Here is a 115,343-nt window from a genome sequence, read left to right as displayed (position 1 = left end):
TCGAGCGAATACTGGTCGTAGGTACCTGCCGCGGGAAATACGAACTGGTTGGGCCCGCGGATAATGAAATCGACATAGTGCCGCTCTTTCTGGTCGATGAACCCCTTGCCGGTGGCCTGATACTGATAGGCGGTAACCTCGCGGTCGCCGTAGCGATACGACAAATATCCACCGCCCACTTCCACCGGAAAGCGGAAGTAGCGGTCGATCTTTCTGACTTTGGAGGAAAAAACGGGTATACTGGTTACGGAATACACCGGCTCGGCGGCGCCGGTCATCATGGCCGAGAGGCTCGACGACGCTTGCCACGCATTGTTGTCGGTGGTGGGAATGACCTGGGAGACGGTTACATGAGTTCCGGCCCCCGGTTCCAAGGTAAGGCTATCGGTAATATTTTCGACCTTGCCGTGGTCGGATTTCAAAAGGAATTTTTCAGCATTGTTGCCCGCATTGCGGATCATATAGGTGATCCGGAGCGTGTCCCCTTCGCGGACAAATTCGGGCTGCGTCACGATAAACAGCTCGATGTTGCGGATTTGCCCGATGGTGAGCGGCACCTGTGTGGTAACCTCCCGACCATTCCCGTGAATCAGGAATTTTACCAGGTATTCGCCCGAAGCGTAGCCCGCAGGTGCTCCAATCACATAAAAATGACGTATGCGCTGGTCTCCGGCAGTCCTTACCGGACGTCGCTGGGAAAGAAGCCGCCATTTTTCGGGCAACTGTATTTCTTCCCGCAGCGAATCAGGTAGGGGTGAGGTAGACTTCACATCAAAGAACAACGTGATATGCCCGCCAGGAACAACCACGTCCGGCACATTTGCCAGGCTGACGGTTACCGGCGCCTGCCCGTAACCATTCAGTCCTGTCATTAAAAGTAATATGGCGATGAGCCGGTACAATGGGAGAGGAGGATTATTCAATCTGTAAAGAAATGTTCGAACCGAACAGGTCTTTTTTGGTGTCGGCGATGATCACGCAGTCGTACTTGCCTTTCGGCACGTCGGTAATGGGTATCTCAAACGTGCTGCAATTGCCCGGGTAAAGCATCCGGGTGTTAGGCTGCGTAGTTTTGAGTTTGTTACCGTTGCTGTCGTAAACTTCGAGCATGACATTTGTACGCGCGCCGTATGCACCGTTGTTCTTCAGGACCACTTTCAGAACCGATTGGTCGGCGGAAACCTTTTCGTAAATGACCTTTTCATAGGACAGGGGTGGCCCTTCCACCGGCCCGATGTCCACGATCACCTGAATGGCGTAACGTACTTTCGAATTGACCTGAATGCCGCTATGCGATTCTTCGCGCACAGGGTCGGCTACTTCCACCATAATGACCTCCCAGTAAGTGCCCGGCTGGCGGTCCGGATCGGCTTCGATCGTGTACCGCAGGTCGTACTCTTCTTTGGTAGCGATCACCCGCTCGTCGACATTCGTTTTCAGACCTGCTCCGAGCGACCTGCCGTGGCTACCGATCTCCGGGTAAGCCGCCTGCTGATCGCATTGCGAAACGAGGTCCTGACGGTATACCAGTATACGGGAGTCCTTTCCGCCGTCATTTTTGACCTTAATGGTCCCCTGTACCTTCGTGGCCGGCGTCGGAATGCTGTGGTTGTGCGTCAATCCGTTCAAGATCACTACCGATGCCCGTACATACCGGGGCATCAGTAGCATCATGCTGAGTAAGGCAATCCATTTCATTCAGAGTCTTAGTTATCCGCGAGCGTATACGTCACTGTAACGGTCGTCGAGCCTGAACGCAGGTTTGCGTAGTTGGCATCATCGGCGATAAACGTGTAGGTCAGCTGGTGTCCGCTGGTTGGTCCCGAAGCCGTGTACGCGCTTCCGATGTCTGAAATGAGCGTCTGATCGCTTGTCGTCAGGTTGAAACCGGCAGTTGGTGTTCCTTTTGTACCCGCACCGCCGGCAGCAGCAGCGGCCACGAGGTGAATATCCACACCATCCACAACCGCATTGGCTTTCACATTCACTTTCTTGGTAGTAGTTCCTGCCTGGATCGACGTGTAGTTGAGCCAGATGGTGCTGTTGGCGGCAGGTGCCAGGATCTTCTCACCCGCTTCATCATTGGTGGGTTTGGTAAAACTGGCTGTAAAATTTTTGGTTGCGGAGGTTTCAAGGTCAAGCAAAGCTACAACAGGTACCACCACGGAGATCTGGTGGTTGTCGGTTTGTGTGTCTTGGGCCACTGCACGGCTTGTGAAGCCGGCCAACATCACCACAAACATGAACGAGAAGAGGGAGAAACGGTTTTTCATAATCATGAAAGAATTAGATAGTGAATTTTAATTCGCACTCGTAAATGCTCACGAATGTAGAAGTACTTTTACATATTTCCAACAAAGCCGGGAAAATTTTTCCCCATAAATCGCTGTATTAGAATACTTTCGGTTACATGTGCCCGGATTGGGTAAAATGAACGATTAAGCACGGGATGCACCCGGCCAATTTTTTTGTGCCAGCATCATTTTGAGAGCTCCCGGCACGGCTGTATTATTACATGAAAAACTGAAACGATGAAAATTACCTATTACGGTCACTCGTGTTTCTCCGTAGTCGCGGGGGGCAAAACGATCCTGTTCGATCCCTTTATTTCAGGCAATGAACTGGCCAAAGGCATTAATCCGGACGACATCAGCGTAGATTATATTTTTGTTTCACACGGCCATTTCGATCACTCGCATGATGTGGTGAAGATCGCTAACAACAACGATGCGATGGTGGTGGGCAGCTGGGAGCTCTACACGCATTTCGGTGCGCAGGGGGTGAAGAATGTGCATCCGTTGAACCCGGGCGGCAAATGGGTGTTCGATTTCGGCATTGCGAAGGGGACTGCCGCCGTGCATTCCAGCAGCTTCCAGGATGGTAGTTATGCCGGTGTGGCCGAGGGGTTTGCATTTAAAACCGAAGACGGAAACTTCTATTACAGCGGGGATACAGCGTTGACGCTGGATATGTCGCTCATCCCGAAATGGGCAAAACTGGATTTTGCGGCACTACCGATCGGCGACGTGCTCACGATGGGAATTGAAGATGCTATTGAAGCGGCTAAATTGCTCGGCGTGACCCAGGTACTGGGCGTGCATTACGATACCTTCGGGTTTATCAAGATCGATAAGGCGGCGGCGATCAAGGCTTTTGCGGATGCCGGCCTGACGCTGCATTTACCGGAAATAGGGGAGTCCATCACGATCTGAGAAGAGCAGGTGCATTTTTAATTCATTTTTAATCACACCGCCTGCTTCTTAACGATATCTTTCGAACACAATAACAAGTGCACCAAGTACGGTTATTGCTATTGAGTTATGTAGTTAAAAATCCATTGATCATATTATGTTCAATGGATTTTTCTTTTTGGCCGCGCGCGGCCAGCGGCTAGCGGTTTTCGAGCCAGCCGAGAAAATGACTGACTTTCTCTTTTCCTATCAGCAGTTTTTCGGGCGTCGGGATCGTGAGTTTGATAAACAGCTTTCTCGAAAAGTAATGCTCTACTTCTTTCACCGCATCAAAATTGACCAGGTACTGGCGGTTCAACCGGTAAAATTGCGACGATGATACCATACCCTGCACTTCTTCCAGCGGCTGCGTGATGGTGTAGTCCTGGTTGTCGAACGTACGCAGCCAGGTGGTTTCGTTGTGAATGTAAAAGAAAGCGATCGTCTCGGTTTTGATGGTAATGTATTTGTTTTGTTTGAAAACCAGGAAGCTCTTTTTGCCTTCCGGTTCGCCGAGCCTTTTCAGAAGCAATTCGAGCTCAGGTACCAGCGGTTTTTCGGCGGAGAAATAGCTTTTCAACTGGCTTAGCTTGTCCAGCGCTCCTTCAATGTGCTCTTTTTTAAATGGTTTGAGCAGATAATCGATGCCGTTGGCCTTGAATGCCTCGATTGCATAATGGTCGTAAGCCGTACAGAATATAACCGGAGGCACCACTTTCACCGCTTCGAAAATTTCAAAACAAATACCGTCGGAAAGCTGGATATCCATGAATATCAGATCGGGCTGGGGCATTTCCGTGAGGTAGGAAACGGCCCGTTCCACGCTCTGGATCGTCGCTACCACCTCTGCCTCGGGGCGGAGGGTCGTGATCAGCTGCGCCAGCGAACGGGCCGTTTTAATTTCGTCTTCAATGATTACGATTTTCATGAATAAGTGGCAGTTTGACCCTGAAATATTCCTGGTCGTTCTCGATTTGTATTTTTTGGTTCAGCAGGTGGAAATACCGCCGGTTAATATTGTCGAGCCCTACTTCGGTGGAATGCTCGGGGTTTTTCTTCAATTGCAGTGGGTTTTCGACGATCAGCAGGCCGTTCTCTTCATATATCGCAATGTGGAGCGGTTTGTCGAGTGAAACGACATTGTGCTTGATGCAGTTCTCGACGAGCAGTTGCAGGGTGAACGGAGGTATCCAGGTCCGGTAAACATCCTCCGGGATCCGGTATTCCAGCTCGATACCCTCTTCAAACCGCGCTTTGAGCAAATACATATAAGCATCGAGTATTTCGATCTCCTCTGCGAGACTGATCAGGTCCAGTTTCCTGTTTTCCAGTGTAAATCTGTAAAAATCAGACAGTTTAAGGATGAAGTCGACGCTGTTCTTGTCTTCCAGCTCAACCATCGATTTCAGGGTGCTGAGGCTGTTAAAAAGGAAATGCGGGTTGACCTGTTGTTTCAGCAATTCATATTGTGCCCCGAGGTTATCGGCCTTGCTGCGCTCGAGTTCGAGGATCACCTGCTGGTTGCGGTGGGTCTGGTAGAGTAAATGCAGCAGCATATAGAAGATCAGATTGATCATGATCCCCCGCACTTCGAACATCAGTACCACCGGGCCGAAATCCAGCGACGGGATCGCCAGCTTCTGCGAGCCTACCATCACGAACATCAGCACGATACCGATGGCGATGCTTCGGAACAGCAGCGGGTAGGAAAAACCGTTCGATGCGTGTCCCTTCGTAAACTTGGGCAGCGAATAGATATTGAAATACCACACAAACAATGTAAACGAGGTGGTGATCAACGCGCTGGTAATCGCTTCGAAACCATTGGGATGCTTCTCGGCTATTTTGGGGACAGTGGTGAGCACGCCCAGCGACAAGGAGCTCAGCCAGACGATTACCGCCGAAACCCTGAATGTCTTTTGTACCATAAGTGTTCGTGAACCGGTTTACGGGAAAACAGACGCCCGTTGGGCAAATATAAAACTAATCCGCTCCGCATTGCTTGAAACGGCATTTTTGCCATTTTTTTGAGTCGGATTCTCCAAAACGTAGCTGATCGCCGGGCCCGATTCACCGGCCGAAACGGTTACTGTCTCCACCGTCTGCAAACCGCCGTTGATATTGCTCCCGAACCACAGCGGGTTTTGTTTCAGGTCCCACGTGACCAGCTTGAAAACTTCGCCGGGCGTCGCCACGCCGGGCGTCGGTACGCCGCGCGTCGCCACGCCGGGCGTGTGTGCGAACTGCTCTTGGCTGGCATGTGCGAGGGCCTTGTCGTTACCGTAAAGTACCGAAATAGTACGGGTACGGTCGTTATGGAACGAGGTGATCACGTGCAGGCCATTGTCGTCGAAGATCGTTTCGGGTGCAGGCGTGAGCTTGCGGGAGTCGTGGCATGCGGCTAATGTGATGGTTGCGAGGATGAATGTTATGAGGCTTTTCATGATGGTTGAGTTTGGGACCGCTGACGGCTGACCGCCGACGGCCGAATACGGTGTGATGATCGTTAGGGTCGGCGGTCAGTCGTCAGCAACCCACCGTCAATAACGGGTCTGTCCGCTGCGACAATAGCGCCTGTCTGCGTATTTTGCAGGAACGTGATCACTTCCCAGTCGTTCGGGTCAAATCCTTCGGGCAGGTTCACGGCCACATTACCGCTGCCTGCTGCCGGGAAGCTCTGTATCCGGCGGACGATTTGTACGTGCGGGAGTAAACGACCGGCATTCTCGCCGCGTTTTACCATCGTATGTGCTACTTTTTGAACCAATACAACCTGTAAAGCGGTACTGCGGCCAGCATTCGTCGTTTGATATGCCAGTTTCAGCTTGCCCGCTTCGATTTGCGCTTCGGCGTTCAGCTGCGCCGGAGCTGCCGATTTAAGTTCGATATTCAATGCGCGTCTCAGCGTTTCTTCCTGTGAGCCGATCAGTTCGAGTTTACCGTTTACGACCACCTGCGGCGTGTAAACCGTTTCGAGGTTGAGCCAGCCGGCATACTGGTACTGCCGCTTAGTAAAGTCTTTCTCGCTGAATACATCGCGCCATCCCTGGTGGTTCCAGTAATCGACGTGGAATGCGAGAAGGTAAACCGGCTTGCCTGCATGCTCTTCCTGGATTTTCGCCAGCAGCTTATCAGCCGGCGGGCAGCTCGAACAGCCTTCCGAGGTGAATAGTTCGACGACGGCGAAGCCTTTGTTCGCGGTGTTTTCGTCAGCGGTAGTTTTAGGATTTAAATCAGAAGCCATCGCGGATATGGTGAAGCAAATGAAGAAGAAAAGCGAGGTGATGATGTTGGTTTTCATGATTTTGGTGATTTAGTGATTGAATGATTGAATGATTGAATGATTGAATGATTGAATGATTGAATGATTGAACCTTAAAAGCGTGTTTTTTGCGGGGCCCGGAGGGCCATCTTGTTTATAGCAATGCATTTGAATTACATTTTCGCACTCCGGCAGGGGTATCCTGTGTTGCTGGCCAGGAGGCTCCTCCGGAGCCGGGCGTTGTCGTGGCAGGGGCGTGCTAGAAACAGGTAGCCCCTCTGGGGCCATTTGTGCCCGACAAATTTTTGGCCTACCGCCGATTTGCACTGTATTTTGAGGGCTCGATGCCGTATACCAAATCGGCGGTCAGCGGTCGGTCGCCGGTGGTCCATTGTATTTTGTCACCTCACAACCCGCGTCGGGATATCGAACACAAACCCCGTCCCTTTGGCTAATTGATGGCAATTGATGCACGACGTCGCGAACGAGGCGGTCTTGCCATAGGGCTTTAAATCGAGGCCGTTGAACCGGGCGAAACCCCAGCCCTCGGTAGCGGCGAACTTTTTGGCGTCGCGGACCATGATCTGGATGTTGTTGAAATTGCCGGGCTTTACATTGCCGTCGGCGTCGGGCGCCTGGCTGTTCCAAACCACTTTTACGATCACCGCGCCGTCGGGCCATGGCAGAATGTTGTTTTCTTCCAGCGCTTTTACAGCCACATCATTACCGTAAATAATGCGGGAAGTGCCATTGTCGGGGCGGCCGGTGGAGCTGATCACCTTCCAGTTTTTGTAGTCATCGAAATACGGGATGCCGTTGATGGACGTCGGGGTGTGCGTCACTTTGGGTTTTCCGACGATCGCGGCGGTGTCGCCAGCCGCATAATGCTTGTGGGAGATGCTGGTTACGTAGTTTTTCAGGATCGTGAGCTCGGCCGGCGTCACTTTGGCGTTCGGGTGGGTGGCTGCGTACTCGGGCAGGGGCATCCGTCCGGCGTCGATCATATTGACGATATACCAGAGCTTGCCTTCCTGATCTGCCTTTGGAATACTGTCCCACTCTGAAAAATTGAACCGTTTGCGGGCTTCCTCCACGTCGGCGGCGACCTTGTAAGAGAAGGGTGCGACTTTGTCGTACCAGCGCAGGTTGGTTTCGTTGGAGTGGCAATCGTAACAGGAGCGTTTCAGAATGCGGGTTACCTCTTCCGGTCCGTGAAACTCGGAAGTTACCGGCGGGTTTTCAATGCGCGGGCTGTTGACTTGCAGCACGACAAAACTGGTGAAAAGGAGTCCTGCGAAAAGCGCGATGGCGTTGCGGTATCGGTTATGTTTCAGGGCGTTCATTGCGTTTGTTTTTTCTCAAAAGTAGGGTAGAGCGCCGCCGTGGAGAATCGGAATCAAGCCGAGTTGGACAGATTCGGGGGTGAAGTGGACAGGGTTAGGGCGGGTATGGTAGGGTGTGGTCGGGAGGAAGGGAAGGAAGGAGGAAAGGAGGAAAGGGTGAAAGGGAGGAAGCGGGTTAGGGTGGATGGAGGGAGGATCCGGGAGGTCAGACCGCGGAGCGAAATGCAGCAACGTGGCGCGAAGGTGAACCTTCGTGAATGACTATTCGCAGGCCTCCGGCCGGTCAATACTGCGATATCGCTTATGCCCGATACGACCGGCCGGAGGCCTACGAATAGTGTGTGCAAATCAGGAGATTTGCGCGAGCGCTTCTACGCTTACTGTTCCTTCTTGCTTTTTCCATCCTCCCTTCGTCCCCTTTCTCCATTCCCCATTTCCAACCGAACTCGACGACTGTCTATTTCGCCCCCGAATATGTCCAGTCCGGTTGTTTTGGGCTGTCGGAGGCGGTGGTATTGTAGTCTATTTGTATCAGAAATCGCAGCGGCAACGCCGGTTTCGAACAGGATTACAAACTATTTGAAGTAACAAAAATCAATTTAAAAACAACCGCACCGGCGATCCGGTCAACATCATGGAAACAATCGAAATCACCCAAGCAGCAGGTACTACCACCATCGATAAAGTACTTTATACAGGAAAAACCCACACCTCAGGCGGCCGCGATGGCGCTTCACGCAGCTCGGACGGCAAGCTAGATATTCAATTGTCGTCGCCAGGTTCCAAAGGTTTTGGCACCAACCCCGAACAACTCTTTGCTGCCGGCTGGTCGGCATGTTTTATCGGTGCGATAGGGATCGCTGCTGCGAAGAGGAAGGTCGCATTGCCGGAAGGTACCGCCGTTGACGCCGAGGTAGACCTGGGCCTTACCAAAGCGGAATATTTTCTGCAAGCGCGCTTGAACGTGAGCCTGCCAGGCCTCGACAAAGAAACCGCCCGCGCTTTGATTGAAGCGGCGCACCAGACTTGTCCCTATTCCAAAGCAACGCGGGGGAATATTCGTGTTACGATAAGTGTGACCATTTAGCAAGTTGACCGCCGACCACTGACGACCGAACGCCGATCATTGTTTTAGTCGGCGGTCGGTCGTCGGCGGTCTGAAATCTCTTCATTAAGCCGGTAAAGCCACGACTTCCGGCGCCTTCCATTTACTCACAAACAAATCCTGCAACTGCTCGATCTCTTTCTGATAAATGGTCTTTTTCCGTGTACCGAAATACAAAGTGTTTTCCAGGGGCGTTTTGCCCTCCCATACGAGCTGAATCTGTCCGGCTTCGATGGCTTCCACGCAGAGGAAATGCGGGACGATCGAAAAGCCTTCCCCGTCGCTCAGGCAGCGGATGATCGAACAAATGTTGGGTACGATGTAGTTAGGACGGAAATCGGGATGCTGATCGAAGTTTTTGAGCCAGAAATTTTTCAAATGCTCCATATCCGCCGCGGTACTGTACCAGATCTGCTGTTTGAGCCAGTTGGCAGCTTCCGACTTGTTGGGTTGCGCGAACAGATCGATGAGCGGTTCGGTGTCCGTCTGACCGCCCGCAATGAGCACGATCCTTTCTTTGGAAAACGGTTTATACTGCAAATTCTGCTGCTGGCCCTGTTGCGGTGTCACGATCAGGTCGAGCAGGCCATTATCCAGGTCCTGCTGCATTTGCGGGTATTCCCCGAATTTGATGATGAGGTTGAACGGCAGCGAGGCAATGTGCTCTTCCAGCGTGTATTGGAATGTTTCAAAGCACATTCCTACGCTGATCGTCGGCCGCTCGGATTTGGAGCTTTTATGAAAATGCTGCTCCACGGCTTCCAGCTTCCGAAGCGGGTCGAGTACGAAATTGTACAACACCTTGCCCTTCTCGGTGGGTACCATTTTCCGCGGCGACCGGTCGAACAGTTTGTGCCCTGTGTAGGCTTCCAGCGAATTTAAATGCAGGCTTACGCCCGGCTGTGATATAAAAAGCTCCTGGGCCGCGGCCGATAGCGTTCCCGTTTCGTAGATCGCCTTAAAAGTACGGAGCCATTCCAGATTGAGTAACATATCTATCTATAATTTTTGTAATACAAATATACAATTTAAGTTATTTTGATAATGCATTTGGCTGTCGGAAATTTGTAACATCAAAATCAAAACAGCACAATGAAAAAGATATTTGTCATTAACGGCGGTCAGCATTTCGCGCATTCCGGAGGGAAATTCAACCACACGCTGACAGGGTTGGATCAGTCCTATTTTACAGAAGAAAACGGCTTTGAGCTGCAAGTAACGGATATTAACCAGCCCTACGACCCGGACGAGGAAGTGAAGAAGTTCGTATGGGCCGATGTGGTGGTGTACCACACGCCGGTATGGTGGTTTTCAATGCCTTACAAACTGAAAGAATATATCGACACGGTATTCACTGCGGGGCACCGCAAAGGCATTTATCGGAGTGATGGTCGCAAAACCGAGAACCCGGCCGTCAATTACGGTACAGGGGGTATGTTGCACGGCCGGAAGTACATGCTCACTACTACCTGGAACGCCCCTGAAACGGCATTTACGTTGCCCGGCGAGTTCTTTCGGGAACATTCAGTCGACCAGGGTGTGATGTTCGGGTTCCACCGCATGAATGCATTTACGGGTATGGAGCCGTTGCAAAGTATGCATTTCCATGACCTCGAAAAGAATGCGACGCCGGAGCGGATCCAGGATTACAAAAATCAGTACCTGGCGCATTTGGCCGGGGTGTTCAATAATCTGGAAATCGAAACCGCAGCATAAACATGGCTATCTACCTTACCGCCGTCATTGAAAGCAAAACAGCGCACCGGGACGAGGTCCGCGCGACGCTGTTGAACATGGTAACCGAATCGAGAAAGGAGCCGGCTTGTTTACAATACGATCTGTATCAGGACGATAATAATTCCAATGTGTTTGTCTTTCAGGAAATATGGGAAAGCCGCGAAGGGCTGGATGCTCATAATGCGCAACCGTACATCCAGGCATTTGTGGCATCGCTCGAAAAGCTGGAAGCGAATCCGCAGATTTATTTGACACACCCCCTTGACAAGGCCTGATCTCATGGAAAATCTGAAAACTGCACTGGTAGTAGGAGCGAGCGGAGTAATCGGCAAGAATTTGACGGCCTATCTGCAATCGCTGCCCGACTGGAAGGTGATCGGCACTTCGAGAAAGCCGCTGCCCGGAGGTATCGAAACCATCGTGGTCGATTTGCTCGACGAGGCAGACGTGGCTACCCGATTCGCGATGCTGAGTAATGTCACGCACGTTTTTTACACCGCTTACCAGGACAAACCGACCTGGGCCGAACTGGTGCCACCTAATATGACGATGCTCCGCAATGTGGTGGAAGCAATGGAAAAAGTGTCCCCGAAGCTCGAACATATCAGTTTTATGCAGGGCTATAAGGTTTACGGTGCACATCTGGGGCCATTCAGGACACCCGCACGAGAGGACGATCCGCCCATTATGCTTCCCGAATTTATGACGGAGCAGCAGCGGTATATTACCACGGTGCAACGAGGCAAGCAGTGGAACTGGTCGGCGATCAGGCCGTCGGTAGTGGGTGGTTTTGCTCCTGGTAATCCGCTCAATCTGCTGTCGCTTATCGCGGTTTATGCGTCCATTTGCAAGGAATTGAATATTCCGTTCCGGTTCCCCGGCAAACCCGGGGCCTACCATCCGCTGATCGAGCTGACCGACGCCGACCTGCTCGCCAAAGCAACCGTGTGGGCTGCTACCACGCCGGGTGCGGCTAATCAGGCATTCAATATCAATAACGGGGATCTGTTCCGGTGGGAGGAAATGTGGCCGAAAATCGGGCGTTATTTCGGGCTTGAAACCGCGCCGCCCGTGCAGCTCCCGCTCGCGGAGGTGATGCGCGACAAGGCACCCGTGTGGGAGGCACTTCGCGAGCGATACGGCTTGCAATACGGTTATGAAGCATTATCCGCCTGGCCATTCGGTGATTTTGTATTCTCCTGGGACTACGATTTTCTCGCAGACGGGTCGAAGGCCAGGCGGCTGGGTTTTCACGAATATGCGGATACCGAACAGATGTTCTACCGCATATTCGATCAGTTGCGTGCCGAAAAGGTCATTCCTTAACCTTCCTGCTCCACAAATTCCGCCAGACTTTTGCCGATAATGTGCGTCCAGCCTGCGGAGAAGCTCTCCAGTCCGAAATCGGCGTGGTCTTTCGGGAAGGTGTGCAAGCCCTTGTGGGTCAGGCGAAGGCGGGTTTTGTCGCCTTCGGGAATCAGCTCGAAACTTACCTCGGAATCGCCGGGGTAATCGGCATAGCGCCACGAGTAGGCGAGTTTCCGGTTTGGATCAGCTTCTGTGACCTTGCAGAGATGGCGGTATTGCCTGTCTTTGCTTCCGGCGGTAAACTCAAACTCGAAGCCCGGCTCGGCTTTGAAATCCGGAATATCGAAATACCATTTTTTCATCTGGCCGGCATCGGTCAGGGCTTTCCATACGCGCGCAGGCGGCGCATTCAGGACTCTTTCTAAAACAAAAGGTTCAAAAGCCATTGTTGTTATGGGTTAAAATTTAAAGATTTTCATCGCAAGGGTCCTCGTCCAGGAAGCGTTCGAGCGCGTCCAGCTTGTCGTTCCAGAACTCCTGATAGGTATTGGCCCAATCGGAAACCTGTTTGAGGCCTTTCAGGTCGGCCTGGCAGAAGGTTTCGCGGCCCCGGGTTTGCACTACCACCAGTCCGCATTCCGTCAGGATGCGGATATGTTTCGCGACGGCGGGCCTGCTCATGGTAAAATGATCGGCGACTTTGTTCAGGTTGAGCGAACGCCGTGCCAGCAAACCGATGATCTCCCGCCGGGTAGGGTCTGAAATAGCCTGAAAAACATCGCGCCGCGTCTGGTTCATATGGGTGAAAAATAAAATGGAAACCGTATGGTTTCCAAATGTAAATGAAACCATACGGTTTCCAAAAAAATACCCGGATTTTTTTTCAAAATCCGGGCTTTACCCCATTCCGTCCGATTTAGTGATGTTCTTGAACCTTAATTGTTTCCCTCACCAGACTTCTTGTCATCATTGCTGATCCGTTTTTTCTGACGCTGGTTACCCGAAACCTGTCCGAATTCATATTTCAGGTTGAGCCGCCAGCCGCGGCGGTACATCGCAACATCCTGCGTTTGCACGAAATTCGGGCCGACGAAATCGTTTTTCCAGCGTATCCGCTGATTGAACGGGTTGTCGTAGCCAAACCCGATCGTTCCCTTCTTTTTCAGCACTTCTTTTTGCAGTACAATATTATAGAACCCGAAGCCACCGTAACTGCCCTGAAGGTTCACGCGCGGCGAGTTGTAAAACCCGAAAAGCTGTGCTTTAATGCCTTTGCCGAAATCAATGGTCGAGTTCAGGTTGATGCGGTACATCCAGTCGGCATTGCGGGTTTTGAGCTCGGCGCTTTCCAGTACATTATAGAAAAGATTGAGCGAGCCGTTGACCGACCACTGCTTCATGATTTTAGTATTGGCACTCAGGTTGAGGCCATATGCGGAGTTTTGGGCTACGTTCTGGAAAATCTGTTTCAGAACGCCCGAGCTGTCGACGCTGCTGATGCTCTCGATGGCATTGTTGGTCTGGCGCAGGAAAAACGATGCGTTAATGCTCGTCTGTTTGATAGACACGCTGTAATTCGCTTCTACTGAATGCGTCAGCTCGGGTTTCAGATACGGGTTGCCGCCGTACTGGTTTTTGGAATCGGCCTGGTTGACGTAGGGATTGAGGTAGTAGAACTGCGGGCGCTGAATGCGCTGGGTGTAGCTCACGCGCACCTGCTGGTTCTTTTTAAGGCTCCGCGACAGGCTCACGCTCGGGATAAGGTTGCCATAGTTGTTGGAGAAAGAAGCGGTGCCATTCAGGAAGTTGGCCTGTATAAATGTATGTTCGTAACGTGCACCGAGGTTGATGCCCCATCTATTCTTTGGCGTGCGGTTGTAAACCAGGTAAGCCGAGGTGACCTGCTGAGCATAATCGAACACATTGGCTTGCTCCGGCACATCGTGGAAATTGTTGGAACCGTCGATGGCGCTGGATATGCGGTAATCGCTCAGGATTTTGCGGAAAATCGTTTTGGTACCCGTTTCGAATGTGCTGATGCTGTCGATCGGATTGGTGAAATCCAGCTGGATGGTCCCTTCCTTATTATTACTGATGTTGTAGCTCTTTTCGCGGTAGTAGACGGAGTTGCTGCGGTTTTTGAGGTCGGAGTCGTAGTCACTGTCTTCACCCTCAAAGGAGTACATCATGAGCAATGTGAGTTCCTTTTTAGGTTTTTTGAACAAACGGGTGTAGTCGAAGTTGACCGTGGCGCCCTGCCAATCGTAAGTCCGACGCATATCGCGCTGGAAATACTGGCGGGAAACGCCCATACTGGTTTCGTCGAAAGTAATGTCGAACCAGTTGGTGTTGATGCCATTGTAGTAGTTGATCCCGGTGCCGACACGATTGAGCGAGTCGATGTCCCAGTCGGCATTAAAGGATCCGTAGACGTTTTTACCCCGGCCGCGGATCCATTGCAGCTGGTCCTGGTTGGTGATGGTGTCGGCATTGGTAAATGTGCGCAGTTGCTGCATGTACCGTTTGTTTTTCCAGTTGCTGAACCCGCCGTTCGCCGAGAGGGTCAGGCCTTTGTTGCGGTGGCTGATGCTGGCATTCGGCCAGTTATTCCATTGGCCGAAGTTGGGGCTGACGGAGCCGTTGGTACCTTTCAGCGTATTCTTTTTGGTGATAATATTGATGATGCCCGCCGATCCTTCGGCGTCGTATTTGGCAGAAGGAGAGGTGATTACCTCCACCTGCTTGATAATATCGGCCGGGATTTGCTTCAACGCCTCGGAAACGCTGCGTGCAACGACATTGGAAGGTTTGTTGTTGATAAGTACCTTAATATTTGCACTGCCGCGTAGTTGTACATTGCCTTCGATGTCTACCGCAATGGACGGGATTTTTTTCAAAACATCCGTAGCGTCACCTCCTTTGATGCTAATATCCTTTTCGGCATTGTAGACCATTCTGTCCGAACGCTCTTCGAAGAGTGCCTTCTGCTCGCTGACCGTCACTTCTTTCAGGTTTTGTGCGGCGGGTACCAGCTTGATGACGCCTATTTCGATATCTTCCTTATCGGCATACACCGGGCCGAATGTTTTGGTCGTGTAGCCCATCAATGAAGCCTGGACGATGTAGACGCCCGGCGCCACTTTGGCGAATGTAAACCGGCCTTTGGCATCGGCCGTCGCGCCTTCGGTGATTTTTCCGTCTTTCAGCAATGCCACAGTGGCAAATTCGACGGGCTTACTGGCCGTCGAGTCCATTAGCAGGCCGGAAATACGTACGTGCTGCGCGGAAACGAAATTCAGGGTGAGGGCCAGCATGGCCAGGGTGAGTAGGGGTGTTTTCATACATGGCTAATTAACGACTGTTCGATCTGCACCGCCGTAGCGCCGGACCGCCGGATCGCCGGATCGCCGGACCGCCGGACACCGGTGCGAATGCAATGCAATGACGACCGAGTTCCCGAAACGTTGCACGGGAAAAAATAAAAAGGCCCGGTTAGGTCTTTAAGAGTCTGTTAATCAGCTGTGAAAAAGAAGCAGGTAGTCAGGCCTTTTGCCCGTTGAAAGGAGTCTGGTCGTACCGCACCTGTTCGGCGAGCCTGGAAATGTAAGGAATACCCTCGAGCTCGTAGTCGGCGATCTGTGTGGCGGTGAGGCGGATGGCAAAGTCATACAAACCCGCTCCTCCGCACACCACCGAGAGGATGTATTCTCCGGGGTGCTGTTCTGAAAAAGTGTAGTTCCAGGCTTCCTTGGCAATTTCTTTCATGTAAAAAAGCGTTATGCGGGGCTAAATATACGTCAAAAAAGAAAGGACAGCACGTCGCCCAACGTGCTGCCTTGTTTTCATGGTTATAGTGGTGTTTCCGTGTATTTTCCCTTCGGGATCTTGTTGACGACCGCCTCGGAATAGCCCGTAGGCAGGTGTCCGCCGGGTAGCCACAAACTGTTGGCACCCATTTCGTTGCCCGACGGAACGCGAACGTTCAATGCCTTGGGATCGGGGATCGATATCCGGACCATTTCCTGTCCCTTCCAGCTGCCGGCCGGTATACCCAGTTCTGTTTCGATTTTGCTGATATCCTTGCCGGTTTTGGTCAGCATGGCGTCCATTTCAGATTTTGTCATCACGAACTGCGTATTGTCGGGGTAGCCAAGCGTGTCGCGGCCGTATTTGTCCAATGCCGATTTAGCGACGAGATAGGTGGCACCGCCGTTGAACTGCGCCAGATGGAAATCGATATACTTCTGATCGAGGTAAACCGAGGGGGCCGGGCGTTGGCCTTTGGTGATGTCGAGTACTTTTTGCGAAGACCAGCCTTCTTTCCAGGAGTCTTCGAGTTTGATGGTGTCAGGGGTTTTGTCGTCGTCGTCGCTGCACGAGAAAGACACAGCTGCCATGAGCATGAACAGCCACAAATGGAGGAGATTTTTCTTCATTGAAATAGTGTTGGCTAAATGTTGTAGCCGCAAGTATACCGAAAAGTTAATTAATTCTACTTTTTAAGTGGGTGTTTTTGAAGAAATTCTACAAAATACCTCGGATATATTATCGCCGACGGTCCATTGTTTACCGATCGATCATCATGGAATGAATTTTGCAGTTGACGTATCAGCCGGAGGAGTGGCCGCAGCATGATGGCGGCGCGGCTAGGGCGGTCGTTGGCATTTACTTGTAAAATAATGATACCACGAAACATTTTGATTCTGCTGGTGGACGACGACGTCGACGATCAGGAGATTTTCCTGCTCACGATGCAGGATACTGGCGCGGACGTGGAATGCGAGTTTGCATGCGACGGTATCCAGGCGCTGGAAAAACTGGGCAGGGGCAGCTATGAGCCCCACCTGATCTTTATCGATATCAATATGCCCAAAATGAACGGTATGGAGCTGCTCGTGGAGTTGAAGCAGAATCCCAGGCTGTTGAAAACGCCGGTATATATGTATTCGACTTCGGATCAGAAGGAAATCGTGACGAGATGCATGGAACTGGGCGCTTCCGGTTTTATGAAAAAAAGCCCGGACATTGAGGAGCTGCGGAGGGACTTCTCCCAGCTGATCGACAGCCGTATGGCTTCATGACCTTTCCATAATGCAAGGCAGACTTGCCCGGTACAGGTCGGGCTAATTGCTATGTAGCCAGTAGTTTACGCAGTATTAAACATGTCAATATAGGACATGAAAATGCGAATATTCGAAGGGAATGTTTGTTGAAATTGTTCTATTTGAACATTTTTTAGTATTTTTGATGAAAGCAAAAACCTGACTATTTGGCTTCTCCTTTTACCGATACCGATGATAGAATACTCTGGCAACGCTTCCGGCTGGGAGACGAGGAGGCATTCACTTTACTATATCAGCGGTATGTGAGGGTGCTTTATAGTTACGGAAAGAAGCTGATCACGGACGAAGCGATAGTGGAGGACCTGGTCCAGGATCTGTTTATCGACCTCTGGCAAAGCCGCTCCCGCTTGGCCGACGCCGAATCTCCCCGGTTTTACCTTTTTCGTTCGTTGAGGCGACGTATTCACCGGAATTGCAATGGCCGTTTCAATGAACCCTGGGACCTGATCGACGAGGAGTTTCACCCGGTTTCGCTTCCGAAGGAAAGCGAGATCATCGAATCCGAACAAAGCCAGAAGCAAAAAGACGAACTCGACACCTGGCTGAAAAGCCTCCCCGGGCGGCAGTACGAGGTGATGATGTTGCGGTTCTATCAGGATTTCAGCTATTCCCAGATATCTCAAATACTTACCATCAACGAGCAGTCGGTCCGAAACCTCGTGCAACGTGCTGTTTCCAAGCTCCGTCAGCTCACCATTTCGCTTCTTACTTCCGGATTATTTTTTTTTCTTCTAAAATAATTTGAGAAAAGTGAGTTAAACCGCCTTTCCGGTTGCTCTTCCTTAATGAGCACCATGTCAAATTTTTCATCAAATATTCATACTGATGGGTTACTATCATTACGAAGTAACTGATTTCCTGGAAGATCAATATTTCAAATCCTGGGTACTGACCCCGTCTCAGGAGACTTGTGATTTTTGGAATAACTTTTTACTCACACATCCTGAAAAGGCCGAAGCCATTGCCGGTGCAAGGTCGGTGTTGCTGGGGATTCGCGCTGAAATGGAAGCGGATTTCCCGACCGACGGGCAGGTGGCCGCGATGCTTGACGAAATCCATAACCGGAAAGATTCGGCAAGTCGCGGGCCCATGCGGGGGCTCTGGCTACGATTGGGTGCGTCGCTTTCGGCCGCTGCGGTGGTATTGCTGGTGATTGGCTGGGCAAGGCAGCCCAACCGGCACGACAACCATGTGAGTTACGAGGAGTTGTTGACGGCCGTGGAGGAGCCGCTGATGGAGCAGAAGAACACCACGACGGCGCCCATCCTGCTTACTTTGCCGGATACCAGCACGATTCTCCTGCAACCAAAAAGCAGCGTGAGCTATCGTAAGGACTTCGTCAGCAGCACATTGCGGGAAGTGTACCTCTCGGGGCAGGCATTTTTTACCGTTACCAAAAACCGCCAGCGCCCGTTTGTGGTGTATTCCAACGAGTTGGTTACCAAGGTTTTGGGGACTAGTTTCATGGTCAAGGCATTCGAAGACGCGAAACAGGTGGAAGTATGTGTGAAAACCGGTAAAGTATCCGTTTTCCCGCGTACCGATACCGAGGTATGCGAAGGGATAGCCAGTCCGGAACTCGCGGGGACGATCATTACGCCGAACCAGAAAGTGCTTTTTTCACGTGAGCAGACCCAGATTCACAAAGGTTTGGTCGATGAGCCGGAAATCCTGGCGTCGGCGGTGTTACCAGCGCCGCTGCTGAAGTTCCAGGACATGCCGGTGTCGCAATTGCTGAGCAATATCGAAGAGACCTACGGGATCGATATCGTATATGACCACCGTTTGTTCGGCGAGTGCCTGTTGACAGCCTCTTTCACGACGGAGAGTCTCTATGAAAAGATGGACCTTATCTGCAAGGGCATCGAAGCGAACTTCGAGGTGATAGACGGGAAGATGGTCGTCACCGGCAGAGGATGTAATTGATATTGAAAGGAATACAAATGCTTACAAACCTAACTAACCACCCTAAACCCGGACAACTTCTATGATTTAACCAAACTCCCACAAAAAAGAAGGTTGATGATGTTGCACCATCACCAACCCTGAGTTCATCCCCAATTCGATTACATCCGTTACCAGCGGATGGAGGACTCGTTTTGCCCATTTTTCCATGTTACAAAACTTAGTAAAGTTATGAAAAAATTGTATCCTAACTATGCTTATTGGCAGATCCTTATGAGATTCAGTTGTATGCAACTCATCATTGCTGCACTTCTGACGACCGTGGCCCTGGCTGGTGCCACCGAAGCGCAGGAGGTACTGAATAACCGCATTACGATCCAGATGCAGAATCAGGACGTTCGTAAAGTGTTGTCAGCAATTGAAGACCAGGTTAAAATAAAATTCCTTTACAGTTCCAATCTGATCAAGGCGGAACGCAAAGTGAGCGTGAATGTGAAGCAGGAGCAGCTTGGCTCGGCATTGAAAACCATCCTGGCCCCGTTGGACCTCGGTTTCGAAGTTTCGGGCAAACAGATCATCCTGAAAAGAGTGAAACTGCCTGTGGAGAAACTTAACCCGCAGAGCTACAAATCAGCGACGCTCGACCGGACCATTTCGGGTACGGTAACCGATAAAGACGGTTCATTTCTGCCGGGCGTTTCGGTGGTCGTGAAAGGTACCGCACGTGGTACGGGCACCGACGCGCAGGGGATGTTTAAAATCGATGCACCCGATGGCAATGTGACGCTTACATTCAGTTTTGTAGGATTTGCTTCGAAAGACGTGGATGTAGCCGCCGGCCAGAGCACAGTGGACGTGACACTGACCCAGGACGAAAAGCTGTTGAACGAAGTGGTGGTAGTAGGTTATGGAACTGCCAGCCGCAAAGACCTGACCGGTGCCGTTTCGATCGTGAAAGTAGCCGAGCTGACCGAACAACCCAACTCCAACCTTAGCAATCAGCTTCAGGGCCGCGCTTCGGGGGTGACCGTACTTACATCCGGCCAGCCTGGCCAGGCACCGCAGATCCGTATCCGCGGTATCAACTCATTCGGTAACAACACGCCGTTGTTCGTGGTGGATGGTGTTCCTACCCAGGATATCAATAACCTCAACCCGAACGACGTAGCTTCGATGCAGGTATTGAAAGACGCCGGTTCGGCTTCTATCTACGGTTCGCGGGCATCCAACGGGGTGGTGATCATCACCACCAAGCGCGGCCAGGGTAAAGTGAAGGTGAGCTACGATATGTTCTACGGCACACAGACTGTGAAGAAAGGTAATGTATACGACATCCTTTCGCCACAAGGCATGGCCGATCTGAAATTCCTTGCCCTGCGCAACTCCGGTGCGACCATCAACGACCCGCAATACGGCAGCGGCCAGACGCCCGTTTTGCCCGACTACATCGTACCAACCGGCATGAGCGAAAGCCAGGTAGACCTTTCCAAATACTATGTTAACCCGAATTATACCGACAAAGCGGATATGGATTCGTTCTACCGCATTGTGAAGGCCAACAAGGGAGGTACCGACTGGTTCCACGAAGTGTTCAAGAATGCACCGATGCAAAGCCATAACCTTTCGGTGAGCGGCGGCGGCGAGCAGGGAAACTATATGTTTTCTTTCAACCATTTCAATCAGCAGGGAAACCTGATGAACACTTACCTGAAGCGCTATACATTGCGGGCCAACAGCCAGTACAATGTGAACAAGCACATCCGTGTGGGTGAGAACATCGCGCTTACGCTTGTGAACAACCCGCGTACGGGTATTCTGGAAGAAGGCGGTGGTATCGGTATGGCTTACCGTATGCAGCCGATCATCCCGGTTTACGACGTTCAAGGCAATTATGCAGGATCGTTCGGAAGCGGCTTGGGTAATGCGAAAAACCCCGTTGCCATCCGCGACCGCGCACGCAACAACAAGGGCCTTACCAACTCGATTTTCGGTAATATGTTCGCAGAAGTGGATTTTCTCAAAGATTTTAACTTCCGTACGAGCTTCGGGGGCGGGCTGTTCACCTATGCAGAAAACACGTTTTCCTATCCTGAATGGGAGAACTCCGAAAACGTAACCACCAACTCATACTCGGAGCGTGTGAACTCGGGCTACAACTGGACCTGGACCAACACGGTTACCTGGGAGCATTCATTTGATAACAAACACAATTTCAAAGTATTGGCGGGGACCGAGGCTTACAGCAGTACCTATCGCGAAGTGGGCGGTTCAACGCAAAGCTATTTCTCGTTTGACCCTAACTATACCAGCCTTACGACCGGATCGGGAACGCCTACCAACTTCTCCAACCGCTCGTGGGATGCATTGTTCTCCTACATTGGCCGGATCGATTACAACTACAAGGACAAGTACCTGTTGAGCGGAACTTTGCGCCGTGATGGTTCTTCACGCTTTACTTCGCAATATGGCTGGTTCCCGGCTGTGAGCGCAGGCTGGCGTTTGAAAGAGGAAGACTTCATGAAAAGTGCTACCTGGTTGACCGACCTGAAAATCCGCGGTGGATGGGGTATCATGGGTAACCAGTTCAATGTGGACCCTGCCAATGCATTTACCACTTACGGTCAGAACAGAAGCTTCGCTTTCTACGATATCAAAGGAACGGGTAACAGCACTACCATGGGCTTCCAGCGTACCCGCGTAGGTAACCCGAATGCGAAATGGGAGGGCAACATCAACTCCAACATCGGTATCGATGCGCAATTGTTTAACGGAGCGATTGATTTTACAATTGATTACTACCAGAAAAACATCGACGACCTGCTCTTCTCCCCGGAACTTGCCGGAACAGTGGGACAGGGTACAGCACCTGCTGTGAACATCGGTAAAATGAAGAACAAGGGTATCGATATGTCGATCTACGGCGAAAAAACGATCGCAAAAGATCTGAAACTGAATGCGACGGTAACCCTGACGACTTACAACAACAAGATTGTGAAAATCACCGATGGTGTGACTTACTTTGACCAGGAAGGTCGCCGCTTCAATGGTAGCACGATTGTTCGCAATGCGGTAGGCCATTCGATCGGACAGTTTTATGGCTACAACATCGTAGGTTTCTGGAACAGCCAGGCCGAAATCGACCAGGCTAATGCACAGGCGGCAGAGCGCAGCGGAAACCCAGCGGCCGTTTATCAGAATGAAGTAAAAGTTGGACGTTTCCGTTATCAGGATGTGAATGGCGACGGCCTCGTTACCGCCGATGACCGTACATTCCTCGGTAACCCAAGTCCGAAGTTTAGCTATGGTCTGAACATCGGTGCAACGTATAAAAACTTCGATTTTGGTATTTTCCTTTACGGTGTGCAAGGAAACCAGATCTGGAATAACCTGAAATGGTGGCACGATTTCTACACCAACTTCCAGGGTGCAAAAAGCAACACAGCATTGTACGATTCGTGGACACCCGATCACATGAACGCGACTGCGCCTATCCAGGAAAACACAGGTTCGTTCAGTACCACCAACGTGCCTAACTCTTATTATGTAGAAAACGGCTCGTACCTCCGCGCGAAGAATGCGCAGATTGGCTACACATTGCCTAAAAACCTGACCCAGGCTTTGAAAATCGACCGCCTGCGCGTGTACCTGCAAACTGCCAACCTGTTTACAATCACCAAATACTCCGGCCCGGATCCGGAAGTGGGACAAAGCCAGGTGGGGGGCTCAACGGCATTCGGCCTCGACGAAGGGGTTTATCCGAACACCCGTCAATTCATCGTCGGTTTAAATCTGACATTCTAATTCACTGTAAAAAAACAGAAAGAGATGAAGACATTGAGATTTTCAAAAATAGCGCTGGTTGCGATGTTCGGTCTTATTTCGTATTCGTGCCAGGAGAGTTTTCTTGATAAACCTGCATTAGGATCATTGAGCGACGCCCAGCTGAGTACCAAAGCCGGCGTGCAGAGCTTGCTGATCGGTGCTTATGCAGCCCTCGACGGCAACGGCGTTGGAGCTGCCAGCGCCTGGGATGCCGCAGCCGACAACTGGATTTACGGCAGTATTGCCGGCGGAGATGCCAAAAAGGGAAGCGACGGCGCCGACCAGCCGGGTATCAACTCCATTATGATTTATAGTGCAGGGCCCAGCAACGGGTTTTTCAATAGTAAATGGCGGGCTGCCTATGAAGGTATCAACCGCGCCAATACCGTGTTGAAATTCATCCCGCTGGTAACGTCGGGCATTACCGACGCCGAAAAAACAGACTACACGGCTCAGGCTCGCTTCCTGCGCGGACATTACTATTCTGAATTGAAGAAGATGTTCAATATGGTGCCCTGGGTGGATGAAAAAACGCCGGACCCGGCAGCGGTAAAAAATGATGCCGATATCTGGCCGAACATCGAAGCGGATTTCAAGTTCGCGATGGACAACCTTCCTGCTACGCAAGCCGAAGTGGGCCGTGTGAACAAATGGGCGGCTGCCGCTTACCTGGCAAAAACTTTCCTGTACGAGAAGAAATACGCGGAAGCAAAGACCATTTTTGACCAGGTTATCGCCCAGGGTGTTACGAGCAATGGCCTGAAATATGACCTGTTGCCCAAATACCAGGATAACTTCGATGCGGCACAAAAGAACCTCGCCGAATCGGTTTTTGCGATCCAGATGGCTGCTAACGACGGTACCAACACCATCGATAACGCCAACACAGGTGGTATGCTGAACTTCCCGTACAACTCGCCATTCCGTTGCTGCGGTTTTTACCAGCCTAGCCTGGATCTTGCCAACTCGTTCCAGACCGACGCCAATGGCCTGCCCAAAGTGGACGGCTACAACGCGACTACTCTGAAGAACGACATGGGTATCAAATCCGACGCGGCATTTACGCCGGACGCTACCACGGCACTCGACCCGCGTATCGACTGGACAGTGGGCCGTCGTGGTATCCCGTTCCTTGATTGGGGTAACCACCCGGGGCAGTCGTGGATCCGCGATCAGAGCTATGCAGGCCCTTATTCGCCGAAGAAGAATATTTACTGGCAGGCAACGCAGGACAAATATTCGGATCAGCATTCATGGGCACCTGGTACCGCAATCAACATTCAGGTGATCCGTTTCGCGGACGTACTGCTGATGGCTGCCGAAGCGGAAGCACAGCAAAACAACCTCGCGAAGGCGCAGGAATATGTGAACCGCGTGCGCGCACGTGCAGCGAAGCCTGAAAGCTGGGTGTACACCTATGCTGATCCTACTAAACCAATGGGCGGATTTACGAAAACACCAGCCGCGAACTACAAAATTTCGCAGTATCCTGCCGGTGCATTTGCTGCCAAAGGAAAAGAAGGCGCATTGGCGGCCATTTATTTCGAGCGCAAGCTTGAACTCGCTATGGAAGGTCACCGGTTCTTCGACTTGTCGCGCTGGGGCATTGCGGAACAGACTTTGAATGCCTACATCGCATTCGAAGGCAAAGTTACGCCGGACGTGAGAGGCGGTAAGTTCCTGAAAAATGTGAACGAGTACTTCCCGATCCCGCAACGTCAGATTGACCTTAGCACCAAAAATGGGGTATCGTCATTGAAGCAAAATCCTGGCTATCAATAACAAGCTAATACCAAACGGAGTTGACCTTCGGCAAAGGGGCAGTTTATAACTGCCCCTTTTTGTTTATAATAGGAGGATTATTGATCGGATTTATGAAACTATCTAAGTGGCTCCCCGTATTACCGGCCGGAGTTTTTATCGCGGCAGTGTGCATACAAGCCTGCGGCACATCCGGCGGGTCGGGCGATGCCGGACTGACGGGGGAACTGGCCGAGGGCCGGGATGCCGCAATAAAGCATTGCGGTACGTGCCATTTGCCGGTGGATCCTGCATTGCTTGATAAGGATACCTGGAAAAACCGGGTGCTGCCGGTGATGGCGCAATATTTCGGGATCGAAGTGTGGCAGCGGAACCAGTATTTTGCCAGCGAGAGCTCAGCCATGCCCATTACCGACTGGATGAAGATTGTCGCCTATTACGATTCCCTCGCGCCTGCGCATCTGGACAGGCCGCCTGCCACGCCCATGCCCGTGCGTGAGGAATGGGCCGGTTTCACACTTAAGAAGCCCGCGGACGACACATCCCGCCTTGCCACCACCACAATGGTCGCTATCGACAGCGCGGGCCAGGCGATCTATACCAGTAGTTCCGAAGTGCCTGCATTAGTGCGCTGGAATCATGATTTCAGCAAGAAAACAAAAACCTCGCTGAACTCGCCGGCCATGCATATGCTGTTTGCCGGACAGCACCCGGTAGTGACGGCGGTGGGGGAAATGCGTGCGTATGACGTAACGCGTGGAGAGCTCCACCGGGTGGGAACATCCGGGGCAGTGGAGCCGGTGCCTTTTATCACCGGTTTGCGCAGGCCGCTGCATACTTCTGCCGCGGATTTCAACCGGGACGGGAAAACCGATTACGTGGTGTCCGCATTTGGGCATAACCAGGGCGGGCTGTACGTGTTCCGGCAAATGCAGGATGGAAAGTTTGAAAAGGTGGCCGTTCGGGAAATGGCAGGCGCAACGCAATCGGTCGCCCGCGATTTCAATGGCGATGGGTGGCCCGATATCATCGCGTTGTTCGCGCACGCGCAGGAGGGTATCTGGCTTTTTACCAATAATCAAAAAGGGGGATTTGTCGAAAAAGAACTGTTACGCTTTCCGCCGGTCTACGGCTCATCCAGCTTTCAGCTCGCCGATTTCAACGCTGACGGCCAGCTGGATATTCTCTACACATCTGGCGATAACAGCGATTATTCCCGCATTCTGAAACCCTACCACGGTGTGTATATTTTTTTGAATAAGGGGAATTTTCAGTTTGAAAAAAGCTGGTTTTACCCGGTCAATGGTGCGACGAAAGCGGTAGCAGCGGATTTCGACGGCGATGGCGACCTCGATCTGGCGTCGATCGCATTCTTCGCCGACCTCGTTGATAATCCGCGGGAAAAATTCCTGTATTTCCGCAATGAGTCTTCCAAATCCGCCTTGAAATTTCAGCCTTTTTCTCCTCCTGTCGCCCGGTATGGCCGCTGGATTTGCATGGATGTAAAAGATTGGGACGGCGATGGCGATCCGGATATCGTGCTGGGTAATTACTCAAGGGGATTCCTGAACCAGGATGAAGTGAAGGCGGACTGGAATGTGTATCTGCCTTTTATAGTGTTGCAAAACGAGGGCAAACCTGCTTCCGACCATTCATTCAGTAGTTCTAAATCAATCGTTGTGAAAAAATAGATCCGTTAGGTATATAAAACTTACATCTCATACTGAAAAAGTTATCCATCAATAAATAGCTAAAAAACAGCATTTGTATCCTGAAAATTATTTTTAGCTTGCCGGCGCGTTAACGTCAATGAAGTTACAAAACCGATAAGGAACCGATTCAACTACTTGCCCAGTCAGCGGTAAGAAATTCATTCATTTACAACTCATCGTTCTACATACGGGTAAATACAAGGGCTTTGCTCCGCCGGTTGTTTACCTGTCCCAATGTTCCTCAAATACTCAACTATCTGGTCCGGGAGGTCCGGCGTAATTGCCGTTCTCCGGAATTTCAAATTTTCACATAGTTACAGTAAGCAATGAGAGTCGACATACTGATGCCTGGTATATAAAGCCCGGTCACAGGCCTTCATTCACTTTTCGATTGCAATGACCCGGCAAACAAGGCTTTGCCGGTAATGTATCTTATTGTTCAACCCTTCACATACTACCCGATGAAACACCTCCGTATAATCCTGGCTTTGCCATTCGTAATCATCACATTGCTTGCCCACGCACAAATCAAGCCGACAACTGTGGATAGCGCCAAAATAATCGGTTCGCAGATGTCTTCACTGATAGCGCAGGAACCTAATATCCCTCAGCCGCCCAAAACAATCCAAAGCCCCAACGCGGCGACGTTGGGCGCTTATGGCGAAATAGCAGTTTCGCCGTTTACGGGTAAACCCGAGATCAATATAGACCTCCACACAGTTTCCAGCGGAGAAGTTCAAATCCCGATAATGCTGCATTACGATGCGGCCGGGGTACGTCCGGATGTGCACCCTGGCTGGACAGGGCTGAACTTCGGGTTGTCGACCCATTACTCCATCATCCGGACGGTCAAAGACGGGCCTGACGAATTCAATATCCCCGGTATGACGCTCGAACAACTAGGCTATAATTTCACGTATATCGTAAACGGCGGCAATAATTGGGCTCTTCCTGACACTATCAGGAAAACGGCTCTTACGATCTCAACACAGCAAGGGTCGCAAATGGGCTCATTTGTTGACACGGAGCCCGATGAATATAGCTTCAACCTCCCCGGCCTGTCTGGTAAGTTTTATTTTGGTAGCGACGGGCTCTGGAAAGTTCAGTGCGATCGCCCGATAAAAGTAGAGCGGATAACAACCCAAAACATCCACCTTTATACACCATTCGTACCTCCGGCCAGTATCAAAGATGGTAACCCATGGCTACCGATAGGTCATTACATGGAGCACTTTCAGGGCTTTACTATTACCGATGAATTTGGCACGAAATATATTTTCGGCGGCAGCGACATGTCCTGCATGGAGTACAGTATCGATTTCTTCGATCAGGGCAGGGATGGATGGGTTTGCAATGCCTGGTACCTAAAATCCATCCTGCGGCCGACCGGGCAGACTGTCAACTTTACCTATGAGAGGGGGGCCTTCGTAAACCAGATGTACTTTTCGGTCTACAACAAAATGTCCAGGATTAATGGCGGTAATTGGTTTAGTTGCGCCAATTGGTCGTCCCTTATCACACAATACGGTCCTTACAGCGGCAAACTGATCTCGCCGATTTATCTCACTGAAATCAGTTCGGACAATTTCAAGGTGAAGTTTTTGTCCAGTGAAAGCACGGAGCTACGCTACACGAATGACATTTTTACCACCTATGAGAACAAAAAAATCCAGGATGGTTATTTGCGGCTCGATTTTCTGACTTTCCTCTATGATTGTTATTACCCGATCCCCAATAATTATCCGGGTGGATGTGGATCCCCTACGCTGACACAGCTGCTGGCGAAACTGAAATGGCGTAAACTGGATAAAATCCAGGTCCAAAACGGAGCAGGCGCAACGGTCAAGGAATTTGAATTCACCTACAACAACATTGCGACCGAAAGATTGATGCTGCAAAAAATCCAGGAGAAATCCGGATATAACGCAAACAAGCTCCCTGCCTATGAATTTACCTATTTTACAAACGGATATACCCTTCCTGCTTATTGTAAATCCCATACCGACCATTGGGGCTTCAACAACGGCAAGCTGATCAACGTCGCTAACGATTACAATTCAATGGGGACATACGGCAATACTTACCGTATTCCTGACCCCAACGAAAACCTGTACCGCGCAGGCTCCCTCACACAAATCAAATATCCCACAGGCGGTGTTACCAAGTTTCGTTTCGAAGCACATAAGTATTCCAAAGAGGTGAAAGTGAAACGCTGGGAAGGGGAAGATCCTTTTGCGTCGAACCAATTGGCTGGGGGCCTGCGCATTAAAGAAATCCAATCCTACGATCCTGGCCTTACAATTCCTGCGGTTACCAAGAAGTATTATTACCTGGCCAACTTCAACCCGGCAAGCCCGGATACTTCCGCTACTGCGCTGTCCAGCGGGGTTTTGGGTGGGAAAGCGCAATACTACTGGCCTGATTACAAACCTTTACCCGACGATCCGGGGATTACAGTGGAGGAGGAAATTTTCTCTACCCAATCGGTCTTGCCCGTATCAGAAAACTCCATGGGTTCGCACATCGGCTATTCGCAGGTCGTCGAGCGGTCTTCCACGGAAGGATGGACGGTTCACCAATTTTCCAACTTCGACAATGGCTATCGCGATGAAGCTCCGTCCGGTTTTTTGCAACCGAGTTCGACGCCTTATCAGCCCTATAACAGCAAGGCTTTTATGCGGGGAAAGCAGTTATCGCAGGAGCAGTTCTTCCAAAACGGGAACATTGCTTCCAAAACTACCCGGTCTTTTAATCTGGTTGGGGACATAAGCAATTACACAGCCAGATCTGTGAAAACCCAGGTCACTTACCTCTGCAACACTGCCAACACCGTGTTTGAGGGCACTGCCTATCTGATCGATTGCCGGAAATTCCTGCCTACGGAAATAATAAATTACTCCTACGACCAGGATAATGCCCTGGCAATCACCCCGAGGGTTTCTACTTACACGTACTGGCCTAATGGACAGCTGTACGTAGCGGGGCAGGCTACCAGCAAGGGTAGTGCCATCAAGACCTGGTACAAGTACCCGCCTCAATTCGGCGATGCTGCCAGTACGGCGATGGTCAACAAAAACATGATCGGCCCGGTGCGCGAGGTGTTCAACTACACCGGGACCGAAGCAGCACCGTCACCGATCAAAACCACTGCCATTACCTACGATGTCTTTTCGGGGGCGTACCTTCCCAAAAAGGTGGAGACCAAGATCGGGAATGCCGTGTCATTTAATACCGACATCGAGTTCCTGTCGTATGATCCGAGAGGGAATTTGCTTACCTACAAAAAACAAAATGGCCCTGTCACCAAACTGGAATACTATGGGACGGCCGATATAGGGAAAACCGATCAGCTGAAAACATCCACCCTGGCCGACGGCACGCCCGTTGCCCAAACCACTACATACAATTACAAACCATTGGTCGGTGTCGAAAGCATTCAGGACCCGAACGGAAAGGTTGAATTTAATGAGTATGATGATTTCAACAGGCTTAAAAGGGTCCACTCAGGCAATGCAGGCGGCCCCGTCCGCATCACTTATTGCTATAACTATGCCGGTCAGGTTGTCGACTGTGCTGCATTGGCGCCAACAGGCAGTGTAGCCGCAGCCGGTCTGGAGCTGATTGCGGAAGACGCATTACCTGTAACCCTTGTTGAATTTACTGCCAAACGACAAGAAAATGTATCCCTTTTAACATGGCTTACTACCTCTGAATCCAATAGTGACCGCTTTGATATCGAACGTAGCGCAGACGGGCGGAAATGGCAAAGCATTGGCTCCGTGCGGAGCCACACGGAAAGTAGCGAGCAGCGGTCCTATGCATTTATAGACCACTCACCATTAAAGGGCGAAAACCTCTATCGACTTAAGATGGTCGATCTTGACGGCACTTTTGCGTACAGTCGCTTACAGAGTGTCGTGTTTGAGGAGGGTGATAAAGTAGTGCTTTACCCCAATCCTTACACTGTCCGCGATCGGCTCATGATTCAGACCAGGCACCCTGAAAAAATCGAACACATCCAAGTTTTTGATGTTACAGGCAGGAAAATCCTTCAATCTGCGTGGAAGCCAGACATAGACATATCCCAGCTCGCGCACGGTCTGCATATCGTTCAGGTCACCTATACCGATGGCAGTGTCAGCACCCACCGTATCGTGAAGCAATAACACTATTCACCACTTTAACCATAGCTAATCCATGCGTTTTTTACGAATCGTCCTATTGCTGTGCCTTTGGGGTTCCCCAATTTGTGCGCAGCAGACCAACAGCCGCAACTACATTATCAAGCGCGCCAACAAGCAATCAGGGGCCAATCCCGACGACGTCAGCAAGGTCACAACCCAAGTCCGGTATTTCGACGGCCTCGGGCGCCCCATTCAAACTGTCTCCGTCGGCCAGAGCCCTTCCGGTCACGACTTTGTGGAGCCACTGGAATACGATGCGGCGGGCCGCGTTGTCAAACAGTATCTGCCCTACGTTACCACCGGTAATGGTGCTTTTCAGGCCAACGCCTATGCAGATGCCCCGGCCTGGTATACCACCAATGCGGCAGGCTTGAAGCCAACAGACCTGGCCAGGCCCTATTTACAAACAGTTTTCGAAACTGCGCCTGCCAGTCGCATCGGCAGCCAGCGAGCGCCAGGCAACAACAGCGCCAATTCCGTCAAAAAATACAAGGTAAACGGGGCCAATCAGATCAACCGCTATGACTACGACCCTGCCGGCAACACCGTCATACAAAATGCACAGTATGCCGCCGGGACCCTCACTTATGTCAATTTCACCGACGAGCAGGGCAATGTTACCAATGAGTTTACCGACATGCTGGGCCAGATGGTCTGCCGGCAGGTAATAGCCGGAGGCGGAACCACTCTTTCCACCTATTATGTCTATGACGACCTCGGACTGCTCCGGGCTGTCTTACAACCCAACTATCAGGATGTCGCTTCGCTCACCGACCATGCCTTTGCCTACGATTACGACGAACGTGGCCGGATGGTCGTCAAACGGGTGCCGGGCGGCGGCGGGACAGAAATGGTTTACGATCAATACAACCGGCTGGCCATGTCGCGCGATGCCAACCAGTTGGCACGTGGTGTGTGGGGCTTCGTTAAGTACGACGCCCTCGACCGTCCTATTGCCGCAGGCGAAATTGCCTCGGCCGCCACAAGGCAAACCTGGGCCGCCAATGTAGATCTGAACACCCAGCATCACGAAGACCGCGCCAATGGCACCGTCCAGGGATACTCACTCGACAAAACCGCACCCAAAAATGCTACGGTCGACAATCTCCTGACCATCACCTTCTACGACGACTATGGCTTTTCAAAAGCCGCCTATCATGCGTATGATGGCTACCTGATTCCCTCCTACAATGCCAACGTGAAGGGGCAAGTCACCGGCGGAAGGATACGTATGCTGCCAGGAAACGGTAATGCTGGTGGCTTCCTGACGCACGCGAATTATTACGATGCCGAATACCGGCCGATCCAGACCGTACGGGACTTATACGACCTCGGTTCTGGGGCGTACGAGCGAACAGCAACGGCGTACAAGTACGACCTTGCGCCCGTGGCAGCGCATGAAGAATATGTGCAAGTGCTCGGGGCCAACCAGGCTTACGTATTGTCCAGAACATATACGTTCGATCATGCCGATAGACTTCTGGGTGTGCTGGAATCGGTTGCGACTCCTCAATCCACAAAAGAAGCCTATCTCGCCTCTTACAGGTATAATGCCCTTGGCAGCCTTGAAAACAAATGGTTCTACAACGTCAAGGGCAACAAATACATTATCCGGACTGACCATACCTACAACATCAGGGGGTGGCTTACCGATGCATCATCCGTTTACAAAAAAACTACCGCCGGCCCGGAATTTTCAGTATTTGGTTACGGCCTGGCCTACGCCAACGGGGCGAGCTACACCAACGGCAACATCAGCCAAATGCAATGGCGCAATCAGGACGAGGCCAGTTTTACCAAAGGCCTCAACTTTACCTATGACGGGGCAAATCGCCTCACCGGCTCATCCGGTATCGGCGGCTACACCGACACCGAAAGTAATATCACTTACGACAAAAGCGGCAACCTCAAAACCCTCACACGCGCGGGCTCTGTCGCAGACAACCTCACTTACGCCTACACGGGCAACAGGCTCACATCCGTTACCGATGCCAGCGGTAGCAATTTCGGTGTAAAAAATGGCTTAAGTACCTATCTGCATGATAACAATGGCAACATAACCTCCGACGGCAATCGCGGCGCAGTCATAACCTACAACCAGCTGAACCTGCCCAAAACCATCACCGTAGGCGGCAAAACACTTACTTACGATTACGATGCGTCAGGCGTTAAGCATAAATACTTTTCAGACACGCTGACTATCAAGTACGCCGGGGCCTTTGAATACCGGCTGGTTGGCGTTAATAACATCCCCTACCGGGCAGCGTTGAGCGAAGGACAGGCTGTATTTAAGAATGGGATACCCTTTTTTGAGTTTTATCTTAAAGACCATCTGGGCAATGTTCGCGTGCTGTTTGACACGACCGGTAAGATCAAGCAGCGGACCGATTATTATCCGTTTGGGCTTGGTATTGCACGGGACGTGCCGGTGCAGACGCAGGCTGTTAGGAATGGGGTTAATCGTTATACTTTCTTGAATCGGGAAAGACAAGCTGAAACTGGATATATTGATCTTGTTCGTAGGTTTTACGACCCGACCATCGGACGGTTTATGCAGGTTGACCCTGTCACCGAAACGCAAGAACACCTCTCTCTATACCAGTACGGGTGGAATAATCCTATCTTGCGTAGTGATCCGAATGGGGACATGCCGGATTGCTGCGGAGAATGGGGAACGGTCGTGGGACAGTTTGCAAAAGGTGTAGGAGAAGCGGTGGTCAGAAATGTAAGAGCAGTTACCGTAGATTTGCCTCAGACATTAAGCGGACTAGCTCGCACTTCTACACTAGCGGGCAAAGTTGAAGCCGCAGTTGGTGTAGCGATGCTCTACGAGCAAACCCAAAGCGATTGGAATAGTGGGGATGTTGGAACGAGAGCCAACATTGCCGGGAACGTTGTAGGTGAAGTCGGTATTGCAGTGGTTGGTTCTAAGGGTCTTGGGAACCTTGGGAAAGCAGGGGTAGTTTCAGATATCGCGAAAGTAGGTGAAGTCGGGGAAATAGGTAAAATTTCCCCCAATGTTCAGAATATATTAAATACAATCTCTGACTTCAAGCAGGCCGGCGGAGAAGTCAAAGTCAACCCTCTTAAACCAGGGCAAGAGCTCAATATGACATTTCAAAGCACCGATGCCAGCAAGTTGGATCTAAGAGTTGAGACCCACAAATTATCTCCATCTGTCGGAGGAAACGGAGTCACACCTCAAAGACACCTCAATGCAACGGTTACGAATGCAAGTGGAAATACTGTCAAAATGAAACATATTAATGGTGGTCATAAAATATTGGAATAATGCTTACAGAGAGAGATTTACTAACTGATATTGTACTATATGCCCCGGAGTCATCAGTATGGAATATTTCCAGTGACTCGTGGGAGCGAATACCTCAAATCTTTTCTTCATTTATTTCGAATAATAAAATATATGGCTGGGATGTCATTATAAATAACGATAATCGAAGCCAGTTGATAGCGATAATTGTTAGAGAGAATTTACCCCAAAAAATAGTCCATCAAAATGTAAAATTCAACGATAAATTGATTTTTGAAAGTTATGATCAAATGACTGGCTCGTACATCAGTGCTTTTTTTCCTGGCTTTGATAAACTTATTCTGAAGTATCAGAGCAGTGATTTTGATGTATTGGAATTAGAATCTGAATAATTCATTCACATGGGTTTATCTAAGCGTCGACTCCACCCGTAAAGTGCTCAAATAGCTCGAAAACACGGTTTGTTTGCAAAAAGAGAGCATTTTTGTAGGGAATCGGGCATTCGGCAGTTGTCAAATGCAAAGCCCTGACAAACTATGTCCAACTTTTGTCAGGCCTTTTTCAAAAAACGGGATTCTTTTTTTGAGTATTATCTGAAAGACCATCTGGGCAATGTTCGAGTGTTGTTTGACACGACCGGTAAAATCAAGCAGCGGACGGATTATTATCCGTTTGGGCTTGGTATTGCACGGGACGTGCCGGTGCAGACGCAGGCTGTTAGGAATGGGGTTAATCGTTATCTTTATAATGGGAAGGAATTGCAGGTTGGGACAGGCTATTTAGACTTTGGAGCCAGGACATATGACCCGTTGATAGGAAGAATGACGACAGTCGATAGGTTTGCCGAACAGTATGTCTATGTTTCCGGGTACCAATTTGCATTAAATAATCCCGTGATCAACATTGATATGAATGGTGATAGTGCCTGGAAGGTTACGAATCAATGGAATGATAACTTTATTGCCAAATTTAATAAAACGCTTCCAGGGTATATCCAAAAATATATAGCGCGTAATGATCGATATACTTGCGATGATCTTGGATTGTCGCTCATCATGGATTTTGCTAAGGAAAACGCTCTTCCTTTTCAATGGAAAACCGGGGCGAAAAACTTTGATGCAGCATCGAATGAATATAGTGACTTTGCCAGTTTTGCTCATGATGTAAAAGCAATGTCCGGCGCGCCTGATTTTCAAAATAATTCAAATACGGTTCCTGTGAGTGCCGAGTCGGCTGACGCAGGTGGTATTCTATTGAATGCAAGGCCAGGAAATGAAAGGGCACACCATGTACAGATGATTATGCGCCGGAGTGATGATGGGGGTAGTTTGTTGATTAAGCAGGGGAATTTTGTGGCATGGCCGAGGGCTCAGCGGCTTTGGGGTTCTGGTGATCCCGATTCCATGAGATATTTGGGGACAACGGTACAAACCGGAAGTTATAATATGCTAAGTGGGGTATGGCGTAATGCAACATTGGGCTCGGCGAATCACCGGTTTGCCAAAGAAGAACGGCTCATTTTTCGAGTATTTAATTTTACTAATTGGAACCGATGATGAAATATATACATATTATTATCAATTCATTTTTGATTATGCTTTTTGTATCAGTAGCCGAATTTTCAAAAAGAGATTTTTTTACGGTTTCTGAAATGCTGGATATTGGGGATGCAGTTGACGTTCTTGTTGTCTTAATATTTGTTCATTTAATATTTATTTCAGCGATGGTTAAGCATCAAAAGGCTTTAAATATTGCTATCAGCCTGATAACATTGGGCGTCTATCTATCCTACCCAGTGAGCTTCAATCCATTTTGATTTATGAACGTTGAATAAAAAGCATTCCATTTGAGAAAACTGCGGTTATATAATTATTTATTCATTTATCCAAACACACCTATGAAAACAAAGTCTACACACATTATGAAGAACTATACACACATCTTCACTAATGGAATCACCTGTTTATTCATAATCCAATTAACCACATCAATGCAAGCCTTCGCCCAGGGCAAATTTGTAGAAGGTTACATAATCACCAACCAAAATGATACGATCCGCGGTCTGGTTAGGTATGCCGATTGGGCGATGAGCCCGAAAGAAGTTCGGTTTAGGAGCCCGGTGGCAGACGGACAGATGTTTCCGGCGAAAGATGTAAAAGGTTTCGGGGTTTTGGTAGCCAATGAGATTTATAAAAGCAAAAAAATCGGGCTTCTGGATATCAGCTTAACCCAAGCGTATACTATTGTCCCGTCATTGGAAGCCAGGGACTCGGCATATGTATTTTTACAGGAGTTGGTTACAGGCGGGAGAGCAACATTGTTCGAGTTTTTAGATAGGGCGGAGCATCCGCATTACTTCATTGAGAAGGATGGCCATTTAAAGGAATTGTTCTATTATCCATTCTACAAGGCGGTTGATAATCGGAGATATTTACTGATTCATGAGGAGTATAAAGAGCAATTGGCAGGATTTTGTGGTGATTCGGAACGATTTAAAGAACCCTTGCCAGCGTATCAGGAAAAGTATCTGAAAGACTACGTTGAATCTTATAATAGGTCATTTACGAAGGATAGCATTTCGTACCACCGGGCGAAAGACAGCCGGCTGACTTTTGATCTCGAATTGAGTGCCGGCGCCGAAAACTGGCGGGAGGGTTGGATCGAGGTCCGCAACAAGGCAACCTTCGGTTTTGGGGTCCGGGTGAATTTTCCCCGGAAATTTCGTAATAGATATGTTAGGGTCAATTTCTTGCTTACACCAAACTTGCAGCTCGGATTTTCCCCGAATTCATTGTCGAGGCGTACATTAAAGACACTTGAAATAGGTGTTGGCAGGTATGTTGGTTCCGGAAGGATGCGGCCTTATTTCGGCCTTAACGCAAGCATTGTGAACAAGGGATACCGCAGCAGTTTTTTGGGAATGAATGTAGGCATAAGCTACAACCGGCTTATCAGCTTGGAAGTAGGGCATTTCGCCAACTTCAATTGCATCCCCGCTAAAAGCAGCTTCCTTATCCAACCAAGGATCAGCCTGCATTATTTTGCCAATTTGAAATTTAAGCAAAATAGAATACGTTGATAAAGAACCCATAAATCTGCCCTACATAGCAAATTCATGGCATAAAGCTTTTCACCACGGCGATGATTTGTAGTGCGTATCCTAATTGTTCTTTTTAATGTAAATAAGAAGTTACCAAACGCCAATTCAAGATTGGTGCAACACAAAAAAGCACAGACCAACCGGCCTGTGCTTTTTTCCTTACCAAGTACTATTTATCTAACTATGATTACCTTTTGTACTCGTTGGCTACCGTCGGCCAAAGTGAGCTTCACGGTGTAAATGCCCGGAGCCAACTTGCTGACGTCAAGTCCTTCGGAGTTGACGACCTTGCGGTCGATTACTTTTATGCCTGCTGAATTGTGCAGGACAACAGACTTCACTTTTGCAAAATCCTTGAACTTCAATCTGTCGCTGGCCGGGTTAGGGTAGGCTGCCAGCATGGCATTACCATCGAATTCTACGCTCAGAATACGGCTGTATGCGAAGGTGGCATCGGTATCCACCATTTTGAGACGGTAGTAGTTCAGTCCTGCTGCCGGTGCCTGATCCACGAAATCGTATTTGCGCAATACGCTGCTTTCGCCGTGAGAGGCTTTGGTACCGATGGTGGTCCAGCTTTTCGAGTCAGCGCTGCGTTCGATTTCGAAGCGGTCGCTGTTGGTTTCTTCTGAGGTATTCCAATTGAGCAGCGCGGTGCTGTTGGCTTCTTTGGAAACCGAGAAGGAAACGAGTTTTACCGGTAATCCGCACTCCTGCTCTGTCCGGACTGTCAGCAAACCTGAACCTGAGGTGAGCGTACACAAGTCGCTGTCGCTGTCGACGACCACGCGGTAGCGGTTACCGCTCCAACCGGTGTTAGCCGGTGAAAGCCGCAATGTATCCGAATTGGCACCCGAATAGGTCCCGTTGGCATCCGTAGCGCCGCCAGGGACCAGGTTTGTCCAGTTATTGCCGCCATCGGTGCTTACCTGCCATTGGTACAAGAGTGTGCCGGTGCCGGTGGCTTTTACAGCGAATGTAGCGGTAGTACCCTCGCACACGATCTGGGTTTCCGGATTAGGCTTGGTGAGCTCGATGTCACACAGCGTTGCCGTTACGCAGTTGGCGCCGTCGTTACTGTTGGACGGGATCGAGGTCGACATAAAGCTGGCCGAATTGGCTACCGGGTCTATTTTGTAAAAACGTCCCGATTCGTTGTGGAATGCATACAGCTTACCGGTAGCATCTGCGAAAACAGCTCCGAAACCGCTGTTTCCAGGCAGGCCTGACACCGGCGTCGCGCCTGTGGTAACAGCTCCTGTGAGTGGATTGATCGTCGAAATGCGGGCGTCGGTAGTGAATCCGTAGACCAGTTGGGTCGAAGGAAGATAGGCAAAATCAGACCCTCCGAAAGGACCGCTCAATGCCACACCGTAAGTCGGCCCGGTTTGAAGCGCGAAGCCGTTGGTCGGGTCAACCAGTTTCAGGTAAGTTGAAGGACGGTTCGGGTCGACATCGATGACGTAGAAGCTCGGTGTACCGGTTTGATAAACCATCATATAACCATTAGGCAACTCTACGCCGACATTGAAGTTGCCGGATGCAGGCAGGTTGGCGATCGGATATTCCACCGTACCACCCTCACGATCGATCTGTACAATGCTGCCGGTGCCGTTTTTGGTTGCCCATAGCATGTTATCCGCAGAGTTATAGATCAACGAGTTGACCGTCATTGGCAGTGGAGCGATTTCGGTACGCGCGCCGGTATTCACGTTGTATGCGTAGAGTGTAGAAACAGGTTCTCCGGCAGCAGCAGCCACTTGATAGGTGATACCATCCGCGCAGTCGAAAGGCAGGTTTTCCAGAATGGCGTTCGGACAGCTGGCCCCGTCGTTGCTGTTGGAGGTAATGCTGGTCGAAAGCAAGGTCGAAGTAGCGGCAGTTGGGTTAATGCGGTGGAATGTGCCCGGGTCGTTGGCAAATGCGTAGAGTTTACCGCTCGGGTCCGCGAATACAGCCCCGAAAGAAGTACCCGTCGGCAAGCCTGCCACAACTGCTCCCACCGTGGTGGCGCCGGTAACGTGGTTAAGCGTCACCAATCGGGAACTGGTTGATTCCACCCCATAAACCAGTCCTGCCACCGGTTCGTAAACGAGGTCGGCCACGTTGATGGCGGCGCTCAGTGCTTTGCCGTAAGGCGCTGCGGTTTGTAACGCATAGCCGTTCGCCGGGTCTACCAGGCGCAGATAGGTCGAACGCGCCGGGTTGATATCGATCACATAATAGCGTGGCTGACTGGTGTTGTAAACCAGCATATAGCCGCCGGGAAGCCCGGTGCCGACATTGAAATTGCCGCTGAGGTTTGCGATAGGGTATTCCAGTAAGGTACCATCCGCTCCAATGCGGACGATCGAGTTGGTGCCGTTTTTGGTAGCCCAAAGTGTGTTGTCGATTTCGCTGTAAATGAGTGAATTTACCAATGCGGTTAGCGGCGCGATCTGCGTCCTTACGCCGGTAACCACATTGTAGGCGTAAAGCGTCGACACGGTTTCGCCGCCCGCGGCGGCCACCTGGTAGGCCACGCCGTCTTCACAGGTAAATGGCGTAATACAGCCTGTAATGGTAATTGGCTGGCTCACAGGGCCGGTACAGCCGTCGTTTTCGAAACGGGCGTAATACGTGCCTGCGGGCGCGTGTGCCGCATCGGCAACCAAGGTGGCCGGCGATGGAGTGCTCGAAGTATAGAAGCGCAGAGTACTGCCCGCAGGCGGGGTATCTATCACCAGGCGGTTCAGGTCATAGGTCGTTGCCGGGCATATGGGTGCCTCGGTGCCGGCCCGCAAGGTGGGAGCGCCTGGTACTGCGTAAATCTGCAATCTGACTGCCGACGAAGGCGCGGTACAAAGGTTACCCGTAATCTGGCAGCGGAACCGGTAATTGTTCCAACCGGTGGTGGAAGGGGTCACAGTGAGCGTTGCGGTACCGCCTCCCGAGTAGCTGCCATTGGCTCCGGTGAACGGGGTCGTTTGCATGTTCGACCAGTTGGTGCCGCCATCCGTGCTCAGCTGCCATTGGTAAGTGAAAGGACCGTTACCGGTTGGTGCCACTGAGAACGAGGTCGAACTTCCTGCACAAATGGTCGTGTCCTGAGCGACGGTCTGGACATCGGTATCGCATTCCACGAATGCATTGGGGCAGCTCGCCGCGTCGTTACCACCCGATGGGGTACTGCCCGAGATGAAGGAAGCCGTGTTGGTCGCAGGGTTGATCCGGTAGAACCCGCCTGTGCTATTATTGAATGCGTACAATTTGCCGGTGATGTCGCTGAACATCCCTCCGTAGGGCGCTGCTGGTAATCCTGTAACCGCTGTTGGATTGGTGGTTACCGCACCGGTTGCAGGGTTGAGTGTCTGAATGATCCCGTCAGGCGTAATGCCGTAAGCCAGACCGGTCGAAGCCAGATAGGCGATATCGGAAATATTCAACGGTGCGCTGACAGCCGTACCATAATTAGGGCCGGTTTTAAGGGCGTACCCGTTGGTTGGATCGACCAGTTCGAGATAGGTCGCGCGGGAAGGGTCCACATCGATCACATAGTACTCGGCGGCATTCGATGCATAAACAAGCATATAGCCATCAGGGAGCTCCACACCCACGTTGAAGGCGGATGTCGGCAGGTTCGGGATATGGAATACCACCGTTCCAGCTCCCGCACCAATGCGGACGATATCAGAGTTATTGATAGTCCCCCACAGCATATTGTTGGTAGCTGTGCTGTAAATCAATGAGTTGATGCTGTAAGCAGTGGCGGCGCCGATCTGGGTACGTACCCCTGAGCTGACATTGTAGCTGTACAGCGATGAGACGGTCTGTCCGCTGGGTACTGCAACCTGGTAGGCAATCCCATCGAGGCAGCCGAACGGGCTTTGCTGCCCCATCCTGAAATTCTGGTTTGCCATGTTGGCTGCCTGGTTAGTCAGCGCGATTTCGCCTGACAGCGGGGCATTGGCCTGATTGGCCGTGTTGCTGGCGCCTACCACATCTTCGAACACATAATAGGTGCCGGGGATGCGGTTGCCATTGATGTTGGTAGCAGTGTTGGTCAATACGAGCTTGTGACCTGTCAGATTGTTGGGCAGGCCGGTAAATGAATACCCACCCGCGGGACCTACCTGGGTGGAGGCAATGATTGCGCCGGACGCATTTACTACATTGACGTACATGGTACCGCCAAAATTGGTACCGGTTTCGCCGGCGTCGACGACGTTGTCACCGTCGGCATCGACCCAGACGGTCCCTGTGATGTTGACGGCTATGGCTGCCCCATAGCACAGCACTCCCACAAGCAGGAAAAGTGCCCTGATCAATAGATTTTTGTTCATAAGCAAGCGTTTGGTTAGGTGAAAAATTAGGGGATTGAAAATTTATGGTCGGGCCGCGGAGGTCGGGCCGCGCAGGTCGGGCCGCGCGGGATGAACCCGGGGCGACAAAGGTTCCGGGATTAAAATATGCCTGGTGAAGAGGGAAGTGTGGTTGGGATCTAATTCGCGGACAAATATCGAATTAAATGTTTGGTAGACACGATTCGGTTCGTAGATATAGTTCTACAAATTTGCATTGTATTCGTAGAAAATTTTTGGTATGAAAATGCTTCAAATGAATAGAATATCGTGTTGGAGGGGACGGTAGCCTGTGGAAAATACTTCCATGAAATGTGGCTGAACAATGTCGAAACACTGACTTCGACGAACTCTTTTACGCGACCGCTATCTAAGAGTATAGTGCTAACCTCGGGGTAAGCGGTCGATCTCGCGTGCGCCTGTGGACTAATTTTGTATCGCCGCCCGGCCCTGACGGCAGGCGATCAGGAGTGGCTTCCTGTGAGGGCCAGGTGTGAAGTATTCATACCATCAAACACAATGAAATCATGTCAAAGACAACGTGGAATGTAGATGTAGCGCATTCAGAAGTTCAGTTTAAAGTGAAGCACCTGGTCATCTCGACTGTCACCGGTTTCTTCCGTACTTTCAGCGGGTCGGCATCGACGGACGGCGATAGTTTCGAAAACGCCAATGTCAATTTTACCATCGACGTCAACAGCGTGGATACCGGTCAGCCTGGCCGCGACGAGCACCTGCGCAATGCCGATTTCTTCGAAGCGGAGAAATATCCCGAGTTCAGCTTTGTGTCCACTTCACTCAAAAAAGATAAAGGCGACTTATACAAGCTTGTAGGCGATCTTACCATCAAAGGCATCACCAAAGAAGTGGAGCTCGCGGCAGAATACGGCGGCACCGAACGCGATCCGTGGGGTAACACCAAGGTCGGCTTTGAAGTAAGCGGCACCATCGACCGTAAGGAGTTCGGGGTGACATTCAACTCGCTCACCGAAACCGGCGGTCTTGCTCTCGGAGAAAATATCAAAATACTGGCCAACATCCAGCTGGCGAAACAGGCATAGCAGCCATTATTTAGAGTAGCTGACGTGCGAGAGGGTGCCCTGTTTCGGGGCGCCCTCTTTTTCTGTAAAGGCTTTTTTATATTAATTTGCATACTCTATTAAATCGCTAGAATACTCCTGGCCCTTGTTTATATGCAAATCGAGATCAAGAATAAGTTGAACGACAATGAGTTGTTCCGGATCAAAAGAATGAAAGAGGTGATCAAAACCACCCATCCGCATGGCCACAAGGAATATCTCGAAATCATTTACCTCACTCACGGGGAAGGTCTTCATCAGATCGACCACCACCGTTTTCCGGTAAGCGGAAACAGCCTGTACCTGGTCATGCCCGGACAGATCCACAACTGGGAGCTGACTGCCATTCCCAAAGGCTTCGTGATCATGGTGCAAAAGGATTTTCTGCTGGGGCATCCGCTCTACGACGTGCTTTTTCAGACCTTTCCGCTCACGTTCAGCAGCGGTTATCGCCTCGAAAACACCGGTACGACTTTCCAGGGAATTTTTGAGCGTATTGAAAGTGAATATGCCGAGCGGCAGCCCAATTACCAGGCCATCGTGCAGACTTACCTGTTGCTGCTATTCAATTTGCTGAAACGCGAAGCGCACATGGACCGAAGCCAGCCAGAACCTCCTTTGCTCAAATCTTTCTTTGACCTGGTGGCAGTACATTACAAATCCAAACACGAGGTGGCATGGTATTCCGGCGAGCTGAATGTGACGCCCAAAACCTTGAACGCCAATTGCCGCAAGTACCTGGATAAAACGGCCGGGGCGGTGATCAGCGAGAAGCTGACGGCGGAAAGCAAGCGTTTGCTGCTGTATTCACAGGCAAACCTGGGAGAAATTGCCTACGAACTCGGTTTTACAGACCCGTCGCATTTCAATAAGTTCTTCAAAAGGCAAACCGGCGTTTTGCCGAGCGTTTACCGCAAGGGTATTTCCTAGATATACCAGTTTTAGGACTGAAAGTACAAAACTCTACTGAATTTGTAGAGTTATTTTTGCCGCATTACGCAACACCATGAACAGGCGGAACTAACCCTTATGAAATTTCTTTTTACGCTTACATTACTTTTGGGCGCACTGGCGTCGGGCCTGGCGCAAAGCCAGATCACTATTACCGGCAAAGTTACCGATCAACAAACTGGCCAGGGGCTGCCTTATGCCTCTGTGGCATTGTACCGTTCTGCCGATTCGACGTTGGTGAGCGGGGTGCTTGCCGATGATAAGGGTACTTTCCAATTTGAAAAACTGAATGTCACTGCGTATTACCTCGAATCGCAATACATGGGGTACCGGAAGTTGCGCACGCCCATACCCGCGCATGCAGGTAATGTGGCATTGCCTCCTGTTGCCATGCAGCCTGACGGCCGGGTTCTCGATGCCGTAGAAGTGACGGGTAACCGGAGCGCTGTTGAAAACAAGATCGACCGGCAAGTGTACCGCGCGGGCGCGTTTCTGGGTAGCCAGGGCGGGACTGCGGTGGATGTGCTTAAAAATACCCCGTCGGTGACGGTCAATGCCGAAGGGGATATCGCATTGCGCGGCTCGACGGGCTTCCTGGTACTCGTGAATGGCAAGCCCGTACAAACCGACGCGGCCGTTGTGCTCAACCAGATTCCCGCCAACAGCATCGAGAATGTCGAAATCATCACCAGCCCATCGGCTCGTTATGACCCGGACGGGAAATCGGGTATCATTAATATTACTACCAAAACGGTCGATAAGAATAGCCAGAGCCTGATTTTGAATGTGCAGGGAGGGCTACCGTCGGTTCATACCTACCATAACCTGAGAAATCCGCAGCGTTACGGCGCGGACGCTGCCTGGGGTATCCGTGCCGGCAAATGGGAGGTGAACCTGAGTGGCAACTACCTGCGAAATGATATCACCGGTAGAAGGGTCGGGGACGTCAACACGACGATCGGTCCTGTTTTTACCTCCTTTCCCTCCGATGGAGAGCGGAGTTTCAAACGGTACAATTACACGGCGCGGGCATCGGTCAGCTACACTGCCAATCCCTCGAATGTGATTTCGGCAGGTTTTTACAAGGGTTATCGCTTCCAGTCGAGAAGGGCCGATTTGGTTTACAACAATACCAAAACAAACCTGGAAACAGGGCAGAACGTGGGGAGGATAACCTATTTCAATTCCAATATCGCGCAAAAAACCGCCGATGTAACGTCGGCTAACCTCGATTACCTGCATCGTTTCGGGGGTAAATCGGAGCTGACATTGTCCGGACTGATCGAATCGGCTGATCTGGACGGGTTGACGACCAATCTCAACCTTTCCGAACCAGGTCGCACGCGCGCATTGCAAAGTACCCGTAACCCGAGCGAAAACCCATTAAATGCATACCGCTTGCAGGCCGACTATGTAGTACCGATTGGCAAAGGAAAACTGGAAACCGGCTACCAATACCGGAACCAGTTGCAGAAAGGTGTATTTCAATATTTGGACCAAAACCTGGAAACCGGAGAGTTTGTGCTCGTCCCGGAGTTTTCGAGCCGGACGCGCCTCGTGAACCACATTCACTCGATGTACGGTCAATATAGCGGGAAATCGGGTAAGCTCGAATATTCGGGTGGTTTGCGATACGAATACGCAACCAGGCGATTTAGTGCAGCAGGTACCAACACGCGCAACCTCGATTTATCCAATTTCTTTCCGTCCGCGCAGTTGCAGTACGCGTGGGGTAAGGGCTGGCGCGGGAAGGCGGGCTACACGCGCCGCGTACAGCGCACAACGAACAACGAGTTGAACCCATTTCCCGAGCGTGAGCACTCCGAAACCCTCGAATCGGGTGACCCCGACATTTTACCCGAATTTATCGGCATGGCCGAAGCAGGCATCGTAAAGGAGTTCGAAAAAGGGAGCGTTTTTGCCACATTATATAACCAGCGGATCAAGAATGTGGTCAATCGGGTCAATAGCGTGTATAACGATACCATCGTCAACCGCATTTACACCAATGCCGGCCTGGCTACCTCATGGGGTGTGGAAATAGGGGGGAATACCACCCTGACCAAGTGGTGGCAGCTCTATGCCGGCGCGAATGTGTACCGGTATGCGATCGAAGGCGGGCTGTTCCGGAACACTGCCGGTGTGAATACGGTGGTGGTGAATACATCGAGCGTAGTATATTCCCTGAATGCAAATACTACATTCAAAATAACCCCTTCTTTGCAGGTGCAATGGGCAATCAGCTACCTGTCGAAACGGGTGACGGCGCAAGGGGAGGACTCCCGGTTCGTGAACCCGGCATTGTCGGTCAAGAAGAGTTTCCTGAAAGGGAGGCTGGCAGCCACATTGCAGTGGCAAAACATGGACCTGGGTATCGTGGGGGCCAACCAGCAGCGTATTTCAACATGGGGCAAGGACTTCTATACGACCACCAACTACATTCAGGAAACAGATATTTTTCTTATTAATCTGAGCTACAACCTCAATCAATTCACCAGAAAAGCCAAACTCCCGGCCAGCGAGTTCGGCGACCGGGAGTTTTGAGGTTACTTGCCGCGAATGAGTTGTAAGGCCTTTTCGAGCGGCTCATCGAGGCCATCGGCAATGCCCTGGATGGTGGGCTTCACCTCTACCTGCGGCACAATGCCGATTTGCTGGGTTTCGCGGCCGTCGGGGTAGTAGACGCCGATACCGCTGATACCTGTACGTATGCCGCCCGGCAGGACAATCGAAGATACGTTGCCGTCGGCCCCGGCTGTGGTGCTGCCGATTACAGTAACGTTTGACGCAGCGGAAAAAGCCATGGTTGTATATTCCGACTGGCTCACCGTATTTTCATTCACGATCACGATCACTTTGCCTTTGTAGTGGTCGGGGTTGGTTGTACCAAGTTTTTGTTCGGATGACCATGTGAACAAGCCGGGTGTTTGCGGTTTACCAATGGTGAATTTTGCAAAAGACTTGTTTTCCGGGAGGAGCATCGGACCAAATGAGAAAACCATAAAATCGGACGGATAACATCGCATGTCCACCACCACACCTTTGCTTTTCAGTATTTGAGGCGTCAGGGCGGGCAGATATGTATTTTTGAATTTCCCCGGGAAAATATATGCGACGTCCTGTCCGAGCATTTTGAAGCAAGTGTCTTTTTTGTTGTAATTAGCGTAAATATTGATCTTGTTGCCAGGATAAAGTAGAATGCTCGCTTTTTGTATTTTTCCTTTCCTGTTAAAGGTGATCGCCAAGGTGGAATCATTACTTCGCAGCAGGTTCGGCGCCAGGGTTTTCAACTGCATTACGTTGTTGGAGCCTGGTGTGTAAGGTTTCAGTTCGCTGATGATCTGTCCAACTGGTTTGCCATTAATTGTCTCGATCGCGTCGCCCGGTTTCAGCCCGGTTTGCTCACCTAACTGAGTATTATAGTAGTCAACGACAACCGGTTTCCCTTCAACAAAACGTAGTTCAATTGGCGCATAGTTTTTCCGAAACGCTTATCAAGCGCGTTATGCTGGCCGTACAGGCTGGCGTGCGAGTCCTTCACACGCGTGATGAGCGCGAGGGCGGCGAGCTTGTACTCGGTTTCATCGGCCGCCATCGCGAACTTAGGCACAAACTCTTCCAGTACCGCATACCAATCCTCGCGGATCAGGGGCTTGTACGGAAAAAAGTACTCTATCATATTCCAGTAACGGAACAGTGAAAGCAGCCTGAAACCCGCATCGGGGTAGGCCATTTCATTGTAGGCACGCTCATTTTTGAAATCAGGGTTACCTACATTAGGATATGAGGCAATGTAGTAGTGCTCACCCGTGCGCCGGGCACGGCGTATTGAATCGAGCTGAGCGAAAAGTTCGGATTTTTCCAGCCATGCCAAATCGGGTTTTATTACCGCATCGGTCGGAATAGCTTCGGGGGAGAGCTCTTTGACCGGTCCGAATTTATTCAGCCATTGAGCAAGCACGCGTTTACGTTCGATATCGTTTTTTGCCGCGATATACGGCGCAGCCACGCGGAAAAGCTCGTAATCCATATTGTAGTTGCCGTCTGCGGCGGCCGGATGATGGTATTTTACAAATCCCCAGATCCTGCCCAGTTTCGCCAGATTGACCGCCTGCTCTTTGGTCATGGAATACCCCGGGCCGATGCCGAGCTTTGATCCTCCATCAAATTCTTTGTCGAGCGCGGCGGGGAATTCCTTTTTGGGAGGTGCCTGCGTAAATGGCTTGCCATCGATGAGTAATTCGAAATTGTCCGCCCAAATCGTTCCAGTGCCGACAAGCAATGCGCCGATATAAATATATTCGGCCTCGGCGGAATAGGGTAGTTTAATACTGTACTGCTTCCAGTCCCGCGTTCCCTTGAGATTTTCGCTTTGCATATTGCTGAATTGCAGTGGTCCTGCTTTTCCATCGATCCGTAGTACCAGCCCGCCCCAGCCCTGCCCGACATCTTTAAATTTAAGGTAACCCCTCACTTCTATTTCCTTGCCGCCGTAAATCGCCGGTAGGGCATTGGCCATACTTCCGAATTGAATATTATCCATTACCGCAGGTGACTGGATACGCAATGCCGCTTTGCCCTGGTATTTTTCTGTGGTATCCACGGAAAGGAAGTAACCCTTTCCCCATTCGATCCACGGCCGTGGCAGTTTATCAGTAGTTAGTTCTTTTTCAAAATCGAGATTGAAGTCTGTCGATGAAGCCTGCTGCGCCAGGGAGATTGTTCCGCACAGCGCACAGAGAAGCGTTGTCAAAATGGTTCGCATGAGTAAGGTTTTTCTTTGTAAAAGAAGGGTTACTAGTGCTGTTACTGTAACCGGATGTGAAAAGAACGTTACCTTATAAATGAGAAGCCCTGCCAAATTACGTCGCAGGGCTTCTTTCATATGCCAGACTTGTTCTTGATTGTAGGCCGTTATTTGGTTTTTTCGAGACGCAGGATATAATCGATACCATCCACGAATTCGGCGCCTTGCGTGACTTTGTCGCTAGCCGGATCATATTCCCGAATGTAATCCTTATCAGCAGTATTCACGGCAATGTATGCTTTGCCGTCTTCCACTGCGACGGCATTCACATCCGTTCGCCTTTGTCGGCGGGGAGGTCGAGCGTTTTGATGAATATGCCGGTTTATACGTCGATAACTGAAAACGAGTGGTCGGCGTCAATCGACTCGCCCTTGGTACGCGTACGCACGATGGCTTTACCATTGCTTTACCGCCTGCAGCCCTAACTACATTACGCTCGAAGGTCGTGTTGAAAAAAATCAAGATTGGAAGGAACTTCAATTATAAAAGCCGTACCGCTTTTTGATTTTCCCTTTTATCGTCGCAGAGCAGGCGACCTGACGCCTTACTATTTCAAAATCTTGTTGGCCGAGTTTGCCGACGACAACAGCCGGCCGGTTTTGTATGATCGCACAGAGTTCGGCACGTTCGACAATTTTGAGTTTTGAGCAGTCGACAAATGATGTGTGATCGAGGTAGTCGCGGCCGTCAGCCGTAAATTCAATATGCTGGCATTGAAGATCCAGGTTGTAGTTGACCTTCATATTGAGTTCAGTATTATTGTATACCGAAGCAAGCGTAAGGCTGTCGGCCGACTCGCCAATCACAATGAAGCGCTTGACTTTGGGCGGAGTCGTGTCTTTGACCATCATCCGAAGGACGGTCCCAATCAATGAAGTCATTTCAAAGGTCGCGGCTCCTGGTGTTCATTCAAATTTGGCCGAATGAATCAGCAACTGGTCTTCGATGTATTTGACCATATCGCTGTCCGCGCCGCCGGCCCTGGCAATGGCAACCGGACTTATTTCTTTGTCTTGCGCCGTTTGATTCCAGGCTTCGTCATGCGACTTGCCTGTCAGGTCGTTAAAGTTGAGATTTTTGTTTTCCCACACAGATTCATCTATGCATTTCATTTCCGATTCGGAAAGAAAATCGAGATCCGGATCGACAATTCCCTGAATTGAAAAACGGTCTAAGGCTGAAAAGTACCGGGCATAGGTCGTACCGCCTTCTTTGACATTTTTGTAGATATCATAGGCAATAGAAGGTACTGGCCCGTTTTTCATCGCGTGGTAATGATCCTGTGAAATAGCCGCACCGTATCTGACGAGGTGTTTCTGTTCAGCGAAGTAGAGAATTTTGAAAAGCTTGTGAATGTCACAGTGCCCGCCGAGCTTTTGCAGAATGTAAAGCAATAAATGGATTGTTCCTTCGATTTTTTCTTCCGATGTGTTCATGACTCAAATTTTTGAATGTTGCCTGTTGATATCACCAGGGGGCAGGTATTGAAGAATGAAGGAACATTTGAGTGCATCAAAGATATGGTTCTTTTGGAATTTTTACAAGATTTATGGAATTTTTCCAAAATTTCTTAACACTCGCGTAACCCGATGTGGCCGCCAGGGTCAGTAATTTTGCCCCTCTAAATACTTGTACCTTTTAGTAACAACCCAAACTAAACCCATGGATTCCAGAAGAGATTTTATTAAAAAGGCGGCGATGCTCGCAGGCGGTGCGGGCGCGGCGAGTTTGTTCCCCGAGTCGGTGCAAAGGGCGATGGCTATTACACCCGACCCGAATACGACTTATCTCGATGCCGAGCATGTGGTAATCCTGATGCAGGAAAACCGTTCGTTCGATCATAGTTATGGCAAGTTGCAGGGCGTGCGCGGCTTCAACGATCCGCGGGCGATCGACCTGCCGAACAGGAATAAAGTCTGGCTTCAGACCGACCTCAAAGGCGATACGTACGCGCCGTTCCGCCTGGACATTAAAAATACGAAAGCCACATGGATGCACGACCTGCCGCACTCGCGCGAGTCGCAGGTAGATGCCTACAACGGCGGGAAATATGATAAGTGGCTCACTTCCAAGCGCTCGGGGCACAAGGAGTACGCCGAAATGCCGCTGACGCTCGGCTATTATGAGCGGGAGGATATTCCGTTCTACTACGCCCTGGCCGATGCATTCACGATCTGCGACCAGAATTTCTGTTCCTCGATGACCCCCACGCACCCCAATCGTTACTACCTGTGGTCGGGCACGATTCGGAAAAAGCCTGAAATGGACTCGCTGGCGGTGGTGCGGAACAGCTATTTTTCGATTAACAAACCGGTAAAATGGAAGACCTTCCCCGAGCGCATGCAGGAGGCGGGTATTAGCTGGAAGTTTTATCAGAATGAAGTGGGCGCGGTGGTACAGTTCCACCCGGGCGTTGGCTCGTGGCTGAGCAATTTCGGCTGTAATCCATTGGAACGTTATGCGCAGTACGGGGTCAAATATTCGAAAGATTTTATCCACTACGCGACCTTGGAGGTGGATAAAATTAAAAAGGATCTTCCAGCATTGAAGGAGAAAATGGATACGGCAACGGGCGCTGAAAAGGATAAACTGAACAAACCCTGGGAGCAACGTCACGCATTGCTGGAACGCCTCGAAGCCGATCTGGCCGAGTTTAGCGAGGAGAATTTCAAAAAACTGTCGGTATTCCGGCAAGATCTGCACCGCAACGCATTTGTGACCAATCGCAACGATCCGGATTACCTGAAACTTTCGTCGATTTCTTACACGGAAGGGGGAGAAACACGCAAGATCGATCTGCCGAAAAGTGATATTTTCTACCAGTTCCGGAAGGATGTGCATGAAGGCAAGCTGCCGACGGTTTCGTACCTGGCTGCACCCCAGAATTTCTCGGACCATCCGTCGGCGCCGTGGTATGGCGCTTGGTACATTTCCGAGACGCTCGATATCCTGACCAAAAATCCGGAGGTTTGGAAGAAAACGATTTTCATCCTCTGCTACGACGAAAACGATGGCTATTACGACCATATTCCGCCATTTTCAATCCCCGATCCGACCAAATCCAACTCCGGGAAGGTGTCTGCCGGTATCGATATCAAGGCCGAGTACGTACCGTTGGAACAGGACGAAACCCAAGTGCCGAAGGCGAATGCACGGGGTGGGGCAATAGGCCTGGGCTTCCGGGTGCCGCTCGTGGTGGCATCGCCATGGTCGCGGGGCGGGAAGGTGTGCTCGCAGGTTTTCGACCATACTTCCATCATTCAGTTTCTGGAAGAATTTACAAGCCATAAGTCGAAGAAACAGGTTCGGGAGGCGAATATTACCGAATGGCGCCGGACGATATGCGGCGATATGAGCTCGGTTTTCCAGCCCTTCGATGCGTCGGCGTACAAAAAGCCGCAACCGGTAAACCGCGAGGAAATCTTGACGACAATCCATAAAGCACAGTTCAAAGACGTGCCGGCGAATTTTAAGGCATTGAATGCCACGGAAATCGGGAAAATTAATGCCAATCCAACCGCATCGCCCTTTTTACCCAAACAGGAACCGGGTACCAGGCCTTCGGTGGCGCTTCCTTACGAATTGTATGTGAATGGCGCGCTTTCGGCGGATAAGGGCTCTTTCGAGATTACGATGCATGCGGGAAATAAGGTATTTGGTCCAAAATCTGCCGGTGCGCCATTTATCATTTACGCTCTCAATCCTTACGAGGGTGAGGTATTGCGGGTGTGGAATTACGCGGTGAAGGCAGGTGATAAGCTGACCGAAAGCTTCCAATTGGCAGCCTTTGAAAATGGCAAATACCATTTGCGGGTGTACGGCCCAAATGGTTATTTCCGGGAATTTGCGGGGCATGCCCAGGAATCTGAGGTGACAGTAAGTTGTGGATATGTTTTGGATAAAAAAGGCAGGCCCACCGGCGAGCTGGAACTCGTTTCTGTCAACAAAGGAAAGAAAGCACTGAAACTTGAAATTGCCGACAATTGCTATCAGCAGAAAAACAGGGAAGTGAGCCTGCCGGGCGATGCGACGGTGAGAACGCTTATTCCAGCGGCCCCCAATCATCAATGGTACGATTTCCAGGTTCATCACGGGTCTGGCGACGTCGTGAGACGGTTTGCGGGACGAGTGGAAACCGGGAAGGAGGGTATAACCGACCCGTTCATGGCCAGCGCGACAAGTAAAATTTGATCAGGACAATAAAGAAATCGCCGGGTTGGGTCTTATTCAGTAAAACTCCAACCCGGCGATGTTTTCAAGACTGCTTGCAATCTGCACCTTACTCACGATACTGTCTGTTCAGACTGTTTCAGCCCAAAAGAAAAAGGGTACCGATAATATCTACGCAAGGCAGAACCTCATTGCCTGGTGCATTGTCCCATTCGATTCCAAAGAACGCAATCCCGAACAGCGGGCCGAAATGCTCAATAAGCTGGGTTTTACGATGCTTGCCTACGACTGGCGCGAGAAGCATATTCCCGAATTTGACGCCGAACTGGAAGCGCTGAAAAAACATCATATCAAATTACAGGCATTTTGGTTGTATTCCGGCCCGAATCCCGAAAACGACAAGAACCTGCCCATTATCCTCGACTTGCTGAAAAGGCATCATGTCAAAACGGAGATATGGTGTATGATCGGCGGGATAAAGGGTATGGACAAAATGACCCAGCAGCAGAAGGTCGAAGCCGTTGCAAAACCTGTGGCCTACATTGCGGATAAGGCTGCTGAAATCGGCTGTACGGTGGGGCTTTACAATCACGGCGGCTGGTACGGAATGCCGGAAAATCAGCTGGAAGTGATGGATTATCTCAAAAGACCGAATATCGGGATCGTGTACAACCTGCATCACGCCGAGGAAGACATCGAACGTTTCCCCCAGTTTTTCCCGAAAATACTGCCGCATTTAATGGCGGTGAATTTAATGGGGCTCCGAAAAGGGAATCCCGTGAAGGTAGTCCCGGTGGGCGAAGGCGACACGGAGGCCGAAATGATCCGCATCATCCGCGACAGCAGCTACCGCGGCCCGATCGGCATCATCAATGAAGAAACGGCACCCGACGCCGAAGTCGGGCTGACGATGAATGTCGATGGTTTGAAGAAGATACTGAAAGAGCAGGGTGATATCCGGGCTTTGGAAACATATAAATAGGGAGGAAAGGGAAGAGGGGATTACTGCTGCATTTCGCGGACTTCGGCGTAACCGTCGAATTCATAAATCGGGCAGCTGGCCGCGATAGCGGTTGCCTCATCGAGGTCATCGGCTTTGAGTAACAGAAAGCCGCCCACGATTTCGGTACCGACCTGATGAATACCCTCGCGGACTTCTCCGGCTTTAATCAAACGGCCATTGAGCGTCAATCCGCTGCCTCCGGCAAGTTTACCTTTGGTACCCCATTCAGCAAACCATTTCGACCAGTTTTCACGATGCGCAGCGATTTCAGCCTCGGTGTGGGACTCTTGTCGCCCGTCAGGTTCGCGGAAAATGACAATGTAATTTTTCATAGTTAAAGGTTAAAGTGGATGCTCCAAAAATAGCAACTCACATCAAACCTGATAAGCGCAAAGTACCTTTTTAATCGCTATTTAATGACCAAGCTGGTACAAATCTCAAGATTTGTACATACTATTCGCAGGCCTCCGGCCGGTCCATACTAAGCTGGCGACATTGCAGCAGTGTCCGGCCGGAGGCCTGCGAATGGTGAGCACGAAGGTCGACCTTCGCGCCTTCCTCCCTCACCTCGCCCGGCTTTGCTCCGTTTCGCCGGTCGATTTGCTGTTAAACATAATTCTCCCGATCCGCCCAAACCGGTACGTCGCGCTGATGCCGAAGAATGCGGTGGAGTAGGTGCGGTGGTAATAAATATGGGTCGCCCCGACGCTGTATCTGCCGTGCACATGGCTTTGGTGAAAAATATCGTTGGCGGTGAGCCTGATCTTCAATGCATTTTTCAAAAAATCTTTTTCTACGCCGAGTGTTACCGTCGACCGGCTGAAATCATTGTAAAGCCCTAGCGACCTTTCGCTCAGGTACCAGGCGAGGAGTTGGATTTTAAAAATATGGTTTACATCAAAAGTATTGCTCGTGTAGGCATAAAGCTGTGGCTTCGGTTTTTGGATTTCGAACCCATATTCATGATCGACCAGGTTGCTGCGACTTACTGTGACGGTGTTGGTAGTATTCCACCATGCGATGTTGAATGTCGCCGTGGCAGTAATGAAGAAGGAATGTTCCCGGGCGAGATTGATGCCCTTCAAAACATAGCTGTTGGGCGAATCGCCACGTAGCGCGGCACCGCTGAGCCGGTCTTTGGTGTACGTATAACCTGCACGGACGTCGAGTTGCTTGTATTGCAGCCCGGTTTCAAACGTATGGATCTTCTCGGGTTGGAGGTTGGGATTGCCTTCGATGGTCGTGAAAGGGTCCTGATAAATCACAAAAGGATTAAGCGCCTGGTAGCGCGGGCGTGTGATCTTTGAAACGTACGAAATGCGGCTTTGCAGGCCATTGGGGAAGTTTTTACTGATAAAAACATTCGGAAATACGTTGAAATAGCGGTCCCCGATGTTCTGTCCGCCCCGCGCCGTGGTATTGAGCGTGTAGGTCGTGTATTCGCCTCGTACACCGGCACCGAATCGCACGTCGCCCTTCCAATTTCCCTGATAATTCAAATATGCCGCAGGTATTTTTTCACGGTACCGGAAGTTGCTGCTTAGCCCCGGATCGGGCAGGAAAGGGCCGTCGCCGGCAGAAACCAGGAAATCGGTACGGGAGCCATTATCCGCATAGCTGAATTTCGCCCCCGTTTCGAGCTTGTGGCCATTTCGGAGTGCTTTGGTGTAGTCGACCTGCGAGCTGGAAATACGGATCCGGACGAGCACATCATTGAGTAACTCGCGACTCGCCGCGCTGTCGCCGGTGAGGCTGTTTTCCGCAATGCGGTCGTGCTGGTCGGTTTTAAATCGCGCATACTGGGTCCCGATAAACAATGCAGAACCCAACGTGTCCAATGCTTGCTGGAAATTGAGGGTAATGGCATGGTTCCAACGCTCCTCGTCCTTGGCGACGCGGCTTTGGTAAAAGCTGCTTCCCTTCGTGTCGGTGAGCGCATTGCTGCTGTTCTGGCTGCCGCCGAGGCTGTTCAGGTTGCCCTTGTAGCTCAGTGATATATAGCTGTTTGTATGCAGGTTCCATTGTGCGCCTGCACCGAAGTTGGAATAGTTACGCAATTTGCGTTGCCAATCGGTAGTAAGGTCCGAATGCAGGTATTCGGTGGGCGAGGGGCGGGTGCGCGTGGTATGCAGCACTTCGCGGCTGTTGCCGGTTTGGAGGGCATAGTTAGCTTGCAATGCCAGCTTGTTGCGCATGTACTGGGCATCCGCGAGGGTATTCAGTTCGCTGCCTGCAAATTTGGTGTAGGCATACTGCTGGGTTACCGAGCCTGTCATGCCGCCGTCTGCCGTCTGCTTTGTAATGATATTGATCACTGCCTTACCCTCGGCATCGTATCTGGCCGACGGATTGGGTATTACCTCCACCCGGGCAATGCGGCTTACGGGAATGGCCGCCATTTGTTCATAGGTAATGGCCTGTCCGTTGAGGAAAATTAAAGCTTCCCCCCGTCCGGCCACACCCGCCCGGCCTTCGGTGAAGATAATGCCGGGCGACCTCCCGAGCAGTTCCGTGGCCGATGTGCTGCCCGCCAGAATGCTGCCCGCAACCTGGATTTCGGTGGTACCATTGGCTCCTTGCCGTACGAGCGGCGCCTGCCCTCGGACAGTCACATCTGCGAGCGCCTGTGCCTGCTCGCGCATGAGGATGGTACCGAGGGCGATTTGCGTGCGGCCGTTCTGATGGATGACGATCAACGTGTCGGCAAGGCCGATGCTGCTCAGCCGTAGCGCGGTGGTTTTGTGCGCAACGCCGGTGAAGGTAATGCTGCCATCCTCGAACGGCGCGCCTTGCAAAAGCGAGGAATCGGGCAGGGCGAGCAGGCGGGCATATACAGCCACCGGCTGCCGGTTAGCACCGACCACCTTACCTGATACCGCATAAGGGTTCTGGGCCAGGGCTATTTGGGTAAACAAAAAAAGGATGGAGAAAATGATGCCGGAAAGCTTCATGGCTGTGACAATGGATCTGGTTTGAGGCAAAAATCCAAAGCGGGCCGCTTCCGCGGGTATGTAAAAGGCGAATCAGGAGTACGGATTTATAAATTCGTACTGCGGTTAATCTGCAATAGGTTGATTAATAGTTAATTGGTAAGAAGATGGCGTGGTGCCTTTTACCTTCTTGAATGCAGCAAAAAAAGTAGATTTGGAATTGAAGCCCACTTCATAACCGATCGCTTCGAGGGTAAGGTGCTGCTCGGTGGCGATCATTTTACAGGCTTCGGCAATCCGCCACTCATTGATATACGTCGTGAAATTTTTGCCCAGACGGTCATTCAGCAAGGCCGAAAGCTGGTGGCCCGAAACCTGTATTTCACGCGAAAGATCGTGCAGTTTCAGATCGGGGTTCTTGTAAATGGCTTTTTCCGTCATCACTTTTTCCAGCTTGCCCAGCCATATTCCGGCGTCGCTTTCATTGAGTTTTTTCGAAACCGGCTTCTCGGGGAGAAGCAAAAACAGTTCATCGGTTTTCTTTTTGTAAATCACCAATGTGATCATCAGGTAGAGGATCAGCGAGAAGGCAATGGAGCCGCTGATATAGGAGGCGAATGGCGCGTTGATCATCGAGGAGAAATACAAAAGGAAGATCAGCATGTTGCCGAGGAAGATCATTGAAATCCAGGTTTCAGCCGGCTTCATGGTGTACGACCGCTGGAATAGCTTCCATAGCAAACCGCGGATGAGAATTCCCGAAGCGAGCAAAAAGCCGAACCATTGCAGGTAGATAGCCCTCGTAATCACTTTCCTCCATAAAATCGGGTAGTCGGCGTAGGGTACGGCGATGCCTATTCCCAACATCATAACCGCCAGTCCAATGAGCGTCCATGTCCAGCGTTTGGGCGTCTTTTCAAGCGGTGTTATCGCGGAGCGTACGAAATAGTACAAAAACGGCCCGATGAAAAAGCAGGCTGAAAGGCCGATTTGCAAATAGATTTTCGGCAATCCCCGGTCGAAATACAGGAAAACCGATTTCGTGATCCGGGCGCCCAGGGCAAGCAGCAGACCCGCCAGGAAGTTGTTGGCGAGGTATTTCTTTTGCGTGAAAAATAGCAGGAATATTCCCAGGAGAATGCCGTTGAACGCACCCACCACGCTGAAAAAGAACAGGAGCTCTTTACCTACATTCATAAAACAGAAGCGATTGTATCCCAAATGTAACTGTTTGATAACCGGTTTTCAAGCACTATCTGCGACTTGTCCGCTTTGATTACACCGATGTTCGGAATCGGACATTCAACTCGCCGTTTTAGTCCCTTAAAACCTGTTTTTGAACGGCTCAGGGCGGCTTGCCGGATTTGGCACGGCATTTGCCCGACATTATCGGAATAAATACGATCAGCCATGAAAAGAACATTTTTGGGAGAACTGGAAGAAGTCGTCCTGCTGACGGTCGCGGTGCTGGGCGATGAAGCTTACGCCGTGACCGTCGCGCAGGAGCTCGACCAGAAGGCAGGCCGGGCCGTCGGGTTCAGTACGGTGCATACCACCTTGCAGCGATTGGAAGAAAAAGGGTTCCTGTCGTCCGAAATGGGTGGGGCCACTGCCGAGCGGGGTGGTCGTCGCAAACGGTTTTTCCGTGTGACGGCATTCGGCCGCAAAGCCTTGCGTGAAGCAAAAGAGGCAAGAGAGGCGTTGTGGAACGCAATGTCGCCTGATACACTTCAATTAATGACCCATTGATATGGACCTGAAATCGCACTCCGGCAGGTCGGCAGGGCCGCCGCGGTGGGCCACCCGCCTGCTGGCGAGCTGGTCGGACCCGGATGCCCGCGAGGAATTGCAGGGAGATATGCTCGAAATGTATGCCTACTGGCGCGAAAGCCAGGGTAAACCTGCGGCCGACCGCAAGTATGCCCTCGCGGCTATTCGCCTCATGCGCCCCTTCGCGCGCCCGAAACGCTCAAACGACTATTCCGAAACCTATTCATTCAGCGCAGCCATGATCCAGAATTATTTCAAAATCGCATTCCGCAACCTCCTCAAAAGCAAAACGTTTTCCGCCATTAATGTCCTGGGCCTCGCGCTCGGGATGGCTTGCAGCCTCATGATCATGCTCTGGATCCGTGACGAACGGGCCGTCGATGCTTTTCATGCGAACAAGGACCAGCTGTACCGGATTTACATGCGCGAGTATTTCAGTGGAAAGGTACAAGGTGTGATCTGGACGCCGGGGCTATTGGCCGAGGAACTGAAAAAATCGGTACCGGAAATCGAGATGAGTACGCCGTATTCGTGGACTAACCAGCAGACCTTTTCCGTCGGAGATAAAATACACAAGCAGGCGACGAACTGGGCAAGTGCGGATTTCTTCAAAATGTTTAGTTACAAACTCCTGCAAGGTACTCCGGAAGGAGCATTGCGCGATAAGGGCAATATCGTCATTTCGCGCAACATGGCTGAGGCGTTTTTTGGAAGTCCGGAAGCAGCCATCGGAAAAGCGATTCGCTATGACAACCGCAAGGAAATGACCGTATCGGCGGTTTTTGAGAACATTGGGGCCAACAGCTCGCTGCAATTCGATTGCCTCATGACCTGGAATGCCTATGCCGACGACAATAGCTGGGCCAAAGACTGGGGCAGCACCGACCCGCTGACGTTTTTCAAGCTGCGGAAAGATGCTGATCCTGCCAAAGTGGAAGCCAAAATCCTACATCTGCTCGACAAGACAAACCGCGATGCCGGCAAGCCCTACAAAACCCAGCTTGCCATGCAGCCTTTTCATGAATATTATCTCAACAGCAATATCAAAAACGCGAAGATGGACGGAGGGCGCATCGAATACGTGCAGCTGTTTAGCTTCGTCGCGGTGTTCATCCTGCTGATCGCCTGCATCAATTTCATGAACCTCGCCACCGCACGCTCGTCGCGCCGCGCCAAGGAGGTAGGCGTGAGGAAGGTGGTCGGCGCGATGCGCTCCATGCTCGCCGGACAGTTTATGGGCGAGGCACTCCTGATAGCGACGCTTTCGGCGATATTGGCCGTGTTGCTGGTGGCCTTGCTATTGCCTGCATTCAACAGCCTTACAAGCAAGCAAATCGCATTGCCTTATGCAGCGCCAATGTTCTGGGGCATTATAGCGGGTCTGCTGGTGACGACCGGTCTGCTGGCGGGAAGTTACCCCGCATTATTCCTGTCGTCGCTCAATCCTGTCCGCATTCTCAAAGGGGCTTTGAAATTCGATTCGAGCTCGGTGTGGGTACGGAAAGGGCTGGTCGTCTTTCAGTTTGGATTGTCGGTGATTCTTATCGTGGGAATGATCATTATTTACAGGCAGGTTGGTTTTGTCCAAAACAAAAACCTGGGCTTTGACCGTGAAAACCTGGCATACTTTCCGCTTGAAGGCGAGCTGTCCGGCAAATTTGAGGTACTGAAAACCCAACTGACGGAAGTAGCGGGTGTTAAACTGGTGTCGCATATGACCGCCACGCCGGCGTCCAACGGCAACGGTGCCGAAGGGATTACCTGGCCCGGCAGCGACCCGAATGCACTGGTGCGGTTTACGCCGGTGGGGGTAGGTTATGATTTTGCCAAAACGATGAACCTGAAAATGGCCGCCGGTCGCGATTTTTCGAAAGACTTCCCTACGGATTCGTCCGGGGTGATTGTCAATGAAACGGCGATCAAAGTAATGGGCCTCAAAGATCCGGTGGGCCGGGAAATTAATTGGGGTAAATCGAAAATACATATTGTGGGTGTTTTAAAGGATTTCCACTTTCAGTCGCTGCACACGGCGATCCGCCCGCTCATCGCCTACCTCGGGGTAAGGGAGCCGCAAGGAAGTGTGATAATCCGCATTCAGGCGGGCAAAACGCCTGAAACGCTGGCTGCGATCGAGCGGATATGCAAGCAGCTTAACCCCAATGTGCCGTTTACCTACGCATTTACAGACCAGGAATACGCACGCCAATACCAGAGTGAGCAGGTTGTGGGTAAACTGGCAGGCTATTTTGCCTTTCTGGCGATATTCATCTCTTGCCTGGGGCTATTTGGTCTTGCCGCATTCACTGCTGAACAGCGAACCAAGGAAATCGGCGTCCGTAAAGTGTTGGGGGCTTCGGTTGCGGGGATCGTGGGGCTGCTTTCCAAAGACTTTCTGAAACTGGTTGTGATGGCCATCGTATTGGCGTCGCCGGTAGCCTGGTACATTATGAAGCAATGGCTGCAAGGTTTCGCCTACCAGATCGACATCGAGTGGTGGATGTTCGTGCTGGCAGGGGTGATCGCCGTATTGATTGCCATTTTTACGATCAGCTTTCAGTCGATCCGAGCTGCGACTGTGAACCCGGTGAGGAGTTTGCGGAGTGAGTAGACCATGGACGGGCGACCGCCGATCAGTTGTGGGTCGGCCCACACCCTCGCTATACTTTTGGATACTACCCTGAACCCCTGACTCCGGAATCTAAAACCCGTCTTGCTGGTTGTATTTTCGACGCCGCGGTAATACGTGGCGGGACACAAAGACGAAAATCAAACAGGAAATGGAAATAGGAATCAGCATGTTCGGGGATCTGGCATTTAACAATGAGACCCGTTCTTTTCAGTCGCCGCAGGAGCGCTTGCAGGATATGTTGGAAGAAATCAAGCTGGCCGATGAAGTCGGGCTGGACGTGTTCGGGATAGGCGAGCACCACCGGCCGGATTTCGCGGTTTCGACGCCCGAGATCATTCTGGCCGCAGCGGCTTCCGTGACCAAGCGTATCAAACTTACCAGCTCGGTAACCGTATTGAGCTCTGCGGACCCGGTGCGGGTTTACCAGAATTTTTCGACGGTAGACCTCATTTCCGGTGGCAGGGCGGAGATTACGGTCGGCCGGGGCAGTTTTATCGAATCGTTCCCGCTTTTCGGGTATGATTTGAACGATTACAATGGCCTGTTCACCGAAAAGCTGCAATTGCTGAAAGAAATCAATGAAAACGACGTGATCACCTGGAAAGGCAAGTTCCGCGCGACGCTCGACCGGCAGGAGGTTTTGCCCCGCGCCGTGAACAACAACCTGGAAATATGGGTGGCAGTGGGTGGCACGCCGCAATCGGTTGTACGTGCTGCAAGGCTAGGCTTGCCGTTGATCATCGCGATCATTGGCGGTATGCCTTCGCAATTCAAGCCGTTTTTTGAATTATATAAAACAGAATACCTGGAAGCAGGCCATGATCCGGCCAAAATGCAACTGGCTACGCATTCGCACGGCCTGGTGGGGCCCGATGGAAAAGCATTGAGCGATTTGTATTTCCCGTCGTATGCGGCTCAGATGGATCGCGTCGGACGTAGCCGCGGGTGGGCGCCTTATACGCGTGCGCAATTCGAAGGCGGACAAAGCCGCAGCGGCGCATTGTTTGTAGGCGAGCCTAATGAAGTGGTAGATAAGATCCTCTATCATCAGGAGATGTTCGGCCTAACGCGCTTTCTCATGCATACGGATGTAGGTGCGCCTGCACATAAGGATTTGATGAAGTCGATCGAACTGCTCGGAACGCACGTTGCACCGGCTGTAAAAAAGGCTCTTACAGTGAATCAATGACGTTTTTGAAGCGGGTGCCGCAAACGCACCCGCTTTTTGTCGCAACAGGCATCGCTCCGTTTCCCGGAAACCCGGCAACTTTGTAACATCAGTCATCACTAAAAAACACAAAGAAATGGAAGCGACAACACAACCTGTAACTGTACAAGCGAATATCAATGCACCGGTAGCGGACGTCTGGAACAAATGGAATGCACCGGAGCACATTACCCAATGGTGTTTCGCATCCGACGACTGGCACGCCCCCTTTTCTGAAAACGACGTGCGGGTAGGCGGCAGCATTAAAACCACAATGGCGGCGAAGGATGGCAGTTTCAGCTTCGATTTCGGTGGTACCTATACCGAAGTAGAGGAAAACCGCTATCTGGCCTATACTTTGGGCGATGGCCGCAAAGTGACCGTTTTGTTCGAACAGGACGGCAATGGTACCAAAGTAATAGAAACATTCGATCCTGAAAACACGCACCCGGTCGAGTTTCAGCAGGCTGGCTGGCAGGCGATTCTTGACAACTTCAAGAAATACGCGGAGCAATAATTGAAAGGATTACAATGCATTGCAGGCGCGGCCCGGTCGGTAAGATCGGGCCGCGCGCTTTTGTGGTATATTCAGATACAATACTTCCGGATCATGTCATGCTCAAATCCTTTCTGTCGGGCAAGGCGGTAGAGCCATGGCAGGAAAGGGTTGATCAATGCCTGTTTGCCGGCCAGCCGCATGTCGCTGATCATGAGCACGACCGATGCGTGCAGGAGGTCATCCCAGGTTTTTATTGTTGCCCTGCCGTCATTGGCCAGGCCGTAAAGCATTCGTAACGAATATTCAAAACCCTCGTGGCCGGGTTCTATCACGACCCGGAATCGGGTTGGCTTCTGGCCGGGATTGGCGAAATTATGGGGTACTCCAATGGGCACCGTGTATTGCTCGCCGGGTTCGAGTAACAGCTTGTTTTGGCCGATCTGCACTTCCAGCGCGCCTTCGACGGGAATGAATGTCTCTGTGAAATTCAAATGCTTGTGCAGGCCATTGCCGCCGCCCGGCCGTAGTTCGATCTCCATTTCCGACCGGCGGTTACCACTTTCGGCAGCGGTGGTAAGAAAGGTTACGGTGTATTCGGGATTGGAAATGACGCGTCGCAGCGTCTCCTTTTGCATGACTTCCTGTTCGGTAAAAGTTTCCATGGCGATTTTGACTAGTTTTGACTGACTACGCAAAATAACCCTGATCGCGGCTCGCTATCGATGACGTTTTGCGACAGAAATGTGGCACTTTACGCCAATAGGAATGACCGACCCGGCGACCCGGCGACCCGGCGATCCGGTCAAAATTGATTTTCATATGTACGGGACTGTCCGGGTTTTGAGGAATATCGTTTACGCCGCAGCCGAAAAAGGCGGTGACCTGAACAAACTCTGCGCCACGTTGGGCATCAGGCCGGGTGAATTGAATGATGCCGAAAAGCGGATCGAAGGCCTGCGCCCGATTGTCGATTTGTGGAGGGAAGTAGTGGCGACAACGCGTGATCCTTTGTTCGGTTTGCATTTGGGGCAGGTCAATAACCCGTCTATTTTTGGTGCGCTGGGCTATCTGATGCAAAGTTGCCGGACGCTGAAAGAGGCCTATTGGGAAGTCGTCAAATACCAGCAAATGGTTTCAGGCTGGATTTCTTATGATGTAGTGGCAGGGAAAGAGCTGGAATTGGTTTTTATGGTAAATCCGGTCTGGCAGGAAGCATCCCCGGAAACGGCCCGGCAAGCCGTTGAGATGGCCATGGGTGGCGTCCTGAACTATATGTACATTCTTACGGGTAAGAAAATACGGCCGTTGCGGGCCGAATTCGCTTATCAGAGCCCCCTGTCGAGGATCAGCTACGAGGAAGTATTGAAATGCCCGGTCTCCTTTGATAAAGCGCGGAATAAAGTTGTTTTCGAAGGCATGGTGGCGGACATGCCGCTCATCAGCGCCGACGAATCCCTGTATGCCTCCTTTGCGCAGATCCTTCGCGAGAAGAGTGCTGCGAGCGGACAGTCGGGCCGGTTTGGCGGGCAGGTCAGGACGGTGATCGCGCGCGACTTCGGGGGCAAAATCCCTTCCCTGGAAATCATGGCAGCCCATATGAACATGAGTGAGCGGTCGTTCCAGCGGCGGTTGCAGCAGGATGGCGATACCTATCGCTCACTGGCGGCGGAGATCAAGAAGGAGCTGGCGGTGAATCTTTTACAAAATACGGATGCCACAGTGCACGCCATTTCGGAGGTGTTGGGTTATACCGAGCCCAGCGCATTTCACCGCGCATTCAAGAGCTGGACACACACCAGCCCTGGACGGCAAAAGTATTTGCCTGGCTCATCAGAAAAATAGTAGATCGCAGTTCCTGCTACTTTATTACTTTTGATGTTCAGAATTCAAAAGTAAATGCAATCCCGAATAACATCCCGTCTCACCAACCGCCAAAAATGGGAACTTGGTCTGGGCTTCGCGGTCATATATGTGCCGATACGCATCTATATGAACGTTTTGCAGATCGATATGCCCATATTCTGGCATCGCCTGCCGCTGTGGACGATGGAGCTGCTTTTCAGCATTGCCTTTTTTATTCTTTGGATCAATGTCATCGAGTGGCTCCAATATATTACCTCCCGTTTTCTTGGCGAGGATTTCCCGGAACGTTTTCGTGTGGTGAACCAGGCTATCATGCTCGTCGTGGCGATTGGTTTAGCCATGGTGTTCAATCACTGGTACCGCTACCTGTGGCACTGGATGGAGGCGGTTTTTGAAAAGGGCAGTTTCGATGTGCTGCCTATTACGCTGAACAAGACTCCCGTGCTGAAACAGCGGGCTAATACGAGCATTACGGTACTGGCACTGATGGCGGAATACTACCTCGCGGCCAACAAGCGCGTGTACGAGCGCCTGCAAAGGGTGGTGATCAACGAGGAGCGTTTGCAGAAAGAGAACGCAACGGCCCATTTCAATGCGTTGAAGAACCAGGTGAGCCCGCATTTTCTTTTCAATAATTTCAGCGTGCTCACGACGCTGGTGGAAACCAACCAGGAGCTTTCTGTTAAATTCATCAATCAGCTGTCCAAAGCCTACCGGTATATCCTTGAAAAATCGGTTTATGATTCCATTAAACTGGCTACGGAGGTCGAATTTCTGGAAACTTACATGTTCCTGCTCATGATCCGGTTTGAGAACAAACTGAACCTGGATATCCGGATCTCGTGCCAGGAAAAGGATAAATACTCGATCGTGCCGTTAACATTGCAGCTGCTCGTGGAGAATGCGGTGAAGCATAACCGGATGTCGACCAGCAATCCGCTGCTGATCACGATTGCCGTGGAAGGCGATTACCTGGTGATCAGCAACCCGCTGCAAGTCCGGGAATTGCCCGAATCGTCGACACGGCTCGGCCTTCAGAATATTGTGAACCGCTATAAATTGCTGATCGACAAGCCGGTGATGGTTGATAAGACCGACGGCTGTTTTACCGTTAAAGTGCCGTTGCTTTCATGAATGTACTTATTATAGAGGATGAGTCGCTGAGTGCCAACCGCCTGGAAAGCCTGGTCGGTAAATATGATCCCAAAATCAACGTGATGGCAAAGTTGTCGTCGGTGAGGGAGAGTATCCAGTGGCTGAGCGAACCCACCAACATCCGACCGGATTTGATTTTCATGGATTTGCATCTGGAAGACGACCTTGCATTCAAAATCATCGAGGAACTGAAACTGACGGTCCCGATTATTTTCACAACCGCGTATTCGGAATATACACTCAAGGCATTCAAAGCCAATGGGATAGATTATCTGCTGAAACCGGTCGATAAGGTCGAACTCACAGCGGCGATCGACAAGTTTGTGGCATTGCATGGCAAACCTGCCGCTACTCCTGCGCCGGATTTTGCGGCATTGATGGCCATGTACCAATCCGGCAGCGAAGAGGGGTACAAAGAGCGCTTCCTGGCATCGGCAGGCCCGAAGCTATTCAGCATTCGAACGGGCGAGATCGCCTATTTCACCATCGAACAGAAAGCGACGTTTCTCCGGACATTCGACGGCCAGCACCTCGCAATGGATTACAGCCTCGACAAACTGGCGCAAATGCTCGATCCCAAAGAGTTTTTCCGCATCAATCGCTCGCTGATCATCGCATTGAACAGCATTCGCTCCATTTACACTGTTTCGGCAGGCCGGTTAAAATTGGAACTGACGCCGGCTGCCTCGCAGGAGGTCTTCGTTAGTGGCGACCGTGTGGCCGACTTCAAGCAATGGCTGGGTAAATAGTTTACTGGTAACGCAACCGTTTTCGTTCTTCCCCGCAAAGCCGGCATTCGGCTCCTGAAATCCGGCATTGAGCACCTTTGATTTTTTGGTTCGGGTATTGGTAAACATCTTTGGTTACTGACTGTGTTTTTGCGAAAACCAACAGTAAGTTGACCATAAACCTAAACCCTGTGTTTCGTGGACGTCGCGAAGGCGGACACGGGATGAGGTGGCTATTCCTAAACCCTTCTTCAATGTGATGAAAGAACTCAATATCGATCAAACCCTGAACCTGGTAAGCTGCGAGGCCCGTGAGCTCGAACAGTCATCCCGCTATGGCGGCTTGTTTGGTATTGCATTTGTCACGGAGGGGGAGGGTGTTTTATCCTGCGACGATGATTCGTGGCACTACGAAGAGCAGGCGATCTTTCTCCTTTCCCCCGGCCACCCAATCCATTTCAAGTCCTTTTACAGGACCAATTTGCTTACCATCTTCTTCGATCCGTTCCGCATCGCCGGGGCGGCGGATCCTCTCAACAGCTTTACGGGCATGTTCCGCGCCGTGCGTGACCTGTTTTCGGTGCCCAGCTTCCTTCGCCAGAAAGAGCTTCGCAACGAAACCGACCGACTCGCAGTTACGCACCTCGTGAAGCTGATCGAAAGGGAGCTCGGGCATTTACAGGATAGCAGTCGCGAGTTGGTGGCGAACTCGGCAGCATTGCTCGTCAACCTCGTAAAAAGGAATTTGCCCGATATGCAACGCCCCGAACCGGGCACGCAATACGGCGAGGAAACCGACCGCGTGCTCACCGAGGTACGCAAGATGTTGGAGCACAGCGGGCACCTTACCATTCAGGAAATAGCCGCTGCGATGAAAATGTCGCAATACAACCTCAATAAACTGGTGATCAAAGGCACTGGCGAGACATTGAAGGCTATTATTTCGCGGTACCGGTCGGAGCTTTCCGGCAATAAGCTAGTTTCGACCGCCGACCACTGACCATCGACGGCCGACGGCAAATAGTTTGGTGCTCTGCATCGGTCGTCAGCGTTCGGCGGTCAGTCCCCTTTCTCCACAATTCCTTCCACTTCCCAATCCATCAACTTCCGGCCGTAAGCTTCCAGCGCTTCAATGGCGGGCATCGACTGTATTGCGCGTTCCGTGAGGGTATATTCAACTCTGGGTGGTTTCTCACGGAAAGTGGTTCGGGTTAACATTCGTTTCTTTTCCAGGTCGCGAAGCTGGGTATTCAGCATTTTGTCGGTAATGTGCGGGATCGCGTTTTTTAGATCGCCGTAGCGCAGCGGACCATTTGCGAGCGCACGAATCACCGGGATTTTCCAGGTCCCGCCGATGTACGCCATCGCAAATTCAATAGGGCTGTAATAGACCCGTTTGTCGTGGATGAAATCTTGCATGCCCCAAAATAAAGGAATTGGCAGACAAGATTTCGAAGTGTATCCTTTATCGTCAAAAAAGTATATAAAGGGAATTTTAAAATTCCATGCGCTAGGTTTGCCGGCTGAACCAAAAGCCAGTTTTATGAACGAAAAAGATTGGACTACCGTGCCGGTACTGCCCTGTAAAGCCATTGGCGAAACGCTTGCATTCTGGGAGAATCTGGGTTTTACGATTACCTATCGGCAAGACAGGCCGTATCAATATGGCGTCGTCGAACGGAACGGGCACCAGCTGCATTTTGTGCGCGTGAAAGGTGCGGAAGCCGGCTATATCGGTTGCCTGATGATGGTGCAGGACGTCGGACAGGTATATACCAACTTCACCCGGGCATTAAAAGCAATGCTGGGAAAGGTACCCCATACCGGTATACCCCGAATTTCCAGAATGCGTCCCGGCCAATCCCGCTTCACAATTACCGATGTCTCGGAAAACGCCGTTATCGTGATTCAGTTTGGTGAAAAAGACCAGGTCGAATACGAGGACGCCGACCCGGCTACGCTCACGCCGTTGCAAAAAGCCATTTCGCTCGCCTTACGCCTGCGTGATTTTAAGGAGGACTATCCCGCGGCCGTGAAAGTGCTCGATACGGCATTGGCGAAAATGGGAGAGGCCGAGTCGGCAGAGGACGAGGTCAAAGCACGCGGGATCCGGAGCTCTCTGACGGACTTGATGGAAGATTTGGAGCGCGATGGGCACTTGTCGTCAGATGGTAAATTATGGATTGACGTTTCTGCGCCATAACTTTGGAGCAGATGAAATTCGTGGTTTATGCGTATTTGGAGGAGATTCTCTTACATTATTGTGTCTGTGCTGCTGGTGTGGTTCAGTATAGTTATTGTCAAAAAGTATAAACGGCTAAGCTTGCCGCAGTCCTATAATGAAGTGGACAGCCTGAGTTTGATGCTGAGCGATGTGAGGACAGCTTACCCCACCGTTTCCACCATCAGCTTCAACAGCAACACGGATACCGGCAGAAAAGGTGTTTTGTATTTTAAATCTGCGCTCGCCCTGGCGCCGATTGTCGTTACCCTCGATGAATCCGACACGACGCTGCTCCTCAACGACCCCGCACTTCCGGCATTGCCCCGGGAAGATTACGAGTGTCTGCTTTCGGGTGGAAATAAGAACCTCAATTATACACTTGTCCGGGTCAAACGCTGATATGTTGATTTTTTTGTTGCTGGTCGTTTTTTTATTCAGTATCCATTTTCTCATCAGAACATCTGCCAGGCTGGACGGCATGCTTACTTATCCGCTTGCTTTCGCGTTGGTATTGGCGATGGTTTCCTACGGTTATTACCTCAGTCTGGTGTTCGGTATCGGGTATGAATGGGTCTTTGCGGGTTTCACTGCGCTGTCCGGCCTGCTTTGCTTTCAGCTTTTCAAAGCGGGTAAAGCCACATTGTCGCTGAAACAGCAGGACTTTCGCGATATTTTATGGTTGCTGGTGTTCGCCCTCACCATTACCATGCTTTTTAGGGCGCGCATCCACCGCTGGGGCGACTGGGACGCGTGGGCGATTTGGAACCTGCATGCCAAATTTCTTGCGGATGCAGACCGGTGGCGGCAAATGTTCACCAGCAAAATGGCCCCGACGCACCCCGATTATCCGCTTATGCTGCCGTCAGTGGTCGCTTTTTTCTGGCGGGCAAGCGGAACTGTATCACCGGTTGTACCGATGCTGGTCTCGAACTTGGTGTACGTGGCGGTACCGATCACGGCATTTCTCGCATTGCGGCGGAACGGTTACCTGCTTATGGCGGTGGTTTCGGTGGCTATTTTTGTTTCCGATCATAAATTCAAGGAGCTGGCCGCTTCCCAGTATGCCGACACGCTGCTGGCACTCTTTATTCTGGTCGCTTTCATTGTTTATAGCGAAGCAAAATCTGTGGGGCGGCTGCCGGCGTTTGTCCTGCTGGGCCTGTTTGTGGGAAGTAGTTCGTGGATCAAAAACGAAGGCCTGCTCTTTTTTGCCGTTTTTTCGGTCACATTTTTGTTTTTTCATCGCAAAGAACCTGCCCGAATAGGACTGTTTCTGGCCGGGGCGGCATTGCCGCTTTGCGTCCTGCTTCATTTCAAACTGACGCTCGCCCCTCCGAACGACCTCATTCACGAGGGCAGGAGCGGAAGTATGCTGTCACTTCTGCTTCAACCCAGCCGGTATCTGCTGATCGCCGGCCAGAGCTTTCGAATGCTGGTAACGGAATATTGGGTTTTACTGGTATTAATGGGCGGGCTGCTGGTGACGCGGGCCCGATGGACAAATACGCTGCCTTTCTGGGTATTGACGCTACTTTTGGCCGGTTACTTCGCCGTGTATCTGACCACACCGCACGACCTCGACTGGCATGTGCGTAATTCCGTTGACCGGTTATTGCACCACGTGTATCCGGCCGCCGTTTACCTGCTTTTGATGAGATGGGCAGGTCCGCGGACCATGCAGCCGTCACTGGTTGAGCAGGCTAAGGACGATCTTGTTAAAATCAGTCAATAAATGATTAAAAGCTGAGACGTCAGCGTTGGGTTTTTAGGGTATTTTTGGTAAAATCCAACCATCATATCCTGAATCCTATGACGCATATCTATGTAATACGCTCGCGTTGGGCTAGTTTCCTGTTTTGCTGGCTCGTCACTTTCGGAGCGGCGGCACAATCTTCCAAATCGAAATTTAACCTATATGAACAAACCAGCGAGGTAGCCGGATTGGTGATCCGGTATGCGCAGGATATTCGCGCGATCAGCTATTTCTACGGGCCGATGCCTGGAAGCGGTCGTGGTCAGCAGGGTGGGGCTCAGGCCTTGAACTCACCGGAGGAAAGAAAGCGTCTTCGAGAAGTGGATAACGGCTATCTGGCACAGCTCGCGAAGCTGGATTTCGATGCGATGAGTATTTACGGTAAAGTGGATTACCTGCTGCTGAAACGCAATATCGAGGACCATTTGCTCACGCTGAGCCAGGAAGAAAAGGAATACGGGCAAATTGAAATGTACATTCCATTTGCCGCCGGGATTTATGATTTGGAAAAAGGCCGCCGGCGCGGCGCTACCGTAGATGGACAGGCAGTGGCGGGCAAACTGAACGACCTGCAAAAGGAGCTCAAAAAGGCCGAGGAATCATTTAAAAAGCTCGAATCGCTGGATATGCCCTTGTCGCGGATGGGGGCGGAGGCTGTCAATGGCCTCGAAATGCGTTTGAAAAGTACCTTTGAATTTTATAATGGCTATGACCCGCTGTTTACCTGGTGGGTACCAAAGCCTTACAAAACGCTGGACAGCACGCTGACAGCGTATTCGAAACTGATCCGCAGCAAGGGTAAGCTCAACACGGCCCAAAGGGAAGATATCAGCGGCATTAAGGGCGTTCCAATCGGTCGGGACGAGCTGATTCGCCAGTTAGGGACTGAAATGATCAGCTATACACCCGATGAACTGATTGAGCTGGCTAACAGGGAATTCGCGTGGTGCGATAAGGAACTGCTGAAAGCATCCGCGGAAATGGGTTTCGGAAATGACTGGAAGAAGGCGCAGGAGAAGGTGAAAAACAGCTATGTGCCGGCTGGTACCCAACCCGAGCTGATCCTGAAACTATACAATGATGCGAAGGAATTTATCCTCAAAAACAATCTTATCGACTATCCTGAAATAGCGGACGAAACCTGGGGTATGCAAATGATGACGCCGGAAAGGCAATTGGTGAACCCGTTTTTCCTTGGGGGAAGGGATATCATCATTTCGTATCCGACCAATACCATGGCGCACGACGACAAACTGATGAGTATGCGCGGTAACAATCCCTATTTCTCGCGTTCGACGGTGCATCACGAGCTCGTTCCGGGCCATCATCTGCAATATTATATGAATAGTCGCTACAAATCCTACCGCAGCGATTTCCGGACGCCATTCTGGACCGAGGGCTGGGCATTGTATTGGGAGTTACTTTTATATGATAAAGGCTTCGCCAAAACGCCCGAGGAGCGTATCGGAATGCTTTTCTGGCGTATGCATCGCTGCGCACGCATCATTTTCTCGCTGAACTACCACCTCGGCCAATGGACACCGCAAGAATGCATCGATTTCCTGGTCGACCGCGTCGGTCACGAGCGCGCGAATGCGGAAGGAGAGGTAAGGCGTTCATTTGAAGGGAATTATAGTCCGTTGTATCAAGTGGCTTACCTTATTGGCGGCTTGCAGTTGTTCAGTCTCAAGAAAGAACTCGTCGACAGCGGAAAAATGACGTTCAAGCAGTTTCACGACGCAGTAATGAAGGAAAACAACATGCCGATCGAGATGGTACGGGCAACATTGACCAACCAGTCGTTGAAATCGGATTTCAAAACCCAGTGGAAATTTTACCAGTTTAAATAACCTTCATAAATCACTCCTATATCATGAATTTCAAGCAAACAAGCCGCTGGCTATGCCTGGTGGCGACGCATTGCCTGGTAACCGGTGCGATCGCGCAAAAAACGGGACCGGTGAAGTTTACGGTTTCGATGGCGGAGCCAGCCAATCACACTTTTCATGTCACGATGGATTGGAACGCGGCTGGGAGCGACACTACGCTGCTCAAACTTCCCGATTGGCAACCCGGCTATTACCAGTTGATGGATTACGCTTCGAACATTGACAAGGTGGTGGTGAAAGACGGCAAAGGTAATACGCTGCCATGGGTGAAGTCGGGCAAAAACGGGTGGGCGATTGCGACCAAAGGTGTACATGACTTGCACGCGGAATACGACGTGAAGACAACCCGCAAGTTTGTAGCGACCAGTTATCTGGATGAGGAACATGGCTACCTCACACCCGCGAGCCTGTTTATGCATGAAGCAGGCAAACTTAAAACGCCTTCCGAAGTGACGATCAAGCCTTTCGATGGTTGGAACTGGGTCGCGACCGGGCTCGACTCGGTGCCGGGGAAAGTATTCACTTATGTTGCCCCGGATTTTGACATATTATATGATAGCCCGTTACTGGTCGGCAACCTCGAAGAACTACCTGCATTCAAGGTCAAGGGGATCCCGCATCGTTTCATCGGTTACAAGCTGGGGAATTTCGACAGGGTCAGGCTCATGTCGGATATTCAGAAGATCGTTGAAAAGGCCTCGGCGCTCATAGGCGACATTCCTTACAAGCACTATACCTTCATCGCCATCGGCCCAGGGCAGGGCGGTATCGAGCATTTGAATTCGACCACCATCAGTTTCAGCGGCGACCAGCTCAATTCACGCGGATGGAACGGCATGCTGGGCTTCATCACCCACGAGTATTTTCATCATTATAATGTCAAACGCATCCGGCCCATCGAGCTCGGGCCGTTTGATTATGATCAAGGCAGCAAAACCAATATGCTCTGGGTGTCCGAAGGCCTGACCGTTTACTATGAGCCCGTGATCATGCGCGCTGCGGGCCTGATGGGCGAGCAGGAGCTGCTCGATTTCTTCAAAAAGCAGATTAGTAATGTGGAAACCAAGCCCGGTCGGCTGTTCCAAACGTTAGCCCAGGCCAGCGCCGAAACCTGGTCGGACGGTCCATTCGGCCGCACGGGCGATGCGGTAAACAAGACTATCTCCTATTATCAGAAGGGCCCGGCGGTAGGCTTGCTTTTCGATCTCGCCATCCGTCACGAAACCAAGAACAAGCGCTCGCTCGACGATGTCATGCGGAACTTGTATCAGGATTTCTACATTAAAAAGGGACGCGGTTTTACGGAAGAAGAGCTACGCGCTACGATCGAAGGCGTTGCCGGAACTAAGCTCGACGAATTATTCAGCTACATCTACACGACCGCCGAGCCGGATTATAAGAAGTACCTGGGTTACGCCGGACTGGATATTGACGTGACGACCGACAAGCATTTCGGGACATTTGAGATCACCCAAAAGGCGTCGCCCAGTCCTTTGGAGCGGGAGATATTCAGGAGTTGGAGTCGGGGGGAGTAGAAGTTCTTTCGCTCTCCATCAGTGCAATCAGAGGGGCCAGTATCTCACGCGCCTTGTCCAACTTCTCAGGAAAATGAACCTTGCCTTTAAGATGACTCATATCCTTGATAATCATTCTTCCGTTTGATTCATCTGATTTAGTATTTGCAGTCGTTGCCATAGTGTCTGTTGGTTTTCCCTTCTAGTTAATAGGAAGGCCAGGTAGTCTTTCCCCTTTGCAAATTCTTCCCAGTAATTTATTTTACAATATCCAAAAATAACGAATTTGTGCTGAATTTCAAGTAGATGCCCGTGGATGCCAATGCGGTACAACCGTGTTCTGGCATGCGTGCTTCCGGTTGCAAAAATGATTGCCTGCGGATGATTGGATGTGAACTCGTCAACAGTGGCTGCTACCGTTGCCAACACCTTTTGAGTATCGCCGTTATTGGAAACTATTCTGTCATCTATTCTTCCGTCATCTTTACTAATATCCCCAAAACCGAGATTATAGAGGTTGCCGTTCCCAGTATCGACATATTCCACAAGTTTTCTTATGCAACCTTTGGGCCCTATGCTAACAAATTCGAATATTGTCTTCGATTCGTCTGTATAGTGGTCGTATCTTGGTAGTTGCATAAAAAGATAGTGTGTTGGAGATTAGCATAGTTATGCAAATATAGCTAACCCCCACACTCTTTTCACCCCCTCAACGCCTCCACATCCCTCACACTTTTCACCAGCTCCTTCCCGAGAATCCTGTTACCATTTTCGGTTATCAAAAGGTTGTCTTCGATGCGAATGCCGGTAAAATCGCGGAACAGTTCCAGCTTTTCATAGTCAATGAATTGCGCGAGTTTGTTCTCCGCTTTCCAGCGGTCGATGAGGGTAGGGATGAGGTAGAGGCCGGGCTCGACTGTGACCACGAAGCCTGGTTCGAGTGCGCGGCCCAGGCGCAGGGATTTCCAGCCAAATGCGGTGCCTTTAATGAGGTCTTCGGTGTAGCCAACGTATTGCTCGCCCAGGTTTTCCATGTCGTGCACGTCGAGGCCCATCATATGGCCCAGGCCGCATTGGAAAAACAACGTGTGCACATCGTGCTCCACCGCTTCCGCCGGATCGCCTTTGACGACACCCATTTGCTTCATGCCTTCAACGAGTTTGGTGGAGGCAAGCTTATGAATGTCTTTGAACAAAACCCCCGGCTTGCAGGCCGCAATGGCCGTTTCCTGAGCGTTAAGGACGATTTCGTACATTTCTCTTTGAATGCTCGTAAACGCCTTGCCAACCGGAATGGTGCGCGTGAGGTCGCCGCAGTAGTGCATGGCGGTTTCGGCCCCGGCGTCGCAAAGAGCCATTTGACCATCGCGGAGGGCCAGGTCGCGTGCGTGCGTGTGCAGAATCTCGCCGTTCACGGTCAGGATCACCGGGTAGGAGATATCGCCGCCCCGGGCAATGGCCATGCTTTGGAGCTTGCCGGCGATGGCTTTCTCGGTCATGCCCGCGCGGGTGTCGCGCATGAAGGACAAATGCATATCGACCGACGTGTCGACGGCCTTTTCAATTTCAGCAACTTCTTCTTCGGTTTTATAAGACCGCATCGAGACGACCGCCTTGATGAGGCTAACCGAGGCCTTTTGCGTCGCTTCGGACGGATTAACGTGCAACCATTCCTGCAATTTCAGGTAATGTTCACCGCGATAGGGCGGCAGGAAATGGATTGTCTGCCCGCGGGATAATGCGTCTTTCAGAAAGCTACCGACGGCCGATGCCGGCTTTACTTCACTAACGCCCACCTTGGCTGCTTTTTCGGCAAGCGCTTCCTTCGGGCCCGTCCATACAATGTCGTCGATGGTGAGCTCGTCGCCGAAAATGATTTCACGGCTGTTGTCGAGATCGATCACGGCGGTTAGCGATGCCTGGTCGATACCGAAGTAGTAGAGAAACGTGCTGTCCTGACGGAATGGATATACGTTATCGCGGTAGTTCATGCCGTTCTCCTCGTTGCCAAGGAGCAGTATCAGGCCGTTGCCGAGTTTGGATTGAAGCGTTTGTCTGCGGTTTAAGTATGTTGATTTAGAAAACATGGGATAAAATGGTTTTGGAATACAATAAAAAATTTGCCCACCGAAACAAAGATACTTCGTCCGGTGAGCAAATAGGAACTACCTAACCCAAATTAATAAATGGTTCAGTAACCCAGGTTCTGTTTCAGATTGGGGTTTTTATCTATCTCATTCTGCGGGATCGGGAAAAGCGCTCGCTGGGCCGATTGCGGACGGTGATTGAACCATTTCTTGGTCTCATAAACCCCGAAACGGATCAGGTCCTGACGGCGGTGCGCTTCCGCAGCGAATTCCCAGCCCAACTCATCGAGGAACCGGCCGAATTGAATATCATCGCCTCCCTGACGCTCGGTAATGGTGCCGTCCGTGGCCTGGTAACCGTAATTATAGCGGCTCCCTTTTGCCAGATCGGCTGCCGTTACAGTGGCCTTGTCCGGGTTCGCTTTGAATGCGCGCTGGCGTACCTGCGTAACGAGTTCGGCTGCCTCAGCCGCTTTACCTGTGCGCAGCAATGCCTCGGCCTTGATCATCAGCACGTCGGCATACCGCAGGAAGGGAAAGTCGTTGTCGAGACTGCCTGTGGCGTTGGGTTTGATTTTGTATTTCCCAATGCGGAACCCGTCCGACGAAGAGGTTTTGTCCATTCCCGGCACGGCCTTGTTGTAGGTGATCACCACCGCACCGGTAGCCGCACTTTTCTGTGGACCCATGATCCAGGTATCGGCCAGGCGGCTGTCGGCAGCGTCGTAAGTGTCGATAAACTGCGGAACGGCACAGTTTCCTCCCCACGGACCGGCGTTCATCGGGTATACCGAACGGCTCAGCGGGTCGAGCGTTTTCATGTGGATCTGGTTGCCGGTTCCGTAAATCTCGTCATAAGGAATCGCAAAAATGATTTCTTTGGAATTGAAGTTGGTCCAGGTGAAAATATCCGAGTAATTGGCGTCCAGCACATATTTGCCGCTTTTGATCACATCATCAGCCTCCTGAATCGCCTTCGCCCACTCGGGCGTACCCGTGTATACCTGTGCATTGAGGTAAATTTTGGCTAAAAGCGTCTTCGCGCCCCATTTGTTCATCTGGCCATAGGTAGTGGTCGCATTCTCGCTCAGGTTTGGGAGCGATTCCGTGAGCTCTTTTACTACAAAATCATAAACTTCCTTCCGCTTGCTCTGCTGGGGCAGGTTAACGTCCTTGAAATCTGTTACAATAGGCACGTTGCCGTGGTTGTCGAGCAAAAGATAATAGGCAAATGCCCGCACCGCGCGCAGCTCGGCGATGGTAGCATCCTTGCCGTTGGTAAGGGGCAAATCGCCGTCCGCGATCTGGGACAGTACGCGGTTCACGGTGGTAATGCTGGCAAATGCCTGCTGCCACGCGTTTTCAGGTTGCCATTGCAGTGCCGTCCAGGTATGTTGGTGCATACGGCGGTACGTACCGCCATCGTCCCAGCCATTCGGGCGTACGGGCGTGATGATCGCGTCGGCGGCTTCTTCCTGTAAATCGAAATAGCCCTGCCAGCCCAGCATCAGCGAGCGTAGCGACGAGTAAACCGGTGCCACAATAGCCGGAAGATCCTTTTCGGTGGGCTGGTAACTGCTTCCGAGTACTTCGGAATACACTTGTTCATCCAGGTCGGTGCAGGAATAGAGTGGTACCCCGGCCAGCAATGCAGCCAGGACTGCGTATTTTATATTTTGATTTTTCATTGTTTGCAAGAATTGATGGATCAGAATGTTACGCTCAAACCGGCGGTGAATGTCCGGGTGGTTGGGTACTTGTCGCGGTAATCGCTACCCGGCGAGAAACCGGTGAAACTCACGCCCTCGGGATCGATACCCGTGTAACCCGTAATGGTCGCCAGGTTGAGGCCCGATACGAAAATGCGTGCATTCTTAATGCCCTTGATCGTGTTGGCAGGTAGGGTATAGCCCAGCGTCACGTTGTCGACCTTCCAGTAATCACCTTTTTCGATGTAGTGCGACACGTACACAAGATCGGTGTTGAGCACCTTCCCGTCGATCGGATCATAAGCGGTTTTGAGCATATTATATGCTTTGTTGCGCGGGTTGTTGTAGAACATGCTCTGGAAATTGAGAATGTCGAAGCCAAATGCACCACGCATATTCACAGCCAAATCAAACTGTTTGTAGCGGATGTTGTTGTTCCAGCCCACAATGTGTTTTGGAATACCATTGCCATAATACTGGCGGTCTTCGGGCGTGGCGTCGGCAATAGGGATCACCTCGCCATCTTTATTTTCGATGAGCCATGCCCCCTTGTCGTCCACGCCTACGCTTTTCCACACGAAGAAACGACCGATCGGTTCACCCACTTTTACGCGGTGGGTGCTCATCTGGATAGGTTCACCCGTGTAGCCCGCGTCGAAGAAATCGTTAGCTGCCTGGAACTGTTCGTTCGAGAGGCTTACGAGTTTGTTGCGGTTGGTGGAGTAGGTAAATCCTGTATTCCACTGGAAATCGCCGGTCTGGATAGGGACGATGTTCAACAGCACTTCAACCCCCTTGTTCTGCATAACTCCGGCATTGATGAACATACTGCCCGTGAGGTAAGGCGGAACCGGCACAGGGAAATTGTAAAGCAAATCTTTCACCTTACGGCTGTAAAAATCGATCGAACCGTTAATGCGGTTTTTCATGAAACCGAAATCCACACCGGCATTGTATTCCTCTTTCTTCTCCCAGCGCAGGTCGGGGTTGAAATTCCGCGCCGGTACGAAGCCCGGTACCCATTTGCCGCCGATGAATGCGCCCTGGCCGCGGTCGAAGTTGTAGCTGATCTGCGACATGTACGGACTGTTCGCGATCGTACCCGTTACACCTATACCCGCGCGAAGTTTGATATCCGATGCTGCGCCGAGGCTGCCCATAAAGTTCTCCTTACTGATGCGCCAGCCGATGGATGCTGCCGGAAATGTACCCCACCGGTTGTTCACCCCGAAGCGTGAAGAACCCTCACGACGCACACTGGCCATGAACAAGTATTTGTCGCTCAGGCTGTAAGTCAAACGGCCGAAGAAACCTGCGAGCTGCCATTTGTTTTTGGTACTGCTCATGCCGGCCTGGCCTTTCTGCAATGCGCCCCCTGCGCCGAGGTTGTTCCAGTCGTAGGCGTCGGTCGGGAAATCCCAGTTGTTGGCGGCGAAAGCCTCATAGGTAGCGTCCTGCCAGCTGTATCCGCCAAGGATCGAGAACCGGTGTTTGCCGATGGCTTTGGAGTAATTTCCGGTGAATTCGAGCAGGTTTTCGTTATTGGCGTAAGTGTTGCGGAATGCGGTCGCATTCTGGTTGCTCAGGCGCGTGGCAGTGTGGTTAAATGTGGTGGAACCGCCTTCGAGGTTGCTGTTCTGAACGTTCGACACGAGTAACTTGAAATTCAGGTCGTCGATCGGCGCATAGTCGAGGCTACCGGCCATCCGCATCTCCTTGAACGAGCTTTCGAAATTCGACTCATTGAGCAACGATACCGGGTTTTCATAAAAATAACCGTCGCGCTCCTGCCATTTGCCGTCGTCCGTCCGCACGCGGTCGGTAGGGTTGCGGATAATGGCCTGGCGGTAGGCGTAGCCGTAGGCCGCATCGTCGTTCGCGGGGCTCACCGCGCCGTTGGAGCGGGTAATGCGGTTAATGAGCTGCAAATTAGTTTTCAGTTTGTTGTTGAACATGGAATGATTCAGGTCCGCACGACCGGTGAACCGGTTCTGCCCGGATCTCAGGAATATACCTTCCCAGTTGCGGTAATTGATCGACCCGGTAAGGTTGGTGGTGCTGTTTCCACCGAAAAACGTAAGGTTATGGTTGTGGCTCACCGGTTTCTGCATAATTTCCGAGAGCCAGTCGGTATTGCCGCCGTAGTCGGTGTAGGCAATGCCTTCCTTGATTTTCTGCCGGTAATCGTCGCCTGTCAGCAGCTCCGGACGGCGCGCGATGGTCTGGATATTGACATAATTGGAATACTCGATGGTCGAACGTGAAGTGCCCCGGTTTTTACGTGTTGTGATCAGGATCACCCCGCCGGTAGCACGCGTACCATAAATTGCCGCCGCCGAGCCATCTTTCAACACATCCACCGACTCGATATCTTCCGGCGCCACGGTATTCAGCCCGCCGGGGATGCCGTCGATCAGGATCAGCGGGTTGGCCGTTCCTTCAATGGAGTTGATACCCCGCAAGTTGATCTGTGTGTTGGAAGTAGGAGATCCGCTGGGCGTTGTAATGCGCAAGCCGGCCACTTTGCCCTGCACCAGCTGCGCCGCATCGCGCACGGTTCCCTGGACGAAGTCCTCTCGCTTGATGCTCGCTACTGAGCTGGTAATGTCGCCCTTTTTCTGCGTACCATACCCGATCACCACTACTTCCTGCAACTGTTTCTGGTCGGGTGCCAGTTCCACGTTGATTTCGCTCTGGTTACCCACGGCCACTTCCTGGCTCACATAACCAATGTAACTCAGGATGAGTGTCGAGCCTTCGGGCACTTCCAGCTTGAATTTCCCGTCCGTGTCGGTGGCGGTACCCACGGTGTTTTTCCCCTTCACGATGATGGTCACGCCGGGCAGCGGGTTCTTGTCTTCGGCGGACACCACTTTGCCGGAAATCTGTCGGTCGGCGGCGAGCGCCAGGGCGTTTTCGGTCAGGAAACAGGCGACCGCCGCCGCGAGGAGGCAAAAGCGGTGCAGTTCCCGGATCAGGCGGGATAATGGTCTTTTCATACAATTGGAGTTAGATGGTTAAACTTATTTGAGGGTACTCATTGCACTTTCATAATACCGTTCATAATCCGCCAATGGCCGGGTACGGTGCACAGGAACGGGTAGTCGCCGGGTTTGTCGGGCGCGATGAATACCAGCGTCGCGTTGCCTTCGGGGCTTACCAATTCCGTTGCGTGCAGTACTTCGGGCATTTTGGGCACATAGTGGAGCGCGATCGCATTCGCTTCCCGCGCCAGCAAGTCGGCTGCATTGCCTACTTTTTCCAATGTTCCGGGTTTGATAATGAGTAGGTTATGCTGCATAAAATCCGGGTTTGTAAACTGGATGGTCACTTTCTGGCCGGGCTTTACGGTGAAAGTTTTCTGGTCGAACTTCATTTCATGCTCGATCACTTTCAGTTTCACTGTTACCGGCGCGCCTTTTCCTTTCAGTATTTCAACCGGTGCTTCAGTATGGGTATGCGCTGCTTTTTTGTCGTCCTTATTGGGAACGATTTGGTTCAGCTGCAAGGTGCTCTTAATGTCCAGCCAGCCGCGTAGCCGCGCATTGTCGCCATATTCGCCTACCTGATTGCCATCGCGGAGATCGCGGCCGAGACGGATGTCGTCGGGCGTGAAAGGCTCGCGGAAAAGGCCTTCGGTCTGACCCGTTACCGGTGTTTCGTCCTCGATAGCCAGGGTCATTTTGCCACCTTCCGCGAGGGTAGCGTAGGCATTGAAGCGCTCATCCGGGAGTTTTCGGGTGGAAGTGACCTGGTAAGATTTTCCATCCTGCCGCACCAGCCAGTGTAATTTGCCGTCCTGCATATACAGGCTATACCCGTTCTGCCGGTTGCCCTGCGATACCACCACGCCCGAAAGTTCTTCCTGTGCTTTGGTGATAATGGCTTTGATCCTAAGTTCTTTATTTGAAATGATAGGCGGGTAAATAGGCGGTGACCAGAGGTTGAGCATATAGGTTTCCTCGATCAGTCCGCGCTCGATGCGAGCCGTTAATGTCGAGTCTTTGAGTTTCGCCGCAGCGGCTTTGAAACCACTTTCATGCTTGATAACTCCCGAGAAAATAGCCTGGGCAAGGTATTCGTCCGCGGCGTTCTGCGAATCCTGACCTGCGAGGTAAAGCAATCTGCCGATTTCCTCCGAAGCCGGGAGGTCTGTCAATGCGTGGATCGTGGCGAGCCTTACCTTTAAATCTGGATCATTTAAAGAATTGGTCCATTTCAGTGCGGACAGGGTCTTATCGTTGCGCGGAAGCAGTTTCACCGCAGTCTTGCGCACGCCGGCCGCGGGGTGGCGCATGGCGCGTACGAGGGTGTGATAAGCTTCTTCGTTCGACCCGGTGAATGCATTCAGGCCATTCAGCGTCCATAATGCATGCACCGCAGGGCTGTTCAAGCCAATCTCATCCACGGACTGGTCATTCACCATATTGATCAGTTCCGGGATTACCGACGTATTCTTCGATTCCACGATCAGTCGCTGCGCCGTGGTGCGCCAGAACATGTTGTCATTTTTCAAACCGGCTATCAGACTCGCCGCGTCGTTTTTGTCGAGCTTCGGATAGGGCGTACTCTTTGCATTTTTCCAAACGATCCTATATATACGTCCATGCTGATTGTCGCGCAGCGGGTTGATGTACGCATTACCCTTTCCATTCTCGAAACCGCGCGGGGTAGGGTTGTGCTGAATGATGAAACTGTACCAGTCGGCTACCCACACGGCCCCGTCCGGGCCTACCTCCGCGTGTACGGGCGAGAACCATTCGTCGGCGCTTGCGAGCAGATTAAAACCATTTTTTTCCTTGAAACCCGCACCTTTTGGTTTCAGCAATGCCTGGTAGAGCAGGCGGCCGGTCGGTTCGCATACAAAAGCTGTCGCATTCCAGTACGATTTCGGGAAGTTCCGCGCCGTGTACAGGTTATGCCCTGCGGCCGCCGTAAACCCGCCGTGGAAATCCACCTGGCGCAATGCGGGCGTGAGGTAGTTCATTTCGTAATGCGAGTCCAGTTTGTAAACCGTGTTGCCCGAGCCGTCCGCTATGGAACGCTTCACGTATTCAAGCGGCATGGCGAAATGCCCGCTGTAATTCCCGTTTGCTGTTGAAATAAACACTTCGAAATCCTCGGAAAAGCCCAAACCCCACGTATTATTCGATGTCCTTCCAATGTATTCCAGGTTCTTGCCGTCGTTGTCAAAGCGGTAAATGCCCTGGCTGAAATTCAGCTGCTTGCCGGAGTTGGTCCCGCGGAAACCCGCGTAGCCGAGCACGCCCCAGATCTTGTTATCCAATCCGTATTTAAGGTTCGAAGGCCCTGCATGCGTATCGCTTTTGCCCCAGCCGGAGATGATATTTTCACGAATATCGGCCTTGTCGTCGCCGTTGGTGTCTTTCAGGAAAATGAAATGCGGTGCCTGCGCCACGATCAGGCCGCCATTTGCAAACACCAGACTGGTTGGAATGTTCAGGTTATCGGCAAAAATGGTGAATTTGTCGGCTTTGCCATCGCCATCGGTGTCTTCGCAAATTTTAATGCGGTCCTTGCCCACGCCGTCCTGGTCGCGTACTTCGTTGGGATAATCCTGGGTCTCCGCTACAAACAACCGGCCTCGTTCGTCCCAGGCCATGGCGATGGGTTTCACAATGTCCGGCTCGGAGGCAAAGAGTTTCAGTTCGAAATCAACCGGTACCTGCGTCAGTTTCTGGGATTCGGCAGGGGATAAGGGCTGCTGGAATTTCGGTGCCGGGTCGCGCTTTTCGTAATTGGGCACATTCGCGTCGGTGTAGGTGGGTTTGGTTAAATTGAATTTTTTCAAACGCTCCTTCGCGTCGTCGCTGACAGCCCACATAATGCCGTTAGCGACAAGTTCGTGAAATGCAGGTTGCTTCCAGGTGCGCTCGTCGTGGCCATAGGCAGTGTAAAACACGCGGCCTTTTCCTTGCGTACGCACCCACGTCCACGGCTCGCGATGGTCGCCTTCTACGCGCTCCTGCAATACGATAATATCCGGGTTCAGTTTGGAATGTACATAAGTCTCATCCCAGGTCTCAAAGGTTTTCCAGCCCTGCATCACCGGGTGATCGGCCTTTACAACCGGCGCGGTAAATGTTCCGTAGTCGTGGGAGCTGAACTGCCCGCCTACCGCTTTGATATACCAATCCGAATTCTGGAAGCAAAACGAGGCCGCGTGGAGCGGAATCAGCGCTTTGCCGCCTTCCACGAACGTTTTCAATGCATTTTCCTGCGCCGGGGTAATGGTGTTATGGTTGGCATAAATCACCACGCCGTCGTAGTGCGAAAGGTTTTCGGTGTTCAATGCATTCGGGTCGGAAGCGTAAGTGAGGTTAATGCCCTTCTGAAATAGCGGCAGGGAGAGCATCGGGAAGTACTTTTCCGAAAAATGGTGCCGGCTGTCATGCCCAAGGAACAGGAGCTCGATACGGCGGCCGGTGTTGCTTTCGGTCGATGTTGTGGGTAATTGTGCCGACTGCTGCTTCTGCGCGCAGCCGTGCAGGAGAATGACGGAAATAAGGAAAAGTAACGCTTTTTTCATGGAAGGATATTATGCTTTAGGCTATAAGCTGTATGCTATAAGTCTGTTGTTTCTTTTGTTTTTTAACGCGTCGTTTTTTGCTTTTTGGCCAAGAATGCCCATTAAGGCAGTTCACTGCCTTTGCGAATCGATCTTTTCAAACTGAAAGCTTATCGCTTACAGCCTATTGCTTAAAGCCTATTGCTTACAGCCAACCCCTACCTCCCCAGCACTGCTGGCTGTGCGGCAGATGCCTTGTTTCTGTTCGGAGGATTTACACCTAAAAGTTTCTGAACAAAAAAGTCCCTTTTCTTGCGGCGTCCGTAAACCCCGCCATCACTATGCCCCATACCCGGTACCACCAGCAGGTCAAATTCCTTATTGGCCTTGATCAACGCGTCGGCGACGCGGTAGGTGCTTTCCGGCGGGACGTTGGTATCCACTTCACCGACAATCAGCAGCAGGTCGCCCTGCAACTTGGCTGCATTGGTCACATTCGACTGCTCGTCGTAATGCTTGCCGACAGGGTAACCCATCCATTGCTCATTCCACCATTGCTTATCGACGCGGTTGTCGTGGCAGCCGCATGCCGAAACCGCCGCGTCGTAAAAGCCCGGGTGGAAGAGCAATGCACCCAGCGAGTTTTGCCCGCCGGCAGAGGTGCCGTACACGCCAACGCGTGTCGAATCCACCTGGGGATATTTTTCAGCCAGGGCCTTCATCCACGCAATGCGATCGGGGAAGCCCGCGTCGGCCAGGTTTTTCCAGCACACGTCGTGGAATGCCTTGGAGCGGTTGTACGTGCCCATTCCATCTATCTGTACCACAATGAAGCCCAGCTCGGCCATGCTCTGCATTTCACCATAATGACGGAATGCCTTGGGTACAAACGAATCCTGCGGGCCGGCGTAAATGTTTTCGATAATCGGATATTTCTTTTTCGGGTCGAAACGGCTCGGACGGTACACAATGCCCCAAATATCTGTTTGCCCGTCGCGGCCTTTGGCTTTGAAGATTTCAGGCAGTTTGAAACCTAATGCGAGATATGGTGAAATATCGGCGGTTTCGAGCTTCATCACGAGCGAGGCATCGGCGGTCCTGCGGAGTTCCGAAACCGGCTCACTGGTCATGGTCGAGTAGGTATCGATGTAGTAGGTCCGGTCGGGTGAAAATGTAAGCTGGTGCATGGCCTTCGCGTGGTCGGTTAGTTTCACCAGCCCCGTTCCGTCGAACTTAATGCGGTAGTAATGTATGTGATAAGGGTCCTCGCCGGCATTCATGCCGCTGGCTTTGAACCACACTTCATGCTTCTGCGTGTCGACGCTGTCGATCTCGCGTACGACCCATTCACCTTTGGTGACCTGGTTTTTGATTTGGCCGGTCTGCTCATCCACCAGATAGATGTGCCGCCAGCCGTCTTTTTCCGACACCCAGATAATTTCATGATTTTCAGGCTGGTAATGCGTGTAAATCATGTTTTGGTAAATAAATGTATTGGTCTGTTCGTCGATGATGTGCTTCGTGGCGCCATTGGTGGCATCTACTTCTATCACCCGGAAACGCTGGTGGCCGCGGTCCACTTTTTCGTAGGTGAAATGCGTCGCATCACCCTTGCGCCAGCGTATCACAGGCGCATTGAAAAAGTCGATCGCCTCGGATTGTACCTGTACCGATTTCCCGGTTTGAACATCGATCACGTGCATTTCGTAGCTCGTGAACTCGTCGCCCGGCTGCGCATAACCGCGCGTTTTGACCTCGCCGCGGGTGGTGTTGGGTAATGAGGAAAATATAACGCTCACCTGCCGCTCGTCACGATGGTCGATGCGGTAGCACACCAGGTACCGGCCATCGGGCGACCAACTGAGTTCGCCGTAAGGTTTCAGGGGATTGCCGTCGTAGGTCAGTTGTTTGCCGTTTTTGTCCTCTTTTTTGCCCAAATAGATATTGCCATTGCGAACAAACGCCTTCGTCTGCTTGTCCGGGGAGACGCTATCGGCACGGAAACGGCCCCAGCGGCTGAGTTGTCTCGTCCAGCCGATATCCTGCGGTTTAGGTAAATCCGGTTTAGCGATTTTCTGTGCCGTGCCGGTTTCGGTATCGTAAGCAAACCATTTTCCTTTGCTTTGCAGGATAATGCTATGTTTTTCAGGCTCAAAATGAATATCGCTGACCCACAACCGGGTCGCCAAGAAGGTAGAATCGTACGCTTTGGAAAGCGCCGCAGCCACTTTGGCATTGTCGAAGGCGGGCGTTCTCTTGTTTTCTCCCGGTTTTACGACCAGATATTCAGTCAGGCTATCCTTCAATACATTCCTGTACCAGAATGATTGTCCGTCGGCAAGCCAGTTAGGTTGTACCTGGGCTTTCAGCACGCTGCCTTTCGTGAGCGAGTCCATCAGCGTCATCCTTTGGTAGGAGGCCGATAGTTCGGCCGGATTGGGCTGGTAGGCAGGCAACGATTTTTGGGCCAGGAGCGGTGTTGCCATGCATAATGCACCGATGGTTTGCAGGTAAATCTTCTTGTAAAGGCCTGGGTTAAGGGTTTTCATAGCTGCTCAAATGAATATAAAGGCAATAAAATTCTGGCTGTCTGATAACCAGGCAGTTGGTTTGCATTACAGGCCGCGAGGCCTCTGAACGGGTGCTTTCAGAAAATTATCTATTTGTAAAATTAGCAGGTCGGAAAACCAAAAACTTGATGTGAATTAGCGGCTTTTTTACCGATATTAACTTATTTGCTCCCGAAATTCCGCAAATCTGTGAATTTGGGTGATTTTATTTGGTCAATTGCTGAAAATGACGAATAATGGCTTGTTTGGCGTCCAGGGAGCCATTTGGCTATGAAAGTACGCGCCATTAATATTGTGGAGTAAAAGAATTAGCTATGAATACCGCACTGATACTGGAAACTTTGGGCTGGCTGGGCGTGGTCGCGTATGTACTGGCATACCTATTGCTGACGATCGGCGTATTGAAGCCGAACGGCTACCCGTTTCACATCCTGAACATGACCGGTGCTGCGACCCTCATTGTGTATTCCCTCGAATACGGCGATAAACCGAACGTCGCCGTGAATGTGATCTGGCTGATGATCGGAATAGGGGCCGTAGTGCGCAGGCTCGCGAGGCGGTCATCCGGAAACTTCTGACAGCTCCTTTAAATGCAGGATGGATAATGCCTGCTGCCGGTATTTGTTCAGCCGTTGCTCGTATTCCTCCTTGTCGGACACCAGGCTGAGGTAAAAATAGGCGCCGTCGATGAGTACGAAGATATTGTCAGCCACCGTTTCGACATCTTCCACATCCAGCACACCATCTTCGCGGCATTGCTCGATATGCCCGATAAGCATGGCGCGGAGCGAATCCAGCAACTTCTTGTAAAGGTCCCGCACTTTGGCGTCATGAAATGCCATGGCGTAGCAGCCGTAGAACAGGCCGTCGTCGAAGAGTGCATTCCATTTTTTGGAAAAAATATTGCCGATGATTTCGAGTAGGGCTTTTCTGGAGTCCTTCGAATGGGCGGCGCTTACCTTATATATAAGCTTGTATTTGTCGAGAATATAATCGACCAGCCCGTACACCAGGTCCTCACGCGTCTGGAAGTAATGGATAATGAGGCTGGGGTTGATTTCCATCTTTGCCGCGATTTTGGCGATGGACGTATTTTCGAGGCCGTTCTTTTTGGCCAGGCTGTAAAACACTTTAATGATTTCCTTTTTACGGGCTTCTTTGAGGCTTTTTCTTCCCATTGGCGGTTCGGGGTGTAACTATCGGCAATATACGGTTTTTTACGGAAACCGGAAGTTTGTTATTTGTTTGAAAATTAATTGAACATTCATTCAATTTATAATCACAATCAGGTAACTATTTTTTAATATTGGCGTAACTTTTGGTTTGGACATTTGTGCTCGGAAATGTCCCCTGAAGGCACTAACCTTAAACTTTTACTTATGATGAAAAGTGTACCCAGACCTTATTACGCGAGGCTGCTGCGAAGCCTGCAAATGGTTGTGATTTTCGCGCTAGGCGCCGTCGTACCAGCATTCGCACAAACAACTCTCAAAGCCGGAAACGGCAAAGTCACCGGAAGTGTAACGGACGGCAAGGACCTCCTGCCGGGCGTGAACGTCGTGATCAAAGGATCCCAGAAAGGGACCATCACCGACCAGAATGGCCATTATTATCTCGAAGGCGTTTCGGGAAACGACATTCTGGTGTTTTCATACATTGGTTATAAAACACAGGAAGAGCTCGTCAAAGGCCGCAGCGAGATTTTTGTAACGATGCAAGCCGACCTCGGTAATCTCGAAGAAGTGGTCGTGATCGGCTATGGTGTCGAGAAAAAGGTGAATATTACAGGAGCCGTTGATCAGATCTCCGGTAAACAGTTCGAAGCCAGGCCGGTAGCGAACGTCATGCAGGGCTTGCAAGGCGTGAGCCCGGGTTTGAACATTACCTATCAGAGCGGTACGCCCGGAACCGTGCCGAACTTCAACATCCGTGGTTTTACGTCTGTTAACGGCGGTGAGCCGTTGTTCGTGATCGACGGTATTGCCGCCGCCAGCAGCACGGACCTGCTCCGGCTGAACCCCTCGGATATCGCCAGCTTCTCCGTATTGCGCGATGCGGCTTCGGCGGCCATTTACGGTGCCCGGGCGGCATTCGGCGTGGTACTGATCACCACCAAGCAGGGCGGGAGAGGCAAGCAGTCCATCAGCTATAACAACTTCTTCTCCTGGGGGCAGCCGACGGTACTTCCCAAGCCGATCACCGATCCGTATATATTTTCACGTGTGCTGGAAACGTCCACAGATAATACCCCCTGGGACTATGTCAACTATTCCGACGAGTATTACGCCTGGGCCAAGGAGCGCTCGGATAATCCGTCCACGCCCGACACGCGTATAGACCCCTCCGATCCGACCAAATGGGCCTACATGGGAAGCAATAACTGGTACGATTACTTTTTTACCAAAAGGAGTTTTTCCCAGAATCACAGCATCGGGTTCACCGGAAGCGCCAAGACGGCCAGCGAACGTACAGTGGGCTATTACATTTCGGCAGATTACAACCACGAAGGCGGTTTGAACAAACTGACTGATGACTACTGGCGGCGCTATTCTTCCCGCGCCCGCCTGGATTTTAGCCCCGTCAAATGGCTGAAACTCGACAATAACCTGTCAATTTACCGTACCGAGCGCGCGGTGCCGACCGCCAATATCAGCGACATTTATACCCTGCAACCTACGCAGGTAGCCGTGAACCCCGATGGCACCTGGGCGAACTCCGGCGCAGGCCGCCTGGCCGCCAGACTTACCGACGGAGGTAAGTGGAAGCAGGATATGTTCGGCTTCCAGAATATCTTCCGCGGCATCGCAACTGCTCTGAACGGCGATCTGGTAGTAACCGGCTCGGCCAGCTTCAAGCGTGAGCAATGGAATACGAAACAGGACGTGCACAATTACCGCATCGGTTTTGGCCCGAACGACATTCGCACAGAGGGCGGTACCGGCGGTGTGTACGAAACGAACTCAACCCTGGCCAACAATGTGCTCGATTTGTTTGCCAATTATTCCAAAACACTCGGCATCCATGGCATAAAGCTATTGGCTGGTTATAACCAGGAAACCTATGGTTATACCACTACCAAGGCACAGAAGGTGGGCCTTATCTCCCCTTCATTGCCCTATATCAGCCTTACCAGCGGAACCGCCCAGGCTTCGGGGGACTATGCCAGTTTTGCTACCCGCAGTTTCTTCGGACGGATCAACTACTCGCTTTACGAGCGTTACATTATCGAAGCGAACGGCCGCTATGACGGTTCATCGCGCTTCCCATCCACCAACCGTTGGGGCTTCTTCCCGTCCGTGTCGGCTGCTTGGATTGCGAGCTCGGAGTCGTTCGTGAAAGAGGCGATGCCATTTTTTCCAACACTTAAATTCCGCGCTTCTTACGGCGACCTCGGTAACCAGAATGTCGGCTACTATTCGTTCCGTCAGGCATTGCCGGCGGGGTTGTCCGGCTACCTGATTGGTGGCGACAAGCAAACGGTCATAACCAGCTCGCCGATCCTGCGCGTGGACCCATCCAACTATACCTGGGAGCGCGTGTCTACACTGAACTTCGGGGCTGACCTCGGGGTGATGCGAGACCGTCTGACGTTCGGTTTCGATTATTATATCCGTGATACCAAAGGCATGCTCGTGGAAGGCGAGGAACTGCCGGGCGTATTGGGTACCAAGGTGCCAGCCCAAAATGTAGCCGATTTGCGTACAAAAGGTCTCGAACTGACCCTGAATTACAACGATACCTACCAGGTGAGCGGCAAAGCGCTTTCCCTCAGCGCCAAATTGATCCTGTCGGACTCGCATTCGAAGATTACCCGTTTCAAGAATGACCAGGAACTGTTCTCGAAATTCCGCAAAGGGCAGACCCTGGGTGAAATCTGGGGGCTTACCAATGACGGCCTTTTCCAGAATACCGACGAAATCGCTAAGCTTGACGAAAGCGATATCGTTCCGTGGGGGGCATTGTCGGTGGTGCCGGGCTGGCCGAAATACAAGGACCTCGATGGCGACGGCCGCATTACGCAGGGATTGACCAAAAAGGACCCGAAGGACCTTTCGGTGATCGGAAATACAACCCCGCGCTACCGAATCGGTTTCAACCTGAATGCCGACTGGAACGGCTTCGATTTTTCGGCCGTGTTGCAGGGCGTGCTGAAAGGCGACTACTATCCACGGCATTACCTCTACTGGGGCCCTTACCAGCAGCCTTATGCCAACGTTTACCCCTGGAACCTCGATTATTACCGTGGTCAGGCCGATTCGGACCAGCAGCGCGCCAAGCATTCGAAATCCTACATTGCGGCAGGTCTTGCCGATGCGAATACCAACGCCAATTTCCCGGTGCTGCAATCGTGGCTTGCGGATAACAATTATGGCTCGGGCCTGGACATTTCCCAGACAAAATACCTGCTGAGCGCGGCTTATCTGCGGATTAAAAACATCACGATCGGCTATTCGCTGCCTACTTCGCTGCTGCAAAAGCACAATATCAGCCGGGTACGCATCTTCGCGAGCGGGGAAAACCTTTTTGAATTTTCACAACTCAAAAAGTACTTCGATCCGGAGGTGATCAGCAACAGCAGCACTTTTAACACGTCGAACGGCTTTTCGTACCCGTTCCAGCGGAAGTTTGCATTTGGTGTCAATGTCGAGTTTTGATTTTAATCCCATCAGCCTGAAATGAAAAAGCATATATTATTACTGGCGTTGTTGACCGGTGTGAGTGCCTGTAACGACGACTTTCTCGAAAAACTACCTCAGAACGCCATTTCCCCGGAATTGTTTTTCAGCAACGAGGGCGACCTCGCATTGTACGTCAACGGGCTGCTGAGCATGCCCGACATGTACGGTACCTACCTTAATGACCAGAGCACCGACAATGCCGCCACGACGGGTGCAGTGGAGATGAAAGTGATGATGACGGGCTCCCCAAGCTCGCAGACCATCACCGGAGGCTGGGACTGGGGCCGTTTGCGGAATATCAATTACTTCCTGGACAACTATAACAAGGCCACTGCGACTTCCGACGTGAAAGCGCACTACGCCGGAATAGCCCGCTACTATCGTGCGCAGTTCTATCTCGAAAAAGTGGGCCGGTTTTCGGATGTTCCCTGGTTTTCGAAAACGTTGAACCCCGGTGACGAGGACCTTTACAAAACGCAAGACCCGCGCGCCGTCGTCATGGACAGCGTGATGGCCGATCTCGCTTTCGCAGCGGCGAATGTACGGGAATCGGTGACTGCCGGAACACCGGGTAAATGGGCGGTGAAGGCGCAGTATGCCCGCACGGCATTGTATGAAGGTACCTACCGGAAATACCACCCGGAACTAAACCTTCAGGCGACGGCCAACAAATTCCTGGAAACGGCAGCCACGGTTTCGGCCGAGATCATGGCATCGAACAAGTTCCAGATCTATAACACCGGCAAACCGAATGCGGACTATGCGGCGCTGTTCAGCAGCCAGGATTTGAGCTCGAATAAGGAGGTGATCCTGACCAATGCCTTCGATCAGACCAAAGATCGCGGCCAAAATATCAACAGCACGGTATTCGGCGATTACGAGCAGGCTCCTTCGCGTGACCTCGTGCATACTTACCTGATGAAAGACGGGTCCCGCTTCACGGATGTGCAGGGTTATCAGCAGTTTGGTTTTGTGAAGGAATTCCAGAACCGCGATCCCCGCCTCGCGCAGACGCTCGTATACCCGGGTTGGGTACGCGCTGCGGAAACGGCACCCTATATTTTACGACTGAACAAGAACTTTACGGGTTATCACCAGTTGAAGGGGTATGTCAACTCCACCGACAACGTGACCCTGAATAGCATGGATGTGCCCGTATACCGTTATGCGGAGGTGCTGCTGACTTATGCCGAAGCGAAAGCGGAATTGGGGACGCTGACCCAGGATGACCTCGATAAATCGGTGAACCTGATCCGTGCGCGCGTGGCGATGCCGGATTTGAAGCTCGCCGCGGCCAATGGTAGTCCCGATCCGGTGATGGTGCAGAAATACCCGAACGTAACCGGCGCGAACCGCGGCGTTATTTTCGAGATTCGTCGTGAAAGAAGGGTAGAGTTCGCATTCGAAAACCTGCGCTTCAACGACGTAATGCGCTGGCAAGCGGGTAAATTGCTGACAGCAATCCCGGAAGGAATGTATTTCCCGGGTCTCGGTAAATACGACCTGACAGGCGACGGTGTAGAGGATATCATTCTCATTGATAAATCCAAGACCATCCCCGACGAAAAGCAAAAAGAAAAGAACAGCCTCGGGGTGGTGCTGCTCTATTACCGGGCCGGGGCGATTGGCGACGACGTGACCGTGTACCTCAAAAACGGCAATGCCGGCGGCACGATGGTGACCGAAACCGCTGCACGCAAATTCGAAGACCCGAAATATTATTACCGACCTGTTCCTCAAAAGGAAATGTTGCTGAATCCCAAGTTGAAGCAGGTTTTTGGCTGGAATTAATTTAAAATCAATACAATGAACAGACGTTCCTGGATCCGTAACACCGGATTGCTCACGGCTGCTTCGATGACAGGCCCGGCGACACATGCCGGGCTTGTTGCCGATAAGCCGGTACTGAAAATCGCGCATATCACCGACGTGCATATCCGCGAGGGCGACGACGCGCCCAATCGTTTCAAAAAGTGTCTTGCCGACGTTTTGAAACATAAGCCCGATTTCTTTCTCAATGGTGGGGACTCTATTCATGCCGCAGATTATAAGGATGTTACCCGCGAGACCATGCTGGGCTACTGGAAGCTATGGGATGAATGCACGGCCACGCTGAAAGGTTACGAAATTCACAGCTGCATCGGTAACCACGATCCCTGGTGGGCGGCGCCTTCCAAAGAGGATGAAATGTACGGTAAGAATTATGTGGTGAAGCGGCTCAAAACGCCCGGTCGTTATTACAGTTTTACTCAAAAGAACTGGCATTTTGTGATCCTCGACGGGAACAATGAGCACGTGTCGCTGGACGACGAACAGTATCAATGGCTGGAAGCTGACCTCGCGAAACTCGCACCGGGTACATTTGTGCTCCTGATGTCACACTACCCGATCCTGGGCGCTACGCCTATGCTTGCGGGCGGGGGAGGGCATTCGGATTACAAGAAGCTGAAAAACCTCTTTTACAAACACCGCGACAAGGTGCGTATCTGCCTCAGCGGGCATCAGCATTTACAGGACCACACCGAGTACAACGGCGTCCAGTATTGCTGTAACGGCGCTATGAGTGGTTTCTGGTGGGGCAAAGGCGACGCCGAATCGGCCGCGCCGAATTATTACCAGGAAACACCTCCGGGTTTCGCGATGCTGGAATTGTATGCGGATGGACGGGTCGTTAATACGTATTTTCCGCATCGGTATTAGGTCTGGTCAGGTGTAGCCAGGAGTAGTCAGGTAGTCAAGTATGGTCAAGTGTTGTTTTGCCCAGTAGTAAATGCCGTTAGGCATGTGATATTGGTAGAAAAAACGAGGAGCCCGGTTTTGCCAAAATGCCGTCAGGCATGTAACAACAGCGCATTATTGTTACATGCCTGACGGCATTTTTGAAATACACCATCCGAATCGATTGCTACCAACATTACATCGCTACGCGATTCCAGCGGCTATTTTAAGTCTAATGCGTTATCCTGCCCCGTTGCGCCCCATAATCCCCGACAATCTTTTTGACCAACCCTAACTGACTACACTTGACAATACCTGACAAAAAACCAACTACACTTGACTACGCCTGACCACACCTGTCAAAAAAACAGCCACGCTTCTTTTTGCACAAACAATCTCAATTTTGGCCTAATTTGCAGACCGACTCACATTACCGGACCAATCCTAACTATACTTGACCACACCTGACTACACTTGACCATACCTGACCACCACCTGACCCTATCCGACCCGATGCCCATGCCTTACCGTTTCTACGCCGCGCTGTTCTGCGCATTACTACTGCAACACCGTTCCCATGCGCAAACGGTTTCCGTGGCAGACGCAGGCATTCATCCCGATACTTACGAAAACGTCACTGCCCGCATTCAGCAGGTCATCGACGAGACGATCCGCACCGGGAAGACAACCCTGGCGTTCCCGAAAGGCCGGTACGATTTCTGGCCCGATGGCGCTATTCGTGAAAAGTATTTTATTTCAAATACCTCAACCGAAAAAGAGGATTCACTTAAAATCCGAACGATCGGCATGCTTTTTCGCAACGCCCGTAACCTGATGATCGACGGCAACGGCGCGCTGTTCGTTTTTCATGGGAAAATGACGACGATCGTGCTGGAACATTGTGAAAACGTGAAGCTGCAAAACATTCACGTCGATTTTGAACGGCCGACAATGTCTGAAATGCGGTACGCGAAAGTGTCCGGCGACGGGGTGGAACTGGACATTCAGCGCGACGCCCGCTATGCGATCCGCGACGGCAAGCTGGAATGGTTTGGAGAAGGCTGGAAAACGACGCATTTCCATGCCGTGGAGTTTGATACTACCCTGAAAACCATGCGTTACAGCGACTGGAAGCCTTATGCAAACGCACAGGCGACGGAAATAGCGCCCGGCCGCGTGCGTTTCCAGACCAGCGTTAGCCCCAAACCCGGTAACATCCTCACCGTCCGCGACATTATCCGCGACCAGGTAGGAATGCACATCCGCGAATGCAAAAACGTAACGCTCGAAGACGTGGGTATGCATTATATGCACGGATTAGGCATTGTGAGTCAGTATACTGAAAACGTAACCATGCGCCGCGTCACCTGCGCGCCGCGACCCGAAACCGGGCGCATTGTCGCCTCCTCTGCTGATTTTATGCACTTTTCGGGTTGCCGGGGTAAGGTTATTGTCGAAGATTGCCGGTTCTCGGGCGCGCACGATGATCCGATCAATGTGCATGGGACTAATTTGCGTATTGTCGGCAAGCCCGATGCGAACTCCCTCAAAGTGCGGTTTATGCACGGGCAGAGCTATGGTTTTGATGCATTCTTTCCCAAAGACACAGTCGCATTTGTGCACTCGGCTTCCATGGACCGGTTTGCGAATGGGGTAGTCAAAAGCGCTGACCACTTGAACGACCGCGAAATACTCCTGACCTTCGAAAAGCCCGTCCCCGCGACGCTTGAACCACACGATTGTATAGAAAACATGACCTGGACGCCGGAAGTGCTTATCCGGGGTAACTATTTTACCCGTACCAACACCCGCGGCGTGCTGCTCACGACTCCGCGCAAGGCCGTGATCGAAAACAATACGTTTTTCCGCACTGGTATGAGCGCCGTGCTGATCGAAGCCGACGCGGAGGGTTGGTACGAGTCGGGCCCGGTCCGCGACGTTACCATCCGCAACAACGAATTTATCGACTGCGCCTACCAGGGCGGGCCGGGTAATGCGGTGATCGCCGTTAACCCGTCCAATAAAATAGCCGACCCCAAAAAGCCTGTTCATTTCCATATCCGGATAGAGGGTAATACTTTTAATACATTTGATTATCCTGTGCTTTTCGCCAAGGGTACGCGGGGATTGGTTTTCAACAACAATAGGATCGTGCGGACGACGGAGCTCAATCCTCAATCCGGTAACCATAATATGCTTTGGTTCAATGGCTGTTCGGATGTGGAGGTTTCTGGATTGAAGCTCGAAGGGGATGTGCTGGGCAAGAATATCAGGCTGGAAAATATGCCGAAAAGCAATATGAAACTCACCGGTTCACCCAAACTGACCATCGAGTAGGGCCAGGCGATGGTAGGAAAGTCATTTTTTAATTCAAAAACGGCATCTAATTTTACCATTATTTGCCAAAACCCCAGTGATGAAAACATTTCTCGGACTACTCATTTGTTCTGTAACGGCATTCAGCCCGCTGCAAGCGCAGCCAAACCCCAAACCCAAACCCGCACCTTTGTCGCTCTGGTACGACCAGCCTGCCAAACAATGGATGACCCAGGCGTTGCCGATTGGCAATGGCCATGTTGGCGCCATGTTTTTTGGCGGAACGGACGAAGAACGCATTCAGTTTTCGGAGGGGAGCTTGTGGGCAGGCGGCAAGGGCGCCAATGCCGAATATAATTTTGGTTTAAAAAAAGAGGCCTACAAACATTTGCCGGAGGTGCGCGAATTGCTCGCTGCCGGAAAAATGAAGGAGGCCCATGCACTGGCGAACAAAGAACTGACGGGCGTCATTCATGAAAAAAAGGGGAACACCCCGTCTTCCGATTTCGGCGCGCAACAGACAGTGGGAGACTTGTTCATCAAGCTGCCTTCCAAGGGTGCCGTGCAGAACTACCGCCGTGAGCTGAATATCTCCAATGCATTGGGCAAAGTGAGCTACGATGCAGGCGGTAGCCATTTTGAAAGGACCTATTTCGGGAACTATCCCTCGAAAGCGATGGTGTACAAGTTCACCTCTTCGACGCCCGAAACCTATTCCATTCGTTTCGAAACGCCTCATGCCAAAGACTATGAGCAGTTTGCTAAAAATCAGTACACATTTGGCGGGCATCTGAAAGACAATCACCAGGAATTTGAAACCGTTTACCGGATCGATACCGATGGGAAAACCGTTTTCAGCAATGGCGTGCTGACCGTAACCGGTGCCAAATCCATTGTGCTGATCCACACCGTTGCCACGGATTATGTGATGAAATTCCCGGATTACAAAGGAAATGACTACCAGAAAGCCAACGCCGCAACAATGGCCAAAGCGGCTGGCAAAAATTACGCCGCATTGCTCGCCGAGCAACAAAAGGATTACCACGGCCTGTTCGACCGCGTCGCATTGACATTGGGAAATGCCATTGCACCAGCCCTTCCAACGGACCAGCGCCAGAAAGCCTATTCGGCTGGTCAGCCAGATACCCGTCTGGAAGAATTGTACTTTCAATACGGCCGCTACCTGATGATTTCTTCGACCCGGCCGGGTACCATGCCTATGAGCTTGCAGGGCAAATGGAACGACAGCACCAACCCGCCCTGGGCGAACGACTACCACACGAATATCAACGTGCAAATGCTCTACTGGCCTGCCGAAGCGACCAACCTTTCGGAGTGCCATTTGCCATTGATGGACTTTACACAGTCGATCGTGGAGCCGGGGCGGCTGGCGGCGAAGGAGTTTTTCAATGCCAAAGGATGGATCGTGAATACGATGTTGAATGCCTACGGTTATACTTCGCCGGGATGGGATTTCCCATGGGGATTTTTCCCCGGCGGTGCGGCTTGGCTGTCTCAGCATTTGTGGGAACACTATGCATTTACCAATGACAAAGTATTCCTAAAAAATACGGCCTATCCCGTGATGAAAGAGGCTTCGGAATTCTGGATGGACTACCTGAGCAATGACGGCAAAGGCCGCCTCGTATCGTCGCCATCGTATTCGCCCGAACACGGAGGGATTTCTACCGGTGCTACCATGGACCACGAAATGGCCTGGGACGTGCTCAATAATACCGCCGAAGCCGCCGCCGTGTTGGGTATCGACGCCGATTTCGCACAAAAAGCGCGCGCTACCCGCGACAAGATATTGCCTTTGCAGATTGGCCGCTGGAAACAGTTGCAGGAATGGCGTGAGGACGTCGACGACTCCACCAACCACCACCGTCATGTTTCGCACCTTTTTGCGCTGCATCCGGGCAAGCAGATTTCCATTACCCAAACTCCGGCAGAAGCCGAAGCCGCACGCGTGAGCCTCAATGCCCGAGGCGACGATGGTACAGGGTGGTCGCTGGCCTGGAAAGTCAACTTCTGGGCGCGTTTGCAGGATGGTAACCGTGCGCACAAGCTGTTCAAAAGCGTGCTCCGGCCGGTAGCTGACCAGGGTACCAACATGGCCGACGGCGGTGGTTCGTATGCCAACCTCCTGTGTGCCCACCCGCCATTCCAGCTGGACGGCAATATGGGCTCCACAGCCGGTGTCGCCGAAATGCTCCTCCAATCGCAGACCGGCGTGATCGAACTCCTCCCCGCATTACCCGACGCCTGGGCCACCGGTTCGGTTAAAGGGTTAAAAGCCCGCGGCAATGTAACAGTCGACGAAGTTTGGGAAAATGGCCAATTAAAATCCGTAACGCTGCTTTCGCCAAATGCGCAGAAACGTGTCTTGAAATATGGAAGTAAGACAGTCAATGTAGATATCGCTGCGGGAAAGGCGAAGACATGGAATACAGGTGATTTTAAATAAGAGTGTTTCAAAAATGGGACGCAAGAGTGCAGCCCAAAAATCGCGTAGCGATGTAATATAGGTAGAAACGTCGCTACATAACACATACTGGGAAATGCCGTGAGGCATGTAACAACAAGCGCATTGTTGTTACATGCCTCACGGCATTTTTGCTGAAATCAATCCATTCCATTTTCTACGAATGTTATATGCCTGACGGCATTATTCCTGAAACCAATTCATCTCATTTTCTACCAATGTTACATGCTCGACAGCATTCCTCTACCGACGATACGTGACCATATCGCACTATACCTGACCATTCCTGACCACACCTTACCATTCCCATCCCGTCCCAACCGGTAAATCGCCACCCAACCTCTCTTTTCAATACATATTCACGAACTGAACGCCCATGGACATCGACCACGACGCTATACCGCCCGACGCGCCTGACGAAGACCGCCGCTTTTTCCTGAAACAATCCATGTTCATTGCCGGGCTCTCGATGGCGCCGGCCGATTTCCTGCAAGCCGCACTGGCACCTGACGACGGGCCGGTTGGTAATGCGGTTAAGGTAAAGTTGTCTCTGACGATCAATGGGAAACGCAGGCGCATTTCTATCGATCCACGCATGACGTTACTTGATCTGCTCCGCGAAAATCTCGGACTTACCGGTACGAAGAAAGGTTGTGATTTCGGGCAATGCGGGGCGTGTACCGTGCACGTCGATGGGCGAAGGACGTTATCGTGCCTCACGTTCGCGGTGATGCAGCACGGGTCGAAGGTTACGACGATCGAAGGCTTGTCGGACGGTGAAAAACTGCATCCGTTGCAGGAGGCATTTATCAAACACGACGGTTTTCAATGCGGCTATTGCACGCCGGGACAGGTGATGTCCGGAGTCGCGTGTATTCGCGAAGGGCATGCAGGCTCCGCGGACGAAGTACGGGAATACATGAGCGGCAACCTATGCCGCTGCGGAGCTTACCCGAATATCGTGGATGCGATTCTCGAAGTCAAAAAAGAGGGAACGAAAGTATGAAGCCGTTTCAATACCTCCGCCCTAAATCCGTTGCGGAAGCCATCAGTATGGCGGCCGATTACCCCGAAGCGCAGTACATCGCCGGGGGTACCAATCTGGTCGATCTGATGAAGCGGGGCATTGCGTCGCCGTCGAAACTGATCGATATCAACCATCTCCCACTAAAGAAAATAGAACATCGTTACGACCGCCTCCGCATTGGTGCATTGGCGCTGAACAGCGACGTGGCAAAACATAAAAGCGTAGTGAGCCGCCAGCCGCTACTGGCACAAGCATTGCTCGCGGGGGCTTCGGGACAATTGCGAAACATGGCGACGGTGGGCGGCAACTTGTTACAACGTACCCGTTGCAGCTATTTTTACGATCTGGCATTACCCTGTAACAAACGTAAACCAGGTGCTGGTTGCGGTGCGGAAGCGGGCATTAACCGCACGCATGCCATCTTTTTTGCGGGGAACGGCTTTGGAGGGAATGAGAAGTCTGCGTGCATTGCCGTACACCCGAGTGATATGTGTGTGGCGCTCACGGCCCTGGACACGGAGGTCGTGATCAACGGTACGGGTGGGGAGCGGAGAGTCCTGTTGAAGGATTTTCACCGCCTTTCCACCCTGCAACCCGAGCTGGATACCAATTTGCAACCCGGTGAACTGGTCACGGCCATCGAGGTGACGGATAATGCCTTCGCCCAACACAGCCATTATCTGAAGGTACGAGACCGTGCGTCGTATGCATTTGCGTTGGTTTCCGTAGCGGCTGCCCTGCAAATGGATGGTGGCCGGATCTGGGACGCCCGGATGGCCCTCGGCGGTGTGGCGCACAAACCATGGCGTTATTGGGCCATCGACCTCATGCTAAGAGGGCAGGCACCTTCGGAAAAACTTTTCAGGGAAGTTGCCGAGCATGAAATGCAAAGCGCGAAGGCTACCGAACAGAATGCATTCAAAATCAAACTAACGTCCAATGCGATCGTTGCGGCTCTGAAAGCCGCGACGGGTATTTCCTGACCGGGCTATGAACAGACAATCGTTGGAAAATCCGTCGGATACCTCGCTCAGCCGTGTCGATGGCGCGGCGAAAGTGACTGGTACCGCTATTTACTCGGCGGAATATGCGGTTCCGGGAATCGTACACGCCGTGCTGGTGACCAGTACCATTGCCAAAGGCAGCATTACCGCCATCGAATCGCACGAAGCGGAAACGGTGCCGGGTGTACTTGCGGTGATCAGCCACCTCAATGCAATAACAGTACCGGGCTGGCCTCCCAAAAAGCAACCAGCGGAGCGTGTGCCGCCGGGTACAGCATTTCGTGTATTTTACGATTCCCTGATCTATTTCGACGGCCAGCCTGTGGCGATGATAGTAGCTGGCACGCACGAACAGGCCGCGCACGCCGCGTCGCTTGTACGGGTGACGTACCGGCAGGAAGCCCATCAAACACATTTTGAAAAGAATATGGGTAAATCCGGCATCCCGCTTAATGCTCAACGCGCTCAAAACTCGCCTTTTCAGGACTACGAGCGCGGCGATGCGTCGGCTTTACATAACGCCGACGTCCGGATCGATGCCGAATACACCATACCAACCCAGCACCACCAGCCGCTCGAACCGCATGCGATCATCGCAGTGTGGGAAGGCGACGATAAGCTGACAGTCTACGACAAAAACCAGGGCGTGAAATCCGCCCAGGGCCAACTCGCGCAAGCATTCAAGCTGCCAAGGGAAAATGTAGAGGTAGTAAGCAAGTACATAGGCGGGGCATTCGGGTCGGGCATTCGGGTATGGCCGCACACGTTGGCGGCGGTAATAGCTGCAAAGCAGTTGAAACGGCCGGTGAAACTCGTACTGGGACGGGAGCAGATGTTTACGTCGGTGGGTTACAGGCCTTATACCAAACAGAAAATCAGTATCGGCGCCGTGAAAGACGGCCGCCTGGCAGGTATCGTACACGAAGGGACGGGACAGACGTCCATGTATGAAGAGCATTTGGAACGCACGGTCTTCGCGTCGCGCGCGCTATATGCGTGTCCGCATGTAGCTACGCGCTACCGCCTGCTTCCACTGGACGTGAACACGCCTACATGGATGCGCGGACCAGGCGATGCGACCGGGATGTTTGCACTGGAGTCGGCGATGGACGAGCTGGCCTATGCATTGAAAACAGACCCGCTGGAATTCCGGCTTAAAAACTATGCAGAATCCGATCCCGAGCGGAACCTGCCGTGGTCGGCGAAATCGCTCAGGGAGTGCTATGAGCTGGGCGCTGAAAAAATCGGCTGGAAGAATCGGCTGCCCGAGCCGCGGTCGGTGAAACGCAACGGAATGTTGCTGGGCTATGGGATGGCATCGAGCCTGTACGGGTTTCACCGTCACCCGTCCAGGGCACGGGCGGTGATGCAGGCCGATGGTTCGGTGATCGTGCAAAGTGCTACGATGGACATCGGCCCCGGTACCGGCACGGCCATGACGCGCATTGCAGCGAAGGTTTTAGGGATGAATGCCCAAAAGGTGCGTTTCGATCTGGGGCATTCGGCCCTGCCCGATGCGCCCGGCCAGAATGGTTCGTCCACGATACCCAGCGTGGGGTCGGCAGTGCATGTCGTTTGCGAGGCATTGAAAAGCAAGTTGATCGCTTTGGCAGGAGAAATGTCCGACCGGTTTAAGGCGACTGGCCAGGTAGTGGCTAAAAACGGTCAGCTGTTTAGTCCCGCCGAGGACAAAGACGGACTGAGTTACGCCGATATTCTAAAATACCATCATTTGAACGAACTGGAAGTGATGGAGGAATCGAAGTCGGGTGCCGAGCGGGACCAGTATTCGATGTATTCGTTTGGTTGTCATTTTGTGGAGGTGGAAGTGAACCCGCTTACGGGTGAGGTACGCGTTACGCGTGTGGTCACATGCGCTGACGTGGGGGCGATCATCAACTACAAAACCGCCCGTAGCCAGTCCATCGGCGGCATTGTCGGAGGGATTGGGATGGCGCTGATGGAGCATTCGGCGATGGACCATCGCTTCGGACGTTATGTGACCACCGATTTCGCCAGTTATCATATTCCGGTTCACGCCGATGTGCCGCCTATCGAAGTATATTACATCGACAAGCCGGATGTGCAGGCGAACCCCATCGGATCGAAGGGCCTGGGCGAAATCGCTATTGTAGGTGTTGCGGGGGCTATTGCCAATGCCGTTTTTCATGCAACCGGCAAGCGGTTACGGGAGTTGCCTATCACGCCGGACAAGCTGATCTGACATGTTTTTAACTAATGCTCACCTCTTTTCCCGTCGTCAGCAAATAGCGGTTCGGGCCGTTGATGACGCCCAGCGTCAGTTTGTACTTCTTGTTTTTGGACAGGTATTGCCTGAGCATACCCATTGACTCGCAGTAGCCCGCGTAGTAATGACCGGTACGCAGGAAACAGAGGAATGAGTTCCTGCGCATACGCATGGGCAGCATATGCATTTCATCGCCTGAATGGATGATCAGGTAAATGCCGTCGTCAGGTGAGCACTGTAATGCCGGCGCCTCTGTTCCTACCTGAATGAAATCGGCTGTTCGTACGGCAATATCTGACGAGCCCCGTATTTCTGCCCGACGCAAATTTTCGAAGGGAAAATCAGGGAACTGGTAAATCCGGTTCCTCAATGCATTCTCAAAAATTGCATCGACGGTCTCCTTAACGGTGATATAAATGGGTGCAGAAGGAAATTCCCTGTTTTTGGTCCAGCCATACGCGTCGGTTTGAATGGTTTTCCGGAAATACATCATATCGGCCCAGGTTTGAAAGTAGCTACTTCCAAAATAGATCACGGCGCTGATTTGCAAGATGATGATGCGTCGACTGAGGATTCGTTGAAATGCGGGTTGTTGCAGTAACAGCAGGTAGTTGAAGATCGCCCAAAACGTAAAAATATGTTTGTATCTGCTCAGCAAAATGGTTTGTGCGCCGAAAGCGGCACGACCGAATGCCAATGCTAAAAAGGTCGCCAGCAAGAACAGGATGCAGCCTGCAAGCCACCACTGGTTTGGCGTAATCGTGTGTGGGGCCCGTATTATTTTTTTTCCGAAGAAAAATGCGCCAATTCCGACCAGGGAAAGACTCACCACTCCTGCGACGGCGGAAAGAGCCAATCTTGTAGCATCGCTTTTGTCTAGCATCACATCTGTAATCATGCCGGGCATAGCAACCGCCATGAGCAACATTTCCCGCCATGATGACAAATTTTGAGCTGAGGTAGGGCGAAAGTCGGGCACCAGCAATCCCTGAAAGTAAAACAGGGTGATAAAACCGAATAGAACTATCCAAAATGCGGCCGCCAACCATTCCCGACGCGCCAGCAGCATCAGCGCTGCCACCGGCCCGACAAATACGCCTGACACATCGGAGTAAATGGCCAAAATTCCCATCCCGGCGCCGCAGACCAGGCTCCTCCGTGTGTTTTGGCTGACGAGCCAGATGCTTGCAAATCCCCAGACATAAATCGCAATTTGTTGCAGCGGTATGATCGACCAATACAGTGCTTCGTAGTTGAAATTGGAAAAAAGCAGGTATGGAACCGGCAGTAGCAGGGCTGGTGAAAGATTTTGCTGGGCACGAAACCAGCCGAACACCAATTTGAGAAAGACGAGATAGGAGCAAATTCCGGCGAATGCGAGAAAGCGGAAATCGATCGAGCCGCTCGCCCAGTACATCAGGCAGGCCACCAGTCTGACAACAACAATCCGGCGCTCGTCGTCCTGCTTCGATAATGCCGACCATAATTCGCGGAGTGAGCCTGTTCCTTCGACTATCGTGGATGTAGATTCGAGAATTGCGTCAATATCGTCCTGGTAAGGAATGTTGACCGTAGTCACGCCCCATACCACGAAGAATATCACAACAGGCGTTGCCCATGCAAGGAAGAAGAGAATATCCCGAGACCCGAAAGGTCCAAAAGAGAAATAATCCGGCTTCAACGACCGGGAGGGCCTGGTGCCATGCAGGTAAACCGCAAACAGGGAAACTGCGCCGGCGAAGGCCGACAGTGTGATAAAAATGGGGAGATTCATGGGCAGGTGGCTTTGATGCAGACCACCAAACTATCCGCATTTTCATCCCTATTGCCAACGAACCATCCTGGGGTAAGCGCGGGTTATCAGGCGGCTTTTACCCACTTCACAATCAAATTCGCGAGGAGCAATAGCTGGAAGGCCCCGAACGTAACCACCGAGCCCACGAAGCGTACCCGCATGTCCTCCCATTCCTTGTATTGCTGGGGTGAAAACGTCGACCAGGTATCCACGGCGTTGTTGGGCGGGTAGCCCATCGTACTCGTCATGTAAAGGGCGATGCCGATCGTCGCGAGCACATGTGCGGCAGTCAGTTGCGGGAAGCCGGCGCGATTTCGGGTAAGCCAGTACAGGAGGCTGGTAATCAGGATAATCGTGATCAGAAACTCCGCTATTAAATCAATCCGAACTATGTAGTACGTGTCGTACAGCTGCACGTCGACAGAATAGCTTCGCCGTATCCAGGCAATGATTGCTATCACGGGGCAGGCGAGCAGGAGTGTGAGGTGGGGTTTGGTTTGGATGAAGCTTTTGCGCATTGTATCGTATTTTTATGGATGCAAATTAAAAAATGAAAGTTTTTTACGGAACAACTAGGGTAGCCTTTCCAAATTTTGTCCTGTGGATGTAGCCCTAAACCCAGCCCCGAAACGTGACGCCCGAACCTTCCGAACATTTACCGGACGAAGAGAAAAACCCCGAAAGACCGATAGACCCGATGCCGGGGACGCCGGAGGTGGGTGTACCTGATAATACGCTGCCCGACAGGGAGTTTTTTATCCGGAAAACATACGAACAGGATGCTGCGAAAGGGTATGAATTGCTATTCAGGAGCTATTACCAGCCGCTTTGCAGCCACGCTGCGAGGTTTGTATACAACAAGGAAATCGCCGAAGACCTCGTCACGGAAATTTTTCTCAATTTCTGGAAAAAAGAACTGCATACCAGCATCGCTACGACCTTTCGGGCCTATCTCTTCACAGCGGTGCGTAACAGGTGCTTTACTTATCTACGCTGGGAGTTCAACAAAATGCGGCAGGAGGAGCTCGACGACGAGTTCCGCTCCGATATGCTAGCGCCCGATCACATCATGGAAATGGACGAGCTCTATATGCAGGTCGAGCGGGCGATTCACGCTTTGCCTCCCCAATGTCAGAAGGTATTTATTCTGAGCCGGTTTGAAGGGAAGTCGTACCAGGAGATTGCGGTAAAGCTTGGCGTGACGGTAAAGGCTGTGGAATGGCATATATCGAAGGCGCTCAGTGTATTGCGCCGATCATTGAAACAAAACTGACAAACTGAAAGCATGAACACACCATTATCCAAAGAAATGCTCTTCACCTACTTCTCCGGCCAGGCCACGGTGCTGCAAAAACAGCTCATCGAAGAGTGGCTCGGCGAACCGGGGAACGCGGAGCGCTATTTCGAATGGTTACAGGAATGGGAAAACAGCCATCCGCAATTTTTGCCGGATGTGGAAGTGGCTTTTAAAAGTGCACAGGCGATGCTGGAAAAGTCGTCGGATAACGACGATGAGGTCGCCACGGCGGTAACCGCGTCGCGATCCCTGCCCTGGCGGAACTGGCTGCGCATTGCGGCTGCTATTCTGGTGATGATGGGAGCGGGCGGGTACTATTACCGCGACGCGATCTTATACCGGCATTACCGCACCGGCTATGCCGAAAGCCGGACTGTCCTGCTGGCCGACGGGAGCCGCATATCGCTGTTACCCAACTCCGACCTGAAACTCCTTAGATGGGGATTCGGAAGCATCGGCCGGGATGTGTATCTGACGGGCGAGGCCGGTTTTGTCGTCACGCACCAGGTCGATCACCAGCCGTTCACGGTCCATACGCCCGATCAGGGAAAGGTAACCGTGCTGGGTACCGAATTTTTTGTGTATACCCGCAAAAAAGGCACGCAAGTGGTTTTGAGCAAAGGCAAAGTACAGATTTCATCTCCCGAAATGGCTGCGCCGCTCGATATGAAGCCGGGTGAAAAAGCCTCCGTCGCTACGGACGGCAAGATCGCCATTCAGCCATTGACTATCCCAGAGCTGAAAGACCCGGCCGTTTGGCAGGAGCATCATTTCCATTTCGACCACACCTCTCTTGCCGACGCCAGTCGTGAGCTGAATGCGGTATTCGGGCTGGAAATCGTCGTGACTGACCCTGCACTGGCTGCGCGGCAGGTTACCGGCACGTTCAAAGCCAGGCAGGCTGACGAGCTGCTGTCGGTGCTGTCTGAAATGCTCGAGATGCGCGTGCAGGTCGGCGACGACCAGGTGCTTCTCATCCCCGATTCGACTGACACCAATTAGATCTTTTAACTAACCCAAACGCTTCCATGAACCCACATGTACCCCTGGCAAAGGCATTTGGCCTTTACGCCATGCTCAGTTTGTGCCCCCCGCCGGGATTCGGGCAGTTGCTGGCATCGGCGCATCCTTTGCAGGCCGAAACGCGGCAAACGCAGCCCGTACGCCTGCGCGACGCATTGCTGAAACTGAAAGAGAGCTATGGCGCCGACATTCTCTTCGAGGAAAAACTGCTCGACGATCTGAAAGTATCATCCGCTGCGGTCAATCCATCCAGAACCCTGGAACAGAACCTGGACGCATTGCTGGCTTCTACCGGATTGAAATACAAGAAGATTAAGGAAAATACTTATGTGCTGCTGGCGTCGAAAGACCGCCGGAAAAAGGATGGTGGTACTGTGCCGGTCCGTGAAAGTTCGGCATTGCCGCAGGACAGCCCGCTGGCATCCCTCTCACCCGTAACACGGGCAGAGGTGGCGGAGTCGGCTGTGCGTGGTACGGTGGTGGATGCGAAAGGCGAACCGCTGATCGGCGTAAGCGTACTCGTCAAGGGCACTACACGCGGTACTGCTACGGACGTGGCAGGGAAGTATGAGATCGCGGTGGATGATGCGTCGGCCGTACTGGTGTTCTCCTTTGTGGGTTATGTGCGGAAAGAAGTGGTGGTAGGTGCCCAATCGGAGGTCAATGTCACCCTTGCCGAAGACACGCAAAATCTTTCGGAAGTAGTGGTTACAGCATTGGGTATCAAGCGCGACAAGCGTGCATTGGGCTATTCGGTGCAGGAAATAGGCGGGGAGGCTATCAGTACCGCCAAGGAAGCGAACCTCGCTACCACACTGGCCGGTAAGATGGCCGGTGTGCAGGTGACGCGTTCGGCCAATGGGGCGGGAGGCTCGTCGCGCGTGGTGATCCGCGGTTCCAACTCCCTGGTCGGCAATAGCCAGCCGCTGTATGTGATTGACGGCATTCCGATGGATAACAGCAACCCCAATTCACCTTCCTCAACGGGCGGTATCGATTACGGGGACGGTATTTCAAACATCAACCCCGAAGATGTGGAGTCGATCTCCGTGTTGAAAGGACCTAATGCCGCTGCGCTGTATGGCCAGCGGGGTAGCAACGGCGTTGTGCTGATCACCACCAAATCAGGCAAATCGAGAAAGGGTATTGGTATTAAATATGGTGTCGACTATTCGGTAGGCGACGCATTGGTATTGCCCGATTTTCAGGATGAATATGGCCAGGGGCTGGATGGTGCATTCACGCATTTTCGCGGTAACGATGGAAAGATATACACCTGGGCGGCGGCGCAGGCCGGCAATATCCAGGGTATGCCGAAGGCGAGCGGCGGCCGTGACCGTTTTACGCGTTCAAGCTGGGGGGCGCGCATGGATGGTCAGCAATATGAGGACCAGTGGGGGAATGTGCTTAACTTTACGCCTCAGCCCAACACCTTTCAAACCTTTTTCAGAAAAGAGAAACAGGTGGTTAATAACCTGAGCCTCGAAGGCGGCAACGACAATATCAACTACCGGCTTTCTTACGGCCGCACCGATATAGACGGGTACACGCCAGGCAATACGCTGAAACGCAACAACGTCAACCTGCGGACGGTGGGGAAGATTACGCCGAAGCTGGAACTGGATGTCAAAGCGAACTACATCGGGCAGAAAGGCGCAAACCGCCCCACGGTTTCGGATGCGAGCGATAACCCGGCGTACCTGTTCATCAGTCAGCCACGCAGCATGCCGATGAGCATCCTGGCCAATTCGGCCTGGACTGCCGAAGATGTGGCCAAACAACTCGGCTACGGTACCGTGCCGTTTGTGGGCATGGAGAAAACCTATGCGACCAATTCGTCGACGGCAAATCCCTACTGGACGGTCGATCACACCCGTAACTCCGATGACCGCCAGCGCCTGCTTGGTTTGATCCGCCTGAGCTACCAGTTCAACGACTGGATCCGCCTGACCGCCAAAACCGGGACTGATTTCTACACCGACCAGCGCCTGCGTTACCGCGAAAAAGGTACCTACCAAAGTGCTAACCGCAATGGCGATATTTCCGAGCAGGTTACCCGCGTGCGGGAGGACAACAGCGATATTTTGCTCTCGTTAACCCCGCAACTGACGAAAGACATTTCGCTCGGCCTGAACCTGGGTGCCAACCATCAGAAATTCTATTCGCGCACCACCGGCAATACCGGTACCGAGTTCATTGTGCCCGGTTTGTATGCCATCAATAATACGTTGATCAACTCTTACGTATTCGGTCTCACGGAATCGTCGATCAACTCGGTTTATTTGTCGGGGCAACTGGGGTACAAGGAATACCTCTTCCTCGATTTCTCGGCACGTAACGACTGGTCTTCGACGCTTTCACCAGCAAACAACTCCTTCTTTTACCCGGCTGTGAGTGCGAGCTTCGTCGTAACGGATGCGTTCAATATCCGGAGCAATACGTTAAGTTTCCTCAAACTGCGGGCCTCTGTGGCGCAAGCGGGTAGCTCGGGTTCTCCTTATCAGCTCACCGGCACCTATTCGCTCGACCAGGTTGCGCACGGTGGCGTTCCGTTGGCTTCGTTTTCGTCGACCATTCCTGACCCCAATTTGAAAAACGAGCTGACCACTTCGATCGAGTTCGGTGTGGAAGCCCGCTTTTTCAAAAACCGTGCAGGGCTTGCATTTGCTTATTACAATGCATCCACCAAAAACCAGATCCTGGATGTGCCCCTGCCGCCGTCGAGTACATTTGCCTCACGGAGGATCAATGCCGGTGAAATCCGCAACCGTGGTGTCGAGCTGACCCTGAATGGTACGCCCATTAAAACAGCCGACGGTTTCACCTGGGATGCAGCATTCAATTTTTCCAGAAACCGAAACCAGGTGGTGGCGCTTGCCGAAGGAGTGGATACTTACGTGCTCGGTGCCGACCGCGGGGTGAATGTGGTAGCCGAGCCGGGCAAACCGTTCGGTACGCTCATCGGTAACGGCTTCCAATGGCTTCGCGACGAGAATGGCAACCGCCTCATCGACCCGACGACCGGTTTGCCCCTGAAATCCAATTCCAAGATTCTTTACGAATTGGGTAATGCATTGCCGAACTGGATCGGCGGATTCAACAACACGTTCCGCTACAAGGGCATCAGCCTGTCGGGCTTGTTCGATATCAGCCAGGGCGGCAAGATTTACTCACAAAGCTTGCGTGAAGAACTGGTTTATGGTACGATCAAAAAGACCCTGCCGGGACGCGACGGTACGTATGTAGCCGACGGTGTTGTGGCTTCCAAATCCGACAACGGAAAATGGGTAGGTACCGGTCAGGCGAACACGAAGCAGGTGCGGGCGCAAGACTACTGGAATGTGGTGGCACCCGACAAAGACAATGTGATCCCGGAGGAAATGCTCAACGACGCGAGCTATATCATGTTCCGCGAGTTGACATTGAACTACCAGCTGCCCAACACGCTCATTAGCCGCACGCCGTTCAAAAGCATTCGCGCGGGCATTTATGGCCGTAACCTGTTCTACGTGCAACGCAAAACGGAAGGTTTCGCACCTGAGGCCTCATCTTTCAACGTCAATAACTCGTCGTTGGGACTTGAATCTACCGCTTTGCCTTTGCTGCGGTATTTCGGGGTCAGCCTGAATGTGGAGTTGTAATTGTTCAAACCGGAAATCTTTGAGAAATGAAAAATAGAATCCCATCAATCCTGCTGACCGGTGCCATATGCCTCATACAGGCCTGTACCGGCGATTTTGAGGAAATCAATACGCCGCCTACATCGGTCACGACGGTCGATCCGGGGCTGCTGCTTTCGAAAGTGCAGAAGGACGCCGCGTTTGCGGAAGGCTATGAAGTGCCCAACAGCCAGTATGGTTCGTGGATCCAGCATTGGGCCGGAGGCGTGCTGGTATCGAGTTCGCGTTACATCGAGCAAAGCGACAACAATACCTGGGACGCGCATTATACGCTGATCCGGAACATCAGCCAGGTCCGTAATGAAGTTTTGAAAGGAAAGGAAAATGATCCCAGTGGCCGCAGCAAGCTGGCGATCGCACGCATTGTCGAGATTTCGGTGTGGCAACGGCTTACCGACCTGTTTGGCGACGTTCCGTACTCGGGGACCGCCCTGGGGCCTTCCGATGTGAATACCAAGCCTGTATTTGACACGCAGGAGTCGATCTACAAGTCGCTGATCAACGACCTGAATGCGGCCATCGGGCAGCTTACGCCCGGGGATGCGAGCTATGGCAATGCGGATTTTTATTACAAAGGAGATATTAATAAGTGGAAGAAGTATGCCAATTCATTGAAACTGCGGCTTGGAATGCGCATCCGTTATGCCGATCCGGCCTTGGCACAAAAAACCGTGACCGAAGCCATGGGCCAGCCGCTGCTGGAAAGCGCCGCCGATGACGCTACCGTACCGACTTATAACAATGCGACCAATGCGAATGTACACCCGGTATTGAACCAGTTCCTGGCCGGCAGCCCCGACCTGAAATACCTCGCCGACGCATTCGTGACGCAGCTTGTGGGCAGCGCAGACCCCCGTTTACCGCGCATTGCGCAACCGAGCGTCAACTCCGTGAAGGCAGGTGCGCCCGCATACAAGGGCATTGGCGTAGCTTTGACAGACGAAATCCTGAAAACGATCATCAAAGACGATTACAGCACTGTTTCGACACTTACGTTCTTCAACCGCGATTACAGCCCGGCGATCCCGTGTATGGTAATGTCGTTTGCGGATGTGTCGTTCTATAAAGCCGAAGCCGCGCTCGAAGGCTGGGGCGGAACGGCGGCGGAGGCCGAGAAATATTATCAGGATGGTGTGAAAGCGGCATTGGCGCAGGCTCCTTATAATGTAACAACCGTGCCGGCTTCTTTTGAAAAAGAGCTGTCATGGACCGGTCTTTCCAAAGCGCAGAAGCTTGAAAAAATAGGCACCCAGAAATGGATACAGCTGTTCGGCCGTTCCTACGAAGCATTTATCGAATGGCGGAGAATGGGCTACCCCACATTGAAGCCCGGCCCGTTCCAGGGATCGACCGGCGGCACCATCCCGCGCAGGACGATTTATTCGTCCCGCGAAGCGCTTTTGAATAAGGAGAATTACGAGCAGGCGGTTGGCAGGTTGTCGAAAGGAGATTCGTACGTGTCAAAGGTTTGGTGGGATAAAAGGTGACGGCCGACCGCTGACTGCCGTTTGAAAAGCGAAATGCCCGGGATGTTAAATCTCCCGGGCATTTTGCTTTTGGGTATTACCGATGTAAAACAGGTTACGGATGAAATTTAAACTCTTGAACATACTGCTAAGCCTGCTCGCGGGGGCGACGGCAGCCTTCCCGCAAACAGTTCCCGAAAAAATGGACCTTTACTTGCTGATTGGCCAGTCGAATATGGCTGGCAGAGGTACGACGGATGCGGCTTCCCATCCCAATTCTTCCCTAATATGGGCTATTAACCGCCATCACGAATGGAAAATGGCAGCCGACCCGCTTCACGAGGACAAGCCGACGGTAGTAGGGGTAGGGCCCGGTCTTACGTTCGCACAGGAAATCCTGAAAAAATACCCTGAACGTCCGATCGGCCTCATTCCCTGTGCGGTAGGTGGCAGCGGTATCGACGACTGGCAGCCCGGCGCCCAACATGAGCAGACGGGCATTTATGCCTATGACGAAATGCTCGCCCGTGTGAAAGAGGCACAGAAACGCGGGACGATTAAAGGCATTATCTGGCACCAGGGAGAATCCGACAGCTCACCGGAGAAAAAGGGGGCGTACGCCGCCAAACTGGCCGACTTTTTCAAACGCCTGCGCCGGGATACGCAAACGGAAAACGTGCCGGTCGTGGTAGGAACGCTGGGGGATTTTTATGTGGCCAAAACGCCCGATGCGGCGGTGATCAACCAGATTATCGCTGATTATGCGAAGCGTAATAAGCTGGTTTACCTGGCGTCGGCTTCGGGCCTGGCGCACAAAGGGGACGAGACGCATTTCGACACTCCTTCGGCGCGGGAGTTGGGGCGTCGGTATGCCGAAGCGTTTTTGAAAAAGGAAGAATAGAGGTTGAGGTGCGGGCATAGGGTGAGCGGGTTTAATTTTCGTCCAATGCATTAACTCTGGAATCCTTTGGTGTTCATTGAATCATAACCTCGCAAACCTGACCAACCATTTTACATGAAAATCAAACATTTAACACTCCGTGCGACACTCTTCGCAGCATTGGCTTGCGGATATTCGGCTTCGGCGCAGAAAGGCAAGCCGCTTTTTCCTGATCAGCCGGGGATGGTTTCGTATACTTTCAGGACGAGCCTTTCCAAAAATACCGCGGCCACCCTGGATACGATCAAGGCACTGAAAATTACGGACATGGAGTTTTCGAGCCTTTTTGGCAAGACGGCGCCGGAGCTCCGCAAATTGCTCGACGAACGCGGAATCAAATGCTCTTCGTTCGGGGTAGGCTACGACGACGCGCTCAATAAAACGCAGGAGGTCGGCAATAATGCAAAAGCGCTGGGTGCGAGCTTCGTTCGGGTGGCATGGGTACCGCATAAAGGGCCTTTTACGCTCGAAATGGCTGAAAAAACCGTAGCGGATTTTAACAAAATAGGCAAGCAGCTGAAAGACGAATTTGGCCTGACTTTTTGCTACCATAACCACGGCTACGAATTTGAAAAACACGGCGAGGGCACGCTGATGGATTATATTATCCAGAACACCGACCCGAAATACGTCAGCTTCGAACTCGATATGCTCTGGACATTCTTCCCCGGCCAGGATCCGGCGGCGCTGATCAATAAATACCCCGACCGTTTCAAACTCATGCACATGAAAGATTTGAAAAAGGGCATAACCGGAAACATGTCGGGCGGTACGCCGGTAGAGAACGATGTGGCATTAGGCACGGGGCAAATCGATATTCCCGCCGTGCTGAAAGCAGCCAGGAAGGCTGGACTGAAGCATTACTACATCGAAGACGAAAGCCCGAGCTACGCGACACAGGTACCTCAGTCGATCGCTTATTTGAAAAGTTTGAAATACTGATTGAAAAAATAGCAGTGGCGGCCGTATTCACGCATTTGTGTTGTGGATACGGTCGCCACTCGTTTTGGGACCTGCAACGGAATAGAATAATCCAGTGAGCGATCTCATGATCAAGGCGGCGTTGCGTGCGATACCGGCCAATGTTCAGATTGTCCAGCTAAACCGGCAAATTGTATAAGCGTAACCGTCGCAGGGTGGTTACTTTTGTGGCATTATTTAGAACGAGTCTATTTATTAATAAAACCGGGTGGGTACCAGCCACCCGGTTTGCTGCGCCAGGGCGCAATACTTAAAACGTTGTAACATTTAAAGCAATGCAAATTAGTAAAATTCTGCATACAGGAGTCCTTTGTGCCTTATCGTTCGTCGCCCTTGCCCGGCAGGCAGACGTTACCCTCCACGGGCAAATCCGTTCAGAGGAGGGGGAAGCGCTCCCCGGCGCATCCGTAAGCCTGAAAGGGACCTCCCATGGAACCTTCACCAATGCCGACGGAAAGTATACGATCGAACACGTCCGTCCAGGTTCCTACAAGCTCCTGGTGTCGTTTATGGGCTATCAAACCCAAATCAAGGACATTACCCTCAAAGCCGGTGAGCATTTCAAACACAATACCAGACTGGTTTCCGAAACCCGCGAGCTGGAATCTGTTTCGGTAATCGGCCGGACAGAGACGAAGGAAATCAGTCGCCAGGCCTATAATGTGACGGCGATCGATGCCAGAAAGCTCCAAAACTCCACGCTCGATCTTTCCCATGCGCTCGACCGTGTGTCGGGCGTACGTGTACGGGAGAGCGGGGGCGTGGGTTCCAATATGAATTTTTCGCTCAACGGCTTCACAGGGCGCCAGGTAAAGTTTTTCCTCGATGGCGTGCCAATGGATAACTTCGGATCTTCCTTTCAGTTGAATAACATCCCCATTAACCTCGCCGAACGGGTGGAGGTTTATAAAGGCGTGGTGCCTATCTGGCTGGGTTCGGATGCCCTGGGCGGAGCAGTGAACATCGTCACGAATACCCGCCAGAACAGCTACCTCGATGCCTCCTATTCCTACGGCTCGTTCAATACGCACCGTACGACTATCAATGCAGGTTACACGGCGAAAAATGGCTTTACAGCCCAATTGAATGCATTTCAGAATTATTCGGACAACAATTACCGGATTACCGTCGACGTGGCGGACGTGAACACCGGCGAATATTTCCGCAACCAGCGCTTGCGCAGGTTTCATGATACCTATCACAATGAAACCGTGATCGCGAATGTGGGTGTGGTAGGCAGGAAGTTCGCCGACAAGCTTTTGCTGGGGATCACATTGGGTAAAAACAAAGCCGAAATCCAGACGGGCGCGCGGATGGTGAGCGTTTTCGGCCAATGGCACCGGAAGGGTAACATCGTGATGCCGAGTTTGAAATACCAGAAGAAGGATTTGTTCGTGAAAGGGCTGAATGTCAAT

General features: G+C 51.7%; 86 protein-coding genes (2 of these 86 cut by a window edge). 52 read left to right on the top strand and 34 right to left on the bottom strand.

All coding sequences use genetic code 11. The features are described 5' to 3' along the window. The 3 genes in view from J7619_RS11110 to J7619_RS11100 are tightly spaced (at most 43 nt apart) and all read right to left on the bottom strand, a layout consistent with a single transcriptional unit that may run on beyond the window. Positions 1–872, bottom strand: partial view of a hypothetical protein gene (locus tag J7619_RS11110; protein ID WP_291197938.1) — the 5' end (the start) only. 1,807 nt of this gene lie to the left of the window's left edge; 872 of the gene's 2,679 nt are visible here — the first part of the coding sequence; its start codon is at positions 870–872; the stop codon falls past the left edge of the window. A 43-nt stretch (positions 873–915) separates the two neighbouring features. Then, positions 916–1,698, bottom strand: a complete 783-nt coding sequence (locus tag J7619_RS11105; RefSeq protein ID WP_291197936.1) for a hypothetical protein — start codon at positions 1,696–1,698, stop codon at positions 916–918. An 8-nt stretch (positions 1,699–1,706) separates the two neighbouring features. Next, on the bottom strand, positions 1,707–2,273 hold the full coding sequence (locus J7619_RS11100) for a hypothetical protein (RefSeq protein ID WP_291197934.1): 567 nt from the start codon (positions 2,271–2,273) through the stop codon (positions 1,707–1,709). A gap of 258 nt (positions 2,274–2,531) precedes the next feature. Between J7619_RS11100 and J7619_RS11095 the strand changes: the two genes are divergently transcribed. Next, a complete protein-coding gene (locus J7619_RS11095; RefSeq protein WP_291197932.1) occupies positions 2,532–3,212 on the top strand; it encodes a metal-dependent hydrolase in 681 nt (226 codons plus the stop codon). 178 nt (positions 3,213–3,390) lie between these two features. On the opposite strand, the gene J7619_RS11090 is transcribed toward J7619_RS11095, so the two are convergent. The 5 genes from J7619_RS11090 to J7619_RS11070 all read right to left on the bottom strand — a co-directional run bounded on the left by J7619_RS11090 (position 3,391) and on the right by J7619_RS11070 (position 7,835). Next, complete coding sequence (locus J7619_RS11090; protein ID WP_291197930.1) at positions 3,391–4,158, bottom strand: LytTR family DNA-binding domain-containing protein; 768 nt, start codon at positions 4,156–4,158, stop codon at positions 3,391–3,393. Next, on the bottom strand, positions 4,139–5,158 hold the full coding sequence (locus tag J7619_RS11085; RefSeq protein ID WP_291197928.1) for a sensor histidine kinase: 1,020 nt from the start codon (positions 5,156–5,158) through the stop codon (positions 4,139–4,141). Before J7619_RS11085 ends, J7619_RS11090 begins: the two co-directional genes overlap by 20 nt. 18 nt (positions 5,159–5,176) lie before the next feature. Continuing rightward, positions 5,177–5,674: a hypothetical protein gene (locus tag J7619_RS11080; protein WP_291197927.1), complete on the bottom strand. Its 498-nt coding sequence runs from the start codon at positions 5,672–5,674 to the stop codon at positions 5,177–5,179. Between the two features lie 62 nt (positions 5,675–5,736). After that, complete coding sequence (locus tag J7619_RS11075) at positions 5,737–6,531, bottom strand: thioredoxin family protein (RefSeq protein WP_291197925.1); 795 nt, start codon at positions 6,529–6,531, stop codon at positions 5,737–5,739. Between the two features lie 362 nt (positions 6,532–6,893). Further along, positions 6,894–7,835, bottom strand: coding sequence for a heme-binding domain-containing protein (locus J7619_RS11070; RefSeq protein ID WP_291197923.1), 942 nt, complete (start codon positions 7,833–7,835; stop codon positions 6,894–6,896). Between the two features lie 63 nt (positions 7,836–7,898). Between J7619_RS11070 and J7619_RS11065 the strand changes: the two genes are divergently transcribed. Continuing rightward, on the top strand, positions 7,899–8,096 hold the full coding sequence (locus J7619_RS11065) for a hypothetical protein (RefSeq protein WP_291197921.1): 198 nt from the start codon (positions 7,899–7,901) through the stop codon (positions 8,094–8,096). Between the two features lie 373 nt (positions 8,097–8,469). Next, positions 8,470–8,922, top strand: a complete 453-nt coding sequence (locus tag J7619_RS11060; protein WP_291197919.1) for an organic hydroperoxide resistance protein — start codon at positions 8,470–8,472, stop codon at positions 8,920–8,922. An 84-nt stretch (positions 8,923–9,006) separates the two neighbouring features. Here J7619_RS11060 and J7619_RS11055 read toward each other — a convergent pair whose 3' ends face one another. Next, positions 9,007–9,933 carry a LysR family transcriptional regulator gene (locus tag J7619_RS11055; RefSeq protein WP_291197917.1) on the bottom strand — a complete coding sequence of 309 codons (927 nt, stop codon included), beginning with the start codon at positions 9,931–9,933 and terminating at the stop codon, positions 9,007–9,009. Positions 9,934–10,032: 99 nt separating this feature from the next. Between J7619_RS11055 and J7619_RS11050 the strand changes: the two genes are divergently transcribed. From J7619_RS11050 to J7619_RS11040, 3 genes are read left to right on the top strand one after another with little or no spacing between them, the layout of a single operon-like run. Further along, positions 10,033–10,656 carry an NAD(P)H-dependent oxidoreductase gene (locus tag J7619_RS11050; protein ID WP_291197915.1) on the top strand — a complete coding sequence of 208 codons (624 nt, stop codon included), beginning with the start codon at positions 10,033–10,035 and terminating at the stop codon, positions 10,654–10,656. Positions 10,657–10,658: 2 nt separating this feature from the next. After that, positions 10,659–10,952 (top strand): putative quinol monooxygenase, encoded by a 294-nt coding sequence (locus J7619_RS11045; RefSeq protein WP_291197913.1) that lies wholly within the window; start codon positions 10,659–10,661, stop codon positions 10,950–10,952. Positions 10,953–10,956: 4 nt separating this feature from the next. After that, entirely contained in the window at positions 10,957–12,003 is a 1,047-nt protein-coding gene (locus J7619_RS11040; RefSeq protein ID WP_291197911.1) for an SDR family oxidoreductase, read from the top strand. Here J7619_RS11040 and J7619_RS11035 read toward each other — a convergent pair. The 5 genes from J7619_RS11035 to J7619_RS11015 form a co-directional block, all read right to left on the bottom strand. Continuing rightward, the gene (locus J7619_RS11035) at positions 12,000–12,431 is read right to left on the bottom strand and encodes an SRPBCC domain-containing protein (protein WP_291197909.1); all 432 of its coding nucleotides are present in this window, start codon (positions 12,429–12,431) and stop codon (positions 12,000–12,002) included. The genes J7619_RS11040 and J7619_RS11035 overlap by 4 nt on opposite strands. A gap of 19 nt (positions 12,432–12,450) precedes the next feature. Beyond that, positions 12,451–12,783 carry a helix-turn-helix transcriptional regulator gene (locus tag J7619_RS11030; RefSeq protein ID WP_291197907.1) on the bottom strand — a complete coding sequence of 111 codons (333 nt, stop codon included), beginning with the start codon at positions 12,781–12,783 and terminating at the stop codon, positions 12,451–12,453. A gap of 137 nt (positions 12,784–12,920) precedes the next feature. Then, positions 12,921–15,326 (bottom strand): TonB-dependent receptor domain-containing protein, encoded by a 2,406-nt coding sequence (locus J7619_RS11025; RefSeq protein WP_291197905.1) that lies wholly within the window; start codon positions 15,324–15,326, stop codon positions 12,921–12,923. A gap of 199 nt (positions 15,327–15,525) precedes the next feature. Then, positions 15,526–15,750 (bottom strand): hypothetical protein, encoded by a 225-nt coding sequence (locus J7619_RS11020; RefSeq protein WP_291197903.1) that lies wholly within the window; start codon positions 15,748–15,750, stop codon positions 15,526–15,528. An 83-nt stretch (positions 15,751–15,833) separates the two neighbouring features. Further along, a complete protein-coding gene (locus J7619_RS11015; RefSeq protein WP_291197901.1) occupies positions 15,834–16,421 on the bottom strand; it encodes a hypothetical protein in 588 nt (195 codons plus the stop codon). 243 nt (positions 16,422–16,664) lie between these two features. Here J7619_RS11015 and J7619_RS11010 point away from each other — a divergent pair, with 243 nt between their 5' ends. The 12 genes from J7619_RS11010 (at position 16,665) to J7619_RS10955 (ending at position 36,842) form a co-directional block, all read left to right on the top strand. Further along, a complete protein-coding gene (locus J7619_RS11010) occupies positions 16,665–17,066 on the top strand; it encodes a response regulator (RefSeq protein ID WP_291197899.1) in 402 nt (133 codons plus the stop codon). A 188-nt stretch (positions 17,067–17,254) separates the two neighbouring features. Continuing rightward, positions 17,255–17,848, top strand: coding sequence for an RNA polymerase sigma factor (locus tag J7619_RS11005; RefSeq protein ID WP_291197897.1), 594 nt, complete (start codon positions 17,255–17,257; stop codon positions 17,846–17,848). 85 nt (positions 17,849–17,933) lie between these two features. After that, on the top strand, positions 17,934–19,034 hold the full coding sequence (locus J7619_RS11000) for a FecR family protein (protein WP_291197895.1): 1,101 nt from the start codon (positions 17,934–17,936) through the stop codon (positions 19,032–19,034). Between the two features lie 210 nt (positions 19,035–19,244). Then, a complete protein-coding gene (locus tag J7619_RS10995; protein WP_291197893.1) occupies positions 19,245–22,814 on the top strand; it encodes a TonB-dependent receptor in 3,570 nt (1,189 codons plus the stop codon). Positions 22,815–22,838: 24 nt separating this feature from the next. Continuing rightward, complete coding sequence (locus tag J7619_RS10990) at positions 22,839–24,617, top strand: RagB/SusD family nutrient uptake outer membrane protein (RefSeq protein ID WP_291197892.1); 1,779 nt, start codon at positions 22,839–22,841, stop codon at positions 24,615–24,617. 92 nt (positions 24,618–24,709) lie between these two features. Beyond that, positions 24,710–26,287, top strand: coding sequence for an FG-GAP-like repeat-containing protein (locus J7619_RS10985; RefSeq protein ID WP_291197890.1), 1,578 nt, complete (start codon positions 24,710–24,712; stop codon positions 26,285–26,287). 482 nt (positions 26,288–26,769) lie between these two features. After that, positions 26,770–30,474 carry a T9SS type A sorting domain-containing protein gene (locus J7619_RS10980; protein WP_291197888.1) on the top strand — a complete coding sequence of 1,235 codons (3,705 nt, stop codon included), beginning with the start codon at positions 26,770–26,772 and terminating at the stop codon, positions 30,472–30,474. A gap of 31 nt (positions 30,475–30,505) precedes the next feature. Beyond that, on the top strand, positions 30,506–33,784 hold the full coding sequence (locus J7619_RS10975) for a DUF6443 domain-containing protein (protein ID WP_291197886.1): 3,279 nt from the start codon (positions 30,506–30,508) through the stop codon (positions 33,782–33,784). Continuing rightward, positions 33,784–34,155: a hypothetical protein gene (locus tag J7619_RS10970; RefSeq protein WP_291197884.1), complete on the top strand. Its 372-nt coding sequence runs from the start codon at positions 33,784–33,786 to the stop codon at positions 34,153–34,155. Before J7619_RS10975 ends, J7619_RS10970 begins: the two co-directional genes overlap by 1 nt. A gap of 144 nt (positions 34,156–34,299) precedes the next feature. Further along, positions 34,300–35,319: an RHS repeat domain-containing protein gene (locus tag J7619_RS10965; protein ID WP_291197882.1), complete on the top strand. Its 1,020-nt coding sequence runs from the start codon at positions 34,300–34,302 to the stop codon at positions 35,317–35,319. Between the two features lie 38 nt (positions 35,320–35,357). After that, positions 35,358–35,579 (top strand): hypothetical protein, encoded by a 222-nt coding sequence (locus J7619_RS10960; protein WP_291197880.1) that lies wholly within the window; start codon positions 35,358–35,360, stop codon positions 35,577–35,579. A 105-nt stretch (positions 35,580–35,684) separates the two neighbouring features. Beyond that, positions 35,685–36,842, top strand: coding sequence for a hypothetical protein (locus J7619_RS10955; RefSeq protein WP_291197878.1), 1,158 nt, complete (start codon positions 35,685–35,687; stop codon positions 36,840–36,842). A gap of 194 nt (positions 36,843–37,036) precedes the next feature. Here the strand turns inward: J7619_RS10955 and J7619_RS10950 are convergent, their stop codons facing one another. Continuing rightward, positions 37,037–41,185 carry a DUF6923 family protein gene (locus J7619_RS10950; protein ID WP_291197876.1) on the bottom strand — a complete coding sequence of 1,383 codons (4,149 nt, stop codon included), beginning with the start codon at positions 41,183–41,185 and terminating at the stop codon, positions 37,037–37,039. Positions 41,186–41,730: 545 nt separating this feature from the next. Between J7619_RS10950 and J7619_RS10945 the strand changes: the two genes are divergently transcribed. From J7619_RS10945 to J7619_RS10935, 3 genes are all read left to right on the top strand, one after another. Then, positions 41,731–42,264 carry a YceI family protein gene (locus J7619_RS10945; RefSeq protein ID WP_291197874.1) on the top strand — a complete coding sequence of 178 codons (534 nt, stop codon included), beginning with the start codon at positions 41,731–41,733 and terminating at the stop codon, positions 42,262–42,264. A 132-nt stretch (positions 42,265–42,396) separates the two neighbouring features. Beyond that, positions 42,397–43,212: an AraC family transcriptional regulator gene (locus tag J7619_RS10940; protein WP_291197872.1), complete on the top strand. Its 816-nt coding sequence runs from the start codon at positions 42,397–42,399 to the stop codon at positions 43,210–43,212. A 99-nt stretch (positions 43,213–43,311) separates the two neighbouring features. Continuing rightward, positions 43,312–45,777, top strand: a complete 2,466-nt coding sequence (locus J7619_RS10935) for a TonB-dependent receptor domain-containing protein (RefSeq protein WP_291197870.1) — start codon at positions 43,312–43,314, stop codon at positions 45,775–45,777. A gap of 2 nt (positions 45,778–45,779) precedes the next feature. On the opposite strand, the gene J7619_RS10930 is transcribed toward J7619_RS10935, so the two are convergent. From J7619_RS10930 to J7619_RS10910, 5 genes are all read right to left on the bottom strand, one after another. Further along, the gene (locus tag J7619_RS10930; RefSeq protein ID WP_291197868.1) at positions 45,780–46,529 is read right to left on the bottom strand and encodes a S41 family peptidase; all 750 of its coding nucleotides are present in this window, start codon (positions 46,527–46,529) and stop codon (positions 45,780–45,782) included. Between the two features lie 110 nt (positions 46,530–46,639). Then, a complete protein-coding gene (locus J7619_RS10925) occupies positions 46,640–47,998 on the bottom strand; it encodes a hypothetical protein (RefSeq protein ID WP_291197866.1) in 1,359 nt (452 codons plus the stop codon). Positions 47,999–48,147: 149 nt separating this feature from the next. Next, the gene (locus J7619_RS10920; protein WP_291197864.1) at positions 48,148–48,309 is read right to left on the bottom strand and encodes a hypothetical protein; all 162 of its coding nucleotides are present in this window, start codon (positions 48,307–48,309) and stop codon (positions 48,148–48,150) included. Between the two features lie 207 nt (positions 48,310–48,516). After that, positions 48,517–48,921: a hypothetical protein gene (locus tag J7619_RS10915; RefSeq protein WP_291197862.1), complete on the bottom strand. Its 405-nt coding sequence runs from the start codon at positions 48,919–48,921 to the stop codon at positions 48,517–48,519. Positions 48,922–48,945: 24 nt separating this feature from the next. Continuing rightward, positions 48,946–49,476 (bottom strand): Panacea domain-containing protein, encoded by a 531-nt coding sequence (locus J7619_RS10910; protein WP_291197859.1) that lies wholly within the window; start codon positions 49,474–49,476, stop codon positions 48,946–48,948. A 226-nt stretch (positions 49,477–49,702) separates the two neighbouring features. On the opposite strand from J7619_RS10910, the gene J7619_RS10905 reads away from it, so the two are divergent. Further along, on the top strand, positions 49,703–52,231 hold the full coding sequence (locus J7619_RS10905) for a phosphocholine-specific phospholipase C (RefSeq protein ID WP_291197857.1): 2,529 nt from the start codon (positions 49,703–49,705) through the stop codon (positions 52,229–52,231). Positions 52,232–52,289: 58 nt separating this feature from the next. Then, the gene (locus J7619_RS10900; RefSeq protein ID WP_291197855.1) at positions 52,290–53,192 is read left to right on the top strand and encodes a sugar phosphate isomerase/epimerase; all 903 of its coding nucleotides are present in this window, start codon (positions 52,290–52,292) and stop codon (positions 53,190–53,192) included. A 20-nt stretch (positions 53,193–53,212) separates the two neighbouring features. Here J7619_RS10900 and J7619_RS10895 read toward each other — a convergent pair whose 3' ends face one another. From J7619_RS10895 to J7619_RS10885, 3 genes are all read right to left on the bottom strand, one after another. Then, complete coding sequence (locus tag J7619_RS10895) at positions 53,213–53,545, bottom strand: YciI family protein (protein WP_291197853.1); 333 nt, start codon at positions 53,543–53,545, stop codon at positions 53,213–53,215. A gap of 231 nt (positions 53,546–53,776) precedes the next feature. Continuing rightward, positions 53,777–56,164 carry a TonB-dependent receptor domain-containing protein gene (locus J7619_RS10890; protein WP_291197851.1) on the bottom strand — a complete coding sequence of 796 codons (2,388 nt, stop codon included), beginning with the start codon at positions 56,162–56,164 and terminating at the stop codon, positions 53,777–53,779. A gap of 105 nt (positions 56,165–56,269) precedes the next feature. After that, positions 56,270–57,340: an AraC family transcriptional regulator gene (locus J7619_RS10885; RefSeq protein ID WP_291197849.1), complete on the bottom strand. Its 1,071-nt coding sequence runs from the start codon at positions 57,338–57,340 to the stop codon at positions 56,270–56,272. Positions 57,341–57,553: 213 nt separating this feature from the next. Between J7619_RS10885 and J7619_RS10880 the strand changes: the two genes are divergently transcribed. The 4 genes from J7619_RS10880 (at position 57,554) to J7619_RS10865 (ending at position 62,266) form a co-directional block, all read left to right on the top strand. Next, the gene (locus tag J7619_RS10880) at positions 57,554–57,892 is read left to right on the top strand and encodes a PadR family transcriptional regulator (protein ID WP_291197847.1); all 339 of its coding nucleotides are present in this window, start codon (positions 57,554–57,556) and stop codon (positions 57,890–57,892) included. 1 nt (position 57,893) lies between these two features. After that, on the top strand, positions 57,894–60,521 hold the full coding sequence (locus J7619_RS10875) for an ABC transporter permease (RefSeq protein ID WP_291197845.1): 2,628 nt from the start codon (positions 57,894–57,896) through the stop codon (positions 60,519–60,521). A gap of 169 nt (positions 60,522–60,690) precedes the next feature. Continuing rightward, on the top strand, positions 60,691–61,731 hold the full coding sequence (locus J7619_RS10870) for an LLM class flavin-dependent oxidoreductase (RefSeq protein ID WP_291197843.1): 1,041 nt from the start codon (positions 60,691–60,693) through the stop codon (positions 61,729–61,731). A gap of 115 nt (positions 61,732–61,846) precedes the next feature. Then, positions 61,847–62,266, top strand: coding sequence for an SRPBCC family protein (locus J7619_RS10865; RefSeq protein ID WP_291197841.1), 420 nt, complete (start codon positions 61,847–61,849; stop codon positions 62,264–62,266). A 71-nt stretch (positions 62,267–62,337) separates the two neighbouring features. Here J7619_RS10865 and J7619_RS10860 read toward each other — a convergent pair whose 3' ends face one another. Further along, on the bottom strand, positions 62,338–62,910 hold the full coding sequence (locus tag J7619_RS10860) for a cupin domain-containing protein (RefSeq protein ID WP_409012721.1): 573 nt from the start codon (positions 62,908–62,910) through the stop codon (positions 62,338–62,340). Positions 62,911–63,013: 103 nt separating this feature from the next. Here J7619_RS10860 and J7619_RS10855 point away from each other — a divergent pair, with 103 nt between their 5' ends. From J7619_RS10855 to J7619_RS10840, 4 genes are all read left to right on the top strand, one after another. Next, the gene (locus tag J7619_RS10855) at positions 63,014–64,090 is read left to right on the top strand and encodes an AraC family transcriptional regulator (protein ID WP_291197837.1); all 1,077 of its coding nucleotides are present in this window, start codon (positions 63,014–63,016) and stop codon (positions 64,088–64,090) included. Between the two features lie 54 nt (positions 64,091–64,144). After that, positions 64,145–65,245 carry a sensor histidine kinase gene (locus tag J7619_RS10850; protein WP_291197835.1) on the top strand — a complete coding sequence of 367 codons (1,101 nt, stop codon included), beginning with the start codon at positions 64,145–64,147 and terminating at the stop codon, positions 65,243–65,245. Continuing rightward, positions 65,242–66,015, top strand: coding sequence for a LytTR family DNA-binding domain-containing protein (locus tag J7619_RS10845; RefSeq protein ID WP_291197833.1), 774 nt, complete (start codon positions 65,242–65,244; stop codon positions 66,013–66,015). Before J7619_RS10850 ends, J7619_RS10845 begins: the two co-directional genes overlap by 4 nt. A 238-nt stretch (positions 66,016–66,253) precedes the next feature. Further along, complete coding sequence (locus J7619_RS10840) at positions 66,254–66,994, top strand: AraC family transcriptional regulator (protein WP_291197831.1); 741 nt, start codon at positions 66,254–66,256, stop codon at positions 66,992–66,994. 59 nt (positions 66,995–67,053) lie between these two features. On the opposite strand, the gene J7619_RS10835 is transcribed toward J7619_RS10840, so the two are convergent. Next, a complete protein-coding gene (locus J7619_RS10835) occupies positions 67,054–67,413 on the bottom strand; it encodes a helix-turn-helix domain-containing protein (RefSeq protein WP_291197829.1) in 360 nt (119 codons plus the stop codon). Positions 67,414–67,537: 124 nt separating this feature from the next. Here J7619_RS10835 and J7619_RS10830 point away from each other — a divergent pair, with 124 nt between their 5' ends. The 5 genes from J7619_RS10830 to J7619_RS10810 all read left to right on the top strand — a co-directional run bounded on the left by J7619_RS10830 (position 67,538) and on the right by J7619_RS10810 (position 73,395). After that, the gene (locus tag J7619_RS10830) at positions 67,538–68,197 is read left to right on the top strand and encodes a hypothetical protein (RefSeq protein ID WP_291197827.1); all 660 of its coding nucleotides are present in this window, start codon (positions 67,538–67,540) and stop codon (positions 68,195–68,197) included. A 27-nt stretch (positions 68,198–68,224) separates the two neighbouring features. Further along, positions 68,225–68,617, top strand: a complete 393-nt coding sequence (locus tag J7619_RS10825; protein ID WP_291197825.1) for a hypothetical protein — start codon at positions 68,225–68,227, stop codon at positions 68,615–68,617. 1 nt (position 68,618) lies between these two features. Then, positions 68,619–69,950 (top strand): hypothetical protein, encoded by a 1,332-nt coding sequence (locus tag J7619_RS10820; protein ID WP_291197823.1) that lies wholly within the window; start codon positions 68,619–68,621, stop codon positions 69,948–69,950. Positions 69,951–70,027: 77 nt separating this feature from the next. Further along, entirely contained in the window at positions 70,028–71,821 is a 1,794-nt protein-coding gene (locus tag J7619_RS10815; RefSeq protein ID WP_291197821.1) for a DUF885 family protein, read from the top strand. Positions 71,822–71,844: 23 nt separating this feature from the next. Beyond that, on the top strand, positions 71,845–73,395 hold the full coding sequence (locus tag J7619_RS10810) for a M61 family metallopeptidase (RefSeq protein ID WP_291197819.1): 1,551 nt from the start codon (positions 71,845–71,847) through the stop codon (positions 73,393–73,395). Positions 73,396–73,506: 111 nt separating this feature from the next. Here J7619_RS10810 and J7619_RS10805 read toward each other — a convergent pair whose 3' ends face one another. From J7619_RS10805 to J7619_RS10780, 6 genes are all read right to left on the bottom strand, one after another. Next, positions 73,507–74,013: a DUF6934 family protein gene (locus tag J7619_RS10805; protein WP_291197817.1), complete on the bottom strand. Its 507-nt coding sequence runs from the start codon at positions 74,011–74,013 to the stop codon at positions 73,507–73,509. A gap of 62 nt (positions 74,014–74,075) precedes the next feature. After that, complete coding sequence (locus J7619_RS10800; RefSeq protein WP_291197815.1) at positions 74,076–75,461, bottom strand: aminopeptidase P family protein; 1,386 nt, start codon at positions 75,459–75,461, stop codon at positions 74,076–74,078. Positions 75,462–75,565: 104 nt separating this feature from the next. Further along, on the bottom strand, positions 75,566–77,149 hold the full coding sequence (locus tag J7619_RS10795) for a RagB/SusD family nutrient uptake outer membrane protein (protein ID WP_291197813.1): 1,584 nt from the start codon (positions 77,147–77,149) through the stop codon (positions 75,566–75,568). A 20-nt stretch (positions 77,150–77,169) separates the two neighbouring features. Next, positions 77,170–80,169 carry a TonB-dependent receptor gene (locus tag J7619_RS10790; RefSeq protein ID WP_291197811.1) on the bottom strand — a complete coding sequence of 1,000 codons (3,000 nt, stop codon included), beginning with the start codon at positions 80,167–80,169 and terminating at the stop codon, positions 77,170–77,172. 38 nt (positions 80,170–80,207) lie between these two features. Then, entirely contained in the window at positions 80,208–83,720 is a 3,513-nt protein-coding gene (locus J7619_RS10785) for a PVC-type heme-binding CxxCH protein (protein ID WP_291197809.1), read from the bottom strand. Positions 83,721–83,917: 197 nt separating this feature from the next. Continuing rightward, entirely contained in the window at positions 83,918–86,248 is a 2,331-nt protein-coding gene (locus J7619_RS10780; RefSeq protein ID WP_291197806.1) for a S9 family peptidase, read from the bottom strand. A gap of 335 nt (positions 86,249–86,583) precedes the next feature. Between J7619_RS10780 and J7619_RS10775 the strand changes: the two genes are divergently transcribed. Then, positions 86,584–86,847, top strand: coding sequence for a CBU_0592 family membrane protein (locus J7619_RS10775; protein WP_291197804.1), 264 nt, complete (start codon positions 86,584–86,586; stop codon positions 86,845–86,847). Here the strand turns inward: J7619_RS10775 and J7619_RS10770 are convergent. Further along, complete coding sequence (locus J7619_RS10770; RefSeq protein ID WP_291197802.1) at positions 86,830–87,447, bottom strand: TetR family transcriptional regulator C-terminal domain-containing protein; 618 nt, start codon at positions 87,445–87,447, stop codon at positions 86,830–86,832. The genes J7619_RS10775 and J7619_RS10770 overlap by 18 nt on opposite strands. A gap of 201 nt (positions 87,448–87,648) precedes the next feature. Between J7619_RS10770 and J7619_RS10765 the strand changes: the two genes are divergently transcribed. From J7619_RS10765 to J7619_RS10730, 8 genes are all read left to right on the top strand, one after another. Then, the gene (locus J7619_RS10765) at positions 87,649–90,924 is read left to right on the top strand and encodes a TonB-dependent receptor (RefSeq protein WP_291197800.1); all 3,276 of its coding nucleotides are present in this window, start codon (positions 87,649–87,651) and stop codon (positions 90,922–90,924) included. A 21-nt stretch (positions 90,925–90,945) separates the two neighbouring features. Next, positions 90,946–92,739: a RagB/SusD family nutrient uptake outer membrane protein gene (locus tag J7619_RS10760; protein ID WP_291197798.1), complete on the top strand. Its 1,794-nt coding sequence runs from the start codon at positions 90,946–90,948 to the stop codon at positions 92,737–92,739. A 15-nt stretch (positions 92,740–92,754) separates the two neighbouring features. Next, positions 92,755–93,648, top strand: coding sequence for a metallophosphoesterase (locus J7619_RS10755; protein ID WP_291197797.1), 894 nt, complete (start codon positions 92,755–92,757; stop codon positions 93,646–93,648). Between the two features lie 492 nt (positions 93,649–94,140). Continuing rightward, complete coding sequence (locus tag J7619_RS10750) at positions 94,141–96,003, top strand: right-handed parallel beta-helix repeat-containing protein (RefSeq protein ID WP_291197796.1); 1,863 nt, start codon at positions 94,141–94,143, stop codon at positions 96,001–96,003. A 79-nt stretch (positions 96,004–96,082) separates the two neighbouring features. After that, complete coding sequence (locus tag J7619_RS10745) at positions 96,083–98,449, top strand: glycoside hydrolase family 95 protein (protein WP_291197794.1); 2,367 nt, start codon at positions 96,083–96,085, stop codon at positions 98,447–98,449. A gap of 394 nt (positions 98,450–98,843) precedes the next feature. Beyond that, positions 98,844–99,473 (top strand): (2Fe-2S)-binding protein, encoded by a 630-nt coding sequence (locus J7619_RS10740; protein WP_291197792.1) that lies wholly within the window; start codon positions 98,844–98,846, stop codon positions 99,471–99,473. Next, entirely contained in the window at positions 99,470–100,477 is a 1,008-nt protein-coding gene (locus tag J7619_RS10735; RefSeq protein WP_291197790.1) for a xanthine dehydrogenase family protein subunit M, read from the top strand. The genes J7619_RS10740 and J7619_RS10735 overlap by 4 nt, the downstream gene beginning before the upstream one ends. A 7-nt stretch (positions 100,478–100,484) precedes the next feature. Next, positions 100,485–102,722 (top strand): xanthine dehydrogenase family protein molybdopterin-binding subunit, encoded by a 2,238-nt coding sequence (locus J7619_RS10730; RefSeq protein WP_291197788.1) that lies wholly within the window; start codon positions 100,485–100,487, stop codon positions 102,720–102,722. 7 nt (positions 102,723–102,729) lie between these two features. Here the strand turns inward: J7619_RS10730 and J7619_RS10725 are convergent, their stop codons facing one another. Together J7619_RS10725 and J7619_RS10720 are read right to left on the bottom strand one after the other, a co-directional pair. Beyond that, positions 102,730–104,520, bottom strand: a complete 1,791-nt coding sequence (locus J7619_RS10725) for a hypothetical protein (protein WP_291197786.1) — start codon at positions 104,518–104,520, stop codon at positions 102,730–102,732. A gap of 86 nt (positions 104,521–104,606) precedes the next feature. After that, positions 104,607–105,059 carry a hypothetical protein gene (locus J7619_RS10720; protein ID WP_291197784.1) on the bottom strand — a complete coding sequence of 151 codons (453 nt, stop codon included), beginning with the start codon at positions 105,057–105,059 and terminating at the stop codon, positions 104,607–104,609. Positions 105,060–105,172: 113 nt separating this feature from the next. Here J7619_RS10720 and J7619_RS10715 point away from each other — a divergent pair, with 113 nt between their 5' ends. The 7 genes from J7619_RS10715 to J7619_RS10685 all read left to right on the top strand — a co-directional run. Continuing rightward, positions 105,173–105,814, top strand: a complete 642-nt coding sequence (locus J7619_RS10715; protein ID WP_291197782.1) for an RNA polymerase sigma-70 factor — start codon at positions 105,173–105,175, stop codon at positions 105,812–105,814. A gap of 12 nt (positions 105,815–105,826) precedes the next feature. Beyond that, the gene (locus tag J7619_RS10710; protein ID WP_291197780.1) at positions 105,827–106,840 is read left to right on the top strand and encodes a FecR family protein; all 1,014 of its coding nucleotides are present in this window, start codon (positions 105,827–105,829) and stop codon (positions 106,838–106,840) included. 26 nt (positions 106,841–106,866) lie between these two features. After that, positions 106,867–110,502: a SusC/RagA family TonB-linked outer membrane protein gene (locus J7619_RS10705; protein WP_291197778.1), complete on the top strand. Its 3,636-nt coding sequence runs from the start codon at positions 106,867–106,869 to the stop codon at positions 110,500–110,502. A gap of 26 nt (positions 110,503–110,528) precedes the next feature. Further along, the gene (locus J7619_RS10700) at positions 110,529–112,028 is read left to right on the top strand and encodes a SusD/RagB family nutrient-binding outer membrane lipoprotein (RefSeq protein WP_291197776.1); all 1,500 of its coding nucleotides are present in this window, start codon (positions 110,529–110,531) and stop codon (positions 112,026–112,028) included. Between the two features lie 100 nt (positions 112,029–112,128). Further along, a complete protein-coding gene (locus J7619_RS10695; protein WP_291197774.1) occupies positions 112,129–112,908 on the top strand; it encodes a sialate O-acetylesterase in 780 nt (259 codons plus the stop codon). Between the two features lie 114 nt (positions 112,909–113,022). Next, the gene (locus tag J7619_RS10690) at positions 113,023–113,889 is read left to right on the top strand and encodes a sugar phosphate isomerase/epimerase (RefSeq protein WP_291197772.1); all 867 of its coding nucleotides are present in this window, start codon (positions 113,023–113,025) and stop codon (positions 113,887–113,889) included. Between the two features lie 314 nt (positions 113,890–114,203). Then, positions 114,204–115,343 carry the 5' end (the start) of a TonB-dependent receptor gene (locus J7619_RS10685; protein WP_291197770.1) on the top strand. 1,236 nt of this gene lie beyond the right edge of the window, so the window shows 1,140 of its 2,376 coding nt (coding positions 1–1,140); its start codon is at positions 114,204–114,206; its stop codon lies off the right edge, out of view.

The organism is Dyadobacter sp., assembly GCF_017744695.1.
In the GTDB taxonomy this organism is placed as follows: domain Bacteria; phylum Bacteroidota; class Bacteroidia; order Cytophagales; family Spirosomataceae; genus Dyadobacter.
This window is presented reverse-complemented; position numbering and strand designations above follow the sequence as displayed.

Bases quoted from the DNA above. Each gene is read 5' to 3' on its own strand.
- J7619_RS11105 (WP_291197936.1), bottom strand. From the start codon at position 1,698: ATGAAATGGATTGCCTTACTCAGCATGATGCTACTGATGCCCCGGTAT.
- J7619_RS11100 (WP_291197934.1), bottom strand. From the start codon at position 2,273: ATGAAAAACCGTTTCTCCCTCTTCTCGTTCATGTTTGTGGTGATGTTG.
- J7619_RS11095 (WP_291197932.1), top strand. From the start codon at position 2,532: ATGAAAATTACCTATTACGGTCACTCGTGTTTCTCCGTAGTCGCGGGG.
- J7619_RS11090 (WP_291197930.1), bottom strand. From the start codon at position 4,158: ATGAAAATCGTAATCATTGAAGACGAAATTAAAACGGCCCGTTCGCTG.
- J7619_RS11085 (WP_291197928.1), bottom strand. From the start codon at position 5,158: ATGGTACAAAAGACATTCAGGGTTTCGGCGGTAATCGTCTGGCTGAGC.
- J7619_RS11080 (WP_291197927.1), bottom strand. From the start codon at position 5,674: ATGAAAAGCCTCATAACATTCATCCTCGCAACCATCACATTAGCCGCA.
- J7619_RS11075 (WP_291197925.1), bottom strand. From the start codon at position 6,531: ATGAAAACCAACATCATCACCTCGCTTTTCTTCTTCATTTGCTTCACC.
- J7619_RS11070 (WP_291197923.1), bottom strand. From the start codon at position 7,835: ATGAACGCCCTGAAACATAACCGATACCGCAACGCCATCGCGCTTTTC.
- J7619_RS11060 (WP_291197919.1), top strand. From the start codon at position 8,470: ATGGAAACAATCGAAATCACCCAAGCAGCAGGTACTACCACCATCGAT.
- J7619_RS11055 (WP_291197917.1), bottom strand. From the start codon at position 9,933: ATGTTACTCAATCTGGAATGGCTCCGTACTTTTAAGGCGATCTACGAA.
- J7619_RS11050 (WP_291197915.1), top strand. From the start codon at position 10,033: ATGAAAAAGATATTTGTCATTAACGGCGGTCAGCATTTCGCGCATTCC.
- J7619_RS11045 (WP_291197913.1), top strand. From the start codon at position 10,659: ATGGCTATCTACCTTACCGCCGTCATTGAAAGCAAAACAGCGCACCGG.
- J7619_RS11040 (WP_291197911.1), top strand. From the start codon at position 10,957: ATGGAAAATCTGAAAACTGCACTGGTAGTAGGAGCGAGCGGAGTAATC.
- J7619_RS11035 (WP_291197909.1), bottom strand. From the start codon at position 12,431: ATGGCTTTTGAACCTTTTGTTTTAGAAAGAGTCCTGAATGCGCCGCCT.
- J7619_RS11030 (WP_291197907.1), bottom strand. From the start codon at position 12,783: ATGAACCAGACGCGGCGCGATGTTTTTCAGGCTATTTCAGACCCTACC.
- J7619_RS11025 (WP_291197905.1), bottom strand. From the start codon at position 15,326: ATGAAAACACCCCTACTCACCCTGGCCATGCTGGCCCTCACCCTGAAT.
- J7619_RS11020 (WP_291197903.1), bottom strand. From the start codon at position 15,750: ATGAAAGAAATTGCCAAGGAAGCCTGGAACTACACTTTTTCAGAACAG.
- J7619_RS11015 (WP_291197901.1), bottom strand. From the start codon at position 16,421: ATGAAGAAAAATCTCCTCCATTTGTGGCTGTTCATGCTCATGGCAGCT.
- J7619_RS11010 (WP_291197899.1), top strand. From the start codon at position 16,665: ATGATACCACGAAACATTTTGATTCTGCTGGTGGACGACGACGTCGAC.
- J7619_RS11000 (WP_291197895.1), top strand. From the start codon at position 17,934: ATGGGTTACTATCATTACGAAGTAACTGATTTCCTGGAAGATCAATAT.
- J7619_RS10995 (WP_291197893.1), top strand. From the start codon at position 19,245: ATGAAAAAATTGTATCCTAACTATGCTTATTGGCAGATCCTTATGAGA.
- J7619_RS10990 (WP_291197892.1), top strand. From the start codon at position 22,839: ATGAAGACATTGAGATTTTCAAAAATAGCGCTGGTTGCGATGTTCGGT.
- J7619_RS10985 (WP_291197890.1), top strand. From the start codon at position 24,710: ATGAAACTATCTAAGTGGCTCCCCGTATTACCGGCCGGAGTTTTTATC.
- J7619_RS10980 (WP_291197888.1), top strand. From the start codon at position 26,770: ATGAAACACCTCCGTATAATCCTGGCTTTGCCATTCGTAATCATCACA.
- J7619_RS10975 (WP_291197886.1), top strand. From the start codon at position 30,506: ATGCGTTTTTTACGAATCGTCCTATTGCTGTGCCTTTGGGGTTCCCCA.
- J7619_RS10970 (WP_291197884.1), top strand. From the start codon at position 33,784: ATGCTTACAGAGAGAGATTTACTAACTGATATTGTACTATATGCCCCG.
- J7619_RS10965 (WP_291197882.1), top strand. From the start codon at position 34,300: ATGTCCAACTTTTGTCAGGCCTTTTTCAAAAAACGGGATTCTTTTTTT.
- J7619_RS10960 (WP_291197880.1), top strand. From the start codon at position 35,358: ATGCTTTTTGTATCAGTAGCCGAATTTTCAAAAAGAGATTTTTTTACG.
- J7619_RS10955 (WP_291197878.1), top strand. From the start codon at position 35,685: ATGAAGAACTATACACACATCTTCACTAATGGAATCACCTGTTTATTC.
- J7619_RS10950 (WP_291197876.1), bottom strand. From the start codon at position 41,185: ATGAACAAAAATCTATTGATCAGGGCACTTTTCCTGCTTGTGGGAGTG.
- J7619_RS10945 (WP_291197874.1), top strand. From the start codon at position 41,731: ATGTCAAAGACAACGTGGAATGTAGATGTAGCGCATTCAGAAGTTCAG.
- J7619_RS10940 (WP_291197872.1), top strand. From the start codon at position 42,397: ATGCAAATCGAGATCAAGAATAAGTTGAACGACAATGAGTTGTTCCGG.
- J7619_RS10935 (WP_291197870.1), top strand. From the start codon at position 43,312: ATGAAATTTCTTTTTACGCTTACATTACTTTTGGGCGCACTGGCGTCG.
- J7619_RS10930 (WP_291197868.1), bottom strand. From the start codon at position 46,529: ATGCAGTTGAAAACCCTGGCGCCGAACCTGCTGCGAAGTAATGATTCC.
- J7619_RS10925 (WP_291197866.1), bottom strand. From the start codon at position 47,998: ATGCGAACCATTTTGACAACGCTTCTCTGTGCGCTGTGCGGAACAATC.
- J7619_RS10915 (WP_291197862.1), bottom strand. From the start codon at position 48,921: ATGACTTCATTGATTGGGACCGTCCTTCGGATGATGGTCAAAGACACG.
- J7619_RS10910 (WP_291197859.1), bottom strand. From the start codon at position 49,476: ATGAACACATCGGAAGAAAAAATCGAAGGAACAATCCATTTATTGCTT.
- J7619_RS10905 (WP_291197857.1), top strand. From the start codon at position 49,703: ATGGATTCCAGAAGAGATTTTATTAAAAAGGCGGCGATGCTCGCAGGC.
- J7619_RS10900 (WP_291197855.1), top strand. From the start codon at position 52,290: ATGTTTTCAAGACTGCTTGCAATCTGCACCTTACTCACGATACTGTCT.
- J7619_RS10895 (WP_291197853.1), bottom strand. From the start codon at position 53,545: ATGAAAAATTACATTGTCATTTTCCGCGAACCTGACGGGCGACAAGAG.
- J7619_RS10890 (WP_291197851.1), bottom strand. From the start codon at position 56,164: ATGAAGCTTTCCGGCATCATTTTCTCCATCCTTTTTTTGTTTACCCAA.
- J7619_RS10885 (WP_291197849.1), bottom strand. From the start codon at position 57,340: ATGAATGTAGGTAAAGAGCTCCTGTTCTTTTTCAGCGTGGTGGGTGCG.
- J7619_RS10880 (WP_291197847.1), top strand. From the start codon at position 57,554: ATGAAAAGAACATTTTTGGGAGAACTGGAAGAAGTCGTCCTGCTGACG.
- J7619_RS10875 (WP_291197845.1), top strand. From the start codon at position 57,894: ATGGACCTGAAATCGCACTCCGGCAGGTCGGCAGGGCCGCCGCGGTGG.
- J7619_RS10870 (WP_291197843.1), top strand. From the start codon at position 60,691: ATGGAAATAGGAATCAGCATGTTCGGGGATCTGGCATTTAACAATGAG.
- J7619_RS10865 (WP_291197841.1), top strand. From the start codon at position 61,847: ATGGAAGCGACAACACAACCTGTAACTGTACAAGCGAATATCAATGCA.
- J7619_RS10860 (WP_409012721.1), bottom strand. From the start codon at position 62,910: ATGGAAACTTTTACCGAACAGGAAGTCATGCAAAAGGAGACGCTGCGA.
- J7619_RS10855 (WP_291197837.1), top strand. From the start codon at position 63,014: ATGACCGACCCGGCGACCCGGCGACCCGGCGATCCGGTCAAAATTGAT.
- J7619_RS10850 (WP_291197835.1), top strand. From the start codon at position 64,145: ATGCAATCCCGAATAACATCCCGTCTCACCAACCGCCAAAAATGGGAA.
- J7619_RS10845 (WP_291197833.1), top strand. From the start codon at position 65,242: ATGAATGTACTTATTATAGAGGATGAGTCGCTGAGTGCCAACCGCCTG.
- J7619_RS10840 (WP_291197831.1), top strand. From the start codon at position 66,254: ATGAAAGAACTCAATATCGATCAAACCCTGAACCTGGTAAGCTGCGAG.
- J7619_RS10835 (WP_291197829.1), bottom strand. From the start codon at position 67,413: ATGCAAGATTTCATCCACGACAAACGGGTCTATTACAGCCCTATTGAA.
- J7619_RS10830 (WP_291197827.1), top strand. From the start codon at position 67,538: ATGAACGAAAAAGATTGGACTACCGTGCCGGTACTGCCCTGTAAAGCC.
- J7619_RS10825 (WP_291197825.1), top strand. From the start codon at position 68,225: ATGCGTATTTGGAGGAGATTCTCTTACATTATTGTGTCTGTGCTGCTG.
- J7619_RS10820 (WP_291197823.1), top strand. From the start codon at position 68,619: ATGTTGATTTTTTTGTTGCTGGTCGTTTTTTTATTCAGTATCCATTTT.
- J7619_RS10815 (WP_291197821.1), top strand. From the start codon at position 70,028: ATGACGCATATCTATGTAATACGCTCGCGTTGGGCTAGTTTCCTGTTT.
- J7619_RS10810 (WP_291197819.1), top strand. From the start codon at position 71,845: ATGAATTTCAAGCAAACAAGCCGCTGGCTATGCCTGGTGGCGACGCAT.
- J7619_RS10805 (WP_291197817.1), bottom strand. From the start codon at position 74,013: ATGCAACTACCAAGATACGACCACTATACAGACGAATCGAAGACAATA.
- J7619_RS10800 (WP_291197815.1), bottom strand. From the start codon at position 75,461: ATGTTTTCTAAATCAACATACTTAAACCGCAGACAAACGCTTCAATCC.
- J7619_RS10795 (WP_291197813.1), bottom strand. From the start codon at position 77,149: ATGAAAAATCAAAATATAAAATACGCAGTCCTGGCTGCATTGCTGGCC.
- J7619_RS10790 (WP_291197811.1), bottom strand. From the start codon at position 80,169: ATGAAAAGACCATTATCCCGCCTGATCCGGGAACTGCACCGCTTTTGC.
- J7619_RS10785 (WP_291197809.1), bottom strand. From the start codon at position 83,720: ATGAAAAAAGCGTTACTTTTCCTTATTTCCGTCATTCTCCTGCACGGC.
- J7619_RS10780 (WP_291197806.1), bottom strand. From the start codon at position 86,248: ATGAAAACCCTTAACCCAGGCCTTTACAAGAAGATTTACCTGCAAACC.
- J7619_RS10775 (WP_291197804.1), top strand. From the start codon at position 86,584: ATGAATACCGCACTGATACTGGAAACTTTGGGCTGGCTGGGCGTGGTC.
- J7619_RS10770 (WP_291197802.1), bottom strand. From the start codon at position 87,447: ATGGGAAGAAAAAGCCTCAAAGAAGCCCGTAAAAAGGAAATCATTAAA.
- J7619_RS10765 (WP_291197800.1), top strand. From the start codon at position 87,649: ATGATGAAAAGTGTACCCAGACCTTATTACGCGAGGCTGCTGCGAAGC.
- J7619_RS10760 (WP_291197798.1), top strand. From the start codon at position 90,946: ATGAAAAAGCATATATTATTACTGGCGTTGTTGACCGGTGTGAGTGCC.
- J7619_RS10755 (WP_291197797.1), top strand. From the start codon at position 92,755: ATGAACAGACGTTCCTGGATCCGTAACACCGGATTGCTCACGGCTGCT.
- J7619_RS10745 (WP_291197794.1), top strand. From the start codon at position 96,083: ATGAAAACATTTCTCGGACTACTCATTTGTTCTGTAACGGCATTCAGC.
- J7619_RS10740 (WP_291197792.1), top strand. From the start codon at position 98,844: ATGGACATCGACCACGACGCTATACCGCCCGACGCGCCTGACGAAGAC.
- J7619_RS10735 (WP_291197790.1), top strand. From the start codon at position 99,470: ATGAAGCCGTTTCAATACCTCCGCCCTAAATCCGTTGCGGAAGCCATC.
- J7619_RS10730 (WP_291197788.1), top strand. From the start codon at position 100,485: ATGAACAGACAATCGTTGGAAAATCCGTCGGATACCTCGCTCAGCCGT.
- J7619_RS10725 (WP_291197786.1), bottom strand. From the start codon at position 104,520: ATGAATCTCCCCATTTTTATCACACTGTCGGCCTTCGCCGGCGCAGTT.
- J7619_RS10720 (WP_291197784.1), bottom strand. From the start codon at position 105,059: ATGCGCAAAAGCTTCATCCAAACCAAACCCCACCTCACACTCCTGCTC.
- J7619_RS10710 (WP_291197780.1), top strand. From the start codon at position 105,827: ATGAACACACCATTATCCAAAGAAATGCTCTTCACCTACTTCTCCGGC.
- J7619_RS10705 (WP_291197778.1), top strand. From the start codon at position 106,867: ATGAACCCACATGTACCCCTGGCAAAGGCATTTGGCCTTTACGCCATG.
- J7619_RS10700 (WP_291197776.1), top strand. From the start codon at position 110,529: ATGAAAAATAGAATCCCATCAATCCTGCTGACCGGTGCCATATGCCTC.
- J7619_RS10695 (WP_291197774.1), top strand. From the start codon at position 112,129: ATGAAATTTAAACTCTTGAACATACTGCTAAGCCTGCTCGCGGGGGCG.
- J7619_RS10690 (WP_291197772.1), top strand. From the start codon at position 113,023: ATGAAAATCAAACATTTAACACTCCGTGCGACACTCTTCGCAGCATTG.